The sequence below is a fragment of the Microvirga sp. 2MCAF35 genome, from assembly GCF_052115545.1.
Classification (GTDB): Bacteria; Pseudomonadota; Alphaproteobacteria; order Rhizobiales; family Beijerinckiaceae; genus Microvirga.
Map to the genome: position 1 here is coordinate 54,808 of NZ_JBFRGW010000004.1, position 98,117 is coordinate 152,924.

88 protein-coding genes and 2 tRNA genes (1 of these 90 running past the window's edge) are annotated in these 98,117 nt (G+C 64.8%); 52 read left to right on the top strand and 38 right to left on the bottom strand.

Annotation, left to right across the window (positions count from 1 at the left end):
- Nucleotides 1-339: the end of a cell envelope integrity protein TolA gene (gene tolA, locus AB4097_RS03195; RefSeq protein WP_442037161.1), read on the top strand. The gene continues 789 nt to the left of window position 1, outside the view; only the last 339 of its 1,128 coding nucleotides appear in the window; its start codon lies off the left edge, out of view; its stop codon occupies nucleotides 337-339.
- 29 nt (nucleotides 340-368) lie between these two features.
- Nucleotides 369-1,703 (top strand): Tol-Pal system beta propeller repeat protein TolB, encoded by a 1,335-nt coding sequence (tolB, locus tag AB4097_RS03200; protein WP_442037162.1) that lies wholly within the window; start codon nucleotides 369-371, stop codon nucleotides 1,701-1,703.
- Nucleotides 1,704-1,742: 39 nt separating this feature from the next.
- On the opposite strand, the gene AB4097_RS03205 is transcribed toward tolB, so the two are convergent.
- Together AB4097_RS03205 and AB4097_RS03210 are read right to left on the bottom strand one after the other, a co-directional pair.
- On the bottom strand, nucleotides 1,743-2,357 hold the full coding sequence (locus AB4097_RS03205) for an HdeD family acid-resistance protein (protein ID WP_442037163.1): 615 nt from the start codon (nucleotides 2,355-2,357) through the stop codon (nucleotides 1,743-1,745).
- A gap of 222 nt (nucleotides 2,358-2,579) precedes the next feature.
- Nucleotides 2,580-4,091: a phospholipase D-like domain-containing protein gene (locus AB4097_RS03210; protein ID WP_442037164.1), complete on the bottom strand. Its 1,512-nt coding sequence runs from the start codon at nucleotides 4,089-4,091 to the stop codon at nucleotides 2,580-2,582.
- A 270-nt stretch (nucleotides 4,092-4,361) separates the two neighbouring features.
- Between AB4097_RS03210 and pal the strand changes: the two genes are divergently transcribed.
- The 5 genes from pal to glmM all read left to right on the top strand — a co-directional run bounded on the left by pal (nucleotide 4,362) and on the right by glmM (nucleotide 10,778).
- On the top strand, nucleotides 4,362-4,862 hold the full coding sequence (gene pal / locus AB4097_RS03215; RefSeq protein WP_009763444.1) for a peptidoglycan-associated lipoprotein Pal: 501 nt from the start codon (nucleotides 4,362-4,364) through the stop codon (nucleotides 4,860-4,862).
- A gap of 245 nt (nucleotides 4,863-5,107) precedes the next feature.
- Nucleotides 5,108-6,076 (top strand): tol-pal system protein YbgF, encoded by a 969-nt coding sequence (gene ybgF, locus AB4097_RS03220; protein ID WP_442037165.1) that lies wholly within the window; start codon nucleotides 5,108-5,110, stop codon nucleotides 6,074-6,076.
- A gap of 31 nt (nucleotides 6,077-6,107) precedes the next feature.
- Nucleotides 6,108-7,133 (top strand): tRNA lysidine(34) synthetase TilS, encoded by a 1,026-nt coding sequence (tilS, locus tag AB4097_RS03225; protein ID WP_442037166.1) that lies wholly within the window; start codon nucleotides 6,108-6,110, stop codon nucleotides 7,131-7,133.
- A gap of 145 nt (nucleotides 7,134-7,278) precedes the next feature.
- The gene (gene ftsH, locus AB4097_RS03230; RefSeq protein WP_442037167.1) at nucleotides 7,279-9,198 is read left to right on the top strand and encodes an ATP-dependent zinc metalloprotease FtsH; all 1,920 of its coding nucleotides are present in this window, start codon (nucleotides 7,279-7,281) and stop codon (nucleotides 9,196-9,198) included.
- 224 nt (nucleotides 9,199-9,422) lie between these two features.
- Nucleotides 9,423-10,778: a phosphoglucosamine mutase gene (gene glmM / locus AB4097_RS03235; RefSeq protein ID WP_442037168.1), complete on the top strand. Its 1,356-nt coding sequence runs from the start codon at nucleotides 9,423-9,425 to the stop codon at nucleotides 10,776-10,778.
- Nucleotides 10,779-11,012: 234 nt separating this feature from the next.
- Here glmM and AB4097_RS03240 read toward each other — a convergent pair whose 3' ends face one another.
- Nucleotides 11,013-14,174, bottom strand: a complete 3,162-nt coding sequence (locus tag AB4097_RS03240; protein WP_442037169.1) for an efflux RND transporter permease subunit — start codon at nucleotides 14,172-14,174, stop codon at nucleotides 11,013-11,015.
- A 155-nt stretch (nucleotides 14,175-14,329) separates the two neighbouring features.
- Nucleotides 14,330-15,601, bottom strand: a complete 1,272-nt coding sequence (locus tag AB4097_RS03245) for an efflux RND transporter periplasmic adaptor subunit (protein ID WP_442037170.1) — start codon at nucleotides 15,599-15,601, stop codon at nucleotides 14,330-14,332.
- Nucleotides 15,602-16,304: 703 nt separating this feature from the next.
- On the opposite strand from AB4097_RS03245, the gene AB4097_RS03250 reads away from it, so the two are divergent.
- The 4 genes from AB4097_RS03250 (at nucleotide 16,305) to purU (ending at nucleotide 20,665) form a co-directional block, all read left to right on the top strand.
- Complete coding sequence (locus AB4097_RS03250; protein ID WP_442037171.1) at nucleotides 16,305-16,553, top strand: hypothetical protein; 249 nt, start codon at nucleotides 16,305-16,307, stop codon at nucleotides 16,551-16,553.
- A gap of 137 nt (nucleotides 16,554-16,690) precedes the next feature.
- The gene (locus tag AB4097_RS03255) at nucleotides 16,691-17,863 is read left to right on the top strand and encodes a phosphoserine transaminase (protein ID WP_442037172.1); all 1,173 of its coding nucleotides are present in this window, start codon (nucleotides 16,691-16,693) and stop codon (nucleotides 17,861-17,863) included.
- A gap of 198 nt (nucleotides 17,864-18,061) precedes the next feature.
- On the top strand, nucleotides 18,062-19,654 hold the full coding sequence (serA, locus tag AB4097_RS03260) for a phosphoglycerate dehydrogenase (RefSeq protein ID WP_442037173.1): 1,593 nt from the start codon (nucleotides 18,062-18,064) through the stop codon (nucleotides 19,652-19,654).
- 147 nt (nucleotides 19,655-19,801) lie between these two features.
- Nucleotides 19,802-20,665 carry a formyltetrahydrofolate deformylase gene (gene purU / locus AB4097_RS03265; protein ID WP_442037246.1) on the top strand — a complete coding sequence of 288 codons (864 nt, stop codon included), beginning with the start codon at nucleotides 19,802-19,804 and terminating at the stop codon, nucleotides 20,663-20,665.
- 132 nt (nucleotides 20,666-20,797) lie between these two features.
- Here purU and AB4097_RS03270 read toward each other — a convergent pair whose 3' ends face one another.
- Nucleotides 20,798-21,703: a DMT family transporter gene (locus tag AB4097_RS03270; protein WP_442037174.1), complete on the bottom strand. Its 906-nt coding sequence runs from the start codon at nucleotides 21,701-21,703 to the stop codon at nucleotides 20,798-20,800.
- Between the two features lie 191 nt (nucleotides 21,704-21,894).
- Here AB4097_RS03270 and AB4097_RS03275 point away from each other — a divergent pair, with 191 nt between their 5' ends.
- The gene (locus tag AB4097_RS03275) at nucleotides 21,895-22,758 is read left to right on the top strand and encodes a type 1 glutamine amidotransferase (protein WP_442037175.1); all 864 of its coding nucleotides are present in this window, start codon (nucleotides 21,895-21,897) and stop codon (nucleotides 22,756-22,758) included.
- A 106-nt stretch (nucleotides 22,759-22,864) separates the two neighbouring features.
- Entirely contained in the window at nucleotides 22,865-23,788 is a 924-nt protein-coding gene (locus AB4097_RS03280) for a PepSY domain-containing protein (RefSeq protein ID WP_442037176.1), read from the top strand.
- 469 nt (nucleotides 23,789-24,257) lie between these two features.
- On the opposite strand, the gene AB4097_RS03285 is transcribed toward AB4097_RS03280, so the two are convergent.
- Nucleotides 24,258-24,767, bottom strand: a complete 510-nt coding sequence (locus AB4097_RS03285; RefSeq protein ID WP_442037177.1) for a DUF2244 domain-containing protein — start codon at nucleotides 24,765-24,767, stop codon at nucleotides 24,258-24,260.
- Nucleotides 24,768-24,787: 20 nt separating this feature from the next.
- On the opposite strand from AB4097_RS03285, the gene nth reads away from it, so the two are divergent.
- Nucleotides 24,788-25,567, top strand: coding sequence for an endonuclease III (gene nth, locus AB4097_RS03290; protein WP_442037178.1), 780 nt, complete (start codon nucleotides 24,788-24,790; stop codon nucleotides 25,565-25,567).
- A gap of 234 nt (nucleotides 25,568-25,801) precedes the next feature.
- Here the strand turns inward: nth and AB4097_RS03295 are convergent, their stop codons facing one another.
- Together AB4097_RS03295 and AB4097_RS03300 are read right to left on the bottom strand one after the other, a co-directional pair.
- Nucleotides 25,802-26,065, bottom strand: coding sequence for a hypothetical protein (locus AB4097_RS03295; RefSeq protein WP_442037179.1), 264 nt, complete (start codon nucleotides 26,063-26,065; stop codon nucleotides 25,802-25,804).
- 3 nt (nucleotides 26,066-26,068) lie between these two features.
- Nucleotides 26,069-26,866 (bottom strand): undecaprenyl-diphosphate phosphatase, encoded by a 798-nt coding sequence (locus AB4097_RS03300; RefSeq protein ID WP_442037180.1) that lies wholly within the window; start codon nucleotides 26,864-26,866, stop codon nucleotides 26,069-26,071.
- Between the two features lie 178 nt (nucleotides 26,867-27,044).
- Here AB4097_RS03300 and AB4097_RS03305 point away from each other — a divergent pair, with 178 nt between their 5' ends.
- Together AB4097_RS03305 and queG are read left to right on the top strand one after the other, a co-directional pair.
- Nucleotides 27,045-27,737, top strand: coding sequence for a glutathione S-transferase family protein (locus tag AB4097_RS03305; RefSeq protein ID WP_442037181.1), 693 nt, complete (start codon nucleotides 27,045-27,047; stop codon nucleotides 27,735-27,737).
- Entirely contained in the window at nucleotides 27,635-28,873 is a 1,239-nt protein-coding gene (queG, locus tag AB4097_RS03310) for a tRNA epoxyqueuosine(34) reductase QueG (protein WP_442037182.1), read from the top strand. The genes AB4097_RS03305 and queG overlap by 103 nt, the downstream gene beginning before the upstream one ends.
- 172 nt (nucleotides 28,874-29,045) lie before the next feature.
- Here queG and AB4097_RS03315 read toward each other — a convergent pair whose 3' ends face one another.
- Together AB4097_RS03315 and AB4097_RS03320 are read right to left on the bottom strand one after the other, a co-directional pair.
- Nucleotides 29,046-29,978, bottom strand: a complete 933-nt coding sequence (locus AB4097_RS03315; protein WP_442037183.1) for a GNAT family N-acetyltransferase — start codon at nucleotides 29,976-29,978, stop codon at nucleotides 29,046-29,048.
- A 174-nt stretch (nucleotides 29,979-30,152) separates the two neighbouring features.
- The gene (locus AB4097_RS03320; RefSeq protein WP_442037184.1) at nucleotides 30,153-31,691 is read right to left on the bottom strand and encodes a YifB family Mg chelatase-like AAA ATPase; all 1,539 of its coding nucleotides are present in this window, start codon (nucleotides 31,689-31,691) and stop codon (nucleotides 30,153-30,155) included.
- Between the two features lie 272 nt (nucleotides 31,692-31,963).
- On the opposite strand from AB4097_RS03320, the gene AB4097_RS03325 reads away from it, so the two are divergent.
- Both AB4097_RS03325 and AB4097_RS03330 read left to right on the top strand, forming a co-directional pair.
- A complete protein-coding gene (locus tag AB4097_RS03325; protein WP_442037185.1) occupies nucleotides 31,964-33,076 on the top strand; it encodes a sensor histidine kinase in 1,113 nt (370 codons plus the stop codon).
- Nucleotides 33,069-33,521 carry a response regulator gene (locus tag AB4097_RS03330; protein ID WP_442037186.1) on the top strand — a complete coding sequence of 151 codons (453 nt, stop codon included), beginning with the start codon at nucleotides 33,069-33,071 and terminating at the stop codon, nucleotides 33,519-33,521. The genes AB4097_RS03325 and AB4097_RS03330 overlap by 8 nt, the downstream gene beginning before the upstream one ends.
- Before the next feature lie 9 nt (nucleotides 33,522-33,530).
- Here the strand turns inward: AB4097_RS03330 and mutS are convergent, their stop codons facing one another.
- A complete protein-coding gene (gene mutS / locus AB4097_RS03335; protein ID WP_442037187.1) occupies nucleotides 33,531-36,257 on the bottom strand; it encodes a DNA mismatch repair protein MutS in 2,727 nt (908 codons plus the stop codon).
- Nucleotides 36,258-36,406: 149 nt separating this feature from the next.
- On the opposite strand from mutS, the gene AB4097_RS03340 reads away from it, so the two are divergent.
- The 3 genes from AB4097_RS03340 (at nucleotide 36,407) to hrpB (ending at nucleotide 42,163) form a co-directional block, all read left to right on the top strand.
- Nucleotides 36,407-38,698, top strand: coding sequence for an NADP-dependent malic enzyme (locus tag AB4097_RS03340; protein WP_442037188.1), 2,292 nt, complete (start codon nucleotides 36,407-36,409; stop codon nucleotides 38,696-38,698).
- 180 nt (nucleotides 38,699-38,878) lie between these two features.
- Complete coding sequence (locus AB4097_RS03345; RefSeq protein WP_442037189.1) at nucleotides 38,879-39,490, top strand: HAD family hydrolase; 612 nt, start codon at nucleotides 38,879-38,881, stop codon at nucleotides 39,488-39,490.
- 207 nt (nucleotides 39,491-39,697) lie between these two features.
- The gene (hrpB, locus tag AB4097_RS03350; protein ID WP_442037190.1) at nucleotides 39,698-42,163 is read left to right on the top strand and encodes an ATP-dependent helicase HrpB; all 2,466 of its coding nucleotides are present in this window, start codon (nucleotides 39,698-39,700) and stop codon (nucleotides 42,161-42,163) included.
- 330 nt (nucleotides 42,164-42,493) lie between these two features.
- On the opposite strand, the gene AB4097_RS03355 is transcribed toward hrpB, so the two are convergent.
- From AB4097_RS03355 to aroA, 4 genes are all read right to left on the bottom strand, one after another.
- Nucleotides 42,494-42,871 (bottom strand): methylglyoxal synthase, encoded by a 378-nt coding sequence (locus AB4097_RS03355; protein WP_442037191.1) that lies wholly within the window; start codon nucleotides 42,869-42,871, stop codon nucleotides 42,494-42,496.
- A gap of 12 nt (nucleotides 42,872-42,883) precedes the next feature.
- Nucleotides 42,884-43,687: a DUF1194 domain-containing protein gene (locus AB4097_RS03360; RefSeq protein WP_442037192.1), complete on the bottom strand. Its 804-nt coding sequence runs from the start codon at nucleotides 43,685-43,687 to the stop codon at nucleotides 42,884-42,886.
- Between the two features lie 202 nt (nucleotides 43,688-43,889).
- Nucleotides 43,890-44,528, bottom strand: coding sequence for a (d)CMP kinase (gene cmk, locus AB4097_RS03365; RefSeq protein WP_442037193.1), 639 nt, complete (start codon nucleotides 44,526-44,528; stop codon nucleotides 43,890-43,892).
- Between the two features lie 7 nt (nucleotides 44,529-44,535).
- On the bottom strand, nucleotides 44,536-45,885 hold the full coding sequence (gene aroA, locus AB4097_RS03370) for a 3-phosphoshikimate 1-carboxyvinyltransferase (protein WP_442037194.1): 1,350 nt from the start codon (nucleotides 45,883-45,885) through the stop codon (nucleotides 44,536-44,538).
- 174 nt (nucleotides 45,886-46,059) lie between these two features.
- Between aroA and AB4097_RS03375 the strand changes: the two genes are divergently transcribed.
- From AB4097_RS03375 to AB4097_RS03385, 3 genes are all read left to right on the top strand, one after another.
- Entirely contained in the window at nucleotides 46,060-46,449 is a 390-nt protein-coding gene (locus AB4097_RS03375; protein WP_442037195.1) for a TIGR02300 family protein, read from the top strand.
- An 80-nt stretch (nucleotides 46,450-46,529) separates the two neighbouring features.
- Nucleotides 46,530-46,605: transfer RNA gene (locus AB4097_RS03380), tRNA-Ala, on the top strand.
- A gap of 194 nt (nucleotides 46,606-46,799) precedes the next feature.
- The gene (locus AB4097_RS03385) at nucleotides 46,800-49,016 is read left to right on the top strand and encodes a malate synthase G (protein ID WP_442037196.1); all 2,217 of its coding nucleotides are present in this window, start codon (nucleotides 46,800-46,802) and stop codon (nucleotides 49,014-49,016) included.
- 39 nt (nucleotides 49,017-49,055) lie between these two features.
- Here the strand turns inward: AB4097_RS03385 and AB4097_RS03390 are convergent, their stop codons facing one another.
- Nucleotides 49,056-50,090 carry a biotin-dependent carboxyltransferase family protein gene (locus tag AB4097_RS03390; RefSeq protein WP_442037197.1) on the bottom strand — a complete coding sequence of 345 codons (1,035 nt, stop codon included), beginning with the start codon at nucleotides 50,088-50,090 and terminating at the stop codon, nucleotides 49,056-49,058.
- Complete coding sequence (pxpB, locus tag AB4097_RS03395) at nucleotides 50,087-50,839, bottom strand: 5-oxoprolinase subunit PxpB (RefSeq protein WP_442037198.1); 753 nt, start codon at nucleotides 50,837-50,839, stop codon at nucleotides 50,087-50,089. The genes AB4097_RS03390 and pxpB overlap by 4 nt, the downstream gene beginning before the upstream one ends.
- A gap of 191 nt (nucleotides 50,840-51,030) precedes the next feature.
- On the opposite strand from pxpB, the gene AB4097_RS03400 reads away from it, so the two are divergent.
- A complete protein-coding gene (locus AB4097_RS03400) occupies nucleotides 51,031-51,816 on the top strand; it encodes a 3-hydroxybutyrate dehydrogenase (RefSeq protein WP_442037199.1) in 786 nt (261 codons plus the stop codon).
- Between the two features lie 170 nt (nucleotides 51,817-51,986).
- On the opposite strand, the gene pip is transcribed toward AB4097_RS03400, so the two are convergent.
- A complete protein-coding gene (gene pip, locus AB4097_RS03405; RefSeq protein ID WP_442037200.1) occupies nucleotides 51,987-52,931 on the bottom strand; it encodes a prolyl aminopeptidase in 945 nt (314 codons plus the stop codon).
- Between the two features lie 171 nt (nucleotides 52,932-53,102).
- Here pip and AB4097_RS03410 point away from each other — a divergent pair, with 171 nt between their 5' ends.
- The 4 genes from AB4097_RS03410 (at nucleotide 53,103) to AB4097_RS03425 (ending at nucleotide 57,039) form a co-directional block, all read left to right on the top strand.
- Nucleotides 53,103-54,176 (top strand): extracellular solute-binding protein, encoded by a 1,074-nt coding sequence (locus tag AB4097_RS03410; protein ID WP_442037201.1) that lies wholly within the window; start codon nucleotides 53,103-53,105, stop codon nucleotides 54,174-54,176.
- A gap of 66 nt (nucleotides 54,177-54,242) precedes the next feature.
- On the top strand, nucleotides 54,243-55,328 hold the full coding sequence (locus AB4097_RS03415; protein ID WP_442037202.1) for an ABC transporter ATP-binding protein: 1,086 nt from the start codon (nucleotides 54,243-54,245) through the stop codon (nucleotides 55,326-55,328).
- Nucleotides 55,325-56,194 (top strand): ABC transporter permease, encoded by an 870-nt coding sequence (locus AB4097_RS03420; protein ID WP_442037203.1) that lies wholly within the window; start codon nucleotides 55,325-55,327, stop codon nucleotides 56,192-56,194. The genes AB4097_RS03415 and AB4097_RS03420 overlap by 4 nt, the downstream gene beginning before the upstream one ends.
- Nucleotides 56,194-57,039 carry an ABC transporter permease gene (locus tag AB4097_RS03425; protein ID WP_442037204.1) on the top strand — a complete coding sequence of 282 codons (846 nt, stop codon included), beginning with the start codon at nucleotides 56,194-56,196 and terminating at the stop codon, nucleotides 57,037-57,039. The genes AB4097_RS03420 and AB4097_RS03425 overlap by 1 nt, the downstream gene beginning before the upstream one ends.
- A gap of 236 nt (nucleotides 57,040-57,275) precedes the next feature.
- On the opposite strand, the gene AB4097_RS03430 is transcribed toward AB4097_RS03425, so the two are convergent.
- From AB4097_RS03430 to AB4097_RS03455, 6 genes are all read right to left on the bottom strand, one after another.
- On the bottom strand, nucleotides 57,276-58,349 hold the full coding sequence (locus tag AB4097_RS03430; protein ID WP_442037205.1) for a dipeptidase: 1,074 nt from the start codon (nucleotides 58,347-58,349) through the stop codon (nucleotides 57,276-57,278).
- Nucleotides 58,350-58,481: 132 nt separating this feature from the next.
- The gene (locus AB4097_RS03435) at nucleotides 58,482-59,261 is read right to left on the bottom strand and encodes an ABC transporter ATP-binding protein (protein ID WP_442037206.1); all 780 of its coding nucleotides are present in this window, start codon (nucleotides 59,259-59,261) and stop codon (nucleotides 58,482-58,484) included.
- 15 nt (nucleotides 59,262-59,276) lie between these two features.
- A complete protein-coding gene (locus AB4097_RS03440) occupies nucleotides 59,277-60,113 on the bottom strand; it encodes an ABC transporter ATP-binding protein (protein WP_442037207.1) in 837 nt (278 codons plus the stop codon).
- Complete coding sequence (locus tag AB4097_RS03445) at nucleotides 60,110-61,042, bottom strand: ABC transporter permease (RefSeq protein WP_442037208.1); 933 nt, start codon at nucleotides 61,040-61,042, stop codon at nucleotides 60,110-60,112. The genes AB4097_RS03440 and AB4097_RS03445 overlap by 4 nt, the downstream gene beginning before the upstream one ends.
- The gene (locus AB4097_RS03450; RefSeq protein WP_442037209.1) at nucleotides 61,042-62,097 is read right to left on the bottom strand and encodes an ABC transporter permease; all 1,056 of its coding nucleotides are present in this window, start codon (nucleotides 62,095-62,097) and stop codon (nucleotides 61,042-61,044) included. Before AB4097_RS03450 ends, AB4097_RS03445 begins: the two co-directional genes overlap by 1 nt.
- A gap of 7 nt (nucleotides 62,098-62,104) precedes the next feature.
- On the bottom strand, nucleotides 62,105-63,700 hold the full coding sequence (locus tag AB4097_RS03455) for an ABC transporter substrate-binding protein (protein WP_442037210.1): 1,596 nt from the start codon (nucleotides 63,698-63,700) through the stop codon (nucleotides 62,105-62,107).
- 241 nt (nucleotides 63,701-63,941) lie between these two features.
- Here AB4097_RS03455 and argH point away from each other — a divergent pair, with 241 nt between their 5' ends.
- The 5 genes from argH (at nucleotide 63,942) to AB4097_RS03480 (ending at nucleotide 68,955) form a co-directional block, all read left to right on the top strand.
- The gene (gene argH, locus AB4097_RS03460; protein WP_442037247.1) at nucleotides 63,942-65,306 is read left to right on the top strand and encodes an argininosuccinate lyase; all 1,365 of its coding nucleotides are present in this window, start codon (nucleotides 63,942-63,944) and stop codon (nucleotides 65,304-65,306) included.
- Between the two features lie 169 nt (nucleotides 65,307-65,475).
- Nucleotides 65,476-65,910 (top strand): Hsp20 family protein, encoded by a 435-nt coding sequence (locus tag AB4097_RS03465; RefSeq protein ID WP_262029997.1) that lies wholly within the window; start codon nucleotides 65,476-65,478, stop codon nucleotides 65,908-65,910.
- A gap of 25 nt (nucleotides 65,911-65,935) precedes the next feature.
- Nucleotides 65,936-66,202: a DUF1150 domain-containing protein gene (locus AB4097_RS03470; RefSeq protein ID WP_262029996.1), complete on the top strand. Its 267-nt coding sequence runs from the start codon at nucleotides 65,936-65,938 to the stop codon at nucleotides 66,200-66,202.
- 619 nt (nucleotides 66,203-66,821) lie between these two features.
- On the top strand, nucleotides 66,822-67,874 hold the full coding sequence (locus AB4097_RS03475; protein ID WP_442037211.1) for an AraC family transcriptional regulator: 1,053 nt from the start codon (nucleotides 66,822-66,824) through the stop codon (nucleotides 67,872-67,874).
- Nucleotides 67,875-67,956: 82 nt separating this feature from the next.
- The gene (locus tag AB4097_RS03480; protein ID WP_442037212.1) at nucleotides 67,957-68,955 is read left to right on the top strand and encodes a helix-turn-helix domain-containing protein; all 999 of its coding nucleotides are present in this window, start codon (nucleotides 67,957-67,959) and stop codon (nucleotides 68,953-68,955) included.
- 71 nt (nucleotides 68,956-69,026) lie between these two features.
- Here AB4097_RS03480 and AB4097_RS03485 read toward each other — a convergent pair whose 3' ends face one another.
- From AB4097_RS03485 to AB4097_RS03500, 4 genes are read right to left on the bottom strand one after another with little or no spacing between them, the layout of a single operon-like run.
- On the bottom strand, nucleotides 69,027-69,437 hold the full coding sequence (locus AB4097_RS03485; protein ID WP_442037213.1) for a hypothetical protein: 411 nt from the start codon (nucleotides 69,435-69,437) through the stop codon (nucleotides 69,027-69,029).
- 34 nt (nucleotides 69,438-69,471) lie between these two features.
- The gene (locus tag AB4097_RS03490; RefSeq protein WP_442037214.1) at nucleotides 69,472-69,780 is read right to left on the bottom strand and encodes a hypothetical protein; all 309 of its coding nucleotides are present in this window, start codon (nucleotides 69,778-69,780) and stop codon (nucleotides 69,472-69,474) included.
- Between the two features lie 5 nt (nucleotides 69,781-69,785).
- Nucleotides 69,786-69,995, bottom strand: coding sequence for a hypothetical protein (locus AB4097_RS03495; RefSeq protein ID WP_442037215.1), 210 nt, complete (start codon nucleotides 69,993-69,995; stop codon nucleotides 69,786-69,788).
- Between the two features lie 4 nt (nucleotides 69,996-69,999).
- Nucleotides 70,000-70,161, bottom strand: a complete 162-nt coding sequence (locus tag AB4097_RS03500; protein ID WP_442037216.1) for a hypothetical protein — start codon at nucleotides 70,159-70,161, stop codon at nucleotides 70,000-70,002.
- A gap of 174 nt (nucleotides 70,162-70,335) precedes the next feature.
- Between AB4097_RS03500 and AB4097_RS03505 the strand changes: the two genes are divergently transcribed.
- Nucleotides 70,336-70,713 carry a hypothetical protein gene (locus AB4097_RS03505; protein WP_442037217.1) on the top strand — a complete coding sequence of 126 codons (378 nt, stop codon included), beginning with the start codon at nucleotides 70,336-70,338 and terminating at the stop codon, nucleotides 70,711-70,713.
- A gap of 24 nt (nucleotides 70,714-70,737) precedes the next feature.
- Complete coding sequence (locus tag AB4097_RS03510; RefSeq protein WP_442037218.1) at nucleotides 70,738-71,268, top strand: DUF2243 domain-containing protein; 531 nt, start codon at nucleotides 70,738-70,740, stop codon at nucleotides 71,266-71,268.
- Here the strand turns inward: AB4097_RS03510 and AB4097_RS03515 are convergent.
- The 3 genes from AB4097_RS03515 to ggt all read right to left on the bottom strand — a co-directional run bounded on the left by AB4097_RS03515 (nucleotide 71,243) and on the right by ggt (nucleotide 75,244).
- Entirely contained in the window at nucleotides 71,243-72,433 is a 1,191-nt protein-coding gene (locus tag AB4097_RS03515) for an O-succinylhomoserine sulfhydrylase (RefSeq protein ID WP_442037219.1), read from the bottom strand. The genes AB4097_RS03510 and AB4097_RS03515 overlap by 26 nt on opposite strands.
- 84 nt (nucleotides 72,434-72,517) lie before the next feature.
- Nucleotides 72,518-73,423 carry a dTDP-4-dehydrorhamnose reductase gene (rfbD, locus tag AB4097_RS03520; RefSeq protein ID WP_442037220.1) on the bottom strand — a complete coding sequence of 302 codons (906 nt, stop codon included), beginning with the start codon at nucleotides 73,421-73,423 and terminating at the stop codon, nucleotides 72,518-72,520.
- Nucleotides 73,424-73,486: 63 nt separating this feature from the next.
- Entirely contained in the window at nucleotides 73,487-75,244 is a 1,758-nt protein-coding gene (gene ggt, locus AB4097_RS03525) for a gamma-glutamyltransferase (protein WP_442037221.1), read from the bottom strand.
- 189 nt (nucleotides 75,245-75,433) lie between these two features.
- Between ggt and AB4097_RS03530 the strand changes: the two genes are divergently transcribed.
- Together AB4097_RS03530 and AB4097_RS03535 are read left to right on the top strand one after the other, a co-directional pair.
- Entirely contained in the window at nucleotides 75,434-75,664 is a 231-nt protein-coding gene (locus AB4097_RS03530) for a hypothetical protein (protein WP_442037222.1), read from the top strand.
- A gap of 155 nt (nucleotides 75,665-75,819) precedes the next feature.
- Nucleotides 75,820-77,148 carry an MFS transporter gene (locus tag AB4097_RS03535; protein WP_442037223.1) on the top strand — a complete coding sequence of 443 codons (1,329 nt, stop codon included), beginning with the start codon at nucleotides 75,820-75,822 and terminating at the stop codon, nucleotides 77,146-77,148.
- Here the strand turns inward: AB4097_RS03535 and AB4097_RS03540 are convergent.
- Nucleotides 77,100-78,260 carry a transglycosylase SLT domain-containing protein gene (locus tag AB4097_RS03540; protein ID WP_442037224.1) on the bottom strand — a complete coding sequence of 387 codons (1,161 nt, stop codon included), beginning with the start codon at nucleotides 78,258-78,260 and terminating at the stop codon, nucleotides 77,100-77,102. The two genes, AB4097_RS03535 and AB4097_RS03540, sit on opposite strands and share 49 nt — an antisense overlap.
- Nucleotides 78,261-78,754: 494 nt before the next feature.
- Here AB4097_RS03540 and AB4097_RS03545 point away from each other — a divergent pair, with 494 nt between their 5' ends.
- Complete coding sequence (locus tag AB4097_RS03545; RefSeq protein WP_442037225.1) at nucleotides 78,755-79,603, top strand: ABC transporter substrate-binding protein; 849 nt, start codon at nucleotides 78,755-78,757, stop codon at nucleotides 79,601-79,603.
- Nucleotides 79,604-79,612: 9 nt separating this feature from the next.
- On the opposite strand, the gene cobU is transcribed toward AB4097_RS03545, so the two are convergent.
- Both cobU and AB4097_RS03555 read right to left on the bottom strand, forming a co-directional pair.
- Nucleotides 79,613-80,158 (bottom strand): bifunctional adenosylcobinamide kinase/adenosylcobinamide-phosphate guanylyltransferase, encoded by a 546-nt coding sequence (gene cobU / locus AB4097_RS03550; protein ID WP_442037226.1) that lies wholly within the window; start codon nucleotides 80,156-80,158, stop codon nucleotides 79,613-79,615.
- Between the two features lie 6 nt (nucleotides 80,159-80,164).
- On the bottom strand, nucleotides 80,165-81,556 hold the full coding sequence (locus AB4097_RS03555; RefSeq protein ID WP_442037227.1) for a sensor histidine kinase: 1,392 nt from the start codon (nucleotides 81,554-81,556) through the stop codon (nucleotides 80,165-80,167).
- 341 nt (nucleotides 81,557-81,897) lie between these two features.
- Here AB4097_RS03555 and AB4097_RS03560 point away from each other — a divergent pair, with 341 nt between their 5' ends.
- The 8 genes from AB4097_RS03560 to phoB all read left to right on the top strand — a co-directional run bounded on the left by AB4097_RS03560 (nucleotide 81,898) and on the right by phoB (nucleotide 89,719).
- Nucleotides 81,898-82,926, top strand: a complete 1,029-nt coding sequence (locus tag AB4097_RS03560) for a lysylphosphatidylglycerol synthase domain-containing protein (protein ID WP_442037228.1) — start codon at nucleotides 81,898-81,900, stop codon at nucleotides 82,924-82,926.
- Between the two features lie 55 nt (nucleotides 82,927-82,981).
- Nucleotides 82,982-84,280 carry an ATP-binding protein gene (locus AB4097_RS03565; RefSeq protein ID WP_442037229.1) on the top strand — a complete coding sequence of 433 codons (1,299 nt, stop codon included), beginning with the start codon at nucleotides 82,982-82,984 and terminating at the stop codon, nucleotides 84,278-84,280.
- Nucleotides 84,281-84,486: 206 nt separating this feature from the next.
- A complete protein-coding gene (pstS, locus tag AB4097_RS03570) occupies nucleotides 84,487-85,530 on the top strand; it encodes a phosphate ABC transporter substrate-binding protein PstS (RefSeq protein ID WP_442037230.1) in 1,044 nt (347 codons plus the stop codon).
- A gap of 72 nt (nucleotides 85,531-85,602) precedes the next feature.
- On the top strand, nucleotides 85,603-86,538 hold the full coding sequence (gene pstC, locus AB4097_RS03575; protein WP_442037248.1) for a phosphate ABC transporter permease subunit PstC: 936 nt from the start codon (nucleotides 85,603-85,605) through the stop codon (nucleotides 86,536-86,538).
- A gap of 8 nt (nucleotides 86,539-86,546) precedes the next feature.
- A complete protein-coding gene (gene pstA / locus AB4097_RS03580; protein ID WP_442037231.1) occupies nucleotides 86,547-87,443 on the top strand; it encodes a phosphate ABC transporter permease PstA in 897 nt (298 codons plus the stop codon).
- On the top strand, nucleotides 87,440-88,258 hold the full coding sequence (gene pstB, locus AB4097_RS03585) for a phosphate ABC transporter ATP-binding protein PstB (protein WP_442037232.1): 819 nt from the start codon (nucleotides 87,440-87,442) through the stop codon (nucleotides 88,256-88,258). The genes pstA and pstB overlap by 4 nt, the downstream gene beginning before the upstream one ends.
- A 28-nt stretch (nucleotides 88,259-88,286) precedes the next feature.
- Nucleotides 88,287-89,000, top strand: a complete 714-nt coding sequence (gene phoU / locus AB4097_RS03590; RefSeq protein WP_442037233.1) for a phosphate signaling complex protein PhoU — start codon at nucleotides 88,287-88,289, stop codon at nucleotides 88,998-89,000.
- 2 nt (nucleotides 89,001-89,002) lie between these two features.
- Nucleotides 89,003-89,719, top strand: a complete 717-nt coding sequence (phoB, locus tag AB4097_RS03595; protein WP_442037234.1) for a phosphate regulon transcriptional regulator PhoB — start codon at nucleotides 89,003-89,005, stop codon at nucleotides 89,717-89,719.
- A gap of 225 nt (nucleotides 89,720-89,944) precedes the next feature.
- On the opposite strand, the gene AB4097_RS03600 is transcribed toward phoB, so the two are convergent.
- A complete protein-coding gene (locus tag AB4097_RS03600; protein ID WP_442037235.1) occupies nucleotides 89,945-90,481 on the bottom strand; it encodes a GcrA family cell cycle regulator in 537 nt (178 codons plus the stop codon).
- 371 nt (nucleotides 90,482-90,852) lie between these two features.
- Between AB4097_RS03600 and AB4097_RS03605 the strand changes: the two genes are divergently transcribed.
- From AB4097_RS03605 to AB4097_RS03615, 3 genes are read left to right on the top strand one after another with little or no spacing between them, the layout of a single operon-like run.
- Nucleotides 90,853-92,061 carry an aspartate aminotransferase family protein gene (locus AB4097_RS03605; protein WP_442037236.1) on the top strand — a complete coding sequence of 403 codons (1,209 nt, stop codon included), beginning with the start codon at nucleotides 90,853-90,855 and terminating at the stop codon, nucleotides 92,059-92,061.
- Nucleotides 92,058-92,984 (top strand): ornithine carbamoyltransferase, encoded by a 927-nt coding sequence (gene argF / locus AB4097_RS03610; protein ID WP_442037237.1) that lies wholly within the window; start codon nucleotides 92,058-92,060, stop codon nucleotides 92,982-92,984. Before AB4097_RS03605 ends, argF begins: the two co-directional genes overlap by 4 nt.
- Nucleotides 92,981-93,976: an Hsp33 family molecular chaperone gene (locus tag AB4097_RS03615; RefSeq protein WP_442037238.1), complete on the top strand. Its 996-nt coding sequence runs from the start codon at nucleotides 92,981-92,983 to the stop codon at nucleotides 93,974-93,976. The genes argF and AB4097_RS03615 overlap by 4 nt, the downstream gene beginning before the upstream one ends.
- Nucleotides 93,977-94,188: 212 nt before the next feature.
- Here the strand turns inward: AB4097_RS03615 and argE are convergent, their stop codons facing one another.
- A complete protein-coding gene (gene argE / locus AB4097_RS03620; protein ID WP_442037239.1) occupies nucleotides 94,189-95,361 on the bottom strand; it encodes an acetylornithine deacetylase in 1,173 nt (390 codons plus the stop codon).
- An 8-nt stretch (nucleotides 95,362-95,369) separates the two neighbouring features.
- Nucleotides 95,370-95,762 carry a Co2+/Mg2+ efflux protein ApaG gene (apaG, locus tag AB4097_RS03625; RefSeq protein ID WP_442037240.1) on the bottom strand — a complete coding sequence of 131 codons (393 nt, stop codon included), beginning with the start codon at nucleotides 95,760-95,762 and terminating at the stop codon, nucleotides 95,370-95,372.
- A 208-nt stretch (nucleotides 95,763-95,970) separates the two neighbouring features.
- On the opposite strand from apaG, the gene AB4097_RS03630 reads away from it, so the two are divergent.
- Nucleotides 95,971-97,062 carry a 2'-deoxycytidine 5'-triphosphate deaminase gene (locus AB4097_RS03630; RefSeq protein ID WP_442037241.1) on the top strand — a complete coding sequence of 364 codons (1,092 nt, stop codon included), beginning with the start codon at nucleotides 95,971-95,973 and terminating at the stop codon, nucleotides 97,060-97,062.
- Nucleotides 97,063-97,208: 146 nt separating this feature from the next.
- Here AB4097_RS03630 and AB4097_RS03635 read toward each other — a convergent pair whose 3' ends face one another.
- The gene (locus AB4097_RS03635; RefSeq protein ID WP_442037242.1) at nucleotides 97,209-97,481 is read right to left on the bottom strand and encodes a hypothetical protein; all 273 of its coding nucleotides are present in this window, start codon (nucleotides 97,479-97,481) and stop codon (nucleotides 97,209-97,211) included.
- A 327-nt stretch (nucleotides 97,482-97,808) separates the two neighbouring features.
- Here AB4097_RS03635 and AB4097_RS03640 point away from each other — a divergent pair.
- Nucleotides 97,809-97,883 (top strand) — tRNA-Gly (locus AB4097_RS03640).
- Nucleotides 97,884-98,117 lie beyond the last annotated feature (234 nt).

Genomic DNA, 98,117 nt, shown 5'->3' on the forward strand with positions numbered 1-98,117 from the left:
CCCAACAGTTCAGCCTCAAAGTTGAGTCCGAGCATGAGGACCGCTCTAATTAGCTTCTTCCAGGAAAAGATCATGCCCTGCTACAGCCCGCCTTTGAGCGCATCCGCGGGCACTGTGATCCCACCCCGGATCGGCATTCCGCTGAACAAGGACGGTTCACTGGCAGGTTCGCCCCAAATCATTAGTGCTGGCTCGTCTGCATCCGATCGAGCGACTGCTGAGGCTATCGTGCGTGCCGTGCGCCGTTGCGCTCCTTTCCACGTTCCCGCTCAGTTCATGCCGTACTATGCGGGCGATGAGGGCTGGAAAGAACTTGACGTCATCTTCGATCTTTCATGATCGCCTATACCTTCCGAGATAGAATGCTCATGATCACTCGCCTCATTTCCCGTCTCCTCGTCGCGCTCGCCGTCGTCATGCCCATGGCGGCGCTCGCGCCGTCCGCTCAGGCCCAGCTTTCGTTCCGCGTCGGTCCAGGCGGGCAGTTCCAGCCCATGCCCATCGCCGTGGCCGATTTCTCCGGCGAGGGCGATCTCGGCCAGCGCGTGTCCGGGATCATCACCAGCAACCTGCAGCGCTCGGGCTATTTTGCGCCGCTCGACAAGTCGCGCTTTCCGGAGCGCCCGTCCTTCGACGCCGCGCCGCGTTTCGACGCCTGGAAGATGGCGGGCGCGCAGGCTCTCGTGACGGGCCGCGTGTCGCGCGATCCTTCGGGGCGTCTTCGCGCGGAGTTCCGCCTGTGGGATATCGAGTCGGGCCAGCAGCTCGCCGGCCAGCAATACGTGACCGACGCCAATTTCTGGCGCCGCATCGGCCACATCATTTCGGATGCGGTCTACACCAAGGTGACGGGCTTCGGCGGCTTCTTCGACACGCGCATCGTGTTCGTCGATGAATCGGGCCCGAAGGAGAACCGCCGCAAGCGGCTCGCGATCATGGACCAGGACGGCGCGAACGTGCGCTATCTGACTCAAGGAGACACGTCCGTGGTGACGCCGCGCTATTCGCCGGCCACGCAGGACATCACCTACTCGGCTCAGGTCGAGGGCCAGCAGCCGCGTGTCCAGGTGATCAACCTGGAGACCGGGACCCGTCAGGTTCTCGGCAACTTCCCCGACATGGCCTCCTCGCCGCGTTTCGCGCCGGACGGGCAGCGGATCGTCCTGAGCCTGCAGCAGGGCGGCAATGCCAACATCTTCATGATGGATCTGGGCTCGCGCAACACCACGCGTCTGACCTCGACGGCCGCCATCGACACCTCGCCGTCCTTCTCGCCGGACGGCAGCCAGATCGTGTTCGAGAGCGACCGCGGCGGCAAGCAGCAGATCTACGCCATGAACGCGGACGGCTCGAACCAGCGCCGCATCTCCTTCGGCGACGGCTCCTATTCGCAGCCGGCCTGGTCGCCGCGCGGCGACTACATCGCCTTCACGAAGCAGCGCGCGGGCGGCTTCGCCATCGGCATCATGAAGCCGGACGGCTCGGGCGAGCGCATCCTGACGGAAGGCTTCCACAACGAAAGCCCGACCTGGGCACCGAACGGCCAATACATCCTGTTCTTCCGTGATCCGGGCGGGCAGGCCGGCGGCAAGCTCTACATGGTCGACATCACCGGCCGCGTGGAACAGCCGGTGCCGACCCCGTCCTTCGCGTCCGACCCGACGTGGTCGCCGCTATTGAGCGAAAGCCGGCAGAGCAACTGATCAGACACGAAAAAGGGGCCCGTCGGGGCCCTTTTTTACTCAAGTGTGCATCGGCGCCGCGCTGCCGGTTTCGTCCTTGTAGCCCTTGAGCTTGAAGGCGAGCATCAGGAGCGAAATGCCGAACACGAGCGCGTAGGCTCCCAGCCACCAGGTCAGCACCACGGCGCCGATCAAGGGGGCGACCAGCAGCGAGACGCCGAAGAGTACCGACACGATGCCGCTGAAGATCAGCCAGCCTCGGCCGTAGGCCGGGTTCAGCTTGAAGGCGGCAACGATCATAAGGACGCCGGTGATCAGCGACCACACGGCCATCAGGGTGACGAAGAACACGACCGTCAGTCCCGGCATCATGAAGGCGATGACGCCGACCAGGATGTTCAGGATGCCTCCGAGGATCAGAAGGCCCCAGCGCTGGTGTTCGGACGCTGCCCTGATGCCCGCGACGATTTCGAACGCGCCGTCGACCAGCATATAGGCCGCGAAGACCCAGACCAGGGACAGGAGCGTGGCTCCGGGCATGAAGAAGGCGATGAGTGCGAAAATGATCGCGAAGACACCGCGGAGCGCCAGCGCCCACCAGTTCTGCGCCAGAAGCCGGCTCATGGCGTGGGTTCGGTCAAGGGTGTCGAAAGTGCCTGTGGTGCCTGTAGCCATAGGAAGTCCTCCTCGAAAAGGGACATTCAGCCTAGAGCATCGGACCCAAAAGTGGATTGCACTTTTGGGATCTGATCCGATGCTCCACTCCTTGAAGAGCGCATCGTTCAGTGCGGAAAACCGGATCCACTTTTCGCTAGCGCGGCCCGCTGGGTCCGCACGATGCGCTTGCTCGAGCAGCGCCAAGCTTGACCGTTGGTTTCCTTGTTCTTCTTCCGGCTCTTACTCTCCTGGCGACGTCTCACCCTGTCTGATCTTGGTCAGCCTGCGCCGCAAGGCAAGCTTGCGACGTCTCAAGCGTACCCGGCGCTTGAGACGGAAGGCGCGGATCAGGAGCGCGGCACCGAGCCAGATGAGGCCGATGACGATCGGCGACACGATCAGAACGGGAAAGACCGTCACCAGGATGGCAAGCGCCAGCAGCGCGGCGCCGATGATGGCGACACTGCTCGCCTCGGTGGCCGTGAGCGAGCGCGAGCCAACCGCCTTGCCGACCGTGCTCGACAGGGCGAGCGCGCCGGCAGCCAGCCTGCGGACGCCGCCTTTCTTGAAGCGATGGCCCCGGCGCGAGCGCATGTTTCGGGCTTGGCGGCGCCTGGATTGCCAGCCGGGAACGATCTCGGTCGCGTTGGCGAGATCCTCCAGGTACATCGCCTCCATGGCTTCGGCGAAGTGGACGTCCTCGACCACCACATCGAGCTCCCAGTTGGTCGCCCAACTCGCGATGTTGAGATTGGTGGAGCCGACGCGCGCCCAGCGGCCGTCGACGACGGCGGTCTTGGCATGGAGCATCGAGCCGTTCCACTCGAAGACCCTGATGCCGGCCTCGATCAGCGAGCGATAGCCGGCGCGCACCACCGGCTGCAGGGCGGGGACGTCGCTCGACCCGGGAACGAGGAGGCGTACGTCCACCCCGTCGCGCGCCGCTTCGCCCAAGGCCTGCACATAGGAGGTGGTGGCGACGAAATACGCGTCCGTGAGCCAGAGGTTGCGCTGGGCCGTCGCGGCGATGAACTGGTCGACCCGGTAGGTCCGGAACATGCCGGGCTCGCCGCTGATGACCCGGGCGGCCACCGAACCGGCCTGCGGGATCAGGTCGGCGTGGGGCAGCTCCGATTTCGGGATCGCCCTCATGCCGGCGAGGACCCAGCTCTCGGCGAAGGTCGCGTCGAGGTCGGCCACCACCGGGCCTTTTAGGGAAAGGCCGGTGTCGCGCCACGGCTCCGAGCCGTTCTTGCCGACCCAGCTGTCGGAGATGCACAGGCCCGACACGAAGGCGATGCGCCCGTCGACAGTGATCAGCTTGCGATGGTTTCGGCGGATCCAGAACGGATCGGTCAGCCGGGGCGGATTGAAGACCCGGGCCTCGACGCCCGCCTCCCGCAGGCGCCGCCAGTAATGGGGCAGGGCGCGGAAGGAGGAGCCGAGCCAGTCGTAGAGTACGCGCACCCGCACGCCGGCGCGCGCGCGCTCCATCAGGGCTTCCGCGAACGCACGGCCCGTGTCGTCGTCGGCGATGATGAAGTTCTCGAAATGAATGACGGTCGTGGCCGACCGGATCGCCTCCAGCCAGGCGGGATAGTTCTCGCGCGAGTCCCGGAGCAGGGCGATGGCGTTGCCCTGGCGCAGGTCGCTGTCGGCGATGCGCGAGAACGCGCGCTCGAGGCGCAGGTCGTCCAGGGCTTTGCGATAGGGGTGGGCATGGCTTCCAGGCTGGGTCGTCACGATGTTCATGACCTCTCAACGCTCGAAACAGGCAATCGGCAGCAGCCCAGCTTCATAGGCCTTCACCTTCATGCTGCGGGCCTGACCATAGGGTAGGAATAAACCACGCGACCCGAAACCCTTCACGGTTGGTTAACCCTAACCCCAACTTCCACAACTTGGCCATAATTCACCTTAATCCCCCAAAGTCCCTTCGCGGTTGACGGAACCCTCCCTTAACCATCCTCCCGATATGAAAGACACAACGTTCGGCAAACGTATGTGTAAGGAGTATTGCCAATGATGACGCTGCGCGCTGTCAAGTTCGCCGCTGCTATCGTCCTCGCCCTCGGGGCGGCGGCGTGTTCGTCCAACAAAGATGGTATGGCCGACGGAGCCGGAGGCTTCGGGGCAGGCGGTGCCGCCACCCCGGGCAGCGCCCAGGATTTCGTCGTCAACGTGGGTGACCGCGTGTTCTTCGAGACCGACTCGACCGACCTCACCCCCACGGCCGTCGCGACCCTGGACAAGCAGGCCCAGTGGCTGCAGCGCTACCCGCAATACACCTTCATCCTCGAAGGCCATGCGGACGAGCGCGGCACCCGCGAGTACAACTACTCGCTCTCCGCCCGCCGCGCCCAGGTCGTCCGCGACTACCTGATCTCCCGCGGCATCCCGGGCAACCGCTTCCGCACCGTGTCCTACGGCAAGGAGCGTCCGGTGGCGGTCTGCAACGACATCTCCTGCTGGTCGCAGAATCGCCGCGCGGTCACCGTGCTCGGCGGCGGGGCCGGGGCATAAGGCCCCACCTAGCGCATCGTGCGGACCCAGCGGGCCGCGCTAGCGAAAAGTGGATCCGGTTTTCCGCCCGAACGATGCGCCAGCCAATAGGGAGAGCATCGGATTCGATCCCAAAAGTGGTGTCCACTTTTGGGATCGATGCTCGTTCAAGCCCTCGTGAACCCGCAAAGCGCCGCCACGTCCTCGCCGTGGCGGCGCTTTTGTGTTATCGGCCTCCTCGTTCGAGGACCCTCACGGTATCCAGCATGTTTCGACGCCTCTTTGTCTTTTCCGCCTTTGCTCTCGCTCTGGCCGCGACCTCGGTTTCCCCTGCCGCCGCGCAGGATGCGGCCGACGCGATCGTGCGCCTGAACCGGCTCGAGAGCCAGTTCCGCCAGCTCTCCGGCCAGATGGAGCAGCTCCAGTACGAGAACCGCCAGCTCAAGGAGCAGCTCCGCAAGTTCCAGGAGGACGTGGAGTTCCGGTTCCAGGAGCGCAGCGGCGGTTCGCGCCCCGCCGCGCCGCCGACGGCGACGCCCTCGCGCCCCGCCCAGCCGGCCCCGGCTCAGCCGCAGCGGCGGAGCGACGTGTTCGATCCCTCCGAGACGCCGGATGCCCCCGGCGCCCCGCGTCCGCTCGGCACCACGGTGCCGTCCGCCCCCCTGACGGCGGACGCGAATCGCCCCATGCCGCTGCCCGGCGGGCAGCTCGCGGAACTGATCGAACAGGACGAGCAGGGCGGCCTCGACGGCGCTCCGATGGACGGCGGCGGGCCTGGCAGCTTGGCTCCCCTTCCGCAGGGCGCGCTGGCAGAACGTCCCGGCCCGAGCGTTGCGGCGACGAGCGTGGGCAATCCGCGTTCCGACTTCGACGCGGCCTATGCCTCGTTCACGCAGAAGCAGTACGACCAGGCCGAGATGGGCTTTCGCCGCTTCCTCCAGTCCAATCCCCGCGACAAGCTGGTGCCCGAGGCGACCTTCTGGCTGGGCGAGACCTATCTCCAGCGCGGCCGTTACCGCGAGGCAGCCGAGCAGTTCCTGAACGTCTCGGCCGAGCATCCCGACGCCCCCAAGGCGCCCGATTCTCTGCTTCGGCTCGGCATCTCCCTGAACGGGCTCGGCGCCAAGGATCGCGCCTGCGCCGTTTTGGCAGAGCTCGACCGCAAGTATCCCCAGGCCTCGGCTCCCGTCCGTCAGGCATCCGACCGCGAGCAGAAGCGCATCAAGTGCAGCTGAGCCGCTGACGATTTTCGATCAGGGCCGAACGATGGCCTCGCCTCCGCCTCCCGACGATGCGCTCTCGGTTGAAGGGCTGGAGCGCCTTTTCGCCTCCTTGAACCACGCCTCGGGCATCATCGCGGCCGTGTCCGGTGGGCCCGACTCGATGGCCCTAATGCAATTGCTCGCCCGCTGGCACGCCACGGGTTCACGGCCCCCCGTTCTCGTCGCCACCATCGACCATGGCCTGCGGGCCGAGGCCGCCGAGGAGGCCGCTTTCGTCGCCCGGGAGGCCGACGCCCTGGGCTTGCCGCACCGAGTTCTCGCCTGGACGGGAGACAAGCCCCGGACCGGAATCCAGGAGGCCGCCCGCGCGGCGCGCTATCGGCTCCTTGCCGACCACGCCCAGGCGGCAGGGACGTCGCATCTCGTCACGGCCCACACCCTCGACGATCAGGCCGAGACGATCATGATGCGCCTGGCCCGGGGCTCGGGCCTGTCCGGGCTTGCCGGCATGCGCGGGGAAATGGAGCGCCACGGAATCGTTCATGTGAGGCCGTTTCTCGGATGGCCCAAGGCGCGCCTTCTCGATCTCTGCCGGAGCCAAGGCTGGCGCTTCGTCGAGGATCCGTCGAACACCAACACGCTTTATGCCCGTGTCCGCTGGCGCGGGCTCATGCCGCTGCTGGCGACGGAAGGGCTCGACGCCGAGCGTCTCGCGCGCTTCGCCGAGCGCGCCGCCCGCGCCGACGAGGCCCTCGATCGCAAGGCGCGGGAAGCGCTGGACCGAGCCGAGCCCTCCAACGCGGGCGACAGCCTCTCATTCCAGGCGGGCATCCTTGCAAGCGAGCCTTTCGAAATTGCGCTGCGGGTCCTGGCGCAGGCCCTTGGTCGGGCAGGGCTCGCGCTTGAGAACAGCCGGCTGAACAGGCTCGAAGCCTGCACGGAGCGTCTGAGAGAAGCCATCGGGGCAGGGGAGGCGTTGAGGCTCACCATCGCCGGAGCGCTCGTGCGGCTGGATCGTTCGGGCCGGGTGTCCATCGGGGCGGAACCGCCGCGGCAGCGGGGCCGTTAGTCAAATCTCTTAGCCAACGTTATCGGATCGCGCCGTATAGGCGCCGCATTCCCTTGGCAAGGCGAGACGGTATGCCTACATTGAGTTTAACCGCACGGGGAGACCTCCCCGCGCTTCATCTCCCTCTGGGGCAGAACCTGATCCGATGAATTCAAATTTCCGCAACTTCGCCTTGTGGGTCGTCATCTTCCTCCTGGTGCTGGCGCTCGTGACCCTTTTCCAGAGCCCGGGCCAACGGGGCGGCGGCAGCGATATCGCCTATAGCCAGCTCCTCAGCGAGGCCGATGCCGGACGCATCACCAGCGTCGTCATCTCCGGTCCGGAGATCAGCGGCACCTATACGGACGGCCGCACCTTCACGACCTATGCTCCGAGCGACCCGATGCTCGTGACGAAGCTGCAGCAGAAGGGCGTCTCGATCACCGCTCGTCCGCAATCGGATTCGACCCCCTGGTTCATCGCGGTCCTCATGAACATCCTACCCATCGCGCTCTTCATCGGCGCCTGGGTGTTCCTGTCGCGCCAGATGCAGAGCGGCGCCGGCCGGGCCATGGGCTTCGGCAAATCCAAGGCGAAGCTCCTGACGGAAGCGCATGGTCGCGTCACCTTCGACGATGTCGCGGGCATCGACGAGGCCAAGGAAGACCTGCAGGAGGTCGTGGAATTCCTGCGCGACCCGCAGAAGTTCCAGCGCCTCGGCGGCCGCATCCCGCGCGGCGTGCTGCTCGTCGGCCCTCCCGGCACCGGTAAGACCCTGACGGCTCGTGCGGTCGCGGGCGAGGCAAACGTGCCGTTCTTCACCATCTCGGGCTCGGACTTCGTCGAGATGTTCGTCGGCGTCGGCGCCTCCCGCGTGCGCGACATGTTCGAGCAGGCGAAGAAGAACGCCCCCTGCATCATCTTCATCGACGAGATCGACGCGGTCGGCCGCCATCGCGGCGCCGGCCTGGGCGGCGGCAACGACGAGCGCGAGCAGACCCTCAACCAGCTCCTGGTGGAGATGGACGGCTTCGAGGCCAACGAGGGCGTGATCATCATCGCGGCCACCAACCGTCCCGACGTGCTCGACCCGGCGCTCCTGCGTCCAGGCCGCTTCGACCGCCAGATCGTCGTCCCGAACCCGGACGTGGTCGGCCGCGAGAAGATCCTGCGCGTCCACGTGCGCAAGGTGCCGCTGGCGCCCGACGTGGACCTGAAGGTCATTGCCCGCGGTACCCCGGGCTTCTCGGGCGCGGACCTGATGAACCTCGTCAACGAGGCTGCCCTGCTCGCCGCCCGCCGCGGCAAGCGCATCGTCACGATGAAGGAGTTCGAGGACGCCAAGGACAAGGTGATGATGGGCGCCGAGCGCCGCACCCTGGTCATGACCGACGACGAGAAGCGCCTGACCGCCTATCACGAGGCCGGCCACGCCGTCGTGGCGCTTAACGTCCCGGCGACCGATCCGGTCCACAAGGCCACCATCATCCCGCGCGGCCGCGCACTGGGCATGGTCATGCAACTGCCCGAGCGGGACAAGCTGTCCATGTCCTACGAACAGATGACCTCGCGTCTCGCCATCATGATGGGCGGCCGCATCGCCGAGGAGATGATCTTCGGCAAGGAGAAGGTCACCTCGGGGGCCCAGTCGGACATCGAGCAGGCGACCCGTCTCGCCCGCATGATGGTGACCAAGTGGGGCTTCTCGCCCGAACTCGGCACCGTGGCCTATGGCGAGAACCAGGACGAGGTGTTCCTCGGTATGCAGATGGGCCGCCAGCAGAACGTGTCGGAGGCTACCGCCCAGAAGATCGACTCGGAGGTCCGCCGCCTGGTCGAGGACGGGCTCAACGACGCCCGCCGCATCCTGACCGAGAAGGCGCACGAACTCGAGGCCCTGGCCCGCGGCCTGCTCGAATACGAGACCCTGACCGGAGACGAGATCCGCAATCTCCTTGATGGCCAGCCCCCGGTGCGCGACACCGGCGAGGCCATCACCCCCAGCCGCGGTTCCGCCGTGCCTACCGCCGGCCGTGGCCGTCCGCGGGAGAGCGACGGGGGCATGGAGCCCCAGCCGCAGGCCTAAAGGCCCATCGGATCTGTAAAATTCAGAGCGCCCGCATCCAGCGGGCGTTCTTTTTTATTTACCTCAGAGATCTAATACTCCCTAAGGGCCGGGCTTAAGAGTGTAACAATCGCTTATCACTTGTGATGACGCGCATTGGCCTGAGAGCCTTGACCGAATTCGGGGAGGTTGCTTTGAAAAAGCCAAAGCGCGGATTAGCGCTACGGAATGCGGAGACAAAGCACGTGCGGAAATACTTCGGGACCGACGGAATTCGGGGCCGCGCCAACGGGATCATCACGCCGGATCTGGCCCTCAAGGTCGGGCAGGCGGCCGGTCTCATGTTCCAGCAGCGCGGCGATTACCGCCACCGGGTCGTGATCGGCAAGGACACGCGACTGTCCGGCTACATGATCGAGTCGGCCCTCCAGGCCGGGTTCACCTCGGTGGGCATGGATGTGCTGCTGCTTGGCCCGATCCCGACGCCTGCGGTCGCCATGCTGACGCGCTCCATGCGCTGCGACCTGGGCGTCATGATCTCCGCCTCCCACAACCCCTACGAGGACAACGGCATCAAGCTGTTCGGCCCCGACGGGTTCAAGCTCAGCGACGAGATGGAGCTTCAGATCGAGGCCCTGATCGATTCCGACCTGACGCGGCGCCTGGCCGATTCCGCCACCCTCGGCCGCGCCAAGCGCATCGAGAGCGTCCAGGCCCGCTATATCGAGTTCGCCAAGCGCACCCTGCCGCGCCAGATCGACCTGGAAGGCATGCGCGTCGTGATCGATTGCGCCAACGGCGCCGGCTACAAGGTCGCCCCGGAGGCCCTGTGGGAGCTGGGCGCCGAGGTCGTATCCATCGGCGTCGAGCCCAACGGCTTCAACATCAACCACGATGTCGGCTCCACCGCACCGGACGCCCTGATCCACAAGGTGCGCGAGCTGCGCGCCGATGTGGGCATCGCCCTCGACGGCGACGCGGACCGGGTGCTGATCGTTGACGAGAAGGGCCACAAGGTTGATGGCGACCAGCTCATGGCCGTCGTCGCCCGCTCCTGGAAGGAGGACGGCCGCCTCTCGCAGGACGGTATCGTGGCGACGATCATGTCCAATCTTGGCCTGGAGCGTTACCTGAACGGCATGGGCCTCGGCCTCGTGCGCACCGCCGTCGGCGACCGCTACGTGCTCGAGCACATGCGCGCCAACGGCTACAATCTCGGCGGCGAGCAGTCGGGCCACATCATCATGTCCGACTACACCACCACCGGCGACGGCCTCGTAGCGGCCCTCCAGCTCCTGGCGGTGGTCAAGAGCCTCGGCAAGCCCGTCTCGGAGGTCTGCCATTGCTTCGAGCCGCTGCCGCAGGTGCTCAAGAACGTGCGCTACAAGTCGGGCAAGCCCCTGCAGGAAGCCTCGGTCATCAAGGCCATCGAATCCGGCCGCGAGACCCTCGGCAATGCCGGCCGCCTCGTGATCCGCCCCTCCGGCACCGAACCGGTCATCCGGGTCATGGGCGAGGGCGACAACGCCGACCTCGTCAACCGCGTGGTGGACGACGTGGTGGAAGCGGTCACCCAGGCGGCATCCAAGGCTGCGGCTTAAGACACGACGCTCTTTTCCGTTTCAAAGCAAAAGCCCCGGCGAGATGATCGCCAGGGCTTTTTCATTTCATGTATCTTCCGGAGTTCTTTACCGACGTCATCACCGGGCTTGTCCCGGTGATCTCGATTGCATGAAACGCCGAGCCTCACCGTATCGGGATGGCCGGCACTGGCCGGCCATGACATGGGAGGGGCGAGCCAGAGCGTCTCGCAAAGACCGAGAAGCCCCATCCCATCACTCCGCCGCCTGGGCGGGCGGCACCTGCTTCGTGCGTGACGGCAGGTCATCCCCGTGAGCCACCTGGCCCGTCTCGGCGCGGAGCCTGTCGAGCAGCTCGCTCACGTAAGTGGCGGGCTTGGTGAAGCCGCCGAGGAGCAGGTAGATCGACGGGACCACGAGCATGGTCAGCATGGTCGAGACCGTGACGCCGCCGACGATCACCGAGCCGATGGCGTTGCGCGCCTCGGCGCCGGCGCCGGTGGACCAGGCGAGCGGGATCGCGCCGCCGATCATGGCGATCGAGGTCATCAGGATCGGGCGCAGGCGAAGGACGGAGGCCTCGACCACCGCGTCCCGTACCGAATACCCGCGCTCGCGCAGCTGGTTCGAGAATTCGACGATCAGGATGCCGTTCTTGGTCATGAGGCCGATGAGCAGGATCATGCCGATCTGGCTGTAGATGTTGAGCGTCTGCCCGGTGATGAACAGGGCCAGCAACCCGCCGGTCACCGCGAGCGGCACGGTCAGCATGATGATGAACGGATTGATCCAGCTCTCGAACTGCGCGGCCAGCACCAGGAACACCACCAGGAGCGCCATGGCGAAGGTCAGGTAGATCGCGCCGGTCGAGTCCAGGAAGTCCTTGGACTGGCCCGTATAGCCGATGCGCACCTCCGCCGGCAGGTTGTCGCGCACGATCTGCTGGAGGATGTCCAGCCCTTCGCCGATGGAGATGCCCGGCGCGAGCGAGGACTGGATCGTGATCGACCGCAGCCGGTCGAACCGGTTCAGGGCCTGCGGGGCGGCCGATTCCGTCAGGGTGACGAAGGACGAGAGCGGAACGAGCTCGCCGTTGGCAGCGCGCACGAAGGTGTTGGTGAGATCGTTAGGCGTCGCGCGGTCCTGGGCGCGGGCGCGCATGATCACCGGATATTCGTCGCCGCGGCTGACGAAGGTCGAGACCTCGGTCTCGCCGAACATCAGCTGGAGCGTATTGCCGATGTCCTGCACGGAGACGCCGAGATCGGCGGCGCGCTGACGGTCGATCTGCACGCGGATGTCCGGCTGCGACTCGCGGTAGTTGGAGTCCATGTTGACGAACTTGCCGGTCTCCTGGGCCTTCTGCATGACGGTGTCGCGCCAGCCGCGGATCGTTTCGTAATCGGGCCCGCCGAGCACGAACTGGATCGGCTGGCCGAAGCCGCCGGCGCCGCCGAAGGCGGGCGGATTGACGACCGAAACGCGCGCGCCGGGGAAACTCGACACCTTCGGTGTCATCTGGCGCACGATGTCCTGCTGGGACTGGGTCCGCTCCTCCCAGGGCACGAGGCGCACGATCACGATGCCCTCGTTGACCGGGGAGGGGCGGGCGAAGCCCGGAGCGACCTGACTCAGCATCGAGGCGACGAGGCCCTGCTCCTGAAGGGGCATGAGGGCCTTCTCGACTTCCTTCACCCGGTCGCGGGTATAATCGAGGCTCGCGCCTTCCGGCGCCTGGAGGCGGACGATGATGGCGCCGCGATCCTCGGTCGGGGCGAATTCCTTCGGCAGAGACTGGAACAGGCCGTAGGCCGAGAGGGATACCAGGACGCCGACGAAGAGAATGATCACGGGCGCGCGCAGGGCACGCGACAGAAGCCAGCGATAGCCGCCGTTCATCTTCTCGAAGAGCGGCTCGGTCATGCGCTGGATCCGGCCATGGGCGGGAACCATGAGCTTGGAGCACAGCATAGGGGTGAGCGTGCGCGCCACGACGCCCGAGAAGAAGATCGCGGCCGCGAGCGTGATGCCGAACTCGCGGAAGAGCTTGCCGGTATTGCCGGTCATGAAGGCGAGAGGCACGAACACGGCCATGAGCGTCGCCGTGGTGGCGATCACCGCGAAGCCGATCTCGCGGGCGCCGTCGAAGGAGGCGAGCAGCGGCGGCTGGCCCTCCTCGATGCGCCGATGGACGTTCTCGATCTCCACGATGGCGTCGTCCACCACGATGCCGATGGCCAGCACGATGGCGAGCAGGGTCAGCACGTTGATGGAGGCGCCGAAGAAGGCCATGACCATGAAGGCAGCGGTGATCGAAACCGGGATCGCCACCATGGCCACGATGGTGGAGCGCCAGTCGCGCAGGAAGAGCAGGATCACCAGGATCACGAGCGCGACGCCTTCCACGAGCGTGTGCAGCACGCCCTCGATGGAGGCGCGAATGAACTGGCTTTCGTCATAGGCGACTTCCGCCGTCGTGCCGGGCGGCAGGGAGCCCTTGAGTTCCTCCAGCTCCTTGCGCACGCCGTCGACTACGGACAGGGTATTGGCGGTCGACTGGCGCACGACGCCGAGGCCGATGGCGGTCTCGCCCGACTGGTAGAACTCGAACCGGGTGTCCTCCGGGCCCACCTCGACCTGGGCGACTTCGCCGAGCCGGACCAGGTAGCCATTCTTGTTGGTGACGATCACCTGCTGGAACTGCTCGGGCGTCGCGAGCCGGGAATCGGTCTTGACGGTGAATTCGCGCTGGCTGGACTCGATCCGCCCGCCCGGCAGCTCCACGTTCTGGCGCTTGATGGCGGTCTCGAGGTCCTGCACGGTCAGGCCGCGGGCGGCGAGCGCCGGCCGGTCGACCCAGATCCGCATGGCAAAGCGGCGCTCGCCGCTGAGGTTCACGTTGGCCACGCCCGGCACGGTGGACAGGCGATCCACATAGACGCGCTTGAGAAAGTCGCTGAGTTCGAGCGCATCCAGGGTGGTGGACGAAACGCCCACCCACAGGATGGCCGAGGCATTCGCATCGACCTTGCGGACCACCGGCGTATCGGATCCGTCCGGCAGCCGTCCGGTGACGCGGGAGATGGCGTCGCGCACGTCGGAGGTGGCGGCTTCCGGATCGCGGGAGACCTCGAACTCGATGGAGACCGAGGAGCGGTCGTTCTGGCTCTGCGACGTGATCTGCCGGATGCCCTCGATGCCCGCGACGGCGCCCTCGATGATCTCCGTCACCCGGCTTTCGATCACCTCGTTCGAGGCGCCGCGATAGACTGTGGAGACCGAGACGACCGGGCGGTCGACCTGCGGGTACTCGCGAACCGGCAGGTTCATGAGCGCTGCAAGGCCGCCCACGATCAGCAGCAGGCTGACCACGACAGCGAAGACGGGACGGCGGATGAAGAGGTCTGAAACCTGCATGGCTCTATTCGGTCCCGTTAGGGTCAAGTTTTTTGATAAGCACTCGGTGTCATCCCCGGCGAGCCGAAGGCGAGGGAAGGGGATCCACGATCACGCTCGGCGTTATGGATCCCCTTCCCGGTCCTAAAGGACCGCCGGGGATGACACGAACTGGTTTACTTCCGCTCGGCCGCCTGGGCGGCGCCGATGGCCTGGGGCATGTTCAACGAGGAGCGGGAGGGCTGCTCCCGGTTGGCTGCCGGAACGGGAGCTGCAGGCGCACCCGAGCCCACCGGGCGGGCGACGACCTCGGCCCCGGGGCGCACGCGCTGGACGCCAAGCACCACGATGGTCTCGCCGGCCTTGAGCCCCTCCACCACCTCGACTTTGCCGCCCTGGCGCTGCCCGATGGTGATGACGCGGCGCTCCACCTTGCTGTCCTTCACCGGATAGATGACGTGGCGTAGGCCTTCGCTGACGATGGCCTCTTCCGGTACCACGACCGCGTCGTCCTTGGTCGACACCTCGAGGGCCACCGACAGGAACATGCCGGGCTTCAGGGCCTCGTCACTGTTGTCGAACTCGGCCGTCAGGCGCGCCGTGCGGGTTGTCTGGTCCACGCGGGGATCGATGGTCGATACGCTGCCCTTGAAGGTGCGGCCCTTATAAGCCGCCGAGGTGGCGTTGACCGTCTGGCCCGGCTTGAGCCGTCCCAGGAGGTTTTCCGGCACCGCGAAGTCGAGGCGGATCTTGGACAGGTCGTCGAGGGAGGTGATGCGGGTGCCCGGGGCCACATAGGCACCGAGCGAGACGGAGCGGGTGCCGACACGGCCGGCGAAGGGCGCGCGGATCATCAGATCCTCGAGCCGGGCTTCCGCGGCCTTGCGCTGGGCGCGAGCGGAGGCGATCGACCCCTCCAGGGATTTCATCTGGGCCGTCAGGTCCTCGACCTGGGCCCCGGTGCCGGCGCCGGTGCGGCTCAGCGCCTGCGCACGCTCCAGCTTGATGGCGACTTCGTTCCGGAGCGCCTCGGCGCGGTTCGCCTCGGCGATGGTCTGCTCGATCTCGGCCCGGCGCTCGGCGGCATCGAACTGGACCAGCATGTCTCCGGCCTTGACCTTCTGGCCTTCGGTGAAGCCGATCTCGCCGACGATGCCTGCCACCTTGGCGGTCACGGTGATCGATTCATAGGCACGGACCGTGCCGACGGATTCCCGGGTCTCGACGATGCGCCCGGTCTTGACCGTATCCACGTCGACCGTCGCGGGGCCGGTCGGGCCGCCCCGTCCACGCCCGCCCTGGGCGGCCTGCTGCTGCCCCGCAGGTTGGCTCACATAAGCGCCGATCACCGGCACATTGGCCAGATAGCCGCCCTTGTAGGCGTACCAGCCGCCAAAGCCTGCTGCCCCCAGCACGGCAATGACAGCGAGTTGACCGGACACACGCATGCTCGCTCCTCACTCAGTCGTTCGACCTTATCGGCTTCTTGGTCGTAATTGTCGGAAGTTGTCCTAGCATAATATATGCCAAGTGCTGTGAGGATAACGCAGCAAACACGATGTTTTGTATTACGATTTCGTAATCTGAATTTCTTCGGGGCGGGTGAGGGTCGAGGATACCCCACAACGTGCTCCAAGCTTGACAATATTCCTGTTTTGTTCTATGAATTAATTCATATTTGAATGGATTTTTTGATGGTTTTGTCGACTTCGCAGAGAGATTGGAAGGCAGTCCGTCAGGCTTTTTCCTAAGCTCAGCTAGAGCTTCGGCGTCTGCGCCTGGCCCTCATGCTCAAGCGGTTCAATCCGAACCAGCCGCGCGTGCCGGCCGGGAATCCCAGCGGTGGACAATGGACAGACGGTGGTGCGGGTGAAGGAGACCAAGCGCGACCTTCCAATGGCTCGGGCGGGGAGAGAAGATCTCCTGCCAGGGTGAGGCTAGCAGGAGGCTTTACCAAAGATGACCTCGGTTCGAGTGCGCAGAACTTTGCCTCGGTAAATTACAAAGGGCGCATCAGGCCCGTCCTGCCACAGCAATTTCTCGATTTTACAATCGCAGATGTAATGCAAGCTGCAAAGAAAGGTGATCGTGCAGCCAGGACATGCCTGAAAATTCTCGGACGAGATAAATACAGAAAATAAGGAATTTGAAATGCAATTAACGGGAATAAGAGACCTGCTGTCCTTCCTGAACTATCTGGACAAGGAGCGTATCCATTACCGGCTGGACCATCTGCGGGAGGATTCCATCATGGTTTCCTTCACGCTCGTCGGCCTGCGTGTCGAACTCGACTTCTTCGACGATCATGTCGAGTTCAGCTTTTTCAAAGGCAGTGAGGAAGTCGAGACCGATACGGGCCTCCTAGCCGCCCTGATCAAGGAGCATTGGGGAGACGATTGAGACCCGGTCTCCTCGGGCACTGACCGCCGAGGCGGTGTGCGATGTGAATCCAGTTGACCGTGACCCGGCGCTCCGTCATACCGGTTGGCGGGACACCTCTCCCCACCGAGAGGCGCCCATCTGTAAGGATGGATACCATGACGAACCTGCCCGCCGCGCGTCCGCGCGCGCCTTTCTTCTCGTCCGGCCCCTGCGCGAAGCGCCCCGGATGGTCCCTGCAAAACCTGAAAACCGATAGCCTCGGCCGCTCGCACCGCGCGAAGCTCGGCAAGGCGCGCCTGAAGCTCGCCATCGACCTCACCCGCGAGGTGCTCGAGGTGCCGGCCGATTACCGCATCGGCATCGTGCCCGCCTCCGACACCGGCGCCGTCGAGATGGTGCTGTGGTCGATGCTCGGCGCCCGCCCGGTCGACATGCTGGCCTGGGAAAGCTTCGGCGAGGGCTGGGTCACGGACGTGGTGAAGCAGCTCAAGCTGTCGGACGCCCGCATCATCAACGCTGCTTACGGCGAGCTTCCGGATCTCTCCCAGGTCGATACGAAGAACCGCGACGTAGTCTTCACCTGGAACGGCACCACGTCCGGCGTGCGCGTGCCGAACGCAGACTGGATCGCGGCCGACCGCGAGGGGCTGACCATCTGCGACGCCACCTCGGCGGCCTTCGCGCAGAAACTCGATTTTTCGAAGCTCGACGTGGTCACCTTCTCCTGGCAGAAGGTGCTGGGCGGCGAAGCGGCCCACGGCATGCTCATCCTCTCGCCCCGCGCGGTGGAGCGGCTCGAGACCTACAAGCCTGCCTGGCCCCTGCCGAAGATCTTCCGCATGACCAAGGGCGGCAAGCTCATCGAGGGCATCTTCGAGGGCGAGACCATCAACACGCCGTCCATGCTCGCGGTCGAGGATTACATCGACGCGCTCGAATGGGCGAAGTCCATCGGTGGGCTAAACGCGCTCGTCGCCAAGGCCGATGCCAATGCGAAGGTCATCCTCGACTGGGTCGCGAAGACACCCTGGATCGCCAACCTCGCCAAGGTGCAGGCGACGGCCTCCAATACCAGCGTATGCCTCGTCATCGCCGATCCGGATGTGGTGGCCAGGGGGCCCGAGGCCGTGGTGCAGGTCGCCAAGGGCATCACGGCCGCGCTCGACAAGGAGGGAGTGGCCCTCGACATCGGCGCCTATCGCGATGCGCCTCCCGGCCTTCGCATCTGGTGCGGCGCGACGGTCGAGCAATCCGATCTCGAAGCCCTGACGCCCTGGCTCGACTGGGCCTTCGCGCAGGAAAAGGCGAAGCTCGCGAAAGCGGCTTGAACTTCATCCTCCCCTTGAGGGGGAGGGTCGACGCCCGTCAGGGCGGCGTGGTGGGGTGGCAACACGGCCCGTCATCGTCGCCCTCGGACCTAACGCCAGCAATACAAACCGAAAGCGCCGTTCACCCCACCCCGGCTCTTCGAGCCGACCCTCCCCCTCAAGGGGAGGGTAGAAGGGGCGGCACATCTGAGGTGCACCATGCCCGCTCCCCGCGTACTCATTTCCGACGCTCTCTCCTCCGCCGCCGTGCAGATCTTCAAGGATCGCGGCATCGACGTCGATTTCCAGCCGGACCTCGGCAAGGACAAGGATAAGCTCGCTGCCATCATCGGCAACTACGACGGCCTTGCCATCCGGTCAGCCACCAAGGTGACGGCGAAGATCCTCGAACAGGCGAAGAACCTGAAGGTGATCGGCCGCGCCGGCATCGGCGTCGACAATGTCGAGATTCCCGCCGCCACGGCGAAGGGCATCATCGTCATGAACACGCCCTTCGGCAATTCCATCACCACGGCCGAACATGCGATCGCGATGATGTTCGCCCTCGCGCGCCAGATCCCGCAGGCGGATGCGTCGACGCAGGCCGGCAAGTGGGAGAAGAACCGCTTCATGGGCGTGGAGCTCACCGCCAAGGTGCTCGGCGTGATCGGCTGCGGCAATATCGGCTCCATCGTGGCCGACCGCGCCATCGGGTTGCGCATGAAGGTGATCGCCTACGATCCGTTCCTGTCGCCGGAGCGCGCGGTCGAACTCGGCGTCGAGAAGGTGGAGCTGGACGACCTGCTTCGCCGCGCCGACATCATCACCCTGCACGTGCCGATGACCGAGAAGACGAAGAACGTGCTCTCGGCCGAGAACATCGCCAAGACCAAGAAGGGCGTGCGCATCGTCAATTGCGCTCGCGGCGGTCTCGTCGACGAGGCGGCGCTGCGCGCGGCGCTCGATTCCGGCCACGTGGCGGGCGCGGCCTTCGACGTGTTCGTCGAGGAGCCGGCGACATCCAATCCGCTCTTCGGCCATCCCAACGTGGTCTGCACGCCGCATCTCGGCGCGGCCACGACGGAAGCGCAGGAGAACGTGGCCCTGCAAGTGGCCGAACAGATGTCGGATTACCTGCTGCAGGGCGCGATCCAGAACGCCGTGAACTTCCCCTCGATCACAGCGGAGGAGGCGCCGCGCCTGAAGCCGTTCGTTGCGCTCGCCGACAAGCTCGGCTCCTTCCTGGGCCAGCTCACGGAAGCGCCGATCAAGGGCATCCGCATCGAATACGAGGGCACTGTCGCGGAGATGAACACCCGCGCGCTCACCTCGGCTGCGGTGACCGGTGTGCTGCGTCCGTTCCTGCAGGACATCAACATGGTGTCGGCTCCCGTCGTGGCGCGCGAGCGCGGCATCATGGTGGAAGAGGTCAAGCGCGAGAGCGCGGCCCGCGATTACGAGAGCTTCATCCGCATCATCGTCGATGCGGAGGACATGTCGCGCCACGCGGGCGGCACCGTGTTCCAGGACGGCAAGCCGCGCGTGACCGAGATCCGCGACATCATGGTCGATGCCGAGTTCGCGCCGAACATGATCTACGTGCGCAACGACGACAAGCCCGGCTTCATCGGCCGCTTCGGCACCCTGCTCGGCGAATCCGGCGTGAACGTCGCGACCTTCGCGCTCGGCCGCGACAAGCCCGGCGGCGATGCCATCTGCTTCGTGTCGGTGGACGAGCCCGTGTCGGACGAGCTCCTGCGCAAGATCGAGGAGATCCCGCAGGTCAAGCGCGCCCGCGCGGTGCGGTTCTAGAGCATCGGACCCAAAAGTGGATCTGCACTTTTGGGATTCAATCCGATGCTCCAAGTCTCAAGAGGCGCACCTTCCGGCGAAGTGGATTTCGGTTCGCCGAAAGAGAAGATGCAGAGAAAGAGGAACGAGGAACGCATCATGGCACCGATCCCGTCACAACGCTTCGTCCTGACGCTCGCCTGCGCGAACCGTCCCGGCATTGTGGCGGCCGTGGCGGGTCACCTGTCGGAGGCGGGCCTCAACATCCTCGACGCGCAGCAATACGACGATACGCAGACGGATCGTTTCTTCATGCGTGTCGTGTTCAATCCCGTGACGGGAGAGAGCGACATCGAAGCGCTGAAAAGCGGCTTCACGCCGCTCGCCGAACGCTTCGGCATGACGTGGACGATGAGCGACCAGGGCCGGAAGCAGCGCGTCATGCTGCTGGTCTCGAAGTTCGACCATTGCCTTGCGGACCTGCTCTATCGCTGGCGCATCGGCGAACTCGGTTTCGAGCCCGTCGGCGTCATCGCCAATCATCCGGCCGAAACCTACAGCCATGTGGATCTGGGCGACGTACCGTTCCACTGCCTTCCCGTGACGAAGGACACCAAGCTCGAACAGGAGGCGCAGGTCTGGGAGATCATCCGCGACTCCAAGGCCGACCTCGTGGTGCTCGCGCGCTACATGCAGGTGTTGTCGGACGGTCTCGCGGCGAAGCTCGCGGGCCGCTGCATCAACATCCACCACTCGTTCCTTCCGAGCTTCAAGGGCGCCAAGCCCTATCACCAGGCCCATGCCCGTGGCGTGAAGCTGATCGGCGCGACCGCGCATTACGTGACGTCCGATCTCGACGAGGGCCCGATCATCGCGCAGGACGTGGAACCGATCACGCATCGCGACTCGGCCGAGGATCTCGTGCGCAAGGGCCGCGACATCGAACGCCGCGTGCTGGCGCGCGCTGTGCGCTACCACCTGGAAGACCGCATTCTCCTCAACGGCCGCAAGACCGTGGTGTTCGCGGATTAGTTCGGCGTAGCGTCATACTAGCGATGTCATCACCGGCCTTGTGCCGGTGATCCCGATCAGTAAGGCGCAGCGCTCTTCCAACGTCATGGCCGGGACGAGCCCGGCCATGACGTTGGAAGTGTCCTTTCGCTTCTACCGCCGCCGCTCCGCGAGCCAGATGCCGCCGAGCACCAGGGCCAGTCCGACCGCGTGGTAGAGGGCGAAGGGCTCGCCGAGGAGGACCACCGCGAGCAGGGCGCCGAACACCGGCACCAGGTTGACGAACAGTCCCGCCCGCGTCGGGCCGATCAGCTCCACGCCGCGGATGAAGAAGATCTGCGAGAGCAGCGATGGCATGAGCGCGACATAGAGCAGGATGAGCCAGCCCTTGTGCGTGGGAAACTGTGCCGTGCCCTGGATCATCTCCACGCCGACCAGGGGCAGGGAGCTGACGAAGGCCACGAGGGCCATGGCGGTGAAGAACACGAGGCCCGGCATCTGCGGGCGATAGCGCAGGCCCAGCGTGTAGACCGAATAGAACACGCACGCGATCAGCATCCAGACGTCGCCGATGTTGATCGCGAGCGTCTTCAGGATCTCCCAATCGGCTTTGACCGAAACCGTGATCACGCCGATCAGCGTCACGGCCATGCCGACGATCTGCAGCGGGATCGCGCGGGCACGGAAGACGACGATCATGCCGATGAGGACGAAGACGGGGATCGAGCCCTGGAAGATGGTGAGATTGACCGCGCTGGTGTGGTGGGCGGCGGCATAGAAGAGCGCGTTGAACGCGGTGAAGCCGGAGACACCCATGATGAGCGTGAAGAACCATCGCTCCTTGAATTTCGCCCGCTCGGCCACGAGCTGGCGCCCCACGAGCGGCAGCAGGATCGCCACCACGACGACCCACCGCAGGCAGGTGAGCACCATGGGCGAGACTTCGCCGATGGCGAGCCGGCCGGCGATGCCGTTGCCGGCCCACATGAGCGTGGTGAGGACCAAAAGCAGATAGGCCTGCCCCCAGAGCCCCTGCCGCAGCGATTGCAGAAATTTCATCGGAGGGTGGACCTCTCTAGCGCATCGTTAGGAAAAGTGGATCCGGTTTTCCGCTTCAACGATGCGCTTCCTGTATGAAGATTGTATCGGATTGATCCCAAAAGTGGGTTCCACTTTTGGGTCCGATACAATTGCGCTTGCGGCGGTGTGCCGTTCGGCTAAACCGGCTCGAAAGAGAGCGGGTGACACGCATGGGCTTAAGGTTTCTGGTGGTCGAGGGCAATACGCGGGGCGCAAGGCAGGCCCACAAGGATGTCTATGGACTCATGCCGTCGGAATCGTATGCGGCGGTGATTCAGGCCATCGAGGGCGAGGCCATCTGCGACATCGCCTTTCCGGCCGACGAGGGGGCGAACCTGCCGGATGCGTCCGGGCTCGAGTCCTATGACGGCATCGTCCTGACCGGCTCGCATCTCAACATCTACGACCGCACGTCCGATATTCTCAGCCAGATCGACCTGATGCGGGCGGTCTATGCGTCCCGCACCCCGTCCTTCGGCTCCTGCTGGGGCCTGCAGGTGGCGGCGGTCGCGGCGGACGGGGACGTGCGGCCCAACCCGCTCGGGCGCGAAGTGGGCCTCGCCCGCAAGCTTACGGCCACGGAGATGGGCCGGGGGCATCCGCTGCTCGAGGGGCGGCCCGCGGCCTATGACGCGCCGGCCATCCACCTCGATATGGTGACGGCCCTGCCGGCGGATTGCACGGTGCTCGCCGGCAACGTCGTCTCCCCCGTCCAGGCCGCCGAAATCCGCCAGGACGGAGGCGTGTTCTGGGGCGTGCAGTATCACCCCGAATTCTCCTTGGGCGAACTGGCCGTCATCCTGGGCCGCCGAACCGAGATCCTCGTGAAGGAAGGCTTCTGCCGGACCGCAGAAGAGGCCGTGGCCTATGCCCAGGACCTGACCGCCCTCGACAGGGATCCCGCCCGCTTCGACCTCGCCTGGCGGCACGGCATCGACGCGGAGGTGCTCGATCCCCAGCGCCGCACCCGCGAGATCCGCAACTTCATCGAGCACCGGGTGAAGACGGCGAAGAGCGCGCGGGGACGGGCCTGAGCCACGCAGCGCTCCCGCTCGGGCCGGCATTACCGATCCTTAACTTGAGCTCCTGCCCGGCTGGCACGATCATGGCGCCTCCCGTGCCCGGAGCCGAATCTCTCTCATGCGCAAGTCCTTTTTGTTGCGTCTGCATCGGTGGGTGGCTTTGACCTTCGCCCTGCCGCTGCTGGCGGTCGTGGCGAGCGGCCTGATCCTCTCCTTCGAACCCATCGTGGTGCAGAGCGCCATCAAGCCCGGCACCGTCTCGGTGCAGATTGTCGAAGGACTGCTCCAGCGATACGACCCGCAGGGCACGGCGCGCGCGCTCTTCCTGCGTCCGAACGAGAACACGCTGACGGTCAACGGCGTGCAGTCAGGCGGAAGCGTGACGGTCGATCTCGGAACGGGCGAGCCCGTGGCCCGGGCGACGCGGTCGGCCTCCGACATTTTCGGAACGGCGCGTCAGATCCATGAGCATCTGCTCCTGCGGGCGGGATGGCTGGTGACCGCCTCGACGATCGCCATGCTGGCGCTCATCGGGCTCGGGATTTTCATGGGCTGGCCCAGGCTGCGCAACACGCTGCCGGGCTGGCACAAGGGTATCGCCTGGTTCCTGCTGCCGGTCGTGATCCTCTCTCCGCTGACGGGCCTCCTCCTGGCCTTCGGCATCTCCTTCGCGCCTGCGCCGGCTCCCTCCGGCGCGTCCGGTTCGCCTTTGCCCCTGCGGGAGGCCGTGCGCGTGCTCGCGGTCGAGCACGACCTGTCGTCCGTAAGCTGGATCCGCCCCCTCGGCCGCAATCTCGTGGCCCGCGTGGCCGAGGACGGGGAAATGAGAACCTACGCCATCAGCCGTGAGGGGGCCGTTCCCATGGCCCGCAGCTGGCCCCGCCTCATCCATGAGGGCAACTGGGGCGGCTTTGCGCTGGCCATCCTGAACCTCGTCACGTCGGTGGCCCTCCTGGGCCTTCTGGTCACGGGCAGCTGGATCTGGCTGCGCCGCCAGCTGCGGCGGATTTCAATGCGGCAGCGTTTCGCAAAAGCGACGTAACGGCGGGCGCCGTCGCCTCTGCCTCATGGCCGGGCTTGTCCCGGCCATCCCGCTGCTGAAGAGCGCTGCGCCTCGATCCATCGGGCTCCCCGGCCCGAGGCCGGTGATGACGTGCTGGGTGACGTGGAGGGCGCGGCGAGCGAACGTTATGTTCTCACTTTGTTCTTGACAGCCGGTGCAAGCTCGGCTATATCGTTCTCTATTCCCGCCCGACGAGGGGCGCGCTCGCGAGGCGTCAGCCAGTGTGGGGCGGGAAGCGGTCCGGTCGCAGGCCTCGCAAGCGTGTGGCCGGAGGCCCTTGGCAGCCTTGTGCTGGTCCAAGTCTAAACGCCTAAAAGAACCGCGTGCGAGGCGCCGTCCGGCTCTTCCACTCTCACAGTCACAGCGAGCCGGGCAGCCCAGCGCACCCTCCCTCGATCCCGTCAGGCTCGCAGCGCAAGCTGCGGGCCCCAAACGGCTGGCTTTTTGTTCAATGACCCCGTTTCACATCCGCCAGGGCGCGGCCGAGTGCGTCGGCCAGGGTTTCCCGCTCCGGCGGGGACAGATCGCGGGCGATCTCCACCTGTTCGTTGCGGAAGCTCAGCGAAAGGTGCTGCATGCCGTATTCGTCGTCGATCTCGCGGTCGATGCGGGTCCAGAGCGGATTGAACTGCCAGTCCTTCACGTCGCCGCGAGGGCTCACCTTGCGGAACAGGAGGCGGATCGGCGTCAGCTCAAGAAGCTCGAAGGCCTGACCCTGACGATAACTGACGCGGAAGGCGATGTAGAGGCCCAGAAAATCGAGGCCGAAGAAACCGGCCACCGGCCAGAACCCCATAATCACGAAGGGCAGGCTCGCCACGACCGAGGTGAGGCAGACCAGCACCATGAGCGTCCTGAAGCCCTGCGGGCTCAGGGACCGGTGCGGGCGGATCACGGCCGAGAAAACCGGCCGCTCGAACCGGTCGATCTCGCCATAAGGTGCCTTGCCGCTTGCCATGCCTCAAGTATAACGCAGAAATGTCCGATCTGAAGCCGTCCTCCCGCCGCATCGCCAAGACAAAATCAGGTTCAAGATCGAGCTCGAAAGCGAGCCCGAAACCGAAGCCGGCCGTTCCAGCGAAGGCCGTCGGGAAGGCGCTTCGCACGCGGACCCCGAAGCCCGTCGACCGGGCGACGATGATCGAGGTGTTCCGGCGCCTGCACGCGGCCAACCCGGAGCCCAGGGGCGAACTCGACTACATCAATCCCTATACGCTGCTGGTCGCCGTGGCGCTCTCGGCGCAATCGACCGATATCGGCGTCAACAAGGCGACGAAGAGCCTCTTTCCCATCGCCGACACGCCCGCGAAGATGCTCGCTCTCGGCGAGGAGGGCCTGCGCGAGCACATCAGGACGCTCAATTTTTACAACACGAAGGCGAAGAACGTCATCGCGGCGGCCAAACGCCTCGTGGAGGAGTTCGGCGGCGAGGTGCCCAATTCCGTCGAGGTGCTGGAAACCCTGCCGGGCGTCGGGCGCAAGACCGCGAGCGTTGTGGTCAACATCGCCTTCGGCGATCCGCGCGTTGCCGTCGACACGCATATCTTCCGCGTCACCAACCGAATTCCGCTGGCGATCACCAAGACGCCCTTGGACACACAGGTCGCGCTGGAGGCCCTGATCCCGGACGAGTTCCGGCTCCACGCCCATCACTGGCTCATCCTGCACGGACGCTACATCTGCAAGGCGCGTAAGCCGGAATGCTGGCGCTGCCCGATCAACGACCTGTGCCGCTATCCGGACAAGACGATTCCCTAGAGCATCGAACGCAAAAGTGAGCACCGGTTCTGCGTGCAAAGATGCGTCAAGCCAAAAGCTGAAAGCATCGGAGGTGAGTTCGAGTTCACCCTGATGCGCTACAGCATCGGACCCAAAAGTGGATTTGCACTTTTGGGATCCATCCGATGCTTTTTCTCTTGGCTGGCGCATCGGATGGAGCGGACCCGCAGGGCCGCGTCAGCGAATACCGGGTCCACTTTTCCGTCCGATGCGTTAGATCGGAACGCCTGCGGGCCTGAGGCAGCGGGGCGCGGCCGGGACGCAGGCGATTCCCGGTGTCGAGCAGGCAAGGCCTTCAGGCACGCGGCGGCAGACGACGCAGCCGTCGGTCCACTCGGCACAGGCGGGTCCCGGAGGCCCGCCCTGTGTGGCAGGCTGCGAACCGCCCCCCACACCCGCGATCACGGCGAGGAGCACGACCAGCAGGGCGACCGCGATGGACAGCGTGACTGCCAGGGTCTCGTCGTGGGACGGCATCGATCAGCCGTAGACCATCAGGGCGGCAAGGCCTGCGGCACCCACGATGATGCGCCAATAGGCGAAGGGCGTGAAGCCGTGGCGGGACACATAATCCAGGAACAGCTTCACCACCACGAGCGCCGCCACGAAGGCGGACAGGAAGCCCGCCACGATGATCATGCCGTCATTGGCAGAGAGATATTTGTAGTTCTTCAGGAGGTCGTAGGCGAAGGCGCCGGCCATGGTCGGCATCGCGAGGAAGAACGAGAACTCGGCGGCGGCGCGCTTCGAGGCGCCCATCAGCATGGCGCCGACGATGGTCGCGCCCGAGCGGGAGACGCCCGGCACCATGGCGGCGCATTGGACGAGGCCGATCTTGAAATACATCGACAGGGGGAAGCGGGTCGCGTCGGTCTTGGTCGCCTCGAGCGGCAAACGGTCGATGGCCATGAGCACGAAGCCGCCGAGGATCAGGGTGGTGCAGACGACCCAGGGGTCGAACAGAACCTCCTTGATGAAGCCGTGCAGCAGGGCCCCGATCACGGCGGCCGGCAGGAAGGCCACGAGGACGCCGACGACGAAATGGCGCGCCATCGGATCGTGCGGCAGGGCCTTGGCGATGGAGAGAAGCTTGTTGAAATAGACGGACAGGATCGCCAGGATCGCGCCGAGCTGGATCAGAACCTCGAAGGTCTTGGCCGTCGACTCGAAGCCCAGGAAGTGGCCGACGAGGAGCAGGTGGCCCGTGGAGGAGACCGGAAGGAATTCCGTCAGACCTTCGATGAGGCCGAGAAAGAGCGCCTCGATGATTTGCGACATCGTTGAAAATCCTGAAAACGGCGCCAGATGCGGGAGCACGTCGTATCTGTCAAGCAAGGTTTGCGCTGCCAGCGTAGCCCTTTTGCATCACAGACATGAGATTCACCAATATTCCTTACCAACCCTTAACGAAGCACGGCCTTATTCTCGCCGCCTGTTTCGCGTCACTCATAGTTTCATGGCCATCCTTCATTCCTATCCGTTTTGTCCGCAGTCGCGGTTCGCGCGTCTCATCTTCGCGGAGCTCGGCCTTGAGCCGGATATGGTCGAGGAGAAGCCGTGGGACCGGCGCATTCCCTATCTGGAGATCAACCCCGCCGGAAATCTGCCGCTCTTCATCGACGATAATGGACTTGCCGTCGCGGGACCATCAAGTCTTGCGGAGTATCTCGACGAGACCCGGGGAGAGGACCTGCGGGACAGGCGCTTCCTGCCGCGGGATCTCGAGCACAGGGTCGAGGTCCGCCGCCTGCTCGACTGGTTCCTGGTCAAGTTTCACGGCGAGGTCTCGGATTATCTTGCCACAGAAAAGATCTATAAGCGGTTCATGCCCATCGAACTGGGGGGCGGCCCGCCGGACATGGGCGCGATTCGCGCCGCCCAGACCAATGTGCGATACCATCTCAAATATATCGGTTTTCTGATTTCCGCGCGGAATTGGCTGGCCGGCGACCAGATGACCTATGCGGATCTGGCGGCGGCGGCCCATCTGTCGGTGGTGGATTATCTCGGCGACGTGCCATGGGACGAGGACGAAACAGCGAAGCATTGGTATGCCAGGATCAAGTCCCGGCCGTCCTTTCGCGCGCTCCTCGCCGACCGGGTGCCCGGGATGGCGCCGGCGGGACATTACGACAACCTGGATTTCTAGACGGGGAGGCGCTGAAACGCGCCTTCATCGAACGGGCGAAGGCCCTCGGCTTCGACACGATCCGCATCGCTAAGCCGGATTCGATCCCGCTGGCGCCCGAGCGGCTCAAGGCCTGGCTGGAGGCCGGCCACCACGGTTCCATGGAATGGATGGCGGAAACGGCGGAGCGCCGCGCCGATCCGAAGGCCCTGTGGCCCGAGGTGCGCAGCGTCATCCTGCTCGGGCTGAACTACGGTCCTGCTGAAAACCCGTTGGCCGAACTGGCGCGGACGGATCGCGGCTACATCTCCGTCTATGCCCGCAATCGCGACTATCACGACGTGATCAAGGGCAAGCTCAAGGAGGCGGCGGGCTTTCTCGCGTCCAAGGCATCGTCGGATGTGAAGGTCTTCGTCGATACGGCCCCGGTCATGGAGAAGCCGCTCGCGGAGGCGGCGGGGCTCGGGTGGCAGGGCAAGCACACGGTGATCGTCTCGCGCGAGTTCGGCGACTGGCTGTTCCTGGGCGCCATCTTCACCACGGCGGAGCTGCCGGCCGACGCGCCGGAGACGGACCATTGCGGCTCATGCCGCCGCTGCCTCGACGTCTGCCCGACGAACGCTTTTCCCGCACCCTATCAGCTCGATGCGAGGCGCTGCATCTCGTATCTGACCATCGAGCACAAGGGGCACATCCCGGGGGAGCTGCGCCCCGGCATCGGCAACCGGATCTTCGGCTGCGACGATTGTCTTGCCGTTTGTCCGTGGAACAAGTTCGCCCAGGCGGGGCGAGAGGCCCGGCTGGTGCAGCGGGATGATCTTTCGGCGCTACCGCTGGCGGAACTCGCTCGGCTCGACGATCCGAGCTTTCGCGCCCGCTTCGCCGGCACGCCGGTCAAGCGCACCGGGCGCGATCGCTTCATCCGCAACGTGCTCATCGCCATCGGCAATTCTCGCGATGCCGCCCTGGCCGACGAAGCCCAGCGCCTCCTCGACGATGCCTCGCCGCTCGTGCGGGCGATGGCGGTCTGGGCTCTCACTCGCCTGCTTCCGCCGGAGACCGTTGCCCGTCATGCCGAAGGACGGCTGGAGCGCGAGGACGATCCGGACGTGCGCGAGGAATGGCGGCGGGCGATGGCGGCGATCGAGGTTCTTTGATCTCAAAAGGCTGAACGATTCCCTCTCGCCTCATCCTGAGGAGGTGCGAAGCACCGTCTCGAAGGATCGTCCAGTGTGCACGGGAGGCGCCCTCGTCCTTCGAGACGCTTCGCTCCTCAGGATGAGGGCTCAGGGTGTTAGGTCCATTTCATTTGGGGCAAGAGTCTTGAGCTCACGCCGCGTGCCGGTTCGCCATAGGGCCGAAATGGTCGATATAACGCGGGTTGATCGCCGACACGGGCAGGATGACGAGCACGTCCGTGGTGCCGAATTGCCGGTCGATCACGGCTCCCGTGCCGAAGGTCGCGCCCAGGCGCAGATAGCCCTTGATCAGAGGCGGCAAGGCGTGCAGCGCGGCCTTGGGGTCGATGGCTCGCTTGGGCAGGATGTCCATGGCCGTGAAGCGCTCCGGCAGGGCGCGGGCCTGCCACTCGGCGGGCGCTGCTGCGTAATGGTGCAGAAAGCTCAAGGGGAGCGCCAGATCCTGCGGGTCCGTGCCCTCGAGGCTCGCGCAGCCCATCATCACGTCGATGCGGTGATGGAGGACGTAGGTCCAGATGCCGTGCCAGAGGAGTTCGACCGTGCGCTTGTTGCGATAGGGTTCGAGTACGCAGGAGCGTCCGAGTTCCAGAAAGCGCAGCCCCGGATGCGCTTTGAGCAGGGGCGCGATGTCGTATTCGCCCTTCGTGTAGAAGCCGCCGTGGCGGTTTGCGATGTCCTGCCGCAACAGGCGATAGGTGCCCACGACTTTCGGCTTCGCCGAGCGGAAGGGTTTCGGCTTCACGTCATGATCGAGCACGAGGAGATGGTCGCAGAGAGCGTCATAGGCATCCACGTCCCGGCGCGAAATCAAGGCGGCTCCGTTGGCGGATGCGGACATCTCCTCGTAGAAAATCTTGAAGCGCAGGCGCTGGGCCTTCCGGATCTCGCGCGTCGTCGTGGCGAGGCGCACCTCCAGCGACCCGATGCGTCCGAGCACGGGATCGAGGCTGCCGTAATCCCGGACGGTCCTGTCCTTGCCGGGAATGAATTTGGTCAGGCCATGCGGGCGCAACCCCAAGGGGGCGGGAAACGCTGCCGTCTCCTTCGACGGAGAAAGATTCATTGCTGCCTCGCGGGATCGTGCCTCGGATGCCGACTCAAGCTTGGCGCTGTCCGGCCTCCACATGACATAAAACCCATTCCAAACTGTTTTGTGACAGAAAACATAAATGTCCCGGTGGAAAATTTTGAGTTCGGCGCGGCTCCCGCGAACGGATGCGAGAGGTCGATCGCCTGTTCATGCCGCCGCCGGGCGGCGATCCGCATGGGCGCGGTAGGACAGGGCTTCGGCCACATGAATCCGCCGCACGCGATCCTCCCCGTCGAGGTCGGCGAGGGTGCGTCCCACTTTCAGCACGCGATGGAAACCGCGGGCCGACAGGCGCATGGAATTGGCGGCATCGCGGATGAGGGCCAGTCCTTCCGGGTCGGGCTGGGCCACCTCTTCCAGAAGCGCTGGCGGGCACGCGGCATTGGTCGTGACGCCGTCGAGGTTCAGGGCAGCGTACCGCATCGCCTGCCGCTCGCGGGCCCTGGCGACGCGGGCCGCGACTTCGGCCGACCCTTCCGAGGGCGCTGGCAGGATCAGGTCGGCGGCCGTGACCGCCGGAACGTCGATGGCGAGATCGATGCGGTCGAGCAGCGGGCCCGAGAGCCGCGCCTGATACTGCGCGACGCAGCGCTCGTTGGGCTGGCGGCGGCAGACATAGCCCGGCTCCGTGGCCTGTCCGCAGCGGCAGGGATTCATGGCGGCGACGAGCTGGAACCGCGCCGGATACGTCACGCGATGGTTGGCCCGGGCGATCAGGATCTCGCCGGCCTCCAGCGGCTGGCGCAGCGAATCGAGCACCTGGGGCTGGAACTCCGGCAATTCGTCGAGAAAGAGAACGCCGTGATGGGCCAATGAGGCCTCGCCGGGACGGGCATTCAATCCTCCGCCGACCAGTGCCGCCATGGAAGCTGAATGGTGCGGTGCCCGGAACGGGCGGCGGTTGGAGAGGGCTCCATCAGCAAGGAGTCCCGCCACGGACTGGATCATCGAGACCTCCAGCAATTCCCGCGGCGAGAGCGGCGGCAGGATGGAGGGAAGGCGCTGCGCGAGCATGGACTTGCCGGCGCCGGGCGGGCCGTTCATCAGCAGGTTATGCGAGCCGGCCGCCGCGATCTCCAGCGTCCGCTTTGCGCTTTCCTGCCCCTTGATGTCTCGCAGGTCGGGCAGGGTGCCGGAAGCGGGCATGAGGGCCGGTTCCGGCCTCGCCATCACCTGCGTCCCTTTGAAATGGTTCGCGAGCTGGATCAGGGAGCGGGGCGCCAGAATCTCGATGTCGCTGCCGGCCCAGGCGGCCTCCGACCCGCAGGCTTCGGGGCAGATTAATCCATGGTCGCGTTGATAGGCCGCCATGGCGGCCGGCAGGGCCCCGGCCACCGCCGTGATGGAGCCGTCGAGGGCCAGTTCGCCCAGGACGGTGAAACCGTTCAGAGCATCGGCCGGGATGGCCCCGATGGCGGCCATGACGCCGAGCGCGATGGGCAGGTCGTAGTGGCTGCCTTCCTTCGGCAGATCGGCGGGAGCGAGATTGACTGTGATCCGTTTCGCCGGGAGGGCCAATCCCGAAGCGATCAGGGCTGAGCGGACCCGCTCGCGGGATTCCGCCACCGCTTTGTCGGGCAGGCCGACGATCATGAAGACGACGGAGCCGGGCGAGATCTGAACCTGCACATCGACCGCACGCGCCTCGATCCCCTCGAACGCAACAGTGGAAACGCGCGTGACCATCCTTCGACCTCCATGAACGATCAATGTTAGCGCGGCGTTGTGAAACGCGATAGTGTTACTAAAATTATTCCGCAGGTGCGGTGCGACTCCATGCTGCAAAAGCGGAACCCTGCCGTCACCGTCGCGTTGAGTCCCACTATGTCGCGAGCCGCACCGCGGAAGCGCAAGGGTTCTATCATCGACGGGGCGGTTCCTGGCATGGGACGATTAATCTTCTTGAGCGAGCCGGCACGGCGGGGCTGTGAGTTCTTGCGCGGCATTCTGAATTCATAATGCTGGCCGAAACTCATATATCCCCTTCAGACCGATCGGCAGATTTTCCGGAGGTCCCTTTCAGGGCCGCTTTCCAGTCCCTTCGCCTGCCTGTTCTGATAATCGACCAAAGTCGTGAACATGCGCGTGTCGCTTTCGTCAACCAAGCCTTTCTCGACCTGACGGGTTATACGCGGGAGGAAGTCTCGGGCCGGAGCTGGCATTTCCTTCACATTCCGGACATGGGCATGGACGCCTTGAAAGCCGTCGATGACGCGATGCGTGACGAAGAGGCGTTCGAGACCGAATTCAACGGCCTCCGCAAGGATGGCTCTGCGTTCAAATGCTCCCTGGCCCTCTCTCCCGTTCATGACGAGGCGGGCCACCTTCGATGGGGCACTCTCGTGCTGACGGATATCGTCTCGGTGCAACATCACGACCGAAGCGACATCGAGACGAGCCACCACGGGGAGGAGCAAGTCGAACGCCGGAACACGGCGCTTCAGACGGCTCTCGACCGGAAAACGGCGCAGCTCCACGAGGTCGAGCATCGGATCAAGAACACCCTTCAGATGACCGCTTCCTTGGTTCTCCTGAAAGCCCGGCGCCTGCGGGATCCAGAGGCGCGGAAGGTGTTGCAGGAAACAGCCGAGCGGGTCAGCGCACTTTCGGCGGCACACCGGCTTCTCTCAGCAGCAGGGGATGCGGGCCGGTTCAACCTGAAGGAATTCACCTCTGAACTAGCCGGGGAATTGGTCACGGCACTGCCCAGCGGGCAGGTCGAACTCGACCTCGATGTTCAGCCTCTCGGCGTTCCGGCCTCCAAGGCAACCGCGCTGGCGCTTCTCCTGAACGAGCTTGTCGGCAACGCGGTTAAGCATGCTTTCCCAAATGGGCGCCGGGGCCGATTGACAATCGAGATCGGCCGGACGGAAAACGGCTTGAAAATTGCCGTCGAGGACGATGGCGTCGGTGTCGATCACGCTCCCCCGGCTGAGGGAAGTTTTGGGAAAACCCTCATCACGATGTTGGTCCAACAGTTGAAGGGGCAGTTGACTTGGCGCGATCAGAAGCCAGGTACACGTGCTGAAATCGTGATGCCCGTCGATGCGCAGGAGATGAAGTTTGAGTAGCGAGAAGCCGTTGCGCATCCTCATTGTCGAGGATGAAATCCTGATTGCTCTCGAGCTCGAAAGCCTGCTGCAGGATCTGGGACACGAGGTCGTCGGAATGGCGGCGTCGTCCGAGGAGGCTCTTGCCCTCGGCCAGAGGCTCCGTCCCGACCTCGCTTTCGTCGATGTTCATCTGGCTGACGGGCCGACCGGCGTCGATGTCGCGCGCAGCCTCTCGTCCAACCATCGGGTCACGGTGGTCTTCATGACGGCGAATGCCAAGCGGATCCCGGAGGATTTCGCCGGAGCCTGGGGCGTCATCGCCAAGCCTTACACGGAGCGCGGTGTCCGCGAAGCCTTGAGCTATGTCATGGCCGGGCAGCTGCGCGAGCCTGACGATGCCCGAACGGTCACCTTCGTCCCTTTCGGCGCAGCCCCTCGGGAGCGTAGCTCCCAGGTTTCCTGACCCTTCTTCCTATTTCTGCGCCTTGAGCCGGTAGAGCGCATCGAGCGCCTCCCGCGGGGTCATCGCGTCCGGATCCAGGGCGTCGAGCGCCTCCCGCAGGGCATCCCGCTGCGGGGTAGGCGCAGGCTCGGCCCGGACGGGAACGGCAAAGAGCGGCAGGTCGTCGACGAGCGCGCGCTTGGGCGCCTCGCGATCCGACTTTTCCAGCTCGCTCAGGATCGTCTTCGCCCGCTCGACGACGGGCCCCGGCAGCCCGGCAAGACGGGCCACCTGCAGGCCGTAGGAGCGGTCGGCGGCGCCGGGCACGACCTCGTGCAGGAACACCACCTCGCCGTTCCATTCGGTGACTTTCAGGGTGGCGTTGGAAATCCGCTTCATCCGTTCGGCGAGCGCGGTCAGCTCATGGAAATGGGTGGCGAACAGCGCGCGGCAGCGATTGGCCTCGTGCAGATGCTCGATGGCAGCCCAGGCGATGGAGAGACCGTCGAAGGTGGCAGTTCCCCGGCCGATCTCGTCGAGGATAACCAGCGAGCGGGCGGTCGCCTGGTTGAGGATGGCGGCGGTTTCCACCATCTCGACCATGAAGGTCGAGCGGCCCCGCGCCAGATCGTCGGCGGCGCCGACGCGGGAGAAGAGCCGGTCGACGATGCCGATATGGGCCTCCTTCGCCGGCACGTAGGATCCCATCTGGGCCAGCACCACGATCAGGGCGTTCTGGCGCAGATAGGTGGATTTACCGCCCATGTTCGGGCCGGTGATCAGCAGGATGTGGCCCGCATCCTTCCCGGAGAGGTTTGAGTCGTTGGCGATGAAGGGAACGCCGTCGCGCTTCAGCGCCGCTTCGACCACCGGATGGCGCCCGCCCTTGACGGCGAAGGCGAGGCTCGTGTCGACGACGGGACGGGTCCAGTCGAGGCGCATGGCGAGATCCGCCAGGGAGGCGGTCACGTCGATGACCGCAATGGCTTCGGCGGCGGCCGCCACATCGGCCGCAAGGTCGAGAAGTGCCTGCACCATCTCGTCGAACAGGGCGAGTTCAATCTTCAGGGCCCGGTCGGCCGCGGACGCTATCTTCGATTCGAGCTCGCCGAGTTCCATCGTGGAGAAACGCATGGCGCCCGCCATGGTCTGGCGATGGACGAAGGTATCCTTCCACGGCTCCTTGAGCAGGTCCTCGCCCACATTCTGCGGCACTTCCACGAAATAGCCGATCATGTGGTTGTGCTTGACGCGTAAGGAGCGGCACCCGGTCTCGGTGGCATAACGCGCCTGGAGGGCGGCGATGAAGCGGCGGGAATCCTGCTGCAGCTCGCGCAGCTCGTCGAGACCGGAATCGAAGCCTTGGCGGATGAAGCCGCCATCGCGCTTGAGCAGCGGCAGCTCGGCGGCGAGCGCCGCGGCAAGCCGGTCCGCCACATCAGTCCGCAGGCCCTGGAGCACCTGCGCGGCCGCAAGCAGCTCCTTCGGCAGATCGGGCGCAATCGCCAGTTCGAGCCCGAGTTCGCGCGCCGCGAACAGGCCATCGCGGACGCAGGCGAGATCCCGCGGCCCGCCGCGTCCGAGGCTCAGGCGCGAGAGGGCGCGGGCCAGATCGGGCGAGCGCTTGAGGATGCGCCGCAGGCGGTCGCGAAGATCGTTGTTCTCGACGAGGGTCGTGACGGCATCCTGCCGGTCGCAGATCTGATCCGGATGGGTGAGGGGGCCGGCGAGCCGCTCGGCGAGCAGCCGTGCGCCGCCCGGCGTCACCGTGCAGTCGATGGTGGCGAGAAGGCTGCCCGCCCGCTCGCCGGACAGGGTGCGGGTCAATTCCAGATTGGCCCGGGTGGCCGCATCGATGGCGAGCGCCGCACCCGACGTATCGCGGGACGGCGGGTTGAGCGCCGGGCGGCTGTCGATCTGCGTCTTCTCGATGTAGAACAATGCGCTGCCCGCAGCGGTGATCTCGGCGGGACTGAAGGCCCCGAAGGCATCGAGCGTCGCGACCCCGAAATAGCCTTTAAGCCGCCGTTCGGCCGAGGCCGGATCGAGGCCCTCGCGGGACAGGGGCGTGATCGACGCGCGGGTCTCCTGCCAGAAGCTCCTGAGGTCCGGGTCGTCGTGGATCACGTCGGGCACCAGGATCTCGCGCGGCTCGAAGCGGGCGATCTCGGCCGAGAGACCCGGGCCGTCCGTCTCGCTCAAGACGAAATGGCCCGTGGAAATGTCGACGGCGGCAAGGCCGTAGCACCATTGCGTGTCGGACACGCGGCGTCGGGCGATGGCCAGGAGATAGTTCGCCCGGCCGGGTTCCAGCAGGCGCTCCTCGGTGATCGTCCCCGGGGTGACGAGGCGGACCACGTCGCGGCGCACGACGGATTTGGAGCCGCGCTTCTTCGCTTCCGCCGGATCCTCGGTCTGCTCGCAGACGGCGACCCGGTGCCCGAGGCCGATGAGGCGCTGGAGATAGTCGTCGGCGCGTTCCACGGGTACGCCGCACATGGGAATGTCCTGCCCCTGGTGCTTGCCGCGCTTGGTCAGCACGATGCCGAGCGCCTGGCTGGCGATTTCCGCATCCTCGAAGAACAATTCGTAGAAGTCGCCCATCCGGTAGAACAGCAGGCTGTCCGGATTGGCCGCCTTGATCTCGATATACTGCGCCATCATGGGCGTGACCCGGCTGTCCTGCGCGGCTGCGGGCGCAAGCGCGGCGTTCGACGGGGCGGTCTCGGCGGATTTATAGGCGGCTTGGGACGACATCCAGTCTGTTTAGCAAAGCTGGCCCGCCCTTTCATCCGTGTCATGGGGTCCAAAGGGCGGATGTGGACAAGTCTTGAGGAAGGCGCCCCCTATGCCTTAAGGTCGCATCCCCTTTTGGAAACGCCCTTCATCAAAAGAAACCATATTCCATGACCGACGATCAGCGCCCGACCCGCCGCAAACGCCCCACCTTCACCGATCAGGAGGCGCTGCAGTTCCACGCCCAGGGAAGGCCTGGCAAGCTCGAAGTCGTGCCGACCAAGCCCATGGCGACGCAGCGCGACCTGTCGCTGGCCTATTCGCCGGGGGTCGCGGTGCCGGTGCTGGCGATCGCGGAAAATCCGTCCCTGGCCTTCGACTACACGACCCGCTCCAACATGGTGGCGGTGATCTCGAACGGAACCGCCATCCTGGGCCTCGGCAATCTCGGCGCGCTCGCCTCGAAGCCCGTGATGGAGGGCAAGGCGGTGCTCTTCAAGCGCTTCGCCGATGTGGATTCCATCGACCTGGAGGTCGACACCGAGGATGCGGACGCGTTCATCAACTGCGTGCGTTATCTTGGGCCCTCCTTCGGCGGCATCAACCTGGAAGACATCAAGGCGCCGGAATGCTTCATCATCGAGGAGCGCCTGCGGGAACTGATGGACATCCCCGTCTTCCACGACGACCAGCACGGCACGGCGATCATCGCGGCGGCGGGGCTCATCAATGCGCTTCACCTGACCGATCGCGACATGGCGAAGACCAAGCTCGTGGTAAACGGCGCGGGCGCCGCCGGCATCGCCTGCACGGAGCTTCTGAAAGCCATGGGCTTCGCGCCCAACAACGTCATCCTCTGCGACACCAAGGGCGTGATCTACAAGGGCCGCACCGAGGGCATGAACCAGTGGAAATCGGCCCACGCGGCCGTGACGGACGCTAGAACCCTGGCGGATGCCCTGAACGGCGCCGACGCGGTCTTCGGCCTGTCGGCCAAGGGCGCGTTCACGGACGAGATGATCCGCTCCATGGCGCCCAATCCGATCATTTTCGCGATGGCCAACCCCGACCCGGAAATCACCCCCGAGGAGGTGGCGCGCATCCGTGACGACGTGATCATCGCCACGGGCCGGTCCGACTATCCGAACCAGGTTAACAACGTCCTCGGCTTCCCCTACATCTTCCGCGGCGCGCTCGACGTGCAGGCGACCACGATCAACATGGAGATGAAGATCGCCGCCGCCCAGGCGCTGGCGGAACTCGCCCGCGAGGATGTGCCGGACGAGGTGGCGGCTGCCTATCAGGGCTCGCGTCCGCGCTTCGGGCGCGAATACATCATCCCCGTGCCGTTCGATCCGCGCTTGATCCATACGATCCCGATGGCGGTGGCGAAGGCCGCCATGGAGACCGGCGTCGCGCGCCGTCCCATCGTCGACATGCGTTCCTACAAGGCGCAGCTCTCGGCGCGGCGCGATCCGGTGGCCGGCACGCTCAATCGCATCTTCGAGCGCGTGCGCAAGTTCCCGAAGCGGGTGGTCTTCGCCGAGGGCGAGGAGGAGCAGGTGATCCGCGCCGCCCTGTCCTTCGTCAACCAGGGGCTCGGCAAGGCCATTCTCGTCGGCCGTGAGGATCGCATCCAGGAAACGGCCATGCAGGCGGGCATCGAGCTCGAAGGCCGCGAAGGCATCGAGATCCACAATGCCCGCCTGTCGCATCGCAACGCGACCTATGCGCAGTTCCTCTACGAACGCCTGCAGCGCAAGGGTTACCTGTTCCGCGACTGCCAGCGCATGATCAACCAGGACCGCAACCATTTCGCCGCGTCCATGGTGGCCTTGGGCGACGCGGACGCCATGGTGACGGGCGCGACGCGCAACTATTCGACCGCGCTTGCCGATGTGCGCCACGTGATCGACGCGAAGCCCGGCCATCGCGTCATCGGCATCTCGCTCTGCCTTGCGCGCGGCCGCACGGTTCTCGTGGCCGACACGGCCATCCACGAGATGCCGAGCGCGCAGGAACTCGCCGAGATCGCCATCGAGTCGGCCGGGGTCGCGCGCCGTCTCGGTTATGAGCCGCGCGTGGCGCTCCTCTCGTTCTCGACCTTCGGCCATCCGAAGGCGGAGCGCGCGGAGAAGATCCAGGAAGCCGTCGAGATCCTCGACGGAATGCGGGTCGACTTCGAGTACGACGGCGAGATGTCGGCCGACGTGGCGCTCAATCGGGACGTGATGGCGCAATACCCGTTCTGCCGTCTGACAGGCCCGGCGAACGTGCTCGTCATGCCCGCGTTCCACTCGGCGTCCATCTCGACCAAGATGCTGCAGGAACTCGGCGGAGCGATGGTTCTGGGCCCGCTCGTCGTGGGCCTCGACAAGCCGGTGCAGATCGTCTCGCTGGGCGCGACCGACAACGACATCGTCAACATGGCGGCGCTGGCGGCCTACAATATCGGCGGATAAGTCCGGTTGCGGCTCCCTTCGTGCCTCGCCATGGAGGGAGCCGGCTTGAGGCCCCGATTTCTCTTCAAGCCTGTCCAGTCCCTCAGGTTTCGATGGCTGCCCGCCGATCTTGGGAGTGGTGCGGGTGCCGCCGGGCGGCTAAACAGGGGCGAACAGCATTAAAGGAAAGCATCTCTGACCATGGGGCAGCCTCAAACCGTCGTGTTCGATATCGGCAACGTCCTGCTGCGCTGGGATCCGCGCAATCTCTATCGGCGGATCTTCGGCGACGAGGAGCAGATGGAATGGTTCCTCGCCCATGTCTGCACCAACGAGTGGAATCTTGAACAGGATCGGGGTCGTGACTGGGACGAGGCCGTGGCTCTTCTCGTGAAGGATCATCCGACGCATGAAGCGCCGATCCGCGCGTTCCACGAGCGCTGGGACGAGACCGTCTCGGGCGTCTTCGAGGACCATGTGGCCCTCCTGCTGCGCCTGCGAGAGGCGGGCGTGCCGAATTATTGCATCACGAATTTCTCCGGCCCCAAATTCGTCCTGGCGCAGGAGCGTTTCCCGTTCCTATCGGGCTTCGACGGCATCATCGTGTCCGGCGACGAGCGCCTCCTGAAGCCCGATCCGGCCATCTACCGTCTCCTGCTGGACCGCTACGGGCTTGCGGCGGAAGACTGCGTGTTCATCGACGATTCCAAGGCCAATGTGGAAGGCGCCCGGAACGTGGGGATGCACGCGATCCATTGCGTCGAGGCCATCGACTTGCCGGGCGAGCTGCGGCGGTACGACTTTCCGGTTTGAAATCCCCTTCACGTCATCACCGGCCTCGTGCCGGTGATCCCGATCCGAAGAGCGCGACGCTTCACCCAATTGGGATGGCCGGGACAAGTCCGACCATGACGGAAAGGACGTCATTCCGGGTGGCCATTGGCCGGGAATGACAATGGGCACGTGAAAGCCTCATCCAATCACACTTGCCCTCCCGGCCCGCTTGCGCCATCAGGCGGCATGCGGGTTTTCGACACCTCCCTTCCCATCGATGCCGTTCTCGGCGAGCTGACGGCGGCCCTTCGCGCACGCCCCAATGCGGTGCTTGTCGCCCCGCCCGGCGCGGGCAAGACCACGCGGGTGCCGCTGGTGCTGCTCGACGAGCCCTGGATCGATGGCGGCAAGATCATCGTCCTGGAGCCCCGGCGGCTGGCCGCCCGGGCGGCGGCGGCGCGCATGGCGCAGACCCTCGGCGAGGCCGTGGGAGAAACGGTGGGCCTGCGCGTCCGCCTGGGCTCCAAGATCAGCCGCAGGACCAGGATCGAAGTCGTGACCGAGGGCGTCTTCGCCCGCATGGTCCTGGACGATCCGTCCCTCGACGGCGTTGCCGCCGTTCTCTTCGACGAGTTCCACGAGCGCTCCCTCGACGCGGATCTGGGGCTCGCCCTGGCTCTTGACGCCCAAGGGGGCTTGAGGGAGGACCTTCGCCTTATCGTCATGTCGGCGACGCTCGATGGCGCCCGGGTGGCGCGGCTGTTGAGCGATGCGCCCGTCATCGAATCGGAAGGCCGCGCCTATCCGGTCGAGACGCGCTATGTCGGGCGCGATCCCAACCGACGCATCGACGAGCAGGTGGCGGATGCGGTGACGCGTGGCTTGCGGGCCGAGAGCGGCTCCATCCTGGTCTTTCTGCCAGGGCAGGGGGAGATCCGCCGGGTCGAGACTTTCTTGCGCGAACGCGTCAACGATCCCGCGGTCGACATCGCGCCCCTCTATGGCGCGCTGGAGCGGGGCGAGCAGGACCTCGCGGTGAGCCCCGCCAAGCCCGGCCGCCGCAAGGTGGTGCTCGCCACCTCGATTGCCGAGACGTCGCTCACCATCGAGGGCGTCCGCGTCGTCGTCGATTCCGGCCTTGCCCGGGTGCCCGTCTACGAGCCGAATATCGGCCTCACGCGCCTTGAAACCGTGCGCGTCTCCCGCGCCGCCGCCGACCAGCGGCGGGGTCGCGCCGGCCGTACCGAGCCCGGCGTGTGCTACCGGCTCTGGGAGGAGGCTGCCACGGGAGCGCTCGAGCCGTTCGGACGACCGGAGATCCTGTCGGCGGATCTGGCGCCGTTGCTGCTCGATTGCGCCGCCTGGGGCGTCACGGATCCCACGTCGCTCGCCTTCCTCGACCCACCGCCTGCGCCCGCCCTGAAAGAGGCGAGAGCGCTGCTGCAGCAGCTCGGCGCGCTCGATGCGGAGGGGCGCATCACGGACACGGGCCGGCGCCTGCGCGACCTGCCCCTGCCGCCGCGTCTCGCGCGGATGGTCCTGGCCGCGGGCGAGACCGGACAGGCGCGCGATGCCGCGGACATCGCGGCTGTCCTCGTCGAGCGCGGGCTGGGCGGCGATGCGGTGGACCTTTCCGAGCGTGTCGAGCGCTTTCGCCGGGACCGTTCGGGTCGGGCGCAGGACATGCGGCGCATGGCGGAGGGTTGGTCCAGGGGGAGCAACGGTTCCGGGTCAGGCGAACCGCATTCCATCGGCGCGCTGCTGACGCTGGCCTATCCGGACCGGCTCGCGAAGGCGCGCGGCAAGACGGGCGAATACCTCATGGCCAATGGGCGTGGGGCCGTGCTCGAAGCGCATGAGCGGCTGGCCAAGGAGCCTTATCTCGCCATCGCGGAGATCGCCGGCGGGGCGGCCTCGGCGCGTATTCTGGCGGCCGCCGCCATCACGCCGGACGAGATCGAGAGCCTGTTCGGCGAGGCGATCGAGCAGCGCGACGAAGTCGCCTTCGACCGGCAGGCCAAGGCCCTGCGGGCACGGGGCGTCAGGCGCCTCGGGGCCTTGCTCCTGAATGAGCGCCCGTTGAAGGTGCCGACAACCGAGGAGGCGGCGCAAGCCCTTGCCGAAGGCCTCGTCTCCCTGGGCCTCGATGCCTTGCCCTGGTCGAAGGCCCTGGCCCAATGGCGCGAGCGCGTAATGTTTCTCCGCAAGGCCGAAGGCGAGGAATGGCCGGACCTGTCGGACGGCGCCTTAAGCCGCACGGCCGAAGAATGGCTGGCGCCGCATCTCGTCGGGAAAACCGGCCTGAACGACATCGGTCCCGACCTGTTGAGCGAGGCCGTCCGTGGCCTTTTGCCCTGGAACCTGCAGCGGCGTCTTGATGCGGAGGCGCCGACCCATATCGAGGTGCCGACCGGATCGCAGATCCCAATCGATTATGGCGCCGAGGAGGGGCCGGTTCTCGCCGTGCGCGTGCAGGAATTGTTCGGGCTCGACAAGCACCCCACCATCGCGGCGGGACGCGCCCCGCTCATCCTGCATCTGCTCTCGCCAGCTCAGCGCCCGATCCAGATCACCCGCGACCTGCCGGGCTTCTGGCGCGGTTCCTGGGCGGCCGTGCGGGCCGACATGCGCGGGCAGTATCCCAAGCATCCATGGCCGGAAGATCCGCTGACGGCACCTCCCACGCGACGCGCCAAGCCGCGTGGGAGGTGAGTTGTTCGCAGGGCAGTCCTAACGGGTGGAACCTTTACGTCATGGCCGGCCTTGTGCCGGCCATCCCGCTTCTGTGAAGCGCTCCGCTGTCATCCCCGGCGGGCCGAAGGCTCGGGAAGGGGATCCACGATTAAGCGCGGAGGTGTTGATTCCCTTCCCCTTCGCTGCGCTCCGGCCGGGAATGACACCGAGGGCGTTCTTCCAATCGAGGTCACCGGCACGAGGCCGTGATGACGTGGGAGAGCGAAGGCGGATGATCTTGTCGAGCGCCGCAGTCCGACTTTCTGGCGCCACCCTCAATCCCCGCACGGGGAGGAAAGCACGATGCCCTTAATCCCGGAACGACTCGATCAGCCGTTCCGCCGTGGCGGGATTAAGAGCCATGGGGATGTTGTAGACGAGAGAGAGGCGCATCAGCGCCTTCACGTCCACGTCGTGCGGATGCGGCGAGAGCGGATCGACGAAGAAGAAGAGCACGTCGACCTTTCCGTCCGCGATCATCGCCCCGATCTGCTGGTCGCCGCCGAGCGGTCCGCTCTTCAAGCGCGTGACGAACAGGGACGGGCAGCGCTCCATCACGCGCCCGCCGGTCGTGCCGGTGGCGAAGAGGGTGAAGGGCCGGAGATCGTTCTCGTACTTGGCCACGAATTCGGCCATGTCGGCCTTCTTGGCGTCGTGGGCCACGAGCGCCAATGTCAGTTGCTTCATGGGAGGAACAGCTCAATTGCTCCAGCGGTCACGCCACTGCATCTCGCCGGCCATGCAGTTGGTGCGCGGAGGGGACTGAATGCGGTTGATCAAGGACTGCTCGGGCATCAGGTTGGCAACTTCCAGCAGGATCTTGGTCTTGATCGCCTCGATGAACTGGTCGCGTTCGCGGGCCGGTACCGTGAACGCGCCCTGGCCGCCGATGACGCAGTCCCTGTAATAGATGTCGAGATCCGGGATGTCGAGGTAGCCGGGCTGGCGCAGCATGATCGGCAGGCCGTTGATGATGATGCCCTTGGCCACGGCCGTATCGCGCGCCTCGATCACGAGACGCCCCTGGTTGTTGGGCCCGTCGCCGGAAACGTCGATGACGCGCCGCGACGCGTTGAGGCCACTCTCATCGAGAAGCTTCACGCTGAAATCGATGGCGCTGGAGATCGAGGTCCGCTGGGCCCGGCGTAAGGGCGTCGAGGCGATCTTGTCCGCGAAGGCCATTAGGCTTTCGGAATTGTCGAGGACCGTCCAGGGAACGATGACCTTCTGGTCGGGCGAACCCGCCCATTCCATATAGGTCACGGCGATCCGGCCCAGCATTCCGCCGCGAATCGCGTCGTGAACGAGCTTGGAACGGAACGCCTGGGCGAAGCCCTCCCGCTGCAGGGCCTGTTCGTCCGTATCCATGGAAAAGGAGATATCGACGGCGAGCACGAGGGCGAGGTCCACCTCCGTGTCAGGCTGGGCCTGGGCGGGCAGCGTGAAAAGCTCCAGGAGGCAAGCAAGGCCCGCGGCCAAGCGGATGAAGCCGGAACGAACCATCGGTATCTCCTTGTCGGGAGCCGGATTGGTCAGGTGAGTGTGCCAGCTTCTGAAACTAAGGCAAGGACAGGCCGGGACCAGGGGGCGGTCTCAGGCACGGCAATTCCGGGACTTCGGATCCTTAGCCTGGGATGTCCTTGGACGACACCCTCTCCGTCATGGCCGGCACAAGGCCGGCCATGACGTGGGAGGTAGACGAGGTCTATCCGTGGAACGCAGACCGCCTGCGTTCCACGAGATCCAGTGCTGCCCGGAAGGTGCCGTCGGCATCCAGGTGCGTCGTGTCGAGGGTCATGGCGTCGGCGGCGGCCTTCAGGGGAGCGGTGCTCCGGCTCATGTCGCGCTCGTCGCGGCGGCGGATATCCACCAGGATGGTCTCGTATTCGGCCTGCTCGCCCCGGCTCAGCAGCTCCCGGTGGCGCCGCCGGGCCCGTTCCTCCGGGGCCGCCGTGATGAAGAGCTTCACCTCAGCGTCGGGGCAGACCACGGTTCCGATGTCCCGCCCGTCGAGCACGGCGCCCGGCTCCTGTGCGCCGAACTGGCGCTGGAAGGCCAGGAGGGCATCCCGGACCGGCTGATAGGCGGAGACCACCGAGGCGGCTTCGCCCATGACGGCTCCGCGCAGGCGGGAATCGTCCTCCAGATGGCTGACGTCCAGGTTCTGCGCCGCCTGCGCGGCGGCGTCCCGGTCGGTGAGAGGGACGTCCCGGTCCATGAGCACGCGGGCGACCGCGCGGTAGAGCAGTCCCGTGTCCAGGTGGGCGAAACCGTAATGTTCGGCCAGACGCTTGCCCAGGGTCCCCTTGCCCGAGGCGGCAGGTCCGTCGATGGCGATGATCATGGGCGGCTCAATCCTGGATCGTGGCGCCGAGCTCGCGCATGAGCGGAATGAAGGACGGGAAGCTCGTGGCGATCATGGCTCCGTCATCGACCGTCATCGGCTGGTCCGTCGCCAGGCCCATGACCAGGAACGCCATGGCGATGCGATGGTCGAGATGGGTGGCCACCGGGTTGCCGCCTCCGCGAACCTTGCCGTTCGACCCATGGACGAGGAGGTCGTCGCCTTGGATCTCGTGCTCGACGCCGGCCTCTGCGAGGCCCGCGGCGACGGCCGCGAGGCGGTCGGATTCCTTCACGCGCAGCTCATGAAGACCCTGCATCCGGGTCGTGCCCTGGGCGAACGAGGCCGCGACGGCGAGAATGGGGTATTCGTCGATCATGGACGGAGCCCGGGCATGGGGAACCGTGACACCGATGAGGCGGCTGTGGCGGACGCGCAGGTCGGCGACCGTCTCGCCACCCTCGTCGCGCTCGTTGAGGCGCTCGATGGAGGCGCCCATCTCGATCAGGGTGGTGATGAGGCCCGTGCGCAGCGGGTTCATCATCACGCCCTCGATCACCACGTCGGAGCCTGGGGTGATCAACGCCGCTACCAGGGGGAAGGCCGCCGAGGAGGGGTCGGTCGGCACGACGATGTCGGTGCCGCGCAGCTCGGGCTGGCCCTGGAGCGTGATGGCGCGACCGTCGGGGCCGTGCGGGACGACCTCGACGCTCGCCCCGAAATGGCGGAGCATCCGCTCCGTGTGGTCGCGGGTGGCTTCGCGCTCGACCACCGTGGTCCTGCCCGGGGAGTTGAGGCCGGCAAGCAGGATCGCCGACTTGATCTGGGCCGAGGCGGCCGGGGTCTCGTAGGTGATCGGGATCGTCTCCTTTGGACCGCGCAGGGTGAGGGGCACCCGTCCGCCCTCGGCCTCGCTGACCACGATGACGCCCATCTTCGTGAGCGGGTCGAGGATCCGGCGCATGGGCCGCTTGCGCAGCGAGGCGTCGCCGTCGAAGGTGCTCGTGATCGGGTGGCTTCCGGCCACGCCCATCATGAGGCGCGAACCGGTGCCCGCATTGCCGAAATCAAGAACGTCCTTGGGCTCGCTCAATCCGCCGATGCCCGCGCCGACGATCCGCCACCGGCCGGGCGCCTCGCGGGTGATGGTGGCGCCGAGCGCCCGGCAGGCCTCTGCGGTGCGCAGCACGTCATCCCCCTCCAGGAGGCCTTCGACCCGGGTCTCGCCGATGGAGAGAAGCCCGAAGATCATGGAGCGGTGCGAAATCGACTTGTCGCCGGGCACGCGGATGCGCCCTTTCAGGGGCGTTCCAGGCCTGCTGGCGACAGGGGACGGCGATCCGTGCGCGTGCGACATTTCGGGTTCCTCGAGACTCCTTATCAGGGCGGGCTCCTAACACGGGGTTTTCCCGCCGTCACGCGCAAGCTGGCACGCGCCGTCGCCCGCTCTTGCAATTTCCTATTTGACAAGCCATTCCCTCATGACTAACGGAGCCTTCCCAACCATTCACACTTGATCAAGGCAATCACCGTGGCCAAACCGGAACTCGGCTTGAAGCGCCAGTGCATGAGCTGCGGCGCAAAATTCTACGATCTCAACAAGGACCCGGCGGTCTGCCCGAAATGCGGCACCGTCTTCCAGGCCGTCGCCATGAGCCGCGTCGCCGCCCCCGTGGTTGCCCGCGCGGCGGTCGCCGCCCCTGACGACGACGAGACCGATCTCGAGACGACCGGGCCGGAGATGGTCTCCCTCGACGAGGTCGAGGCGGGCGAGAACGAGAAGGACATCCCGACCGACGACGACATCGACGTGGCCGACGACGTGGCCGACGACGATACCTTCCTCGAGGACGAGGAAGAGGGCGACGACGACGTGTCCGACCTGATCGACAGCGATCTGGAAGACGACGAAGAGGCTTGAACCTCGGATCGGAGGCGACTATAGAGGCGCCTCTGCTTCGACAGAGACCGCCGCGGCACCCCAGGCGCCGCGGCCCAAATGGGGCCATAGCTCAGCTGGGAGAGCGCTTGCATGGCATGCAAGAGGTCGGCGGTTCGATCCCGCCTGGCTCCACCAATCCTTCAAAAACAGCCGCCTTATGGCGGCTTTTTTGTTACATCGGCTCGGTTCGAGGGCCGAAATCTACTCCCAAAGCATAGGCTTCGGAGCGATCGTTCGTCCTTTTGCTCATGGCAACGACGCCGATCTTCATTTTTAGTCGCAGTGCCTTAAGCTAAGGCAAAGCCCATTAGCTACCGAAAGCGGGAACGATGACGACGCGCGTCCAGACGAACGGCCTCCAGGTTGCACCGGTTCTTCACGATTTCATCGAACGGGAAGCGCTGGCTGGCACGGGAGTATCGAGTTCCGCCTTCTGGGCCGGCCTGGCCGGGCTCGTCCGGGACTTCGCTCCCCGTGACCGCGAATTGCTCGCCGTCCGCGACAAGATTCAGGGGCAGATCGACGAGTATCATCGGGCCCGCGCCGGCAAGCCTTTCGACCAGGCGGATTACGAGCGCTTCCTGCGCGATATCGGCTATCTCCTGCCCGAGCCGGAGGATTTTTCCGTCCAGACCCAGCATGTGGACGACGAGATCGCCCGCATCGCCGGTCCCCAGCTCGTGGTTCCGGTCTCCAATGCCCGCTATGCGCTCAACGCTGCCAATGCCCGCTGGGGCAGCCTCTACGATGCCCTCTACGGCACCGATGCCATCCCGGAGGAGGAGGGCGCCACCCGCTCGGGCGGCTACAACAAGGAGCGTGGAGCCAAGGTCGTGGAGCGCGCCCGCGAGGTGCTGGACCGGGCCGCGCCGCTCGCCGGCGGAAGCCACCGGGATGCGGCGGGTTACGCGGACCGGGACGGAGCGCTCATCGTCACCCTGCAGGACGGCACCGAGACCGGCCTGATCGATCCGACCCAGTTCGTCGGCTACCAAGGCGATGCGGCCAACCCGTCCTCCGTGCTCCTGCGCCACAACAACCTGCATCTCGACATCCGCATCGACCGCTCGCACCCGATCGGCGCCGAGGATCCGGCCGGCATCGCCGACGTGGTGCTGGAATCGGCCGTCTCCACCATCATGGACCTGGAGGATTCCGTCGCGGCCGTGGATGCCGAGGACAAGGTGCAGATCTACCGCACCTGGCTCGGGCTGATGAAGGGCGACCTCGTCGAGAGCTTCGAGAAGGGCGGAAAGACCGTCGAGCGCCGGCTCAACCCGGACCGGGTCTACACCATGCCCAGCAGCGGCGAACTGCGCCTGCACGGGCGCAGCCTCATGCTGGTGCGCAATGTGGGCCACCACATGTTCACCGATGCGGTGCTGGACGAGGCCGGCGAGGAGATTCCCGAGACCATTCTCGACGCCGCCGTCACGTCGCTGATCGCCGTCCACGACCTGAAGGGCCCGGGGCCGATCCGCAACAGCCGCGCCGGCTCAGTCTATATCGTGAAGCCCAAGATGCACGGGCCGGACGAGGTCGCTTTCGCCAACGACCTCTTCTCGGCCGTCGAGGACATGCTGGGTCTTGCCCGCAATACGCTGAAGATGGGCATCATGGACGAGGAGCGGCGCACCACCGTCAACCTCAAGGCCTGCATCAGAGCCGCATCCGAGCGCATCGTGTTCATCAACACGGGCTTCCTGGACCGCACCGGCGACGAGATTCACACCTCGATGGAAGCAGGTCCCATGATCCGCAAGAATGACATGAAGTCCACCGCCTGGATCAAGGCCTACGAGGACAACAACGTGGATGTGGGCCTCCTCTGCGGGCTGCCCGGCCGGGCGCAGATCGGCAAGGGCATGTGGGCGGCGCCCGATAAGATGGCCGACATGCTCGTGCAGAAGATCGGCCATCCGCAGGCCGGCGCCAGCACCGCCTGGGTGCCGTCACCCACGGCCGCGACGCTCCATGCGCTGCATTACCATGAGATCGACGTTCCCGTGCGCCAGGAGGAGCTGAAGGAGCGTCCGCGCGCCAAGCTGTCCGACATCCTGACCATTCCGGTGTCGCAGTCGAACTGGGCGCCGGACGCGGTGCAGCAGGAGCTCGACAACAACTGCCAGGGCATCCTCGGCTACGTGGTGCGCTGGATCGACCAGGGCGTCGGCTGCTCCAAAGTACCGGACATCCACGATGTGGGCCTGATGGAAGACCGCGCCACCTTACGCATCTCGAGCCAGCACCTCGCCAACTGGCTGCGCCACGGCATCGTGTCGAAGGACCAGGTGATGGAAACCCTGCGCCGCATGGCGGCCGTGGTGGACCGGCAGAATGCGGGCGATCCCGTCTATCGTCCCATGGCGCCCAAATTCGAGGGGCCGGCCTGGCACGCCGCCTGCGATCTGGTCTTCAAGGGCGCCGAGCAGCCGAACGGCTATACCGAATGGATCCTGCACGCGCGCCGCCGCGAGGCCAAGGCCGCAGGAGCGCCGGACCGCAGCGAGGAGAGCGGCGTCAAGACGAGGACGCAGGCGAAATAGGATGGGAAAGGGCGCCGCCGGTCGGCGCCCTTTTTTGTATCAATCGTTGTGATCGACCGATGCGGGGGCGAGCGCGTCGACCGTGCCGCCGATCAGGTTGCGGCTTAACAGATGCTCGGTCGTGAGCGCGAAGCGAACGGGCGTGAGGCCCGAGGGCAGGGAGGCCATCCAGTCCTTCAACCGGCGCGCGGCCGCCAGGGCCTCGTCCCGCTCCACGGCCCTGAAGCGCACGGCCGATCCGGGACGCATCTGGGCGAAGCGGGCGAGATCAGCGCTGATCACGGTGGCAATCTTGGGATAGCCTCCCGCGGTCTGCCGGTCGCGCATCAGCACGATGGGCTGTCCGCTGCCCGGCACCTGAATATGACCGTCCACGATGCCGTCCGAGACGATGTTGAACCCTTTTGCATGTTCCAGGCGCGGGCCGGTGAGCTGGAAGCCCATGCGGTCGGCCTGCGGGCTGATGGTGAATTCGCTTTCCAGGAACAAGCGAATGGTTTCCGGCGTGAAGTAATCGTCCTGAGGGCCCAGCATCACGCGGATCGGGCCGCTCTCCTCCAGCACATCGGCGGCAAGCTGCATCGCCTCCCTATCCTGGGCTTCGGACCGGCCTGGGAGGCGGTCTCCCGCTTTCAGCGGGGATCCCTTCAGGCCGCCGAGACGGGAGCGCAGATGGAACGAGAGGCTGCCCAGTTCAGGCTCGACCGCGAAGCCTCCCGCCACCGCAAGATAGGCGAAGGTTCCGGTCCGCGGATGCCCCACCTCCAGAACCTGACCCTCCTTGAGGAGCACGGAGGTCTGAGGGGCGACGGGCGTTCCATCGATGCTGAAGGAGCCTCCGGCACCGGCGAGCGCAACATGGAGGTCGCCGCCCTCGCACGTGAAGGCGCCGCCGAGATTCACGAACTCGATCGCGGCCGTCTCGGGCGCATTGCCGACGAGCACGTTCGCCATTGCGAGTGCGCGGCGGTCCATGGCGCCCGAGGGCGAGACGCCGAAGCCCTGGTAGCCGAGGCGCCCGCGATCCTGCAGGGACGTCATCGGGCCGCAGGATTTCACCACGAGATCGGTCATGGGCGCACCTCCTCGGCCACGGGTTCGCCGGCGAGTGCCGCTTTCTCCAGGGCCTCCCAGCGCGAAGCGTCGACCGGCTCGAAGACGATCTCGTCGCCGGCCGCGAACAGGAAGACCGGGTCGCGCCCCGGCGCATAGGGCCGAACCGGCGTCAGCCCGAGATTGTGCCAGCCGCTCGGCATGTCCATGGGGGCGATGCCCGCCTGCTCGCCGCCGATCATGATCGTGCCGGCCGGGATCTTGGCCCGGGGATGAAGCCGGCGGGACGTGGCGATCCGCTTGTCGAGCCCGCCCAGGTAGGTGAAGCCCGGCAGGAAGCCGATCATGTAGATGCGATAGATGGCCGAGGAATGGATATCGATCACCTGGTGCGGCGTCAGGCCATGCTGGCTCGCCACCTCGTCGAGGTCGATGCCGTATTCGCCGCCATAGACGACCGGCACGCGCCAGCGCCGGCCGACGGCGTTGCGGGGCGGCAGGTTCCGCGTTTCGGCTTCCAGAAGGCCGACCAGGGCATCATAATCGGTGGCCACCGGGTCGAACTGGATCGTAAGCGAGCGATAGGTGGGCACCGTCTCGATTAGACCGGCCGGAGCGCGGCTCCGGACGATGTCGTCGAGTGCCAGAACCATGCCGTTGATGTCCGGGTTGATCGTGGAGCCGAACTCGACGGTGATGGCGCTGTCGCCGCAGGGAAGGATTTTCGGTGTCGGCACGATCCACCTGTTGACGATCCGGAAGGGTCTCATGCCCGCATCTCACATTGCCGCCGATCCGGCAACGGGTTCCGGAGCCATCGGGCCATGCATCCGAGGCAGACGAGGGGAGTGCCTGAGGGTCAGCCTTCCATGCTCCTTTCTGCTAGGCTCAACTTCGACCTGTTCTTTGTGTTATGCCACCCCATCTGATGCCTAGCGCCCAGGCTTAAGCGGAGTAGATCATGACTTTGACATCCAAGACAGCCGTCGTGACCGGCTCGACCAGCGGGATCGGCCTCGCCATTGCCCGGGCGCTCGCCAAGGAAGGCGCCAACGTCGTCATCAACGGCTTCGGCGATGCGGACGCCATCGAGAAGGAGCGGGCCGGCATCGAGCGCGAGTTCGCCGTCAAGGCGATCCATTCGCCGGCCGACATGTCGAAGCCACACGAGATCGAGGAGATGATCCGCCTCGCCGAGCGGACCTTTGGCTCCGTCGACATCCTCGTTAACAATGCGGGCATCCAGTTCGTCTCGCCGGTGGAGAATTTCCCGGTCGAGAAATGGGACCAGATCATCGCCATCAACCTGTCGTCGGCTTTCCACGCCATCCGCGCCGCAGTGCCGGGCATGAAAGCGCGCAAATGGGGCCGCATCATCAACACGGCCTCGGCCCATTCGCTGGTCGCCTCGCCGTTCAAGTCGGCCTATGTGGCGGCCAAGCACGGCATCGCGGGCCTAACCAAGACGGTGGCGCTGGAGGTGGCGACCGACGGCATCACGGTCAACTGCATCAGCCCCGGCTATGTCTGGACGCCGCTGGTCGAAAAGCAGATCCCCGACACCATGAAGGCGCGCAACATGACCAAGGAGCAGGTGATCAACGACGTGCTGCTGGAGGCGCAGCCCACCAAGCAGTTCGTGACCGTCGATCAGGTGGCTGCACTCGCCGTCTTCCTGTGCTCCGACGCCGCAAGCCAGATCTCGGGCGCGAACATGTCCATGGATGGCGGCTGGACCGCAAAGTAAGCGCAGGCTCGGAAAGCCCTAGAAATTTCACCGACCTCATCCTGAGGAGGTCGCGGAGCGACCGTCTCGAAGGAGGATCCAGTGCCCTCTGGATCCTCCTTCGAGACGCAGACTGCGTCCGCTCCTCAGGATGAGGGCTGAGTTTGTTGAGATGCAAAAGTTTGGCGGGGTTAACCCCTCGCAAACGCGTCCGTCGCCTCGATGAGGTGATGCGTGATGCCCGGCTCGCTCACGGCATGGCCCGCATCCGGCACCATGATGAACTTCGCCTCGGGCCAAGCCTTGTGCAGCTCCCAGGCGGTTTTCGGCGGGGTCGCGATGTCGTAGCGGCCCTGGATAATCACGCCCGGAATGTCCTTCAGGCGATGGGCGTTGCGGATGAGCTGCCCGTCCTCGAACCACCCCTCGTTGACGAAATAGTGGTTTTCGATCCGGGCGAAGGCGATGGCGTAATGCTCGTCGCCGAATTGATCGCTGTATTCCTGGTTGTGCAGGAGCGTGATCGTCTCGCCCTCCCACAGGCTCCAGGCCCGCGCCGCCTTCGCCCGGACGGCGGGATCGGGATCGATCAGGCGCCTGCGATAGGCCGCCATGAGGTCGCCGCGCTCCTCCTCCGGGATCGGAGCGAGAAAGCCTTCCCACTTGTCCGGGAAGATCCAGGAGGCACCCTCCTGGTAGTACCAGAGCAGCTCCGGGCGGCGGAGGGTGAAGATCCCGCGCAGCACCAGTTCGGTCACGCGCTCCGGATGCGTTTCCGCATAGGCAAGGGCGAGCGTCGAACCCCAGGAGCCGCCGAACACCATCCACTTGTCCACACCCATCATGGCGCGCAAGCGCTCGATATCGGCCACGAGATGCCAGGTGGTGTTGGCCTCGAGGCTCGCATAGGGCGTCGAGCGCCCGCAGCCGCGCTGGTCGAAGAGCAGGATGCGATACTTGTCCGGATCGAACAGCCGGCGCTGGGTCGGCGTGCAGCCGCCGCCGGGGCCGCCATGAAGGAAAACCACGGGTTTCCCCTGCGGGTTGCCACACATTTCCCAATAGACCCGGTGACCGTCGCCGACGTCGAGCATCCCGTGATCGTAGGGTTCTATTTCGGGGTAGAAGGTGCGCATCGCAAAGGCTCCATCAAGGGAAGCCTATCCATAGCCGGGCAGGGGAGGGCTGTCAGCCATTCGGGCAGATTTGTAAGCCGGCTTCGAACCCACTAGCGCGTCGTTCAACTGTCATATAATTTTGCAACTGGGGAACAAGGGTGAAAAGCCCAACCACATTGGAGGACTAGGATGTTGACCAAACGCGCCAGCCTGAAACTGGCTACGGCTCTCGCCGCTCTCATGGTTGTCGGTTCGGCGCAGGCCGCCGAGAAGCTGCGGCTCCTGACCTGGGCCGATTACGCTCCGAAAGACGTGATCGATCAGTTCACGAAGGAAACTGGCATCGAAGTCGAGGTCACCCTCTCGAACAACGAGGAGATGATCTCGAAGCTGCGCGCCACGCAGGGCGCAGGCTTCGACCTCGTCCAGCCGAGCCAGGACCGCATCGCCGGCCCGCAGGCGGAGTTCGGCATCTACAAGCCGCTCGACCTCTCGAAGCTCAAGTCCGATCAGTTCATCGCCTCCATGCTGGAAGCGACCAAGAAGAACACCACGGTCGGCGGCAAGGTCTACGGCGTTCCCCACATCTGGGGCACCGACGGGCTGATCGTGAACACCAAGGCAGCGCCCAAGGTCGCCGATTACAATGATCTCTGCGATGCAGCGATTGCCGGCAAGGCCAGCTTCCGCGCCAAGCGCCCCGCGCTCATCGCCTTCGCCTTCGCCAACGGCATGGATCCCTTCGCGTCGTACGGCGACGCCAAGGCCTATGCGGCCATGATGGACAAGGTCGGCGCCAAGCTCGCCGAATGCAAGAAGAACGTGAAGTTCTTCTGGGACGGCAAGGACCAGCTCCTCAACGCCCTGCGCTCCGGCGAAGTGGTGGCGGCCATGGCCTGGGACACAGGCGGCTGGAAGCTCAACTCCGAGAACCCGGACATCAAATTCATCGCGCCGAAGTCAGGCGCGCTGGGCTGGGTCGACACGTTCGCGATCCCCGCCAAGGGCCGCAATGACGATGCCGCCTACAAGTGGATCAATTTCAACATGAAGCCCGAGATTGCCGCGAAGGTCGCCGCCTCCGCGGGCAACTTCACGGCCTCGAACGGTGCCGACAAGCTCATGCAGGGCAAGCTGAAGGACCAGTTTGCCGAGAGCTTCCCGAAGGCCGCCATCGACAACATCAAGTGGTATCCGGCCGTGCCTGCCGGCATCGAGGAGATCGAGGGCAAGGTCCTCGACCGTTTGAAGGCCGGTTCGTAAAAGTCCGTCGTAGTGTATCATCATCCCCCAGCTTGTCTGGGGGATGACTTTTTGCGTGGCAGCGTCATGGCCCATTCCACCGATCTCGACATCGTCAACGTCACCAAGCGTTTCGGCAGCCATGCGGCCGTCGACGACGTGACGTTCAGCGTCGCTCCCGGCGAGTTCTTCTCGATCCTCGGCCCCTCCGGCTGCGGCAAGACCACCCTGATGCGCATGATCGCGGGGTTCGATCATCCGACCTCCGGCGACATCCGCATCCGTGGGCAATCGATGATCGGCGTTCCCGCCAACAAGCGCCCGGTCAACATGGTGTTCCAGAGCCTCGCGCTCTTTCCCATGATGAGCGTGGGCGAGAACGTGGCCTATGGGCTCGCCTGCCGCGGTGTGCCGCGCGAGGACGCGAAGGCGCGCGCCGAACGCATGCTGGAGCGCGTCGGCCTGAAAGGTTTCGGCGAGCGCCGCGTGACGGCCTTGTCCGGCGGCCAGCGGCAGCGCGTGGCCATCGCCCGCTGCCTCGTGCTGGAGCCCACCCTCGTTCTCCTCGACGAGCCCCTCGGGGCGCTCGACCTGAAGCTGCGCGAGCACATGAAGATCGAGCTGAAGCAGCTGCAGGGCACCTTCAACACCACCTTCGCGTACATCACGCACGACCAGTCGGAGGCGCTCGTCATGTCCGACCGGATCGCCGTGATGAACCAGGGCAAGTTCGAGCAGGTGGGAAGCCCACGCGAGCTCTACCACAACCCGGCCACGCCCTTCGTCGCGAGTTTCGTCGGCGAGACGAACCGCTGGCCGGGTGAGATCGTGTCTTCGTCTAACGGCACCGTGGCCCTGCAATTGCCCTCGGGAATGGTGACCCAAGGATCAGGCCGCGTTCCGCAAAAGAGCGCCGTTGCCTTCGTGCGACCGGAGGCGATCGCTCTGGCGGCGAGCCAGCCGGCCTTGCGCGACCTTCCGAACCGCTTCGAGGGCCGGGTGTCGGCCGTACTCTTCGACGGGGCCAATTCGAGCCTGCTCATCGAGACGCTGGGCTTCGATCAGCCTGTGCGCGCCGTGCTGCCCCAGGCCGGTCCGCTCGCCGGCATCGAGGTCGGCGCGCCGATCCACGTGGGCTGGACGGCGGACGCCATGAAGGTCTTCGCCGCATGATGACGAAACAGGCATCGCGCCTCACGTTCTTCCTGCTGGTCGCTCCCGCGATCCTGTGGCTCGGGCTTCTCATCGTGCTGCCGCACGTGGAAATCCTCATCCTCTCCTTCAGCGAACGCGTGGCGCCGCGGGTCTATGCCTTCGGCTTCGGCAATTATCTCGAGTTCTTCACCGAGCCGCTCTACTGGCGCACCTTTGCGCGCACCGCTTTCATGTCGATCCTGGTGACGGCGCTGACCCTCGTGCTCGCCTTTCCCATCGCGCTCTACATCGCCCGCGTGGCGCAAGGGCGGGTGAAGGCGATGCTGCTGCTGCTCTGCCTGCTGCCGTTCTGGGTGTCGGAGCTCGTGCGAACCCTCGGCTGGATGATGCTGCTGCGCGAGACGGGCGTGATCTCCTATGTCCTTCGGGCGGTCGGCCTCGCCGACCAGCCGGTGGAGCTTCTCTACAACGACGGTGCCGTGATCCTGGGCCTCGTCTATGGCGGGTTGCTGTTCATGATCGTGCCCTTGGCCAACGCGCTGGAAAGCCTGGATCAATCCGTGGTCGAGGCGGGCTTCGATCTCGGCGGCAGCCGCTGGACGGTTCTGCGCCGGATCGTCATTCCCCATGCGATGCCGGGCATCGTCGCGGGCTCGATCATCGTGTTCATGCTGACCGTCGGCAATTTCGCCACGCCCGTGCTGCTCGGCGGCAAGAACGGCCTGTGGTTCACCGAGCAGATCTACGCGCAGTTCATCACGCGCTTCAACTGGCCCCAGGGCGCAGCCTTCGGCATGCTGCTTCTGCTGCTCTCCTCGGCCATCGTGTGGCTGGGCCTGCGTCTCACCGGCCAGAGCCTCGGCACCACCCTGAAACAGGCCTGATGACCATGAACCGCCCGTCCATCGCCTGGAAAATCTACATCGCGGCGTTCTACATCTTTCTGTTCGCGCCGCTGCTCGTCGTGGCGATCTTCGCGTTCAACGCGAGCCCGTTCCCGTCGCCGCCCTGGCGGGGCTTCACCCTCGAATGGTTCACCGGCACGGGCGCCGTGTTCGGCAAGCCCGGCGTGCTGGCGGACCCGATTTGGCTCGACAGCATCGGCAACAGCTTCAAGGTCGCGGTTCCCGTGGCGCTGCTGGCGGTTCTCCTCGGCACGGTCAATGCCTGGGTGCTGGAGCGGGCCGAGTTCCGCGGCAAGACCTTCCTGGCCATGATGATGCTCTGGCCGCTCGTCATCCCCGGCGTGGTGCTCGGCATCTCGATCCTCGCCTTCTTCTCACGGCTGGCGAACGGGCTCGAGGAATGGCTTCAGACCGATCTCGACTTCCTGCGGCCCGGGCTGACCCTCGTGATCCTGGGACAGCTGTCCTTCATCCTGACGATCTCGACCCTCATCATCGCCGCGCGCCTGCGCAAGTTCGACCGTTCGCTGGAGGAAGCGGCTTTCGATCTCGGCGCCAGCCGTGCCCGCGTGCTGCGCACCGTCACGCTGCCGTTCTTAAGCCCCGCGCTCATCGGCGCCGGGCTCGTGGCCCTGCTCATGTCGTTCGAGAACTTCAACACGACCCTGATGCTGGTCGGCTCCGACGCGCCCCTGCCGATCACCATGTACGGCCAGATGCGCGAGGGCGCGACCCCGGCGATCAATGCGGTGAGCCTGCTGCTGATGCTCGGCGTCGGTGGCATCGCGAGTGTGTTTGCGCTGACGTCGAAGGCGGAGCGGTAGATTTACCGCCACGTCATCACCGGCCTCGTGCCGGTGATCTCGCTTCGGTAAGGCGCCGTGCTTTTGCTTATCGGGATGGCCGGCACAAGGCCGGCCATGACGTGGTGGGTGTCATCCCCGGCGCACGAAGTGCGGGAAGGGGATCCACTTACAAGCGCTGAGCGACGGATTCCCTTCTCCTCCGCTGCGTGTCCTCCCGGGAATGACACTGAGGAGTGTCGGTAATCCCAAAAAGCTCACTGCCCCCAGGTGCGCTCCAGGACGTTCACCCAGTTCTCGTGGCAGAGCTTGCGCAGGGTCGCTTCGTCGTAGCCGTGGCGGCGCATGGCGTCGACGAGGCGGGGCAGGCCGCGCGCGTCGCCGATCTCGGCCGGGATGGTGGCGCCGTCGAAGTCGGAGCCGAGGCCGACGCCGTCGACGCCCACATGCTCGATCAGGTGATCCATGTGGCGGATCATCTCCTCCAGCGGCGTGTCGTCGTTGCGCTGGCCGTCGGGGCGGATGAACGAGGTGGCGAAGTTGACGCCGACCATGCCGCGGCTCTCGCGGATAGCCGCGAGCTGCTTGTCGGTCAGGTTGCGCGAGTGCTGGCAGATCTCCCACGCGTTGGAATGGGTGGCGACGAGCGGCGCGTCGGAGAGGCGCGCCACGTCCCAGAATCCCTTCTCGTTGAGGTGCGAGAGGTCGATCATGATCTTGAGGCGGTTGCACGCGCGCACCAGCTCGAGGCCTCGATCCGTCAGGCCGGGGCCGGTATCCGGCGTCGAGGGATAGCGGAACGGTACGCCGTGGCCGAAGATGTTGGGCCGGCTCCAGACCGGGCCGATGGAGCGCAGGCCGCTCTCGTAGAGCACGTCCAGCATGTGCAGGTCCGGGTCGATGCCCTCGGCACCCTCGATATGCAGGATGGCCGCGAGCCGGCCGGTGTCGAGGCACTGGCGGATGTCGGCGGCCGTGCGGCAGATCTTCACCTCGCCCTTCGAGGCGCGCTCGATGCGGATGAGGAGCGAGGCCATGTGAACGGTGACCTGCTGGCTCGGCGCGAGCGCCAGCTGCGACGGCAGGGGCACGTCGTAGCGCGACTGTGTCATGAGCGCGTCCACGTCGATGCCGGTGCCGTCACTGTCCGACGGCACGTAGACGGCGAAGAACCCTCCCAGGAGGCCGCCCTGCTTCATGCGCGGCCAATCGAGATGCCCTAAATTGTCGCCTTCCAGGAAAGCCCGCTCCGGCTGGAGCTTGCCGCGCATCAGGCGGAGGAGGACGTCGTTATGGCCATCGAAGACGGGCATCGGGGAAGAGGAGGACATGGTTTCGTGCCAAGCAGTTGAAATTGGAAAAATCGGGTTTGGAGATGATTGCACCGATGTGAAATCATCTCCCTTCTTCGCATTGTCGCATCTTTACACGCAAAATCGGTTTCCGCTTTTCCGCACGATGCACTAGCCGGCCAGCGACTGGGGCGGCTGTTTTGCACTTCTCGTAAAGCCCTGGCTCGCGTGGATCAGGGACTGGGTATACTCGTTCGAGGCCGCGCCCGAGCGCAACGCCGCGGAGGTGGTTTCCTCGACGGCTTCGCCGTGGCGCATGACCAGGAGACGCTCGCACAGATGCGCGACGACGGCGAGGTCGTGGCTCACCAGGATATAGGTCAGCCCCATCTTGCGGCGCAGGTCGTCGAGCAGGTTCAGGATTTCAGCCTGCACGGACGCGTCGAGCGCCGAGGTCGGCTCGTCGAGCAGCAGGACCTTCGGGCGCAGGATCAGCGCGCGGGCGATGGCGATGCGCTGGCGCTGGCCTCCGGAGAGCTGGTGCGGATAGCGGAATCGGAAGGAGGGGCCGAGGCCCACCTCGCGCAGGGCCTGGAGGATGCGCGCTTCCGCGTCCTTCTCCCCATGAATGGCGAGCGGCTCCGAAAGCGTGCGGTCGACTGTGTGGCGGGGATGGAGCGAGGCGTAGGGATCCTGGAAGACCATCTGCACCGTCCGGTAGAAGGCTTTTCCGCGCGGCGTGGTGACTTCCTTCCCATCGACGAGGACATGTCCTGTCGTGATCGGCGCCAAGCCGCAGATAGCGCGCAGCACCGTCGACTTGCCGGAGCCGGATTCACCGACGAGCCCATAGGCCTCGCCAGGGTTCACGTGGAAGCTCACGTCCTTGACCGCATCGACCCTGAGGCGGCCGGTGCCGAAGACGACTTGAAGATTCTGAATATCGAGCATCGGATCTTTCACCTGTCACAGCGCCCAAGCGGGGTCGCGGTTCAGGGTGGGAAGCGGGCGGACGTCGTCGGCGAGCGTCGGCAGGCAGCGCATGAGCCCCTGCGTATAGGGATGCTTCGCCTCGCGCAGGTTCTTCGCCTCCAGCTCCTCGACCACGCGTCCGGCATACATCACCAGCACCCGGTCGCAGAAGGAGGAGACGAGCTTCAGGTCGTGCGAGATGAAGATGAGCCCCATGCCGCGCTCGGTGACGAGCTCGTCGAGGATGCGCAGGACCTCCATGGACACGGTCACGTCGAGAGCCGAGGTCGGCTCGTCGGCGATGAGCAGGTCGGGATCGGTCACCAGCATCATGGCGATCATGGCGCGCTGCCCCATGCCGCCCGAGACCTCGTGCGGATAGAGGGAAAACACCCGGGCCGGATCGCGCATCTTCACCGCTTCCAGCATGGCCAGCGCCTTGTCGCGGGCTTCCCCGCGGCTGGCCTTGGCGTGGGCCTGATAGGCCTCGATGATCTGCTCGCCGATGGTCATGACCGGGTTCAGCGAGTATTTCGGGTCCTGCATCACCATGCTGATGCGCCCGCCGCGCAACTGGCGCAGGGTGCGCTTCGAGGCGGTCTGCAGGTCGATCCCGTCGAAGGCGAGGCGCTTGGCCGTGACTTCGCCCGGGGGAGGGGTGAGCCCGAGAATGGCGCGTCCCGTCTGCGACTTGCCGGACCCGGACTCGCCCACGATGCCGAGGCGCTCGCGGCCGAGGTGGAAGGACACGCCGCGCACCGCTTCCACTGTGCCGGTGCGCAGATGGAAGCGCACGCGCAGGTCTTCGACTTCGAGAAGCGGCTTGGTCATTTGGCTGCCTTCGGATCGAGAACATCACGCAGGCCATCGCCGAGCAGGTTGAAGCCGAGGCTCACCACGAAGATGGCGATGCCCGGCATGGCGGCGACCCACCATTGATCGATGAGGTAGTTGCGGCCCGTGGCGACCATGGCGCCCCATTCGGGCTGCGGCGGCTGGGCGCCTAGGCCGAGGAAGCCGAGACCCGCCGCGGTGAGGATGATGCCGGCCATGTCGAGCGTTACACGCACGATGAGCGAGGAGAGGCAGAGCGGCACCACATGACCCAGGATGATGCGCGGCGTGGATGCGCCCTGCAGCTTCACGGCCGCGATGAAGTCGCTGTTGCGGATCATCAGGGTCTCGGCGCGGGCGATACGCGCGTAAGGTGGCCAGGACGTGATCGCGATCGCGATGACGGCGTTCTCGATGCCCGGGCCGAGCGCCGCCACGAAGGCGAGCGCAAGGACGAGGCGCGGGAAGGCGAGAAAGATGTCGGTGATGCGCATCAGCACCGTGTCGACCCAGCCTCCGAGATAGCCCGAGATGGTGCCGACCAGAAGCCCGATGGGCGTTGCGATGATCGAGACCAGCAGAACCACGAACAGCGTGATGCGCGAGCCGTAGACGATGCGCGAAAAGATGTCCCGCGCCTGGTCGTCCGTGCCGAGCCAGAAGGTCTCGCTCGGGGGCAGGAGGCGCTGCGTGCGCAGGTCGCCGCCGACGATCGGCGAGTAGGGCGCGATGAAATCCGCGAAGAGTGCCACGAGGATGAGCAGAAGCACGATGGCTAGGCCGACCACCGCAAGCGGATTCTTGGTGAACGAGCGCCAGCCGAGATAGAAGCGGCCGAGGCGTGCCTGCCAGCGGGAATGCGGCTCCGCGGAGAGCAGCCAGGCCCGCCAGCCGGTCGGTTGGGAGAGAGCAGGGGAGCCGGCCATCAGCGGGTCCTCGGATCGAGCAGACGGTAGAGCAGGTCGGAGATGAGATTGAGCACAACGAAGGCCGTGCCGATCACCAGCGTTCCGCCCAGCACGGCGTTCATGTCCGCGTTCTGCAGGGAGTTGGTGATGTACTGGCCGAGGCCCGGCCATGCGAAGACCGTCTCGGTGAGCACGGAGCCTTCGAGCAGGTTGGCATAGGAGAGGGCGATCACCGTCACCAGCGGCACGGCCGCATTGCGCAGGGCATGGCGCCAGATCACGCGCATCTCGGACAGGCCCTTCACCCGCGCGGCGATCACATATTCCTGCGCCAGCTCATTCAGCATGAACGAGCGTGTCATGCGGCTGATATAGGCGAGCGAGAAGTAGCCGAGCAGGCAGGCCGGCAGGACGATGTGCGAGGCCGCATCCCAGAACGCATCCCACTGGCCCTGCATCGCCGTATCGAGCAGCACGATATTCGTCACCGGCGTGTAGAGATAGGAATAGGCCACGTCGATGCGCCCCGGTCCCGGAACCCAGCCGAGCTTGGCATAGAACAGCAGGAGGCTCATGAGGCCGAGCCAGAAGATCGGAATTGAATAGCCGGCGAGGCCGATGAAACGGACGAACTGATCGAGCAGGCTGCCGCGCTTCACGGCCGCCAGAACACCGAGCGGGACACCGATGAGGGTGCCGATGAGCGTGCCGAGCGTGGCCAGCTCGAAGGTCGCCGGAAAGGCGTTCTTGATGTCGGTCATCACGGGGTTCGTGGTGAGGACCGAATTGCCGAAATCGCCGACGACGGCTTTTTTCAAATAGATCCAGAACTGCTGGATGAGCGGCAGATCGAGGCCAAGCTCCTGACGCACGCGGGCATAGACCTGCGGCGGAGCCCTGTCGCCGACGATGGCGAGCACCGGGTCGATGGGAACGACGCGGCCGATGAAAAACGTGACGGCAACGAGCCCGAGCAGGGTTGTCGCCAGCACGAGGATGAATTGAGCGGTCTTTGTAAGGTAGAAGCGGAGGGCATCGTGCCCTCCGCTTCCGGTTGCGATCGATGATGCCATTGCAGGTTTAGTTCTTCTTCGCCTGCGACATGTCGTTGTCACTGAAGGACGGGCCGAGGATGAAGTTGCTCACGTTCTTGCGCACGGCAGCGACTTCCGTCTCCTGCAGGAAGAGCACGAACGGACCGTCGTCGAGAACCGCCTTCTGCAGCTCCTTGTACATCTGCGCGCGCTTCTCGGCGTCACGCTCCATCACGGCGGCACGGGTCTTGGCCGTCAGCGGGCCCGGATCCCAGGCATTGCGCCATGCGAGCGGCTTGGCCTTCGCATTGTCCGAGTTGTCGTCGTTGGCCGCGAAGGTGTCGGCGTTGGAGTTCGGGTCCTGATAGTCGGAGCCCCAGTTGCCGATATAGATATCGTGCTGGCGGGCGCGGTACTTGGTCAGGGCCTGCTTGGAATCCATCGGCAGGATCTCGAGCTTGATGCCGGCCTGCGCGAAGGTGCTCTGGATGGCCTGCGCGACGCCCATGATCTCCGGCGTGGAGCGGGTGTCCATGGTCACCGAGAAACCGTCCTTCAGACCGGCCTTGGCGAGAAGCTCCTTCGCCTTGGCGACGTCGAGCTTATAGGGGTTCGAGTTGTCCGCGCCGAGATAGCCGTTGGGCAGGAAGTTCTGGTGAACCTCACCCTTATACTTCATGATCGTGTCGGCGATGGCCTGGTAATCCACGAGGTACTTCATGGCGAGGCGAACTTCGGGCTTCGCCAGGTTCGGGTTCTTCTGGTTCAGGCCGAGATAGTAGACCGTTCCCTTCGGAGCGCTCTGGATCTGGATGTCCGGGTTCTTCGAGACCGCGGCGATCTCTTCCGGGTTCAGTTTGCGCGCCACGTCGATGTCACCCTTCTCGAGGAGCAGGCGCTGGTTCGCCGTTTCCTTGATGTGGCGGTAGATCACGCGGGCAAGCGGCGTCTTCTTCTCGTAGTTCGGGTTGCGCTCGAGGACGAGAACCTCGTTCGCCTTCCAATCGCGCATGATGTAGGGGCCGGAGCCGGCATAGTGGGTCTTCAGCCAGTTATAGCCCCAGTCGCCGTCCTTCTCGTTCTGCGTAAGAAGCTTCTTGTCGACGATGGAGGCAACCGAGTTGCCGAGGCAGTACAGGACCAGGGTCGGCGCGTAGGGCTTGTCGACCTCGAAGGTCATTTCGAGCGGGCCGGTCTGCTTGACCTTGTCCTTCACGTTGTCCTTCGTCAGGCCGAACTGGCCCAGGATGAAGGCCGGGGACTTGTCGAGCGCCACCGCACGCTGGATCGAATAGACCACGTCTTCGGCGGTGATCGGGTTGCCCGAGGCGAACTTGCGGTTCGGCTTGATCTTGAAGGTGTAGGTCTTGCCGTCCGGCGAGACTGTCCAGGACTCGGCGACCTGGCCGGAGATCTTCGAGACATCCTTGATATCGTAGGTGATCAGGCGCTCATAGGTGTTGCCGTTGATCTCGGACGCGCTCAGCTCGAAGATCTCGGCGGGATCGAGGGAGATGATGTCGTCCATCTGCCAAGCCTGGACCAGGGTGTCCGGCGGCGTTGCCGCCATCACGGCGGAGAAAGAGGTCGCCATGGTGGCAACCATGGCTGCGGATAGGAGAAATTTCGGTAGTCGCTTCATGGCCATTCCCTTAGAGCGCTTAGAGCGCCTGTTGTTGCGCCAGTATGAATGCAAATCACACAAGCGCTGTCGAGTCTAGCAACTGGTTTTAAACTGGCAAACATTGCGCACGATGCTTAATGGCAGGGTGGGGTATCGATCCGGGTGGCCTGAAGCGGGAAACTATGGCAAAGGCACCCGGACCCTCTTGATCGGATGAACGACCGTGTCTGAAGAAGCCAAAAAGTCAGGTGCCAACACCATGTGGGGCGGACGGTTCTCGTCCTCGCCCAGCGCTCTCATGGAAGCCATCAACGCCTCCATCGGCTTCGACAGGCGACTGGCTTCCCAGGACATCCAGGGCTCCATCGCCCACAGCGCCATGCTGGCCAAGCAAGGGATCATCGCCGAGAGCGACCGGGATGCGATCCATCAAGGGTTGCAGCGGGTGCTGGGTGAGATCGAGTCCGGCTCCTTCACGTTCTCGACGGCGCTCGAAGACATCCACATGAACGTGGAAAGCCGCCTGCGCGAGATCGTCGGCGATCCGGCGGCGCGCCTGCACACGGCCCGCAGCCGCAACGACCAGGTCGCCACCGACACCCGGCTCTGGGTGCGCGAGGCCCATGACCGGACGGACGAGCAGCTCACCATCCTGATCCGGGCGCTTCTCGACAAGGCCGAAGCCCATGCCGCCACGGTGATGCCGGGCTTCACCCATCTGCAGAGCGCCCAGCCGGTGACCTTCGGGCACCACCTCATGGCCTATGTGGAGATGTTCGGCCGCGACCGCAGCCGCTTCCGCGATTCCCGCAAGCGCCTGAACGAGTGCCCGCTCGGCGCCGGCGCGCTCGCCGGAACGTCCTTCCCCATCGACCGGCACATGACCGCCCGGGCGCTCGGCTTCGACGGGCCGACCCGCAATTCCCTCGACACCGTGTCCGACCGTGACAGCCTTCTGGAGTTCATGGCGGCGGCCTCCATCTGCGCCATGCACCTGTCGCGCCTGGCGGAGGAGATCATCATCTGGATGTCGGCGCCTTTCGGCTTCGTGAAGCTCCCCGACCGCTGGACCACCGGGTCCAGCATGATGCCGCAGAAGCGCAACCCGGACGCCGCCGAGCTGGTGCGCGGCAAGAGCGGGCGGGTTGTCGGCTCGCTGGTGTCCCTGCTGACCGTCATGAAGGGCCTGCCGCTTGCCTATGCGAAGGACACTCAAGAAGACAAGGAACCGCTCTTCGACGCGGCCGACACCATCGAGATCGTGCTCGCGGCCATGACCGGCATGATCCAGGACCTGGAGCCCGTGCCGGAGCGCATGGCGGCGGTCGCCGGCGCCGGTTTCTCGACCGCGACGGACCTCGCCGACTGGCTGGTGCGCAGCCTCAACATCCCCTTCCGCGATGCCCATCACATCACCGGTCGCATCGTCTCGGAGGCGGAGAAGCGGGGCTGCACCCTGGAGGAGCTCCCCCTCAAGGTCATGCAGGCCGCTGAGCCCAGGATCCATCAGGGCATCTACGACGTGCTTGGCGTCGAGAACTCCGTCCGCTCCCGCACGAGCTTCGGCGGAACCTCGCCCGTGCGCGTGGCCGAGCAGGTCGCCTGGTGGCGGGAGCGGGTCTGACCCGTCCCGTTAACCGTCATTTCCGGCCCTAGGCGGTGCGCGCCGGCTGGGCCTTGATAGGGCAGGGTGCCATCGCCATATTGCCGGCAGCGGCTCCTTCCGGGGCCACTTGAGTGCCGCATGAGCGGGCTCAAACCAACCGAAGTGCCTCCAACCTTGGGCTTCGAACATGTCGCGTCAGTCGCCCTTTGGGCACCCGTTCCTGTTAGGCTTCGACGAGATCGAGCAGGCGCTCGACCGTGTCGCTAAGGCAGCAGGAGACGGTTATCCGCCCTACAACATCGAGCGCCTGGCTCGCACCGAACACGCTCCCGAGCGCCTCCGCATCACCCTGGCCGTCGCCGGATTCACCCGGGATCAGCTGGAAGTGACCCTGGAGGAGAATCAGCTCGTCATCCGGGGGCGCCAGTCCGACGACAAGACAAGGCACTTCCTTCATCGCGGCATCGCCGCCCGTCAGTTCCAGCGTACCTTCCTCCTTGTCGACGGCATGGAGGTCATGGGGGCGGACCTGTCCAACGGCCTGTTGTCGATCGATCTCGTCCGGCCCGAACCGGAGCGGATCGTCCGCAAGATCGACATCATCGCGTCGGACAAGGTGTGACGGCATCCGCAACAAGGAGATGTCCATGAACTTCGATATCAAGAACCATTCCGAGCCGGTCCTCGACGTAGCCGAGCTGGCAACCCTGGGCGTGGGGCAGATGGCTTATGTAAAGCCGATCGAGTCCGACGAGGTCGCGCGGCTTTTCCCGCAAGCGCCGAAGCTCCAGCCCGGCATGCGCCTCTTCGCGCTCCTGTCCGCGAGCGGCGAGCCGATCCTGCTCACCGACAACCACGATGCCGCCGTGGCCAATGCCTGGGCGCACGATCTGACGACGGTCAGCCTGCACTAAGGCGTTGAACCCGAAGTGGACTCACTTTTGGGTCCGATGCTGTAGAGCTGGTTCCCCTTGCGTGGAATCAGCTCTCCTCTTTCGCTTTGCCGCATTTTTCGGTGAACCGGGTCCATTTCACCGAAAAATGCCCTGAGGCTCCGCAGCCACCGAATGAGCCAAGGGTACGGAAGGGTGCGGATCGCATGGCTTGAATCGATGAAGACGGTGCTCAATGTCATGAAGCCAGGCAGGGGGACTCCCCTTGCCTGGTTCGCCATACCTTTCCGATCCGGTTACCTGCGACCTCCGGGCCGGCCGGCATAAGGCTTCTAACCGTAGGTATTACTTGTGGATAAGCCTGGGACCTTCTAGGATCTCAAGTTCTGATAGGTTTGGCAGCAAGCTAAATGGAATTGAGTGGCACTACTCTAGGTTGTTGCGTAGTATTTCGCGCTGCCGAGCGTATGAACACTTCCATAGATGTTGGGAAACAAGATTTCAGAGCTTGTATTCACGGTGCTAGGCAGGTGCTCTTGGCAGAAAATATTCAGCGCACCATCCCCCCGATGACAATCCGCTACAGGCTCAACCAGGCTTCCGGCTGCTTGCCACGTCAGGTCCGTTCATGAGCCCGGATATGGCCGCCGCCGTCCCAGGGGATCTGTCGGGCGAGAGCCACGCGGTGCAGCTCCAGGAATCGCCGACCAGTCTGATCATCGACCAGACGTTCCACACGAAGCGGCTCGACGAGCTGGAAAATGCGCTCAACGCGCAAGTCTCTCCGCAGAAGTTTGCGAATGCCGCGGCAGGAGATCAAGCCAACGGAATGCTTGCATACCGGGGTCATGGAGGCTCTGGAATCTTTCAATTGCGGATCGGGCGTGAGCTTGACGTCATCCTGGAGCCCGAGGAAGCAGACGACAGGATGGCGTTCGTCATGACGGCATCGGGAACGGGGGAATTCCTGTTGGATGGCAGGACCTTTTCTCATTCGACGGACCAGGCCGTCATCTTTCCGTCGGGCCCGCCGAGGATTGTGCGTTTCGATCAATCAACGGAGATCAAGGTCTTCCTGACAGAGCGCCCGAAGATTGCCGAATGCTGCGCCAAGCTCTTGGGGCACGACATCCCAGGCTTCGTCGACTTCAACGTTGCATCCGATCTCGAGACCGCCGCTGGACGCAGCTGGCTGCGGCTGCTCAGTTATGCCGAAACCGAACTCTCCGATCCTTATTCCTTCGTCCGGCACTCGCCGGTGGCTTGGCACCAGTTCGAGCAGCAGTTGCTCACCGGCTTTCTGCTCTCTCAGCAGCATGAATATACCCAGGCCCTGCTGGCCCCGCAGGCGGCCGCCGTGCCGTTCTACGTCAAGCGGGCGGAGGCCTACATCGAGGCGCATTTCGCCGAGCCGCTGTCCCTGGCCGACATCGCCGCCCAGGCGGGAGTGAGCGCGCGAAGCCTGCAGGGCGGGTTCCAGAGCTTCCGCCACATGACCCCGATGATGTTCCTGCGCTCCGTGCGGCTTCATCGGGCGCATGAAGCATTGCGGGCAGCTGATCCCGCGCTCATGACGGTCACACAGGTCGCTCTGGCCTGCGGCTTCCGGCATGTGGGCGAGTTCGGAACGGCCTACCGCCGCGTCTTCGGCATCACGCCGAGCCAGACCCTCAACAAGAAGCTGCGGGTGTAGGTGCTCCCGACATGTTGATCAGCCCATGAGCGAACACATGCCGCCTGACCTGTCGCAGAATCCGCACGGCGGGAGTTCGTCTATGCAGCTCCCGACTGATCCAGGCAGTCATATCATCGATCAAACATTGTATACGGAGAGGCTCGATGAGCTGGAGCATGCTCTCAACCTCATCGCTCCGCAGAGAATTGTGAACGCCTCGGCCGGCAACCATGCCGATGGGAAGGTTGCTTACCAAGGTCGAAGTGAACTCGGGATCTTTCGAGCCCGGGTCGGGCGGAACGTCGATCTCTTCCTGGAGCCGGAGGAGGCCGATGATCGGCTGGCTTTCGTCATCGCGTCCTCGGGAGCGGGGGAGCTGCTCTTCAACGGCAAGACGTTTTCTCACGCATCGGACCGGGCGGTCATCATGACATCCGGCTCGAAGCGGCTGCTGAAGTTTTCGGAGGAAACGGAGACAAAAGCGCTCTTGGTAAGCCGCGTAAGCATGGCGGAATGCTGCGCCAAGCTCTTGGGGCACGACATTCCCGGCTTCGTCGACTTCGACGTCTCGGCCAATCTCGAGAGCGACGCTGGCCGCAGCTGGCTGCGGCTGCTCAGTTATGCCGAAGCCGAGCTGACGGATCCGCACTCCCTGATCAGGCACTCGCCAGCGGCCTGGCGCCAGTTCGAGCACCGGCTGCTCACCGGCTTTCTCCTCTGCCAGCGCCATGAGTACTCGCAGGCCCTGCTCGCCCCGCAGGCAGCGGCGGTGCCGCTCTATGTCAGGCGGGCGGAGGCCTATATCGAAGCGCACTTCGCCGAGCCCCTGTCTCTGGCCGACATCGCCGCACAGGCCGGGGTGAGCGCCCGCAGCCTGCAGGACGGGTTTCAAAGTTTCCGCCACATGACGCCGATAATGTTCCTGCACTCCGTTCGGCTGCGGCGGGCGCACGAAGCGTTACGGGCGGCCGATCCGGCGCTCACAACGGTGATGCAGGTCGCCCTGGCCTGCGGGTTCACTCATATGGGCGAGTTTGACACCGCCTATCGCAGCGTCTTCGGCGTCACGCCCAGCTGGACGCTCAACAAGAAGCGCTGAACGCCATCAAGCCCGCCGTCGAAACCGTCTGGATGCCGGGGCGGCAGGCGCCGCCCCGAGTGGCTTGCCGATCACTCGGCGGGCGTCATGTGGGGGGTCGGCGACGAAGCGATATCGCGGGAAGGCTTGAAGACGAAATAGGCGAACAGAACCATGGCGGCGAGAACAATCAGGGTGCTGACGGCGGCAACCGGGTCGAAAGCCGTGTATCCGAGGTGGACAGCAGCGACGGCTACGGCCATCAGGGCGGTTCCGACCGACCAAGCGAGGACTTGGATCAGGGCCAGACGGCTCCTGTCGAGGGCGGGACGGCGCTCGTAATAGATGCCGAACAGAAACAGCGACACCCACCCGAGCAGGTTGAGATGCGCATGGGCTGGCATGATCGAATGATCCTGGGATGCGGCCATGCCAATTCCCATCGCCATGCCGGCAATGACGAAAAGAACGGCAAGTCTGAAGCTGAGCGACGACGCAGTCATAAGGTCCTCCTGAAAGTATTCCCGATTGGTTTGCTTATTTTTTCACTACACCGGTGAGCAGAATGTCCGATGTGTGGAAAATCACAACAATGATTCGGCAATTGTGGCGAACATATACGTTATTTCGTAAGGTCATGTAAATATAGTTGCGCCATGCGCCTCCCCGCAAGGTGCGGGACCGGGCCAAAAAGAACGGCCCGCAAAAGCGGACCGCCGAAGCAACTCTCATCGAGATCAGCTGCGTTGGGTCACCCGCCCCTTGCGGGAGTCCGATGTCTTCTGCTTCCGGGCTTTCGCCTTCTTCCAGGATGGTCTCATCCGGGCTTTGCGCGCCATCGTTCAAAACTCCTACGACATGGTGTCGTCTCGAGGGCTCGGGGCATCGCGCTCCATCTTGTCCAAGCCTTCGCGCTGATCGTTCTCCTTGAGGCGCCGATCGGCCGCGGAGCGGTCGTTCCGGCTCGGATGCTCGGAATTCTCCTCGGTCGGAGGCACGATGCTGGTGTTCACGCTCCGTTCGGTCAACCCGTGGGCTTGGTCTTCAGCCGTGCCGGACATGCGTTCACCCTTTGCTCCGGATGTCGTTGTGCGAGTCCGATCCCATGCCCTTCCGAGCCTGGAGGGCATGTTCGCAGCGTTCCACATGGCTTTCCGCGCGCCGCTGCATCTCCTGGGCGGTATGGCAGGGGTTCTCGACGTCCTGATGGCAAAACTGGCATCTCATGATTGCCTCCTTTGCAGCATGAGCAAGAGGCCAACGTGAAGGCGATCTTAGTGTTCCGCCGATCAAGAGGTGCTTCGTGCGGCGCATGAAGGCCGCTGTTCGATGCGTCTGTTGCGCATGCAGGCAGGAACCAAGCGGCCCGTGGCCTGTTCACATCCATTCGTGGAGGTTCCGATGAAAAGTGCTTTCATTCTGGCGGTCGGTCTCGCTTTCTTCGCGACGGGCGCCCTGAGTCAGGAATCATCGCGGGAGCGCGACGATTCCGGCCGCGGCGGCTGGCGTGACAGGCACGACGGATGGGATCGCGACACGGATCGCTGGCGCGGCCGGATCATGCGCGGCGACGATGAGGATCGGGGCGGCCGTGACGGGCAGGGCGCCCGCTTCTTTCTCCGCAGCGGCGACACGCAGCTTCGCGTCGTCTGCGGCAATCGCGAATCCACGCAAGCCTGCGTCGACGCGGCCTTGCGGATGTTCGACCGCATGCAGTCCCAGCAGGGAGCGACGACCAGGACGCCCGCGGCTCCTGCGCCCGCCCAGCCGCCCCAGTGACGCTGCCCGAGGGTTTGATGCATCATGGACAGTGAGGCTTCCTGTGAAGGCGCAGGCTTTCCCGTCGCAGCCGGCATCTTCTTCGGTCTCGGCCTCGGCGGTTTCTTCGACGGGATCGTCCTGCACCAGCTGCTTCAATGGCACCATCTGGTCACGGATGCCGGCTACCCGCCCGATACTGTCGAAAACCTGAAGATCAACACGTTCTGGGACGGGCTCTTCCACGTGCTCACCTACGTGTTCGTCGCAACCGGCCTGGGACTTCTCTGGCGGGCGGCGCGGCGCACCCATATCCGCTGGTCGAGCAAGCTGCTCTTCGGCACGCTGCTGATCGGCTTCGGCCTGTTCAATCTGGTCGAGGGCCTCGTCAACCATCAGCTTCTCGGCATCCACCACGTCAATGAAACCGTGCCTCGGGAGCAATGGATCTACTGGGACCTCGGCTTCCTGATCTGGGGTGCGGCCATGCTGGTCGGCGGCTGGCTTCTTCTCCGCTCGGGCCGGCGCGAGACCGGCGCCCGGTTGGAAGTCAGACGCTCTCAAGGGCAGTGGTAAGATCTGCCAACAAATCATCACGATGTTCCAGTCCGACGGACAGGCGCACGAGGCCGTCCGGGATGTTCATCTCGGCCCGCTGCTCAGGGGTGAAACGCTGGTGCGTGGTCGTCGCCGGATGGGTGACGAGGCTCTTCGCATCGCCCAGGTTGTTCGAGATCCGGATGAGCCTGAGCGCGTTCAGGAAGCGGAAGGCCCCAGCCTTTCCGCCCTCCACGTCCAGAGCGATCATGGTGGAGGCGCCGCTCATCTGGCGCCGGATCAGTTCAGCCTGGGGATGATCGGGGCGGCCAGGGTAGATCAGCCGCTGGAGCTTGGGATGATTGTGGAGCGTCTCCGCGAGATAGCCGGCCGTCGCCGTCTGCTTCTCGACCCGCAGGGGGAGCGTCTCCAGGCCCTTCAGGAGCACCCAGGCATTGAAAGGCGATATGGAAGGTCCTGTCATGCGCAGGAATTGCTGCACCTTCGTCTCGATGAATTCGGTCGAGGCCAGGATCACGCCGCCCAGACATCGACCCTGCCCATCGATGTGCTTGGTGGCGGAATAGACGACGCAATCGGCCCCGAGGGCGAGAGGTTTCTGGAAGAGGGGCGTGGCAAAGACGTTGTCGACGGTCAGCGTCGCACCGGCCTCGTGCGCAATGGCGGCAACGGCCGCGATATCGATGATGTCCAGGCCCGGATTGGTCGGCGTCTCCAGCAGAAAGGCCTTCGTCTCCGGCCGGACCGCCGCGCGCCACTGGTCGAGATCCCCGCCATCGACGAGGGTGCAGCCGACGCCGAAGCGGGGCAGGAAATCCTCCACCACCCACCGGCAGGACCCGAACAGCGCGCGTGCCGCCACCACATGGTCCCCGGCCTGAACCTGTCCGACCATGGCGGCCGTCACCGCGGCCATGCCGCTGGCCGTCGCGCGGGCCGCCTCGGCCCCTTCGAGGGAAGCGATGCGCTGCTCAAAGGCATCGACCGTGGGATTGGAATAGCGGCTGTAGCTGTAGCCCGGCTCCTCGTTCAGGAAGCGCCGCTCGGCGCTTTCCGCGTTCTCATAGACGAAACCTTGCGTCAGGAAGAGCGCTTCCGAGGTCTCGCCGAAGGGCGTGCGTTGATGGCCCTCGTGAACGAGGCGGGTTTCCAGGCGATAATCGGGGTGCTGCGGCGAAGTCATGAAACGATCCTACGATTGTTCTTTAAAAAGAACAATCGTCTTATTCTGCGGAAAGTTTCATAATATCCTTCTCCCGTTCGGCCGTCAGCGCAAGACTTCCTTGCGCGCCTCCTCGATCAGCCGCTTCACGCAAGGCTCCAGCGAGGAGCGCCAGGGCGGAAGCTGGACTCCATGGACGTCTTTCAGCTTGCCGCAGTCCAGCCTGGAATTGGCCGGGCGCTTGGCCGGTGTCGGGTAATCGGCCGTCGCAATCGGCCGGACTCTGGCCGAGGGGCCGCCGAACCGGGCTGATAAAGCAAAGATTTCCGTAGCGAAGTCCGCCCAGCTCGCGAAGCCCGTGCCGGTCATGTGAAACAGCCCGCGCAGGCTCGGGTCATCCGGCCTTTCGAGGAGATTGCGGCTGACTGTGAAAATGCCGTCGGCAATGTCGAGGGCGCTTGTGGGGGATCCGTATTGGTCTCCCACCACCCCGAGCTCGTCACGGTCGGCGGCGAGGCGCAGCATGGTCTTCACGAAATTTTTGCCAAACGGGCTGTAGACCCAGGCGGTGCGCAGGATGACATGGTTCTCCGCCTCGGTCGCCACGGCTTCCTCGCCCAGAAGCTTCGAGGCGCCATAGGCTCCGAGCGGTGAGACCGGATCGTCCTCGCGATAGGGGCGGTCGGCCGTGCCGTCGAAGACATAATCCGTGGAGAGATGAATGATGGGCACGTTCATGGCCGTCGCAGTGCCGGCCACAACGCCTGCGCCAATGCCGTTGATGGCCTCCGCCAGCTCCCGGTCGGATTCTGCCTGGTCCACGGCCGTGTAGGCGGCGGCATTCACGATCACGTCGCCGCCGGTGTCGATCAGGGCGTCCTCGATGCCCGACGGATCGGCAAGATCGAGCTTGGGGCGGCCGACGAGCACCGCCTGCGCGCCGTGAGCCCGCGCGCGCTCCGCCAGGGCACGCGCGATCTGTCCTTCCTTGCCGACGACGATGATACGCATGGACCCCCGCAATTCTCTTCAATGATGAGGCGGCCCTATCGGAACAGGGCCGCCCGAGCAAGTTCAGTCGTTGCCGATGGCGACTCCCTCGCGGCGGCTGTCGGCCCCGCCGACCAGCCCGGCCGGTGTCACGACGATAGCATGGATGCCGGAATTCTGATCGATCAGCCTGACGTCGTGGCCCTTCGCTTCGAGGGCGGCCTTCCACCCTTCGGCTTCCGTCCCGGCCTCGAGTTCCGTCGGGCCGTTGCGGCTGCCCACATTGGGAAGATCGGCAGCAATCTGAGGGTCGAGCTTCCAGTCGAGAAGGCCCACGAGGGTCTTGGCCACGTAGTTGATGATCAGGCTGCCGCCCGGCGATCCCACGACCGCGTAGAGCTTGCCGCTGCCGTCGAGCACGATGGTCGGGGCCATGGAGGAGCGGGGGCGCTTGCCGGGCTCGACGCGATTGGCGACGGGCTTGTCGTCCTCCATCGTGGCGAAGGAGAAGTCGGTCAGCTCGTTGTTGAGCAGGAAGCCGCTCTTCGTCATCAGCCGCGATCCGAAGCCGTCCTCGATGGTGGTCGTCATCGATACCGCATTGCCGTTGCGATCCACGATGGACATGTGGCTCGTGCCGAATTCGATCCCCTCCGATGGCCCCCACAGGAAGGTTTTCTGGAAGGGTGGATCGCCGGGCTTCGCCTTGCCCATGGACTTATTGGGATCGATCAGCGCGGCGCGGCTCTTGAGATACCCGGGATCGGTCAGGCCCTTGACCGGCACATTCACGAAGGCGGGGTCGGCCAGGAAGAGCGCCCGATCCGCGTAGGCCAAGCGGCCCGCTTCCGCGATCCAGTGCACCGCATCCGGTCCGGGCTTGAGCGACGCCATGTCCTGCGTTTCCAGGATGCCCATGATCTGCTGCACGGCGACCTGGCCGGAACTCGGCGGACCCATGCCGCAGATCCTGTAGGTCCGGTAGTTCCCGCACAGGGCGTCGCGCTCCTGGACCTTGTAGCCTTTGAGATCGTCCAGGGTCATGTCGCCGGGATTCGTGGCGTGGCCCGTGACGGTGTCCACGATGTCCTGGGCGATCTCGCCCGTGTAGAAAGCGTCGGCGCCTTTCTCGGCGATCATCCGCAGGGTCTTGGCGAAGGCCGAGTTCTTGAGAACCGTTCCCACGGTTTTCGGCGTGCCGTCCGCCTCGTAGAAATAGGCCCGGGCTACCGGGTCGTTCTGGAGGTATTTCTCCTGGGTCAGGAGCCCGTTGAGGCGCGGTGAGATCGCAAAGCCTTCCTCGGCGAGGCGAGCGGCCGGTTCGATCACCTGCTGCCAGGAAAGCTTGCCCCAGTTCCTGTGGGCCGCTTCGAGCAGGCGCAGCGTGCCCGGCACGCCCACTGAGCGGCCGCCGACCACGGCATCGTAGAACTTCATCGGCTTGCCGTCGGGCCCGAGAAAACGCTCGGGCTTGGCCGCCGCCGGAGCGGTCTCCCGACCATCGAGGGTGGTCATGGTCTTTCCGTCCCAGAAGACCATGAAGGCGCCGCCACCGAGGCCGGAACTCTGCGGCTCGACCAGGTTGAGAACAAGCTGAACCGCAATCGCCGCATCGACGGCGCTTCCACCGGCCGCCAGGATCTCCCGGCCTGCCTGCGCGGCCAAGGGATTGGCGGCGGCAACCATGTCTTTCGTCGCCGTTCCGACCGATTTGTCCATGCGGCCCGTGGGAGCCTCGGGCGAGGGAGCGAGGGCCTGCGCGAAGACCGGGCAGGGTAGGGCGATGCTCGCGAGAAGGCCGAGGCTCAGAAGGTTTCGTCGAAGAGCGTTGTGAGTGATCATGCGGCGTGCTTCCTCTCTGGTTCTTCGGTCCCATGGGGAAGGATCAGCCTAACAAAGGATCATCCCTTTGCGCCACTTCCATCGGAGGGGCGAAAAGAAGAAAATCCGCACTTGCTGCGATGCAATAACACACTCCTGTCACTCTTTTCCGGCAGGGTGCGATTCGTGATGCGAACAATGGAGCAGGACATGTACTCATATAATCTGTTCCGAAGCACCAAACCGGACGGATTGGTTTGCGCCGTCCCGGAAGAGCGCTCCGTTCCTTCGTTCGTCGTCGAACCGCATTGGCAATTCGGCGGGCGGCTCGAGAGCCAGGACGCGCCCCTTGGGTTCGACCGGAAGGCGGCCATGGAAGGCGTTCGCTTCAATGGTTTCTATCTTTTCGCGAGCTTTCAGAAGGATCGTCCGGGCCAGTAGGGTCCGGCAGTTTCCCGCGCGTGTCCGGCTGATCCGGTCGGGCATGCCCAACCAACTAAAGAACACACCGTCGATTCCGATCGAAACTTGATCTTAAGCGGCAGCTGTCTTCTATCTGGCTTTTTCGCCCGCCGCCTTTCATCCCCGATTCGATTGTGAACTCCTCCCTCGCCCTCATCTGGACCATCACGGCCGCAACCACCTTACTGCAAGCTGGCAACGGCCTGCTGCAGGCGCTCATGCCCCTGCGGATGCAGGCCGAGGGGATCTCGGTCGCTTCCATCGGCGTCGTGGCGGCCGCCTATGGACTCGGGTTCTCGACAGGCTGTTTCCTCGCCCCGAGCTTCATCCGGCATGTGGGCTACATCCGGGCCTTCGCCAGTCTCGCGGCGGTGGTAGCCGTCCTGATCCTCGCCATGACCCAGGCGCATTCGACCTGGGCCTGGATCCTTCTGCGCGGCCTGACCGGCATCACGCTCGCCTGCATCTTCACCGTGACGGATGGTTGGATCAGCGCCCGCGCCATGTCGAGCCATCGTGGGCGGATCCTGTCGATCTACATGATCTGCACCAAGGTTGCCCTGATGCTGTCTCCGCTCGGGATCGGCTTCGGCAATATCCGTACGGACGGCTTGTTCATGATGGTGAGCGCCCTGATCACGCTCTCGCTCCTGCCAATTGCCGCGACAACCACGACGGAACCCGCTGCCCCGCAGGGCGTGCGGATCGAGGTACGGAGGCTGTTCGCCGCTGCGCCATCCGCCGTGGTGGGCTCTTTCGTCGTCGGGTTGGTCAATGGCCCGGTCATTGCCATCACGCCCGTCTTCGGCGTCAGCATCGGATTGACCCAGGATCAGGCCGCGGCCCTTCTCTTCGCCCTGCAGGCCGGCAGCCTCGCCATGCAATGGCCGCTCGGATGGCTCTCCGACAGGGCGGACCGGCGCTATGTGATCGCAGGGCTCGCCGCAGGAACGAGCCTCGTGTCGCTCCTGATCCTCTGGGCCAGCGCACAGGGCGCCAATCTGCTGATCCTCTGGTCGTTCGCGGCCTGGGGCGGCCTAGCCCTCTGCATCTACTCGGTCTGCGTGGCCCATGCCTGCGACATCGTCGATCCGGGGCAGATCGTGTCCACCGTCGGGACGTTGCTGTTCTCCTGGGCCGCCGGCGTCACCATCGGTCCCCTGTTCGGCGCGGCCGCCATGGAGATGATGGGACCGAAGGGGCTGTTCATCTACTCGGGCGTGGCCTCGCTCGGGCTCGTCGCGTTCATCGTGGTGCGGATTCTTCAAGTGGACCGCTCGCCGGCCAAGGGCGGCTTTGCCGTTGTCGCGACCACCAGCTCGGCCGCGGCAAGCCTGACGCCGCGTGCGGACCTTCAGGCGGTCGAGGATCAGGTCCCTGAGGCGCACAGCCCGTGCGCGGAGGGCGAGCCCGATCAGAAGCCCGATGCGTCGGCCGTGGCCCGAGCCGACACGGCCTCGTAACGGTTGAGGCGCTTGTCGATCATGTCGTCGATCTTGCCGTAGACTTCGGCCACGCTGAGCTGACGTGTCTTCTTGCCGTCCTTGGTGAAGAACAGCGACTTGTTGGACTTGGCGGCCGCCGGGAAGGCGTCCGGAGCGCTCTTCTTCGGGGTATCGTCCACCAGGGCGATGAACCGGCTCGCGCTGTCGACGCCGAAGAAGTGAGACAGGTAGAACTCCGACCGGCTCAGCTGCCGTCCGAGCTTGGTCTCGATCTTGGCCTTGTCGCGCTTCATCATTTCGGCCGCCATGAGGGCCGAGATGTAGGGATTCCGGCGCAGTCCGAGAATGTGCTCGCGCATCGTGGCGTCCGCCACGTCGATCTTGGCTCCCGCGCCCGAAATCGCCTCGGCTTCTGCCGTCAGTCCATGCAGGGGGCCGAACGAGCGTACCGCATCGAGCCACGTGCTGGTGATGAACTGGAACAGGCCGACGGCGGAAGAAGTCGAGGCCTTGTTGCCGGGCAGAAAGCTCGATTCCTTGTCGGCCAAAGCCATCATATAGACCGGATCGGCTCCGGTGGCCTTGGACGCCCGCAGGATCGTGTCGACGATCCAGACGGGAACGCGCATCTCCTCGAACTCCATGAATTCCGTAAGTTCGCGGGAGACGGTCTCCTCGTCCTTGGAACCCGCCGAAGCTGGTTCCTCCGTCAGAGGAATGGACAGGATAATCTGCTTCTGCAGTTCCGCCGTCGTCGCTTCCGCTGCGGCAACTGGAGCGATGGCTTCGAGCGGATCGGCTGGGGAGGCTTCCTGATCGGACATGGAGAAGGGCGCCGTCGAAGGGGCGGGCGGCAGCCGGATGGCATTCGGACCGGCGTCGAGGGGCGGCGGCAATGCTGTCCACGCCTCGGCCGCCGAGGCGGAATGCGTGTGGATTGCCGTGCCGATGCCAATGGTCAGGCATGCGCTGAGCCCGAAGCACTTGGTGAGGTCCAGCAGGGTTTTCCCTCCCTGCGAGGGTGAACGGCAAGCGTCAACAAGGAACCGGAGGCCGGTCTTCTTTTCGCTCTCAAGGCAAATGGCCGTCTGCTGGCATGCGTCCTGAGACGCTGTCAGAGCGATTTGCATATGGATAAGTCCCCACAAATGCACCGTTTCTCCGCCGAGGCGGGTGTACGGTCGTTCTTCGTTCGACGGGGCAAGTATGTGATGGCCTGATATGTCCAGAATAGGTCAGCTTGACGGTAAAATTCCGAATGTGTTCCAGGGTGCGACCATTTGTATTGGTTTATTAATAGACGTTCATCTTCGAAGAAGCCTTGTTTTCCAACAAAAAGCTTTGTTACCGCTAGGTATGACTGATGGCGAGATGACGCAGGGTGAATAATACGATGTGATGAGATGACAATAGCTGAATAATATTAACCTTAGGTAAGGTAATACTGATCGGCTTGAACATCATTGGTTCAAGCAGTTCGGCATGTCGGCTGTGCCATATTCCCGTCCCGGCCTTCCGTTTAAACGCCAACTCGCACCCTGCCGATCTGCCGGATCGACAGGTGTTTCCGCCGATAGGTCCTGCATGATAGGGAACGTGCGTGCCGGGGATCGAAACACCCACAATGCTCCACCGCTCTGTCAGCCGCCGCGCAGCATTGGTTCTGCTGTCGTGCTTGGCGCTCTTCTCCGCCGGTGCCCAGGCTCAGACAAGGCCGGCTCGGGTTGTCTCGCTCAACCTTTGCGCCGACCAGCTTCTTCTGGCCTTGGCCGACCGGAGCCAGATCTTGTCCCTCAGCCGTCTCGCCGGGGATTTGTCTCTCTCGTTTCTGGCCGGAAAGGCCGCTGGCATGTTCCGGAACGACGGCGCCGAGGCCGTCCTTTTCGCCAATCCTGATCTTGTGCTGACGGGCACCTATGGCCAGCAGGAGCAGGTCGCCCTGTTGAGACGACAGGGGCTGGAGGTTCTGACCTTCGGGCCCTGGACGAACCTGGAGGACGGACGCGGGCAGATCCGCGTCTTGGCCCGTAGGCTCGGGCATCCTGAGCGTGGCGAGGATCTGATCGCTCGCATCGACGGGAGCCTGGAGAGGGCGAGGGGGATCGTTTCAGGAGGGCGCAGTATCCTCATCTATGAGCGAGGCGGCTGGGTCATGGGGGCCCGTTCGCCGCTCGGTGAGATCCTGGTCCAAATGGGTTTCAGGTTGCATCAGGAGGCGCTGGGACTGACACAGGGCGGCGTGGCGAGGCTGGAAGCCGTCGTGATAAGGCCACCTGATTTCATGCTCGTCGATGAGGCATCGAGCCAGGCGGTCGACAACGGCACGGCGCTTTTCGCGCATCCGGCCCTGACAGAGGCGGTGCCCCCGGACCGCCGCCTGACGCTTCCCGCCCGGCTTACCATCTGCGGCGGTCCTTCGACACCCGCCGCCATCGACGCATTGAGCGCCGAGGTCCAGGCCAGGATCCGGTGACGGACCGGGCTATTCGAGCCTCAGCTGCAGGGGAGGGTTCGGCTTGAGGAGGATGGGGCAGCCTGCCGCGACGAAGACGACGGCGTCGCATGCTTCTGCGATTCTCTGGTTGAGGCGGCCCTGCTCGTCACGAAACCGCCGTCCCAGGGGCGTCGCGGGCACGATGCCCTGACCGACCTCGTTCGACACCAGGATCAGCGGACCTCCCGCATCCCGAACGGCCTGAATCAGCCGGTCAGCCTCATGGGGAGGGTCGCGCTCGGCCAGAACGATGTTGGACAGCCAGAGAGTCAGGCAATCGACCAGAACGGCTCGTCCGGGAGCAGTCTCGCCCTGAACGACGTCCACAAGATCGAGGGGCGCGTCGACCGTTCGCCACGATCCGTCGCGCTCGGCACGATGCTGCGCGATCCGCTCACGCATTTCCTCGTCATAGGCCTGGGCCGTGGCGATGTAGATCCGCTCCGTCGATGCGCTCTCGGCGAGCCGCAGCGCAGTGCTGCTTTTCCCGGAGCGGGCTCCTCCCAGGACAAGGACGCGGCGATAGGTGAGCATGATCGATCAGGTGGTCAGGCGATTGAGCGGCAGGATCATATGAACGCACAAGCCTTCCGGACGCCAGTCCCGATCGAGCGTGCCGCCGAGCTGTCCCGTGATGCTTCGCTGCGACAGCTGGGTGCCGAACCCTTCAAAGGTCGGAGGCGTCTCGATGCGGGGACCGCAGGTCTCGGTCCAGTGAAAATCGACGTTTTCGTCCTGCAAGGTCCATTGAATAGACAACTCGCCCTCCGGGCAGGACAGGCAGCCGTATTTGGCCGCATTCGTCGCGAGTTCGTGCAGGACCAGGGCAAGGCTCGTGGTCGTGTTCGACCCGACGAGGACATTCGGTCCCTTGATCGCGATCTTGTTCTGGCTCGACTGCCGGTAAGGCTCGAGAACCGCCTCGATCAGCCGCGCGAGTTCAACGTCCGAACCTTTGCCCGATTCACCCGCCGAGACGGGCTGCACCAGCTCATGGGCCCGCGACAGGGCGCTCAGGCGCCCGCGCAGGGCATTGGCCATGTCCTTCGTATCCTTCGCCGTGCGGGCGGTCATCGAGACCATGCCGTTGGCGATGGCGAACAGGTTCTTGACCCGATGGTTGAGCTCCCGCGTCAGAAGCTTCTGCGCCTCCTCCAGGGCATGATGTTCCGTGATGTCGCTGACCACGCCATAAAGGCTGATGGCGTGATGATTATTGTTTCCATTCGCATAAACAGCCTGTCCGTGCGAACGGAACCAGCGGAGTCTCCCGTCGGGCAGGATGGCGCGATACTCGCTGTCGTACTTGCCGTCGGACCCGGGGGCCGCCGCCGCGGCGATACGCTCTTTGACGCCTTCCACATCCTCCGGGTGGATCATCGCCCAAGCGTCTTCCAGGGTCAGGCTGTACAATCCGTTGTGGGGAATGTGATAGAGGGCGCAGGAGCCCTCGTCCCAGGTGATCAGGTTCTTTTCCAGGTCGATCTGCCAGGTTCCGAGATCGGCGGCCTCGAGGGCGAGCCTGTACTGGCTCTCGAGCAGGCGGATGGTCTCGTCGGACTTCTTCTGTGCGTTGATGTTGGTACTCGTGCCGAACCATCGGGTAATCTTACCTGTCAGATCCTGGATCGGAATGGCCCGGCTGAGAAACCATTCATACCCGCCCGCAGCCGTCCTGACACGGTATTCCCATTCATAATCCTGCCCGGCTTCCAGGGAGCGGCGCCAATGCTGCAGAACTTCGGGCAGGTCGTCCGGGTGGATGGCTACTTCCCAGCCGTTCCCAAAAAGCTGCTCGCTGGAAAGCCCCGTAAACTCACGCCACCGGCGATTCACGTAATCGACAGATCCATCGGGACGGGACGACCAGATGAGTTGAGGCAGCGACTCCGCCAGAACAGCAAATTGCGTTTCCGTTTCCTTGAAATCCACTCAAAACTCCTAGGCGCGACCCAGCGGCCAAGTCTCCGATGCAACGGAATCATTGTTGTAGGCCTTTTTCGAGGCTGACAACCCACATCGACCATCGGCGGCGATTTCTCCGGCGAAAGTGTAGCGCCAGCCTTTCGAAACCCCGTGTGCATCGGATGGATCCCAAAAGTGCATTCCACTTTTGGGCCCGATGCTCTAAAAGGCGGCCGACGTCTGGCGGTTCCCCCGGCCAGAGCATAGATGCAGGACAGCCCTCATACCCGATGCGATCTTTTCCACGCTGAGGCTGATTGACCGTTTTCATGAATGATTTGAGTCCCCGTCCGGTGTCCGAGCCGGAGATGTCCTCTGCCGAAGCCCTTCATCCGAAGGAGCGCCGGTCCCGCCGGTTCGCCTGGATCGGGATGGCGGCGAGCGTCCTCCTGTTCGGCGCGTCATTGGTGGTTCTCTGGCACATCGTATCGGAAATCGATGTCAACGAACTGAAAGCGGCTTTCACGGCCGCCAGCCTGCGCCAGATCGGTCTCGCGGTCCTCCTGACCGCCATCAGCTACAGCCTGTTGACCTGCTACGATGCCATTGCCCTGCGGCAGCTCAAGCTGCAGGTTCCCTACCGGACGACCGCGCTTGCCTCCTTCACGAGCTACGCGGTGAGCTTCACGCTCGGCTTTCCCCTGCTGACGGCCGGCACGGTCCGCTACTGGATCTACTCCCCCAAGGGGGTCAGCCCGGGACGGGTGGCGAGCCTCACCGTGATTGCCGGCGTGACCTTCTGGCTCGGCATGGCGCTCGTCCTTGCCTGGAGCCTGATCAGCAACGCCGACGAACTGGCGAGCCTCGTCTACACCCATATCTGGATGAACCAGCTGGTGGGCCTGGGCGCTGCAATCTTCGTCATCGGCTACATGGTCTGGGTCTCGATCAAACGCCGCGCCGTGAAGATCCAGGGCTGGAAGCTGGAACTGCCGGGCTTTCGCCTGTCCCTGGCCCAGATCCTGATCGGCGCGGGTGATGTCTGCGCCGGCGCCGGGGTGCTCTTCGTGCTCTTGCCCGGCGGGCACAATCTCAGCTTCGAGACCTTCCTGGCGGTCTATATCTTCGCCGTCATGCTCGGCGTGGCGAGCCATGCACCGGGGGGGCTCGGTGTCTTCGAGGCCACCATTCTCCTGGCCCTGTCGAATTATCCCCGCGAGCAGGTCCTGGGGGCGCTGCTCCTCTACCGGCTCTGCTATTACCTCGTTCCCTTCGTGATCGCCCTCGCGATCCTCGGGGCCTACGAGATCCGCAACCGCATCCGGGCCGCCCGGCTGTCCTTCAAGCCGGACGACGACGAAGAACTGACGGGCGAGGTCGAGCTCGGCGGGAGATGACACCTGGGCCGGTCTCCCCTAAACAAGGCGGGCCGCGCCTCCGAGACATCTCTCCATGAACGACTCCGACGACCTCTCGCCGGACACCCTCCGACAGAGCGCCTCTCCGATCCGTGACGCCGCCCTGCGCGGGACGATCGTGACCTGCTTCGTGCTGGTCTCCGTCGCGCTGGTGCGGGGCCAAGGGGACGGATGGCTCCTGGTCTGGGCGGCGATCGCCATTCTCGCGGGATTTCTCGTTGCCGGCCCCAAACGCAGCCTGGGGCTCGGAACCAGGATCATATCCCAGCCGAAGGCGAATTCCCGCTCCAGCGTCGCCGAGGCGGTTCTGGCGCAGATCCCGGATCCCGTCATCCTGGTGGACCAGCGGGCGGTTGTGATCGAGGCGAACCGGGCCGCTTACGATCTTCTGGCGGGACTGAAGACCGGTCATCCCCTGTCCTTCGCCCTTCGGACACCGGACGTGCTCGACGGCATCCAGGAGGTGCTGGACAGCGGCCAGGCTCTCAAGGTCGAGTATTCGGAACGCATCCCGACGGAGCGGACCTTCGAGGTCCATATCGGCCCCCTGCAGGCCGATGTCGCCGATGCTGAGGTGAAGGCGGGCGTCGTCCTGTTCTTCCGCGACCTAACCTCGGCCCGGCGGCTGGAGGCCATGCGGGCCGATTTCGTCGCCAATGCGAGCCATGAGCTGCGCACGCCCCTGGCCTCGCTCCTGGGCTTCGTCGAAACCCTCCAGGGCCCCGCCCGGGACGATGCCAAGGCCCGGGAGCGGTTCCTCGACATCATGAAGGGCCAGGCGCAGCGCATGAAGCGACTGATCGACGATCTCCTGTCCCTGTCGCGGATCGAGATGCGGGCCCACCTGTCGCCCACCCAGATGGTCGATCTCGCAGCCATCGCGTCCCAGATGGTCGAAACGCTCTCGCCCTTGGCGAAGGAGAGGGGCGTGGCGATCCAGGCGACCCTGCCGGAGAAGCCTGTCCTCGTCCTCGGCGACCGGGACGAGCTTCTGCGCGTCGCCGAGAACCTGATCGAGAACGCGGTCAAATACGGTGAGAGCGGCGGGAGGGTGGACGTGGAGGTCGTCCGGACCGGAGAGCCGGTGCCGCAGGTCGCCTTCTCCGTGCAGGATTACGGCCCGGGCATCGCGCCCGAGCACCTGCCGCGCCTGACCGAGCGGTTCTACCGGGTCGATGTCGTGCAGAGCCGGGACAAGGGCGGGACCGGTCTCGGGCTCGCCATCGTCAAGCACATCGTCAACCGCCACCGCGGCCATCTCGACATCACCAGCGAGCCAGGGCAGGGCGCCCGGTTCACGGTCCGGCTCCCGGATGCCGGGCCTCGCCCGTAGCGGGCGCTGCAAAATCCCCTCTCCCAACCGGGAGAGGAGATGCGCTCGCTCGTTTCAACCCCCTCCCAAGGGATCCTTTGGGGGTGTCATTTAATTGTCATCCAACTGTCTTAGAGGAGACATCCGTCGGGCCTAGCTGTCCCATCGCGTGACGCGGCCCAGGCTTTGAAGCGGCCTGTCGCGCTCGAATGAACAGGAGACTTACCGTGAAGATCATGTCCTACGCCTTTGCGGCCGGCCTTGCCGTCGCGAGCCTCACGACCACGGCATCTGCGGCCGACATCACCGGCGCAGGCGCAACGTTCCCGTTCCCGGTCTACTCGAAGTGGGCTGAAGCCTACAAGAAGGAGACGGGCAACGGCATGAACTACCAGTCGATCGGTTCCGGCGGCGGCATCAAGCAGATCCAGGCCAAGACGGTCGATTTCGGTGCCACCGACGCTCCGATGAAGGGTGAGGACCTCGAGAAGAACGGTCTTCTCCAGTTCCCGACCGTCATGGGCGCCGTCGTCCCCGTCGTGAACATCCAGGGTGTCCAGCCCGGCCAGATCAAGCTCACGGGCCAGGTTCTCGCCGACATCTTCCAGGGCAAGATCGCCAAGTGGAACGATCCCAAGATCGCCGAGCTGAACGCCGGCGTGAATCTGCCGAGCGCCAACATCACCCCGGTCTACCGCTCCGACTCCTCGGGCACGACCAGCGTGTTCACCACCTACCTGTCGCAGGTTTCCGATGCCTGGAAGGCCGAGCTCGGCGCCGGCACCACGGTCAACTGGCCGATCGGTCAGGGCGGCAAGGGCAACGAGGGCGTTGCCGCGACGGTGAAGCAGGTTCCGAACTCGATCGGCTACGTCGAGTACGCCTACGCCAAGCAGAACAACATTCCCTACACCCTGCTCCAGAACAAGGCCGGTAAGTATCCGCAGCCTGAGATCAAGTCGTTCCAGGCGGCTGCCGCCAGCGCCAACTGGACGTCGGCTCCCGGCTTCGGCATCTCGCTGACCAACCAGGCCGGCGACGATGCGTGGCCGATCACGAATCCCACCTTCATCCTGGTCTACAAGACGGCCGAGAAGCCGGAACAGGCTGCCGAGGTGCTGAAATTCTTCGACTGGTCCTTCAAGAACGGCGACAAGCTCGCTTCCGACCTCGACTACGTCCCGCTGCCGGACAATGTCGTCGAGCAGATCCGCTCGACCTGGTCGAAGGACATCAAGACCAGCGCCGGTCAGCCCGTCTACAAGATGTAAGCTGGTCCCTGACCTGTGGATGGAGTAAGGCGGATGGCTGTTTTGTCTGATGAGATCATCGTGTCGAGCAACATGCAGTCCGTCCGCCGCCGCACTTCAGCCGTTTTCGATCAGGGCTTCCGCTGGGCAAGCTACGGCTCGGCCCTGATCGTTCTCGCCGTCCTGACGGGGATCATCGGCACGATGGTCTACGGGGGATGGCCTGCCTTCCAGGAATTCGGTTTCGGGTTCGTCACGTCCAGCATCTGGAACGTGGGCGGCGAACAGTTCGGCGCCTGGGTCGCCATCACCGGCACATTGACCTCCGCCCTGATCGCTCTCGTGATCGGCGTGCCGATCTCCATCGGGATCGCGATCTTCCTCACGCAGCTCTGCCCGCCGTGGCTCCGGCGTCCGGTCTCGACCGTCATCGAGCTGCTGGCCGCGGTGCCCAGCATCATCTACGGCATGTGGGGCCTCTTCGTCTTCGCTCCGCTCTTCGCCAACTACGTACAGATTCCCCTCACGACGATCGTGGAGGGCATGCCGATCCTCGGAACCATCCTCTATGCGCGCGTGCCGTCCGGCGTCGGCATGCTGACGGCGGGAATCATTCTGGCGATCATGATCATTCCTTTCATCGCGTCGATCACGCGCGACATGCTGGACCAGATCCCCAGCATCCTGCGCGAGAGCGCCTACGGCATCGGCTGCACCACCTGGGAAGTGGTGCGCCACGTCCTGCTCCCTCAGGCAGGCGTCAGCATCATCGGTGCGGTCATGCTCGGCCTCGGGCGCGCACTCGGCGAGACGATGGCGGTCACCTTCGTGATCGGAAACGCGAACCGCCTGTCCCTGTCGCTCTTCGATCCGAGTTCGACGATCGCGTCCCGTATCGCCAACGAGTTCAATGAAGCATCGGGCCTGCATATGAGCGCCTTGCTGGCCCTCGGCTGCATTCTGTTCGTGGTCACTTTCATTGTTCTTGCTCTCGCGCGCCTTCTGATCGCGCGCGTCAAGACTGCTTGAGGTGAAGGATGGACACCGTGGTTCACAATCAGGCCTCGGCTGCAATGCCTGCTCCCTGGGGGCGTGTGCGCCGCAGCCGCTATCTGGCCGATCGCGTGCTCAAGATCGCCTGCACCCTGTTCACCCTGCTCGGAGCCTTCGTTCTGGGCTGGATCCTGCTGATGCTGCTCTATGAAGGCATCGGCGGTCTTTCGCCGGCGGTGTTCACGGAGACGACCCCGGGGCCCGGAACGCAGGGGGGCGGCATCGCCAACGCCATCGTCGGCAGCCTCGTTCTCACCACGCTCGGCATCGTGGTGGCGACTCCCATCGGTGTGCTGGCTGGGACCTACCTGGCCGAATACGGCAAGGGCTCGGTTCTGGCGACGGTCATTCGCTTCGTGAACGATATTCTGCTCGCCGCACCCAGCATCCTCATCGGCCTCTTCGTCTACATTCTGATGGTGCAGCCGATGGGCGGCTACTCGGGCTGGGCCGGCGGCGTCGCATTGGCGATCATCGCCATCCCGGTCATCGTCCGCTCGACGGAAGACATGCTCCGCCTCGTGCCGGGTTCGCTGCGCGAAGCCGGCGCCGCCCTCGGCGCGCCCATGTCCAAAGTGATCGTGAAGATCAGCTGGAAGGCCGCCCGCGCCGGCATGGTGACGGGCGTGATCCTCGCCACCGCGCGCATCGCGGGCGAGACCGCTCCTCTTCTCTTCACCGCCCTCAACAACAATTTCTGGTTCAGCCCGACGCTGATGGGCGGTGTCTCGAACCTGCCCGTCACGATCTACCAGTTCGCGCTGGCGCCTTACGAAAACTGGCGCGAGCTTGCCTGGGCCGGTGCCCTCATCATCACCATGTCGATCCTGGCGCTGTCCGTCGTGGCGCGCCTCATCCTGAGGAAGGATAAAGTCCGATGAGCACGATTGCCCTCAACACGAGCAGCGCCATCGGAAACGCGGCGGCTGCGGATACCGGCGCTCCCGTGCGCATCGCCGTCAAGAACCTCAATTTCTACTATGGCGACTTCCGCAGCCTGAAGGACATCTCGATCGATTTCCACGACCGGCAGGTGACGGCCCTCATCGGCCCGTCCGGCTGCGGAAAGTCGACCCTGCTGCGCACCTTCAACCGGATCTACAGCCTGTATCCCGAGCAGCGCGCCGACGGTCAGATCCTGCTCGACGGGCAGAACGTGCTTTCACCCTCTATCGACGTGAACGAACTGCGCGCGCGCGTCGGCATGGTGTTCCAGAAACCGACGCCGTTTCCCATGTCGATCTACGACAACATCGCCTTCGGCATCAAACTCTACGAGAAGCTGCCGAAATCCGAACTCGACGGACGTGTCGAGGAGGCCCTGCGCAAGGCGGCCCTCTGGGACGAGGCGAAGGACAAGCTGCGCCAATCGGGCATGGGCCTGTCGGGCGGCCAGCAGCAGCGCCTGTGCATCGCGCGCACCATCGCGCAGCGGCCGGAGGTGATCCTGCTCGACGAGCCGACCTCGGCGCTCGACCCGATCTCGACGGGCAAGATCGAGGAGCTGATCGAGCAGCTCCGCTCGGAATTCACCATTGTGATCGTCACGCACAACATGCAGCAGGCGGCGCGCATCTCGCAGTTCACGGCGTTCATGTATCTGGGCGAACTCATCGAGTTCGGACCCACGACCAGGATGTTCATGAACCCGACCAAGAAACAAACCCAGGATTACATCACAGGCCGCTTCGGCTGACCGAAGCGCTTCAAGGGAGGCCTATCCCATGGCGGAGCATATCGTCAGCTCCTACGACAACGACCTGCAGGGTCTCCGGCAGCGCATCTCCGAGATGGGCGGCATCGCCGAGAAGATGCTCGTCGATTCCATCGTGGCACTCGTGCGCCACGACAAGACGCTCGCACAGGTGGTCGTGGCCTCCGACAAGCGCCTCGACGTGCTGCAGCGCGAGGTGGAGGAGAATGCCATTCTCACCATCGCCCGGCGCCAGCCGCTCGCGGTCGACCTGCGCGAGACCATCTCGGCGATCCGCATTTCCGGCGATGTCGAGCGCATCGGCGACATGGCGAAGAACATCGGCAAGCGGGCGCTCGCCATCGGGGACGACTTCCAGCCGCAGAAGATCGTCGTCGGCCTCCAGCACATGAGCGACCTCGTGCTCGGGCAGCTCAAGGACGTGCTCGACGCCTATGCGCAGAAGGACACCGCGAAGGCGCTCGACGTGTGGAAGCGGGACGGCGCCATCGACGCGCTCTACACTTCCCTGTTCCGGGAACTCCTGACCTACATGATGGAAGACCCGCGCAACATCTCGTTCTGCACGCATCTTCTCTTCTGCGCGAAGAACATCGAGCGCATCGGCGATCACACCACCAACATCGCCGAAACCGTTCACTATCTCGTCACGGGCGAAACGCTGGCCATCGACCGGCCCAAGAACGATCGCTCCATCGACACGACGGTCGCACCTGGAGCCTGACCATGGGACCTCGCGTTCTGATCGTCGAGGACGAAGAACCCTTGATGCTGCTTCTGCGCTACAACCTCGAAGCGGAAGGCTACGAGGTTGACGGCGTGTCGCGCGGCGACGAAGCGGAGATCCGCCTGCGCGAGCAGGTTCCCGACATCGTGCTGCTCGACTGGATGCTGCCGGGCCTGTCCGGGATCGAGCTCTGCCGTCGCATTAGGGCCCGCACGGAAACCGAGCGCCTGCCGGTGATCATGCTCACGGCCCGGGGCGAGGAGGGCGACCGGATCCGTGGCCTCTCGACGGGCGCCGACGATTACATCGTCAAGCCGTTCTCGGTGCCGGAGCTGCTCGCGCGGGTGCGCGCGCTCCTGCGCCGGGCGAAGCCCGCACATATTGCGACGCTGCTCAGGGCCGGCGATATCGAACTCGATCGCGAGACCCATCGCGTGCGCCGCGCCGGGCAGGAGCTTCACCTCGGTCCGACGGAGTTCCGGCTCCTCGAGTTCCTGATGCAGAGCCCCGGCCGCGTCTTTTCCCGCGAGCACCTGCTCAACGCCGTCTGGGGCCATGACGTCTATATCGACGAGCGCACAGTGGACGTGCATGTGGGCCGCCTGCGCAAGGCCATCAACCTGCCGCGCCGGCCCGACCCCATCCGCACCGTGCGCGGCGCCGGCTATTCCTTCGACGAGACCTTCGCCCGCGAGGAGCAGGCGGTGAACGCCTAAAACGTCCTGGAGTGCGATCCTTGGAATCCGCACCGTTTGCTCAAGGACGCGTATAACCTCTCCATGTCTGGATGGGCTTGGCCCGGCCATCCCGATATGGAAAAGCGCGGCGTATCAAACAATCGAGGTCACCGGCACAAGGTTGGTGATGACGTGAGAGAGGAACGCGAAAAGGGCCGCGCTGATCGACCTCAGCGCGGCCCTTTTGTTGCAAAAGTCCGATTTTTAAGCGCGCGCCAGCTTCCGCTCACGCTTGCGGTCGGCCACCGGCTGGTAGGCGATGCGGGCGTGATGGGTGCAATAGGGCAGGCCCGTGATCGAGCGGGCGCCGCAGAAGCGGAATTCGGGTTTCGTCGGGTCGCCCATGGGCCAGCGGCACATGGATTCGCGCAGGTCCATAATGGTCACGCGCTCGGACATGGGAATGGCGACCTCGTCCTCGGCGAAGCTCACGGGCGCCTCGGCCACGGGCTGCAGCGGGATCGGAGCCAGCACCACGTTGTTGTTGTGCGGCTGCGGTGCAATCGGGGCCGGGGCGCTCGGGGCGCGGGTCGCCTTGCGCGGACGCGCCGCGACGGACGCGGCAGGTTTCGCATCCTTGGCGCGGCCCGACAGGCCGAGGCGGTGAACCTTGCCGATCACCGCATTGCGGGTGACATTGCCAAGCTCGGCGGCGATCTGGCTCGCGCTCAAACCATCGGTCCAGAGCTTCTTGAGAAGCTCGACCCGCTCGTCCGTCCAAGTTCCGCCCGCATCCATCATTTTTAAACCTGCCTCCATCGTGTCGGGCTTTCAGGCTCAGAATCCCGGACGCCTCGCGGACAGGGTTTGATGTCCGACCGCGTTGCGAGGATCGCTCCTGAGGGTGAATGCCGCCGCACGAATGCTGTACTCGACTGCCCTGAAGTTACAGGATGGGTGGACTCCGGCGCAAGAGTCCCCGAGCGGACCCTGTCGTTTTCCCCAAGGAACTCGCCTCAGGTAAAAATTCCTTGTGATGAATGACTTCATTTCTCTTGAATTGACAGGGTCTCGCACCTCGTTAGAATCCCCGCCGTGCCGCCCTCGCTGGGGCGGCGCTTTCTTTTTCAGGCCCGGGTGCGACCTTGGGCCTCTCTAGGCGGAGACAACCCGTGACATCGCCATTGCTGCCGACTTTTGCCCGCGCCGAGCTTTCCTTCGAGAAGGGAGAGGGCCCCTGGCTCTACGGCCGAGATGGCGAGCGATATCTGGATTTCGGCGCCGGCATCGCGGTGAATGCCCTGGGCCACGCGCACCCGCATCTGGTGAAGGCCCTGACCGAGCAGGCCTCCAAGATCTGGCACAGCTCCAACCTGTTCCAGATCCCGGAGGGCGAGCGTCTCGCCCAGCGCCTCGTCGACAACACCTTCGCGGATTTTGTCTTTTTCACCAATTCCGGCGCCGAGGCGAACGAGGCTGCCATCAAGATGGCCCGCCGCTATCACCATGTGAACGGCAACCCCGAGCGCTTCCACATCGTCACCTTCGAGGGCGCCTTCCATGGACGTACCCTCGGCACCATCGCGGCCGGCGGCCAGGCCAAGTACCTGGAAGGCTTCGGCCCCAAGGTGCAGGGCTTCGACCAGGTTCCGCCCGAGGACCTGGAGGCCCTGAAGGCCGTCATCGGCCCGCAGACGGCGGCCCTGATGATCGAGCCGATCCAGGGCGAGGGCGGGGTCAGGAGCGTGTCGCCCGCCTTCCTGCGCGAGCTGCGCGCCCTGTGCGACAGCCATGGCCTGCTCCTGATCTTCGACGAGATCCAGACCGGCGTCGGCCGTACCGGCAAGCTCTTCGCCTATGAATGGAGCGGCGTGACGCCCGACATCATGACGGTCGCCAAGGGCATCGGCGGCGGCTTCCCGCTGGGCGCCTGCCTGGCCACGGCGGAGGCCGGCAAGGGGCTCACCCTCGGCACCCACGGCACGACCTTCGGCGGCAACCCGCTCGCCATGGCGGTCGGCAACGCCGTGCTCGACGTCATCTTGGAGCCCGGCTTCCTGGAGAGCGTCGAACGCAAGGGCCTGCTGCTCAAGCAGCGCCTTGCCGAGCTGAAGGACCGCCATCCGGGCATCATCGCCGAGGTGAGGGGGCAGGGGCTCATGATGGGCCTGCGCACTGTCGTTCCCAACACGGACTTCGTCAACGCCGCCCGGGATCAGAAGCTCATCGTGATCGGGGCCGGCGACAACGTCGTCCGCCTCCTGCCGCCGCTGATCATCACGGAAGCCGATCTCGGCGAAGCCATCAATCGTCTGGATGCCGCCTGCGCGGCCATCGAAGCTGAGCAGAAGAACGCCTCTCAGCCGGGAGCAATTCAATGAAGACCCGCCATTTCCTCGATCTCAGCGACTTTTCCGGCGCGGAGATCCGGCACCTCCTGAATATCGGCCTGGAGATCAAGTCCAAGCGCCGCCGCGGCGAGAAGCCGAAGGACCGCCCGCTCGAGGGCAAGGTCCTGGCGATGGTGTTCGACAAGCCCTCCACCCGCACCCGCGTGTCCTTCGATGTCGGCATGCGCGAGCTCGGCGGCGAGACCCTGATGCTCACCGGCAAGGAGATGCAGCTCGGCCGCGGCGAGAGCATCGCCGACACCGCGCGCGTGCTCTCCCGCTATGTGGACGCCATCATGATCCGCACCCTGGACCATGCCATGGTGACGGAGCTGGCCCAGTACGCCTCGATCCCGGTGATCAACGGCCTGACCAAGACGACGCATCCGTGCCAGATCATGGCCGACATCATGACCTTCGAGGAGCATCGCGGCTCCATTCAAGGCCGGACGATTGCCTGGACGGGCGATTCCAACAACGTGCTGGCCTCCTGGGTCCATGCGGCGGCGCGTCTCGATTTCACCCTCAAGATCGCGTCCCCGCCGGAACTTGCTCCGCGCCCGGAGCTTTTGTCCTGGGCGAAACAGCAGGGGGCCAGGATCAGCGTGACCACCGATGCCTTCGAGGCTGCCGAGGGCGCCCATGCGATCGTCACCGATTGCTGGGTGTCCATGGGCGACGACGACGAGTTCCGGCGCCAGAATCTGCTCAAGCCCTATCAGGTCAACGGCAGGCTCATGGGCGTGGCCGACAAGGATGCGATCTTCATGCATTGCCTTCCCGCCCATCGCGGCGAAGAGGTGACGGATGAGATCATGGATGGTCCGCAATCGGTGGTCTTCGACGAGGCCGAGAACCGGCTTCACGCACAGAAGGGCATCCTGGCGTGGTGCCTTGGAGCAGCAAACGCATGAGTTCAGCTTCGCTTGAAGGAAACGACGACGTCGTCCTGCCGTTCGCGGTCGAGCCTCTCGACGTGCGCGGGCGCGTGGTGCGTCTCGGAGCCTCCATCGACACCATCCTGGCCCGTCACGGCTATCCCGACCTGGTGGCCCGCGTCATCGGCGAAGCCGCGGCCCTGACGGTCATGCTCGGCGCGTCCCTCAAGCTCGAGGGGCGCTTCCAGCTTCAGACCAAGACCGACGGCATCATCGACATGGTGGTCGTCGACTTCAATGCGCCGGACCGCCTGCGTGCCACGGCCCGCTTCGACAAGGACAAGCTCGAGGCGCTTGGGACGACCTCGCCCGGAACGGGCGAGCTCCTCGGATCGGGCTATCTGGCCATGACCATCGATCAGGGTTCCGAGCGCAGCCGCTATCAGGGCGTCGTCGCCCTCGAAGGCCAGGGGTTCGAGGAGGCGGCGCATCAGTATTTCCGCCAGTCCGAGCAGATCCCGACCCAGGTGCGCCTCGCCGTCGCCGAGCAGTTCGAGGACGGCCGCCATACCTATCGCGCGGGCGGCCTGATGATCCAGTTCCTGCCCTCCTCGTCGGAGCGCCTGCGTCAGGCCGATCTTCATCCGGGCGACATCCCGGAGGGACATCCCTCCAATGATCTGGCCGCGCCGTCCGAGGACGATGCCTGGCTTGAAGCCAAGTCGCTGGTCGGCACGATCGAGGATCATGAGCTGGTCGATCCGACCGTTTCCAGCGAGACGCTGCTCTATCGCCTGTTCCACGAGCGGGGCGTGCGCGTCTTCGAAGCCCAGCACGTACATGAGGAATGCACCTGCTCGCACGAGCGCATCATGGGCATGATGCGCCGCTTCTCGGCGGAAGACCGTCGCGACATGATCGGCGACAACGGCCGCATCGGCATCACGTGCGAGTTCTGTTCGCGCTTCTACGATCTGGATCCCGCGGATGTGGAAGCCGAGATCGCCAAGTCGGAAGCAGCGGACTAACAAGGCTTCAACACACACTGAGATGATCAGTATGGCCGACTGGTCTTGCCCTCCAACGTCATGGCCGGCCTTGTGCCGGCCATCCCGATTATTTTAAGCGCGCACCTTTCCGATCGAGATCACCGGCACAAGGCCGGTGATGACGTGAGAGGGCCTGACAGCGCATTTCGGGTCAGCCTGTCCGGATCAGGGCTGAATGTGATGTGATGGCGTTAGGAATTCGCGCACGTGGCCGCGAGCCGTCGCATGAAGGCCAGCCCCGCGTCGAGCTGTTCCAGCGTGATGTACTCGTCCGGCTGGTGCGCCTGGTTGATCGAGCCGGGGCCGCACACGACGGTGGGAATGCCCGCTGCCTGATAATGGCCTGCCTCCGTGCCGAAGGGCACCGTCTGCGTGTGGTTCCTGCCTGCGAGGCGAAGCGCCAGGACCTCCGCGGCCGAACCCGGATCGGGCGCGAGGCCCGGCACGTCGGCATGCAGAACGGTCTCGATCCGTCCGAACTCGCCGAACCGGTTGAGACGCTTCAAGGCCACCTCCTCGACGAACCGGTCGAGCCGGCTGGGAATCTCCTGCGGGTCGAGGCTCGGCAGGCCGCGGAACTCCCAATGGAACGTACAGGACTTGGAGAGAATATTGCGCGCCGTGCCGCCTGAGATCGTGCCCACATGCACCGTCGTGTAGGGCGGATCGAAGCGTCCGCTCGCGTCGCCGCGCTCCATCATCTCGTCGCCGATGCGATTGAGCTCCGCGATCAGTTCGGCCGCCGTCATCACGGCGCTGGCGCCGAGATAGGGCTTCGACGAATGCGCCTCGAAGCCGTGCACCGTGGTGGAGAAGGTCACGACGCTTTTGTGCGCGTCCACCACCTCCAGCATGGTCGGCTCGCCGACGATGGCGGCTTTCGGCAGGGGCAGGTCATGCCCGAGGCGCCGGATGGTGTCGACGACGCCGAGGCAGGTCGTCTCCTCGTCGTAGGAGAGCATGATGTGGATCGGCGTCGTGAGATTGGCGTCCAGGAATTCAGGCACCATCGCAAGCGCCAGCGCATCGAAGGCTTTCATGTCCACCGCGCCGCGCCCATAGGCGCGCCCGTTCTCCACGCGGAGCTCGAAGGGGTCCGAGGTCCAGGCCTGACCGGTCACCGGCACCACGTCCGTATGGCCGGACAGCACGATACCGCCCCGATCCTGCGGGCCGATGGTGGCATAGAGTGCCGCCTTCTCGCCCGTCTCGTCGGGCACGCGCACGTAAGGCACGTTCCAGCTTTGAAGATAGCCTTCGACGAATTCGATCAGGGGCAGGTTCGACTTCGAACTCACGGTATCGAACGAAACCAGCTTCGCCAGCATTTCGAGCGGCGTCAGCCGCTGTCCGGTGGAAATCATCAAGAACCTCAGTGCAGCACGCGCTTGGCGCGGGGAATGTCGAGCGAGAAGGCGGGAATTTCGGCGTCGAAGGTCTCGCCGGTGGCGGTCTCCATCAGGTAGGTGCCCTGCATAGTGCCGCTCGGCGTCGGCAGGGGGCAGCCGCTCGTATAGCTGAAGCTCTCGCCTGGGCCCAGGACCGGCTCTTCCCCGACGACCCCAGCGCCGCGCACCTCCTGCACGTGGCCGTGCTCGTCGGTGATCCTCCAGTGGCGGGCGCGGAGCTGGACCCGCTCCAAGCCCGTATTGATGATCTCAACCGTGTAGGCGAAGAAGTAGCGCCCCTGCTCGGGAGAGGATTCTTCGGGCATGTAGCGGGGCGTCACCGTCACGGAGATGCCGCGGGTCACAGCTTTGTACATGAGCCTGCCTCACGCCGGTCGAAGAATTCCATGGGCCCGTGGTACGGCGGCCTTCGGGTCCCGTCAATTGACCGGGGAGGAGGGGCGTGCGCCCTGGTTCGCGGAACTATCCCCAGGGCATGAAAGCGATTGAGAATTCCGTAACAAGCCTTAGAGATACTCTCAGGCTCACCAATTCAAAGAGGGCTACGCCCCTCGGAAGACAGACATGGTTGCGTTGAAGGACGGGATTCAATCGGCTGATGCCATCATGCGCCTTGCCGAGGCGGGAGCCATCAAACCGGAGACCCCCTTCGCCTCCGACCAGGTCCAGCCGGCCAGCCTCGACCTGCGGCTCGGGCGCCGGGCCTACCGGGTCCGCGCCAGTTTCCTGCCGGGTCGCAACCATACGGTCCAGGACCGGCTTGACCAGTTGAGCTTCCACGAAATCGATCTCGCCAAGGGGGCGATCCTGGAGACGGGCAGCGTCTATATCGCCGAGCTGCAGGAGGAGCTGGCCCTGCCGGAAGATGTGTCGGCCGCTGCCAACCCCAAGAGTTCCACCGGCCGTATCGACGTGTTCACCCGGGTCATCACCGACCGGAGCCAGGAATTCGACACCATCGGGGCAGGCTATCGCGGACGCCTCTATGCCGAGATCTCGCCGCGCACCTTCCCCGTTCTGGTCCGAACCGGCACACGCCTGTCGCAGCTGCGCCTGCGCAAGGGCGATGTGCGTCTGAGCGACGCCGAGCTCCTGGCGGTCCATGAGCGGGAGCGGGTCGTCACCTCCGCCGAGCCGTCCATCCAGGATGGCGTCGCGGTGAGCGTGGATCTCGCGGGGTTCGGCCCCGACAGGCTCATCGGCTACCGAGCCAAGCGCCATACGGGCCTCGTCGACGTAGACAAGCCCGGCTCCTGCCGCGTGGTGGATTTCTGGGAGCCGCTTTATGCGGATTCCAGCCGGACCCTTATTCTGGATCCGGGGCAGTTCTATATCCTGGCCTCCAAGGAGGCCGTGCACGTGCCGCCCGATTATGCGGCCGAGATGGTGCCCTTCGACCCGCTCGTGGGGGAGTTCCGGGTCCATTATGCGGGCTTCTTCGATCCGGGCTTCGGCCACGCGGAAGCAGGAGGGGAGGGGGCCCGCGCCGTCCTCGAGGTGCGCTCCCGCGACGTTCCCTTCATTCTCGAAGACGGCCAGATCGTCGGACGGCTCGTCTATGAGCGCATGGCCGAGCGGCCCAAGGTGCTCTATGGCGCAGGCGCCGGCTCGAACTATCAGGCGCAGGGCCTGAAGCTCTCCAAGCATTTCCGCTGAACACACCGACACTCTGGGCCTCGTGCGGACTCGCACGATGCTCACTTCTGGAAAAGTGCATCGTTCTTCGCGGAAAACCGTCGTCCACCTGTGGCTGGCGTGACCCTTCGGGTCGCTGATGCGGCCTGAAGGGTCCGCACGATGGTCTAGTGGTGAGTTGTCCGCTTCTTGTGGGTGGTCTGATGCCGCTTAACACTGCCGGTGCTCTGCGGAATGCCGAGCACACCCTTCACTCCGCCGACGACACCCCCGGTGACACCGCCAACCGCTCCACCGACAGCCCCGCCGACAGGACCAGCGGCACGATTGCCGACGGCGGCTCCCTGTTCGGCGCCGCGTACGATTCCTTGCGCCTGAACGGAAGCAGGGACGGAAAGAACGGCGAGGCCGATCGCGGCAAACAGAATACGTGCTTTCATAGGGCTTGCTCCTCTCTTTGGAGAAATCAAACCCAATGGACGAGGTAGGTTCCTTATCGAGTTTCCATTCACGCTCGTGGAACCATGATTTTTTCGTGTCCGTGGGGAGAAGCCGTTCCGACGCGCGCCCTCAACCGACATGAACGTCCGAGCGACAATCCAGAATGCCTATCCATTCTATACGGGTAGCGATTCCGGGTCAGGATCATAAGAAGGCGTTTGACGCCGAAGCCACCACCTTGCTAAAAACGGAAGGCACACGAGCGGCACGGAAAGCCATCAGCGAAATCCGCTGAGAGGTCCAAGGAGCCGGACACGTCAGTGTCTGCGGGCGTAGTTCAGAGGTAGAACGTCAGCTTCCCAAGCTGAATGTCGTGGGTTCGATTCCCATCGCCCGCTCCAAACTTCCTCAAAAGCATTGCTGATGAAGGCTTTTTGCTTTCTAGGTGTGGGTTCCAAGGCAGTCTTTTTCCATGTTTGGTTGTGCGGCGGTTGACAAACGGTTTGGGAACCGACATATCCGCCGTCCCGCCGGGCGTGTGGTTCGGGCGGGCTTCATGCTCTTGACGCGGCCGGCGCGGCCGGGATCCTTGGGATCCTGCCGATGGGCCGGTTTGTGATCGTGGTCTTCCGGGG

Bases quoted from the DNA above. Each gene is read 5' to 3' on its own strand.
- AB4097_RS03340 (WP_442037188.1), top strand. From the start codon at position 36,407: ATGACCGACGATCAGCGCCCGACCCGCCGCAAACGCCCCACCTTCACC.
- AB4097_RS03410 (WP_442037201.1), top strand. From the start codon at position 53,103: ATGTTGACCAAACGCGCCAGCCTGAAACTGGCTACGGCTCTCGCCGCT.
- AB4097_RS03435 (WP_442037206.1), bottom strand. From the start codon at position 59,261: ATGCTCGATATTCAGAATCTTCAAGTCGTCTTCGGCACCGGCCGCCTC.
- AB4097_RS03540 (WP_442037224.1), bottom strand. From the start codon at position 78,260: ATGCAAATCGCTCTGACAGCGTCTCAGGACGCATGCCAGCAGACGGCC.
- serA (WP_442037173.1), top strand. From the start codon at position 18,062: ATGCCCGCTCCCCGCGTACTCATTTCCGACGCTCTCTCCTCCGCCGCC.
- pstB (WP_442037232.1), top strand. From the start codon at position 87,440: ATGAGCACGATTGCCCTCAACACGAGCAGCGCCATCGGAAACGCGGCG.
- tolB (WP_442037162.1), top strand. From the start codon at position 369: ATGATCACTCGCCTCATTTCCCGTCTCCTCGTCGCGCTCGCCGTCGTC.
- AB4097_RS03210 (WP_442037164.1), bottom strand. From the start codon at position 4,091: ATGAACATCGTGACGACCCAGCCTGGAAGCCATGCCCACCCCTATCGC.
- apaG (WP_442037240.1), bottom strand. From the start codon at position 95,762: ATGTACAAAGCTGTGACCCGCGGCATCTCCGTGACGGTGACGCCCCGC.
- argE (WP_442037239.1), bottom strand. From the start codon at position 95,361: ATGATTTCCACCGGACAGCGGCTGACGCCGCTCGAAATGCTGGCGAAG.
- phoB (WP_442037234.1), top strand. From the start codon at position 89,003: ATGGGACCTCGCGTTCTGATCGTCGAGGACGAAGAACCCTTGATGCTG.
- AB4097_RS03240 (WP_442037169.1), bottom strand. From the start codon at position 14,174: ATGCAGGTTTCAGACCTCTTCATCCGCCGTCCCGTCTTCGCTGTCGTG.
- AB4097_RS03305 (WP_442037181.1), top strand. From the start codon at position 27,045: ATGGCCATCCTTCATTCCTATCCGTTTTGTCCGCAGTCGCGGTTCGCG.
- phoU (WP_442037233.1), top strand. From the start codon at position 88,287: ATGGCGGAGCATATCGTCAGCTCCTACGACAACGACCTGCAGGGTCTC.
- AB4097_RS03455 (WP_442037210.1), bottom strand. From the start codon at position 63,700: ATGAAGCGACTACCGAAATTTCTCCTATCCGCAGCCATGGTTGCCACC.
- AB4097_RS03635 (WP_442037242.1), bottom strand. From the start codon at position 97,481: ATGAAAGCACGTATTCTGTTTGCCGCGATCGGCCTCGCCGTTCTTTCC.
- AB4097_RS03420 (WP_442037203.1), top strand. From the start codon at position 55,325: ATGATGACGAAACAGGCATCGCGCCTCACGTTCTTCCTGCTGGTCGCT.
- AB4097_RS03500 (WP_442037216.1), bottom strand. From the start codon at position 70,161: ATGAGATGCCAGTTTTGCCATCAGGACGTCGAGAACCCCTGCCATACC.
- AB4097_RS03545 (WP_442037225.1), top strand. From the start codon at position 78,755: ATGCTCCACCGCTCTGTCAGCCGCCGCGCAGCATTGGTTCTGCTGTCG.
- AB4097_RS03385 (WP_442037196.1), top strand. From the start codon at position 46,800: ATGACGACGCGCGTCCAGACGAACGGCCTCCAGGTTGCACCGGTTCTT.
- argH (WP_442037247.1), top strand. From the start codon at position 63,942: ATGTGGGGCGGACGGTTCTCGTCCTCGCCCAGCGCTCTCATGGAAGCC.
- AB4097_RS03465 (WP_262029997.1), top strand. From the start codon at position 65,476: ATGTCGCGTCAGTCGCCCTTTGGGCACCCGTTCCTGTTAGGCTTCGAC.
- cmk (WP_442037193.1), bottom strand. From the start codon at position 44,528: ATGATCATCGCCATCGACGGACCTGCCGCCTCGGGCAAGGGGACCCTG.
- AB4097_RS03430 (WP_442037205.1), bottom strand. From the start codon at position 58,349: ATGTCCTCCTCTTCCCCGATGCCCGTCTTCGATGGCCATAACGACGTC.
- AB4097_RS03425 (WP_442037204.1), top strand. From the start codon at position 56,194: ATGACCATGAACCGCCCGTCCATCGCCTGGAAAATCTACATCGCGGCG.
- AB4097_RS03355 (WP_442037191.1), bottom strand. From the start codon at position 42,871: ATGAAGCAACTGACATTGGCGCTCGTGGCCCACGACGCCAAGAAGGCC.
- pal (WP_009763444.1), top strand. From the start codon at position 4,362: ATGATGACGCTGCGCGCTGTCAAGTTCGCCGCTGCTATCGTCCTCGCC.
- pstC (WP_442037248.1), top strand. From the start codon at position 85,603: ATGCAGTCCGTCCGCCGCCGCACTTCAGCCGTTTTCGATCAGGGCTTC.
- AB4097_RS03565 (WP_442037229.1), top strand. From the start codon at position 82,982: ATGAACGACTCCGACGACCTCTCGCCGGACACCCTCCGACAGAGCGCC.
- ggt (WP_442037221.1), bottom strand. From the start codon at position 75,244: ATGATCACTCACAACGCTCTTCGACGAAACCTTCTGAGCCTCGGCCTT.
- AB4097_RS03445 (WP_442037208.1), bottom strand. From the start codon at position 61,042: ATGGCCGGCTCCCCTGCTCTCTCCCAACCGACCGGCTGGCGGGCCTGG.
- AB4097_RS03530 (WP_442037222.1), top strand. From the start codon at position 75,434: ATGTACTCATATAATCTGTTCCGAAGCACCAAACCGGACGGATTGGTT.
- AB4097_RS03600 (WP_442037235.1), bottom strand. From the start codon at position 90,481: ATGATGGATGCGGGCGGAACTTGGACGGACGAGCGGGTCGAGCTTCTC.
- AB4097_RS03205 (WP_442037163.1), bottom strand. From the start codon at position 2,357: ATGGCTACAGGCACCACAGGCACTTTCGACACCCTTGACCGAACCCAC.
- AB4097_RS03485 (WP_442037213.1), bottom strand. From the start codon at position 69,437: ATGACTGCGTCGTCGCTCAGCTTCAGACTTGCCGTTCTTTTCGTCATT.
- AB4097_RS03505 (WP_442037217.1), top strand. From the start codon at position 70,336: ATGAAAAGTGCTTTCATTCTGGCGGTCGGTCTCGCTTTCTTCGCGACG.
- nth (WP_442037178.1), top strand. From the start codon at position 24,788: ATGTCCGATCTGAAGCCGTCCTCCCGCCGCATCGCCAAGACAAAATCA.
- AB4097_RS03560 (WP_442037228.1), top strand. From the start codon at position 81,898: ATGTCCTCTGCCGAAGCCCTTCATCCGAAGGAGCGCCGGTCCCGCCGG.
- AB4097_RS03390 (WP_442037197.1), bottom strand. From the start codon at position 50,090: ATGACCGATCTCGTGGTGAAATCCTGCGGCCCGATGACGTCCCTGCAG.
- tilS (WP_442037166.1), top strand. From the start codon at position 6,108: ATGGCCTCGCCTCCGCCTCCCGACGATGCGCTCTCGGTTGAAGGGCTG.
- AB4097_RS03300 (WP_442037180.1), bottom strand. From the start codon at position 26,866: ATGTCGCAAATCATCGAGGCGCTCTTTCTCGGCCTCATCGAAGGTCTG.
- AB4097_RS03400 (WP_442037199.1), top strand. From the start codon at position 51,031: ATGACTTTGACATCCAAGACAGCCGTCGTGACCGGCTCGACCAGCGGG.
- AB4097_RS03255 (WP_442037172.1), top strand. From the start codon at position 16,691: ATGACGAACCTGCCCGCCGCGCGTCCGCGCGCGCCTTTCTTCTCGTCC.
- AB4097_RS03450 (WP_442037209.1), bottom strand. From the start codon at position 62,097: ATGGCATCATCGATCGCAACCGGAAGCGGAGGGCACGATGCCCTCCGC.
- AB4097_RS03360 (WP_442037192.1), bottom strand. From the start codon at position 43,687: ATGGTTCGTTCCGGCTTCATCCGCTTGGCCGCGGGCCTTGCTTGCCTC.
- cobU (WP_442037226.1), bottom strand. From the start codon at position 80,158: ATGCTCACCTATCGCCGCGTCCTTGTCCTGGGAGGAGCCCGCTCCGGG.
- ftsH (WP_442037167.1), top strand. From the start codon at position 7,279: ATGAATTCAAATTTCCGCAACTTCGCCTTGTGGGTCGTCATCTTCCTC.
- pip (WP_442037200.1), bottom strand. From the start codon at position 52,931: ATGCGCACCTTCTACCCCGAAATAGAACCCTACGATCACGGGATGCTC.
- AB4097_RS03270 (WP_442037174.1), bottom strand. From the start codon at position 21,703: ATGAAATTTCTGCAATCGCTGCGGCAGGGGCTCTGGGGGCAGGCCTAT.
- AB4097_RS03480 (WP_442037212.1), top strand. From the start codon at position 67,957: ATGCAGCTCCCGACTGATCCAGGCAGTCATATCATCGATCAAACATTG.
- AB4097_RS03440 (WP_442037207.1), bottom strand. From the start codon at position 60,113: ATGACCAAGCCGCTTCTCGAAGTCGAAGACCTGCGCGTGCGCTTCCAT.
- aroA (WP_442037194.1), bottom strand. From the start codon at position 45,885: ATGTCGCACGCGCACGGATCGCCGTCCCCTGTCGCCAGCAGGCCTGGA.
- AB4097_RS03315 (WP_442037183.1), bottom strand. From the start codon at position 29,978: ATGAATCTTTCTCCGTCGAAGGAGACGGCAGCGTTTCCCGCCCCCTTG.
- AB4097_RS03295 (WP_442037179.1), bottom strand. From the start codon at position 26,065: ATGCCGTCCCACGACGAGACCCTGGCAGTCACGCTGTCCATCGCGGTC.
- AB4097_RS03615 (WP_442037238.1), top strand. From the start codon at position 92,981: ATGAGTTCAGCTTCGCTTGAAGGAAACGACGACGTCGTCCTGCCGTTC.
- AB4097_RS03415 (WP_442037202.1), top strand. From the start codon at position 54,243: ATGGCCCATTCCACCGATCTCGACATCGTCAACGTCACCAAGCGTTTC.
- mutS (WP_442037187.1), bottom strand. From the start codon at position 36,257: ATGTCGTCCCAAGCCGCCTATAAATCCGCCGAGACCGCCCCGTCGAAC.
- AB4097_RS03325 (WP_442037185.1), top strand. From the start codon at position 31,964: ATGCTGGCCGAAACTCATATATCCCCTTCAGACCGATCGGCAGATTTT.
- AB4097_RS03250 (WP_442037171.1), top strand. From the start codon at position 16,305: ATGCAATTAACGGGAATAAGAGACCTGCTGTCCTTCCTGAACTATCTG.
- AB4097_RS03470 (WP_262029996.1), top strand. From the start codon at position 65,936: ATGAACTTCGATATCAAGAACCATTCCGAGCCGGTCCTCGACGTAGCC.
- AB4097_RS03280 (WP_442037176.1), top strand. From the start codon at position 22,865: ATGCGCAAGTCCTTTTTGTTGCGTCTGCATCGGTGGGTGGCTTTGACC.
- AB4097_RS03285 (WP_442037177.1), bottom strand. From the start codon at position 24,767: ATGGCAAGCGGCAAGGCACCTTATGGCGAGATCGACCGGTTCGAGCGG.
- AB4097_RS03345 (WP_442037189.1), top strand. From the start codon at position 38,879: ATGGGGCAGCCTCAAACCGTCGTGTTCGATATCGGCAACGTCCTGCTG.
- AB4097_RS03495 (WP_442037215.1), bottom strand. From the start codon at position 69,995: ATGTCCGGCACGGCTGAAGACCAAGCCCACGGGTTGACCGAACGGAGC.
- rfbD (WP_442037220.1), bottom strand. From the start codon at position 73,423: ATGCGTATCATCGTCGTCGGCAAGGAAGGACAGATCGCGCGTGCCCTG.
- AB4097_RS03475 (WP_442037211.1), top strand. From the start codon at position 66,822: ATGGCCGCCGCCGTCCCAGGGGATCTGTCGGGCGAGAGCCACGCGGTG.
- ybgF (WP_442037165.1), top strand. From the start codon at position 5,108: ATGTTTCGACGCCTCTTTGTCTTTTCCGCCTTTGCTCTCGCTCTGGCC.
- AB4097_RS03320 (WP_442037184.1), bottom strand. From the start codon at position 31,691: ATGGTCACGCGCGTTTCCACTGTTGCGTTCGAGGGGATCGAGGCGCGT.
- AB4097_RS03510 (WP_442037218.1), top strand. From the start codon at position 70,738: ATGGACAGTGAGGCTTCCTGTGAAGGCGCAGGCTTTCCCGTCGCAGCC.
- AB4097_RS03275 (WP_442037175.1), top strand. From the start codon at position 21,895: ATGGGCTTAAGGTTTCTGGTGGTCGAGGGCAATACGCGGGGCGCAAGG.
- pstA (WP_442037231.1), top strand. From the start codon at position 86,547: ATGGACACCGTGGTTCACAATCAGGCCTCGGCTGCAATGCCTGCTCCC.
- pxpB (WP_442037198.1), bottom strand. From the start codon at position 50,839: ATGAGACCCTTCCGGATCGTCAACAGGTGGATCGTGCCGACACCGAAA.
- AB4097_RS03630 (WP_442037241.1), top strand. From the start codon at position 95,971: ATGGTTGCGTTGAAGGACGGGATTCAATCGGCTGATGCCATCATGCGC.
- argF (WP_442037237.1), top strand. From the start codon at position 92,058: ATGAAGACCCGCCATTTCCTCGATCTCAGCGACTTTTCCGGCGCGGAG.
- AB4097_RS03245 (WP_442037170.1), bottom strand. From the start codon at position 15,601: ATGCGTGTGTCCGGTCAACTCGCTGTCATTGCCGTGCTGGGGGCAGCA.
- AB4097_RS03515 (WP_442037219.1), bottom strand. From the start codon at position 72,433: ATGACTTCGCCGCAGCACCCCGATTATCGCCTGGAAACCCGCCTCGTT.
- hrpB (WP_442037190.1), top strand. From the start codon at position 39,698: ATGCGGGTTTTCGACACCTCCCTTCCCATCGATGCCGTTCTCGGCGAG.